The following is a 112,014-nucleotide window of genomic DNA, read 5'->3' as shown; positions in this document are numbered from 1 at the left end:
GCCGGCTCGCTGCTCGCCCGCGCATGCGCGGCGTAGCGCGCGACGGCAGCATCCACCTCCGCGTCGCGGTCGCCCGCCACCTGCACCGTCGGCACGGCGAATTCGATACCGTTTTCCTGGAAGGCATTGCGGATCATCGCCAGCGCATTGCGGCGGATGACGAATTGCTCGCCGGGCTTGGTCATCATCGACAGCCGGATTTCGATGGCGAATTCGCCGAACTGCTCGACACCCTTCATCTTCAGCGTCTCGATGATATGAGGGCCGAATTCCGGATTTTCGAGCAGAGTCTGGCCGATCTGCTTGATCACCTTCTTCGCCTTGACGAGATCGGTGTCGTATTTGACGTTGAGGCTGATCTTGTCGATCGTCCAGTCGCGATTGAGGTTCTTCACCGCGCCGAGTTCGCCGAACGGCACCGTCGTCAGCGGCCCGCGATGATGCCTGAGCTTCACCGAGCGCAGGCTGAAGGCCTCGACCACGCCCTTGTGGCTGCCGCTTTCGATATATTCGCCGATACGGAAGGCATCGTCCCAGAGATAGAACATGCCGCTGATGACGTCCTTGACGATCGTCTGCGCGCCGAAACCGACCGCGACGCCGACGACACCGGCGCCGGCGATCAGCGGCCCGATCTCGATACCAAGGCCGGAGAGCACCATCAGAACGGCGATGACGACAATGACGACGGCAAGGATATTGCGGAAGATCGGCAACAGCGTCTGTATCCGCGCGCGCTTGGCCTTCTCCTCATCCGTTGCTGCGCCATCCACGGATGAATCAACCAGCTTGCCGTCGATATAGGCCTTGATGACGTGCCAGAGCAGATCGGCGGCAAGCAGGATGACGATGCCGCCGATCACGCCGCGCGCGATCTTGTCGATCATCGTTTCGCCGGCGGCCATCGTATCGGCGCCGACGCCGAGCATATGCCCAAGCCAGATGGCGGCAACGGCAATGATCAGCGCCCGCACGCCGCGGTCGAGCAGCACGGCTGTAATGCGGCGCGTGGCAAGGAAGCTCGCTTCGGTCTGCTGCAGCGATTTTACCGCAATCGTCGAGACGGCAAGCACGCGCGGCAGCAGCAACACGTAAATGCCGAGCCAGAGCAGCCAGTTGAAGCCTGCGACCCAAAGGCTCCAGAGCACCAGGAAATAGACGGTGAGTGCCCAGGATGTCCCGTGACCACGCTTCTCGTCCTTGTGCGGCCGCGACCAGACCGCCTCGATCGCGATCAGCAGCAGGCCAATGCCGAGGATATAGCCGACGAGGAGCCGCACGCTTGAGGAATAACCGAGCGGCTCCATCGACTGGATCACCGCCCATCCAAAAATGAAATAGATGACGAAAGTCGCACAGCGCCGATACCAGAAGAATGCGACGTCACGCGCCGGCATGATCGGAGCGTTGATCTCCTGCCGTTCTTCCTCGGCTCGCGCCAGCCCGATGAGATCGACCAGCACGCCTCCGAGGCAGATGGTGAAACGCTGGACCACGAGCGCGACAACGCAAACGATCGCGATGCTCTGGCTGATCGGCGGCCAGCTGACGCTGAGAAGAGCAAGTGCCGTCGTCATGGCGAAGATCAGCGCCGGGATGACGCGCGGGGCGAGATGCATGCCTGCCATCTGCGCCGCCTGGCGACGGCGGCGGAAGGCATAGCGGGCAATGCGCTCGACGATGGTGCCGAGCAGGAAAATCGCCAGAAACTGCGCCACCATGCGCGGCCAGCCGGCGGCGGCGATCTCGCCGAAAAGCAGCGAAGAAGCATGGCCGACCTGCGAGGGCAGTGTCATCGCTGCATCGGAGACCATCGAGACGTGCCGGCGGGCATGCTGGAGCAGACCTGACAATACCGACATCTGGTCGCCGGCCGCCGAATCGCTCGCGGGCGCCGCCGCCATCTGCGTCGACATCCATTGTTTGACCTGAGGAGTCTGCATCAGTTCCATCATCTGACGCACCTCGGCCGGCGGGGCCGCCGCGGCCGGCACTTGCGCCGGCGGAGTCTGGGCAAAGCCAGGCGAAACCGCCGATAAAAGCGCAAGCAATGCCAGTATGCCGAATATGACGGCCTTCAAGCCCCCCGCCATGCCACGCTCCATGACCGCCTCCAATGAAATGTCGGTCGCTTGTGCAAAGCAGCGCCGACATTTTGCAATGGATACTCGCGACCGTTGCCGCCAGCAAGCCGTAGGAAGACCATACCGATGGCTAGGAAAGGTCAACGTCGCCGCCGCCTCGAAACGAAGCGTACGCTCGTTATTTCAGGATGACGGCTTTGTCGGAACTGTGAGTGAAGTCGCTCGCCTTCAGGATTTCGCGGCCGGTTTTTCTACGTGACCGCCGAAGCCCGCGCGCATCGCCGACAACACCTTGTTGGCGAATTCGTCATTGTCGCGCGAGGAGAAGCGACCGTAGAGCGCAGCGCTCAGCACCGGCGTCGGCACGCTCTCGTCGATTGCTGCCATGATCGTCCAGCGGCCTTCGCCGCTGTCCGAGACGCGGCCGGCATATTTCGAAAGTGCAGGATCGGCATGCAGCGCATCGGCCGTGAGATCGAGCAGCCAGGAGGTGATCACGCTGCCGCGGCGCCAGACTTCGGCGACATCCTGCAGGTTGAAATCATACTGGAAATGTTCCGGATGGGCGAGCGGCGCGGTCTCCGCATCGGCCTCGTGCGAGGCGGCGCCGATATTGGCATGTTTCAGAATATTGATACCTTCGGCATAGGCGGCCATCAGGCCGTATTCGATGCCGTTATGCACCATCTTGACGAAATGACCGGCACCATGCGGGCCGCAATGCAGGTAACCCTGTTCCGCTGTGCTGACCGCAGCCGCTTCGGCGCTCCGGTTCGGCGAGGCTTCGGTCTTGCCGGCGCCGGGCGCCAGCGTCGCGAAGATCGGGGAAAGGTGTTCGACGATGCCCTTCTCGCCGCCGATCATCAGGCAATAACCGCGCTCGAGGCCAAAGACGCCGCCGCTGGTGCCGACGTCGACATAATGGATGCCCTTGGTGATAAGGTCGGCGCCGCGGCGGATATCGTCGTGATAATAGGAGTTGCCGCCGTCGATGACGATATCGCCGTTCTCAAGCAGCGGCACCAGGCTCGCCAGCACCTTGTCGACGATCGCCGCCGGCAGCATCAGCCAGATCGCGCGCGGATGGGAGAGCTTCGAGACGAATTCCGCGAGCGAAGCACTGCCGGTGGCCCCGAGGCCTGCGAGCTCGGCAACGCTTTCCGGCCTGGCGTCGTAGACGACGCATTCGTGACCGCCTCGCATCAAGCGCTGGACCATATAATTGCCCATGCGGCCCAAACCAACCATGCCAAGCTGCATAATGAATCTCCTGGAAACCGAAATGAAGTATCGAATCCGGAAATTAGCACCCGCAGTGTGACAGGCAAGCGAAGTCTCGGTGATATTGGCGAATGCGACGATTGCGCCACCGATCGTCTTGACACCGACGCACTCGTTCAAACATCAGGCGCGCTGGCCGGCTCACCCTTCATTTCGCTGAGGAACATGCCTTCTCGCAGATTGATGCCGTATTCGACGAAGGCCTTCATGCAGCAAAGCATCTGCGTCCAGCCTTCGCAATTGAGATAGGTGCCGCGCCGGCCGGCATCGTCTTCACGCCAGCCGGTCTCGGCGATGGTCACCAGCGTGCCGCCGTCTTCCAGCGGCTTGAAGTTCATCTCCACCAGCGTCTTATAGGTCGCCTTGTCTTCGCCGGTGCCGCCATCCCAGCGCAGCACGATGCGGCTTTCCGGCACGAGTTCGACGACCTCGACCGGCGCGTCCTTCCACCAGGTCACCGTCGTGCCCTTCACGAGCGGTGCGCTCGCTCCGCCGATCGTGGTGAAATAGCTGCTGAGCTTCTTCGGGTTGACGACGGCATCGAACACCTCTGCAACGGGGCGGCCGACACGGCCGGAAATGCGGATTCCGAGAGACATGACACTTCTCCTCTTCTCCAGTGTGTCTGTTCCATTGTCCTTGGCGCCATTATGTTATAAAAATATAACATGTCAAGCGAATCAACCGACGATCCCGTTTTCAAGGCGCTGGCGCATCATCGCCGCCGCGAAATCCTCGATCTGCTCAAGGATGGCCCCCGAACCACGGGGACCCTTTGCGAGATGTTTCCGCAGATGGATCGCTGTACGGTGATGCAGCATCTGAAGGTGCTGGAAGAGGCTGACCTGGTCATCGCCAGGAAGGAAGGCCGCGAACGCTGGAACCACCTGAACAGCCTGCCGATCAAGCACATCTATGACCGCTGGATCAGCAATTATGCCGGCCATTCCCTGTCAATTCTCGACCGGCTGAAAGGCGACCTCGAGGGCCAGCCCGAATAATGATCCAGCCGCCCAACAGCTTGCCGGCCGGCCAGCCGAAGCCTTATGCTGGCCAAAACGGCACGGGATCAGGCAGATGACGATATCGGGCGCCGGCATACGCCGCATGCGGCTGCTGCGCAGCATGAAGCAGGAACACCTCGCCGAACTCCTCGGCGTCAACCAGACGACCGTCTCACGCTGGGAACGCGATCAACTCGCTCTCTCGCCCGAGCAGTCCATCAAGCTGGAACGGATTTTCGCCTCACCGCAATATGCAGCAGTCGATACGGCGCTGAAACGGCTGGTCGAGGATTCCGTCCGGCCGGTGCATCTGATCTGCGACCGCACCCACCGGCTGCTCTCCGCCTCCCGCCCGCGGCAGGCAGAGTGGCGGGCGCCGCTCGGCGCCTTTCTCGGCCGCTCCCTATTCTCTTATGCATCCGCCGAAATCGCCGCCGCCGAGCAGTCGCTGGAGGAGCGCGGCTGGCATGAGGGCAGGCTCTCGTCGTTGACCCTCGATACCGGCGCCAACGGCAATGCGCTGCTGCCGATCGTCGCCGGCCGCGTGACCTGGGAACGGATCATGCTTTCCGATGGCAGCGCCGGCCGCCTTGTTACGACCATCGGCTGAGCCTCAAGCTTTCCTGCACGCCCATGCATAATTTATGCGTTGTCTGAAAACCTTAGTCTTTATAGCGTCCGCCGCCGAACGGTCAGGAGACGATGTGATGACGATACTGGTGACGGGAAGTGCCGGCCATCTCGGCGAGGCGCTGATGCGGACCTTGAGGGCGGAAAGCCGCTGGGTGCGCGGCATCGATATCAAGCCCTCGGCTTTTACCGACATGGTCGGCTCGATCGGTGATCGCGCCTTCGTCCGGCAGGCGATGTCAGGCATCAGCCACGTCATCCATGCCGCGACGCTGCACAAACCGCATGTGGCAACCCACGACAATTACGATTTCCTCGACACCAATGTCGCCGGCACCCTCAACCTGCTCGAAGAGGCGGTCACTGCCAACGTTGCAAGCTTCGTCTTCACCAGCACCACCAGCACCTTCGGTGCGGCATTGACGCCGGCTGCCGGCGAACCGGCGGCATGGGTGACCGAGGACGTGCTTCCCGTCGCGAAAAACATCTACGGCGTGACGAAACTCGCCGCCGAAGGTCTGTGCGAACTCTTCGCCCGCAAGTCCGGCCTGCCGGTCGCCATTCTCAGGACGTCGCGTTTCTTTCCCGACAATGACGACGATCCTGACATTCGCAACGGCTATTCGGCAGAGAACGCCCAGGCCAACGAGCTTCTTCACCGCCGCGTCGATATCAGCGACGTGGTCGGCGCCCATCTGCTGGCGCTCGAAAAGGCGCCGGCAATCGGCTTTGGCCGCTACATCATCTCCGCCACGACGCCGTTTTCGGCGAGCGATCTTGCCGCAATCCGGCGCGACGCGCCTCACGTCGTCGAACGACTGTTCCCGGGTGCAGGCGCCCTTTACGCATCCCGCAGCTGGAAGATGTTTCCTTCGCTCGACCGTGTCTATGTCAACGAACGCGCAAGGCGGGAACTCGGCTGGCAGCCGCGATATGATTTCCGTTTCGTGCTCGATTGCCTGCGCGACAACAGGGAATGGCGAAGCCCTTTGGCGCTGAATGTCGGCTCCAAGGGCTACCACGATGAGGTCTTCGCCGAAGGGCCTTACCCGGTCGGATAGAGCAGCGAGCTGGAATGCGGACACGCGAAAGCCCGACTTCATCTCCAGCATGACGCTTTCGCTGAGAAGTGTCATCCAGATATCACGATCCCGTCATAGACCGTCTGCCGGGGATATGGGGCGACGAAATCCAGGGCGTGTTGCGCCATCGGGATATCGAATCCAGGCCGGGGTGTCATTTGAAGCGGTGTCCAGCCTGCGGGCGGAAGCCGTTTCGAGAGCGCTTTTGACCGAGAGGGTATTTCCATGAAGAATGTCAGACTTTACACAGCGCGGCTATTCGCCGCGGTTCTCGCGGCATCCGCCGCCGTGCCAGTTGTCGCAATGGCCGAGAATTCCGCCACCGTCGGCGGCCTCACCTTCGTCAACAAGGGCCTGGTGGGCATCGGCCGCATTCCGGCCAACCAGCGTGACAAACTCGGCGAGACCTTCGGTTCCGGCTCGGGCATGGCGATCGATCCCGCCGCCTGGAGCCGCGACGGCGCCGGCTACAGGGGCACGCTCTACCTGTTGCCCGACCGCGGTTACAACGCCCTCGGCACCGTTGATTACCGGCCACGCCTGAACACCATCTCGATCGGCCTGACGCCGACCGCTCCGGGTGCTGCACCCGAGGCCGGCAAGGAACAGTCGGGCGTCGACGCAAAGCTCGTCGATTCCACACTCTTCGTCGACGACAAGGGCGGCGACATGACCGGTCTCGACCCGGAATCCGGCGTCCGCCCTGCTGCCGGTAGTTTTCCCGCGCTGCCGCAGGCGACGAACGGCAAGATCGCGCTCGACAATGAAGCCATCATCCGCATGGCCGACGGCACCATGTTCGTCAGCGACGAATATGGTCCTTATATCTATCACTTCTCCGCTGACGGCCACCTGCTCTCTGCCACCCAGCCGCCGAAGGCGCTTTTGCCGATGCGCAAGGGCGCGTTGAGCTTTGCCTCCAACAATCCCGGTCCCGGCGCCTCCGCTCCGGACCCGAAAGATCCGGAGACCGGCCGCCAGAACAACCAGGGTCTCGAAGGCATGGCGATGACGCCTGATGGTAAGTTCATCATCGCTGTGCTGCAATCGGCTGCCCGCCAGGACGGCGGCGATTCCGGCTCGACCCGCCAGAATACCCGCGCCATGATCTATGACGCCGCCGATCCCGATCACCTGAAACTGGTGCACGAATATGTCGTGCCGCTGCCGGTCTTCAAGGACGCCAAGGACAAGACGACGATCGCCGCTGAGAGCGAAATCGTCGCTCTTTCCGACAAGACTTTCCTGATGCTCGCCCGTGACAGCGGCAACGGCCAGGGCCTGAAAGGCGACACCTCGCTCTACCGCAAGGTCGACATCGTCGACATTTCCGCCGCGACCGACATCGCCGGCAGCGATTTCGATGACGGCAAGCCGATCGCACCGAAGGGCGTCGTCGATCCCTCGCTGACGCCGGCGACGCTGACACCCTTCATCGACCTCAACGACAAGGCCGACCTCGCCCGCTTCGGCCTGCACAACGGCGCGCCGAACGACAAGAACAATCTGTCGGAAAAATGGGAAGCCATGGGTCTGGCGAGCGTTCTCGACCCGAACCTGCCGGACGACTACTTCCTGTTCGTCGCCAATGACAACGACTTCTTGACGCAGGATGGATTCCAGGTGGGCGCCGCCTACAAGGCGGACGGCGGTCCCGACGTCGACACCATGCTCCAGGTCTTCCAGGTCACCCTTCCAGGTCTGAAGAAGTAACGGACGCGCTGAAGAAGGGCGAACGGGTAACCCACGTTCGCCCGCCATCCGGCGTCTTCGCTGAAAATGGAAGGAAGGGTGCGATCCACGACCACCGATGGATGTTTACGATCCTGGGTGCCTACAAACGTAGGTGGGCGCCGTGTGTCCAGGCCCACGGGCCTGGCCAGGGACAGCTCCCTTTGGATCGAGTATGGCCCCAGGGATTGTGGTTCCTGTCGAGAGGCGCAGACCGCATGGCGATATATAAGGTCGTTTGTGCCGGCGCGCCAGTGGCGACGGAAGGCGGCCCCTATTTAATTGAGATCAATTGAGTTCGGGGGCGGACCGGCCATTCAGCTTGTCAGTGATGCCGCGGATGCGGCTCGACACCTCGCTCAGCGCTGCCGCAAGATTTTCTTCGGTCCGGGCGGTCGCGGCAAGCACCGTATCGCGATTGCCGCGCAGCGACTCCAGCTCGGATTCCAATCCGGCGACGCGGCGCGTCAGCTCGGCAATCTCGTCCGTGATCATGATGCCGGCCATGACGGTGATCCTGAGATCGCCGATTTCCCCGAACTGATCCTTGAGATGGCCGACATAGCGGTCGAAGCGGGTGGCGAGATCGGTCAGGTGATCCTCCTGGCCTTCCTCGCAGGCCATGCGATAGGCCTTGCCGTCGATCGTTACCGTCACCTGCGCCATGCCAAACTCTTTCTATCAGCGATCCAGAACCGCGCGGATCGTTTCCATGGCCGTCACCAGCCGCCGCGACACCTCGCGATTAACCTCTTCGAGCCGGTTGGCGCGGAATTCGGCCTGGTCGAGTTCCTGCGCGAGCCGCGAACGATCGGCGTGCACACGCCGCACCTCGCCCTCGATCTCGCCCTGCTCGCGCTGCCGCTCGACGCGCATGTCGACGGCGTTTTCGAGGCTCGATATCGCCTGTCTCAATTCGTTGAGCGCTGCTTCCATGGTTTTGCCTGTGGGCATCATGTCTTTCCGATTCCCGCGCAGGATCCGCGAATCGGCACGCCGCGCCGACCCTACGATTTCAAAAGGATATGCAGCTCGCCGACGGCCCGTCAATAAATCCTGTCACTTGCCCACCGGCCTATCCTGTGGATGAGCGTTTTACATAGGCTCGCCACACCAGATTCGTCATTTGTACAATCGCGCGATCAAATGTCAAAAATCGCCGCTGCGCGCCCGGATTTGACCTGCCATTTATTGACTTGCCCGCCCCAACTGCTATGTCTCTGCCGCTTTCACTCGATGGTCTTGGAGGCTCGAGGCCATCCCCCGACACCCGGAACTTGCGGAAAAGCCATGACCTCTCCCGAACAACACGACCGGATGGCGAATGCGATCCGTTTTCTCGCCATGGACGCCGTCGAAAAGGCGAACTCCGGCCACCCGGGCATGCCGATGGGCATGGCTGACGTGGCAACGGTCCTGTTCACCAAATATCTGAAGTTCGATCCGAAGAAGCCGCACTGGCCTAACCGCGATCGCTTCGTGCTGTCGGCCGGCCATGGCTCGATGCTGCTCTATTCGCTGCTGTATCTGACCGGCTATCCTGACATGACGATCGAGGATCTGAAGCAGTTCCGTCAGCTCGGCTCGAAGACCGCCGGCCATCCGGAATACGGTCACGCGACCGGCATTGAAACGACGACCGGTCCGCTCGGCCAGGGTATTGCCAATTCCGTCGGCATGGCGATTGCCGAACGCAAGCTGCGCGAGGAGTTCGGCTCCGATCTCCAGGATCACTATACCTATGCGATCTGCGGCGACGGCTGCCTGATGGAAGGCATCAGCCACGAAGCCATCGCGCTCGCCGGCCACCTGAAGCTCAACAAGCTCGTCCTGTTCTGGGACAACAACTCGATCACCATCGACGGCGCCGTCTCGCTGTCGGATTCCACCGATCAGATCGCCCGCTTCAAGGCCGTTCACTGGAACACGATCGAGATCGACGGTCATGATCAGGCTGCCGTCGCCGCCGCGATCGAAGCTGCCCATAAGTCCGACCGCCCGACCTTCATCGCCTGCAAGACGATCATCGGCTTCGGCGCCCCGAACAAGCAGGGCACCCACAAGGTCCACGGCAACCCGCTCGGCGCCGAGGAAATCGCTGCCACCCGCAAGGCGCTGAACTGGGAAGCCGAAGCCTTCGTCATCCCGTCGGACGTTCTCGACAGCTGGCGTGCTGCCGGCGCCCGCTCCGTCGACCTCGTCAAGTCCTGGGAAGACGGCCTCGCCAAGGCTCCGGCCAAAGCCGAGTTCACCCGCCGCATGGCAGGCGAGCTGCCGGAAGGCTTCGACGCCGCGATCAGCGCATATAAGAAGAAGCTCGCCGAGACCAAACCGACGGTTGCGACCCGCAAGGCTTCGGAAGACGCGCTTGAGGTCATCAACGGCTTCCTGCCGGAAACACTCGGCGGCTCCGCCGACCTGACGCCGTCGAACAACACCAAGACCAGCCAGATGCATTCGATCACGCCGACGGATTTCGCCGGTCGTTATATGCATTGGGGCATCCGCGAGCATGGCATGGCGTCTGCCATGAACGGCATTGCGCTGCATGGCGGCATCATCCCCTATAGCGGCGGCTTCCTGATCTTCTCGGATTATTGCCGCCCGCCGATCCGCCTTGCTTCGCTGATGGGCATCCGCGTCATTCACGTCCTGACGCATGACTCGATCGGCGTCGGCGAAGACGGCCCGACGCACCAGCCGGTCGAACAGCTCGCCGGTCTGCGCGCCATCCCGAACCTGATGGTCTTCCGTCCGGCCGACGCCACGGAAACGGCGGAATGCTGGCAGATCGCCATCAAGACGCACAACCGTCCCTCGGGCCTTGCTCTGACGCGTCAGAACCTGCTCGCAGCCCGCACCGAATACAGCGAAAAGAACCTTTGCGAACAGGGCGCCTATGTGCTCGCCGGCAATGCCGACGCCAAGGTGACGATCTTCGCCTCCGGCTCGGAAGTCGAAATTGCCGTTGCAGCCCGCACGGCACTCGAAGCCAAGGGCGTCACCGTCCGCGTCGTATCGGTTCCCTGCACGGAACTCTTCTTCGAGCAGCCGGAAGCCTATCGCAAGGAAATCCTCGGCAACTCGCCGGTCAAGATCGCCGTCGAAGCCGCCGTTCGCGAAGGCTGGGATGCGTTCATCGGACCGGAGGGCACCTTCATCGGCATGAAGAGCTTCGGCGCTTCCGGCCCGGTCAAGGAAGTTTACAAGCATTTCGGCATCACCGCCGACGCCGTCGTTGCGGCCGCGGAAGCAAAGCTTTAATGAGGGCGCCTTGAGGCGCTCTCCATCTCCTCAATTCCAGGCCCTCGCTATCGGGCCCTACTCTATCGGGAGTGAATGAACATGACAGTCAAGGTTGCCATCAACGGTTTCGGCCGCATCGGCCGCAACGTCCTTCGCGCCATCGTCGAATCCGGCCGCACCGACATCGAAGTCGTTGCCATCAACGATCTCGGCCCGGTTGAAACCAACGCCCACCTGCTGCGCTACGACTCGATCCACGGCCGCTTCCCGGCAACGGTGAAGGTCGAGGGTGACTCGATCATCGTCGGCAACCGCAAGCCGATCAAGGTCACGGCGATCAAGGATCCGGCAACGCTTCCGCACCGCGAACTCGGCGTCGACATCGCGATGGAATGCACCGGCATCTTCACCGCCCGCGACAAGGCTGCCGCTCACCTGACGGCCGGCGCCAAGCGCGTCATCGTTTCGGCGCCTGCCGATGGTGCCGACCTGACGGTCGTCTTCGGCGTCAACCATGACCAGCTCACCAAGGAGCACCTGGTCATCTCCAACGCGTCCTGCACCACCAACTGCCTGGTGCCGGTCGTGAAGGTTCTCGACGACGCCGTCGGCATCGACCACGGCTTCATGACGACCATCCACTCCTACACCGGCGACCAGCCGACGCTCGACACGATGCACAAGGACCTGTATCGCGCCCGCGCGGCCGCCCTTTCCATGATCCCGACCTCGACGGGTGCAGCCAAGGCAGTCGGCCTCGTTCTGCCGCATCTGAAAGGCAAGCTGGACGGCACGTCGATCCGCGTTCCGACCCCGAACGTTTCGGTCGTCGACTTCAAGTTCGTCTCCAAGAAGGCGACCAGCGTTGGCGAAATCAACGAAGCCATCATGGCTGCTGCCAACGGCAAGCTGAAGGGCATCCTCGGCTACACCGACGAGCCGCTCGTCTCCCGTGACTTCAACCACGACAGCCACTCCTCGATCCTTGCAACCGATCAGACCAAGGTCATGGAAGGCAACTTCGTGCGCGTCCTGTCCTGGTACGACAACGAGTGGGGCTTCTCCAGCCGCATGTCCGACACGGCAGTCGCTTTCGCCAAGCTCATCTGAGCGCTCTTGAGGCATCGACATGCAAGCGGCCCGGGAAACCGGGCCGCTTTTTGTTGCCGTGCCTCCAAACGAAACCGGCCTTCCCGCACTGGCATCTTTTCGCCCATTGCCCGGATGAGATCTGTTAGAATACGTCACCCTGGACATTCCAAAATGCCCAGTTGCCTCACGCCGCATCGGCCACCGGCCAGGTGCGGAACGCCAATACCGTGCGGTAGCACTGTCGCCCGCATGAAAATGAGAGAGATGGATGGATTACTTTACCGTTGAAATCGCCGGCCGCGCCGTTGCCAGTTTTCGCTCGGAAAATCACGAGGAAGCGACGCATTTCTTCGAGGCGGAAGACTTTCGCGACGATCTGACCGTCCTGGAATCCGAAGGCAAGCCTCTTTGGGACCGCAAAGCGGCCCTGAGTCTGCGCAAGGCGACCACCGAGGAAGCAAGCGAAGTCGAGCACGCCTATGAATTCGACGACGATCCCGAACGGACCATCGAGGACGAGTTCGTCGTTTTCCTGGTCCCGGTCGCGGATCTGACCGACGAGGGCGAGGATACAGAAGACTGACCTCCGATCCGCATCTTTTCCTGTTTTGAAGTCATATAGAAGCACCGCCGTTCGTAGGACAGGATGGTGGTGCAGTTGAGCCTGCCTCGGGTTCGAATTCGATAGGCGTCCCTACGCGAAACCATCTCGACGAAATCCCTGGCCGCAAGGATGGATCACGGGTTGGCAATCCGCTGGCCAAGCGTGCTAGATTGAGGAAATGCGCAGCGCTGCACAATGGCTGAAATGAGCCAAGTGGAGGTGATAAATGGCAGAGGCACAAAAACGCTTGTCCCACACCACCCTCAAACGGCGGCAACGGTTTCACCCCAAGCGGGACGTCAGACCTGCCGTGTTGGCAAAGGCTAATCGTCTGGTCATCTGGGTCGCCGCGTTCATTGGCCTTTCGTTTCTCGCCATCGTCATACTTCAGGAAGTGTTGGGATAGCAGAGCAAGAGCCGGCCGCTTCCGGCACAAAACGACAGCCGGCTGCTCTCGCTGGGCGGCCGGCATTTTCCTACCCGCTAGCGAAATATCTCAGCGCTCATTTTTCCCCTCTCCGCACCCGCGCCTGCAATCCATTCTTCCGGTCGTCGGACCAGGCAAACGAGCCGCGTGAAAGGAGGAGCGTGTCTTATTCAGTTGCCATTCGCAGATACCGGAAGGAAAAATCCGTGCCTGTCTTTTTTGCCCTGCTCTCGCCTGATTTTCCTATACATTCTTTATAGAGAATTTCTCCCGTAGCATTCCGTGTCGGTTGGCCGTCCGGCAGCCGTTCAGCAGCATGAAGCAGCATCACGACGAGGTTAAGCCGCAAGGCCTACCCTTCTCTGACGTTTTGCCGTTTACTGACGGATCGCCGCGCGTGACGGAGGGGTTGAATAGAGGCGGACCGGCCGGGGCGGCTGTGTTCGCGAAGCAGTCGATGGAAAGGGGTGGGCATGGAAGCGTTCTATATCGTGGTGCTGGTTTCGACGGCGCTCGTGCTTCTTGCCGCTTTTTCGAGCCTGCTCGCCTTCCGCTTCGGCGCTCCCCTGCTGCTGCTCTTCCTGATGATCGGCCTTGCTGCCGGCGTCGATGGCCTCGGGATCGAGTTCAGCAACAATTATCTCGCCTATATTCTCGGCTCCATCGCGCTGGCCGTCATCCTCTTCGATTCCGGCTTCGGCACGCCGATGCAGGCCTTCCGGCTGGCGGCCGTGCCCTCTCTGGCGCTCGCCTCGGTCGGTGTGCTGATCACCGCCTCGCTCTTTGCTTTCGCCGCCATGTGGCTTTTGAATTTCACTTGGCTGGAAGGACTGCTGCTCGGCTCGATCGTCGCGTCGACGGATGCCGCCGCCGTCTTCTTCCTGCTGCGCATCGGCGGCATCAACATCCGCGACAAGGTGCGCTCGACGCTGGAAGTCGAATCCGGCACCAACGACCCGATGGCGATCTTCCTCACCATCGCCCTCGTCGAGGTGCTGGCGAGCGGCGAGCGTTATGCTGGCATCAATATCGGCATGCTCGCCATGTTCGTGCAGCAGATGGGCCTCGGCGTCATTCTCGGCCTGCTCGGCGGCATGATGATCGTGCTGATCGTCAGCAAGCTCGATACCGATCGCGGCCTGACGCCGATCTTCGTGCTGGCGCTCGCTCTTCTCGTCTTCTCCTTCACCGGCGCGGTCGGCGGCAGCGGCTTCCTCGCCGTCTATGTCGCCGGCATCTACGCCGGAAACCGCAAGATGCAGGCGATCGGCACCATCAAGCGTTTCCAGGACGGCATGACCTGGCTGGCGCAGATCATCATGTTCCTGGTGCTCGGCCTGCTCGCCACGCCGTCGCAATTCCCTGTCATCATCGTGCCGGCCATCCTGCTCGCCCTCTTCCTGATCTTCGTCGCCCGGCCGTTGGCGATCTGGCTGTCGCTGCTTCCCTTCGATTACACGCAGCAGGAAATCGGCTTCGTTGCCTGGGTCGGCCTGCGCGGCGCCGTCTCCATCCTGCTTGCCATCATGCCGATCCTCGGCGGGCTTGAGAACGGCCAGATCTATTTCAATACCGCCTTCATCATCGTGCTGGTCTCGCTGCTCCTCCAGGGCTGGACGATCAAACCCGTCGCCAAGAAGCTCGGGCTGATCATTCCGCCGCGCATCGGCGCCGTCGACAAGGTCGAGGTCGACCTGCCGGGCGCGGCCAACCACGAACTGCTCTCCTACCGCGTCATCAAGGATAGCCCGGTGCTGCGCGGCGAGCGCATTCCGCGCTGGGCGACCCCCTCGCTCGTCATCCGCGACGGCAAGTCGATGCGCTATCAATATGCCGGGCGGCTGCGCGAGCACGATCTCGTCTACCTCTTCATCGTGCCGAGCTATTCCCGCCTGCTCGACCGGCTCTTCGCCAGCCGGGCGCCTGTCGATGACGACGATGCCGAATTCTTCGGGGCCTTCGCGCTCTCTCCCGCCCGCCCCGCCGCCGATCTCGACGCCGCCTATGGCCCCGGCCTGCTCAACGAATCCGAAAAGGGCCTGACGATCGCCGAATTGATGCGGCAGCGTCTCGGCGGCAAGGCAGATTATGCCGACCGCGTCCGCCTCGGCTCGATCATCCTCATCGTCCGCGATCTCGACGAGCACGATCACATCACCTCCGTCGGCATGTCGCTCGAAGCAGTCGAACCGGCAATTACGCTGCCGATCTTCCTCAATCTCAAGGACATCATCCAGCGCATCCGCGACCGACTGAACGGACGCCGGAACCGGGAAACCGCAACCTCCGAACGCACGCCGAAACCGCCGGCCGGACGCGACGAAGGCACACGCGAAAACGGCCGCTGAACGCCTTGCGTCCCGAATGATCCTTGCTATGTTCGGCGCAACTTTCGCCAACCACGACAGGATCCTCCCCATGCCTTCTTTCAAGACCCTCGACGATCTTTCCGACATCCGCGGCAAGCGCGTTCTCGTCCGCGTCGACCTCAACGTCCCGGTGAAAGACGGCAAGGTCACCGATGTGACGCGCATCGAGCGTGTGGCGCCGACGATCCTCGAATTGTCCGAAAAGGGTGCCAAGGTGATCCTGCTGGCCCATTTTGGCCGGCCGAAGGATGGCCCTTCGCCGGAGCTGTCGCTGTCGCTGATCGCCCCTTCCGTCGAGGAAGTGCTTGATCATGCCGTGCTGACGGCCTCCGATTGCATTGGCGAGGCCGCCGCCTCCGCCGTTGCTGCGATGAATGACGGCGATATTCTGCTTTTGGAAAACACCCGCTTCCACAAGGGCGAGGAAAACAACGACTCCGACTTCACCAAGGCGCTTGCAGCCAACGGTGACATCTATGTCAACGACGCCTTTTCGGCCGCCCACCGCGCCCATGCTTCGACCGAGGGGCTTGCCCACCACCTGCCGGCCTATGCCGGCCGCACCATGCAGGCCGAGCTGGAAGCGTTGGAAAAGGGCCTCGGTGATCCCGCTCGCCCTGTCGTCGCGATCGTCGGCGGCGCCAAGGTCTCCACCAAGATCGACCTCTTGATGAACCTCGTGAAGAAGGTCGATGCGCTCGTCATCGGTGGTGGCATGGCCAATACCTTCATCGCCGCCCGCGGCACCAATGTCGGCAAGTCGCTCTGCGAACATGATCTCGCCCAAACCGCCAAGCAAATCATGATCGAGGCGGCCACCGCCGGCTGCGCCATCATCCTGCCGGTGGATGGCGTGATCGCCCGCGAGTTCAAGGCCGGTGCCGCCAACGAGACGATCGATATCAACGCCATTCCTGCCGATGCCATGGTGCTCGATGTCGGCCCGAAATCCGTCGAGGCCATCAACGCCTGGATCGAGCGCGCGGCAACCCTGGTCTGGAACGGCCCGCTCGGCGCCTTCGAGATCGAACCCTTCGATGCCGCAACGGTCGCTGCCGCGAAATACGCCGCTGGGCGCACTGTAGCCGGCAAGCTCACCTCCGTTGCCGGCGGTGGCGACACCGTCTCGGCGCTCAACCATGCCGGCATTGCCGACGATTTCACCTATGTCTCGACCGCTGGCGGCGCCTTCCTCGAATGGATGGAAGGCAAGGAGCTTCCGGGCGTCGCCGTCCTCAACGCTGCTAGATAGTCCCAAGATTTCGCAGATTTTACATGTGGATAGACCGTGGAAGAAAAACAGCTTCCGCGGTCTTTTGCTCAGAGGATGAAAAAAATCCCAAATTTTCAAACGATTGAATTGAATTCAATCGTTTCAATGACTTAGCCTTCCATTTTCCTCGCTATAAACTTCTGTTATCCGCGTTCTATATACCTCAAGTGCCGATGTTTATTGTTGTGGAGAGAACGAAATGAGCGAACGACTGGAAGACATTGCAGTGCAGATGGTTACGGGCGGCCGGGGGCTGCTCGCCGCCGATGAATCGACCTCCACCATCAAGAAGCGTTTCGACACGATCAACCTCGACTCGACCGAAACGAGCCGGCGGGACTACCGCGAGATGCTCTTCCGCTCCGACGAGGCGATGAAGAAGTATATCTCCGGCGTCATCCTCTTCGAAGAGACGTTGTTCCAGAAGGCCGCGGACGGCACACCCTTCGTCGATATCATCCGCGCAGCCGGCGCCATCCCCGGCATCAAGGTTGATACCGGCGCCAAGCCGATGGCCAAATATCCCGCTGAAACCATCACCGAAGGCCTCGACGGCCTCGGCGAGCGCCTCGCCAGATATTATGAAGCCGGCGCCCGCTTCGCCAAGTGGCGCGGCGTCATCGCCATCTCATCGACCTTGCCGACCCGCGGTTCCGTCCGCGCCAACGCTCAGGCGCTTGCTCGTTATGCCGCACTTTGCCAGGAAGCCGGGATCGTTCCGATCGTCGAGCCGGAATGCTTGATGGATGGCAAACCGGGCGACCACAATATCGACCGCTGCGCCGAAGTGACCGAGTCCACGCTGCGCATCGTTTTCGAGGAACTCGCCGATGCCCGCGTCAACCTCGAAGGCATGATCCTCAAGCCGAACATGGTGATCGACGGCAAGAACGCCCGCAAGGCCTCGGTCGCGGAAGTTGCCGAGCGCACCGTCAAGGTGCTGAAGGCGACCGTTCCGCCAGCTGTTCCCGGCATCGCCTTCCTTTCCGGCGGCCAGACGACCGAAGAAGCGACAGCCCATCTTTCGGCGATCAATGCCAGCGGCGACCTGCCCTGGTTCGTCACCTTCTCCTACGGCCGCGCGCTGCAGGACAGCGCGCTCAGGGCCTGGAACGGCAAGCAGGAAAACGTCGCTGCCGGCCAGCGCGAATTCACCCACCGCGCCGAGATGAACAGCCTTGCCGCCAAGGGCAACTGGAAGAAGGACCTGGAAAAGGCCGCCTGATTATTAACGCTTAGGACTTGGGCAGGGGCGGCAAACGTAGCGTAGCCGCCCCTGCCATTCCCTCTCTCTTACCTCTCATTGTCACGGCGACAAGAAACCACTTCGTTCCCTCGAAAACCGTGATTACTCATAGCGCCCTGTCACAACAGGAGCCGCCATGAACACCTTCTCCTACGTCACCGTCGATGTCTTCACCTCCACCCGCTTCGAGGGCAATCCGCTTGCCGTCATCTCCGACGCGCGCGGTCTGAGCGATGCGGCGATGCAAAAGATCGCCACCGAGTTCAATTATTCCGAAGTCACCTTCGTCCTGCCGCCGGAAGACTCGCAAAATTCCGCCCGCGTGCGCATCTTCACCCCAACGATGGAAATACCCTTTGCCGGCCATCCGAACGTCGGCACCGCCTATGTGCTCGGCCAGCAGGCGGAGATCTTCGGCAAGCCGGTCGGCGATACGCTGCGTTTCGAGGAAAAGGCCGGCATCGTCGAAGTCAGCCTGAAACGCAGCGGCGCAAAGGTTGCTGCTGCCGCCATCCGCGCGCCGCAGCCGCTGACGATCGGCGACACCATTGCCGCGCAAACCATAGCCGGCTGCGTCTCGCTCGACCCCGGCGTCATCGTCGACACCAGTCATGCCCCGGTCTTCGCCTCCGTCGGGCTGAACTTCGCCGTCGCAGAAGTGAACGGGCTCGAAGCGCTGGCCGCCGCCCGCCCGAATCTTGCCGGGTTCCAGGCAGCTGCCGGCCGCCAGACGACCAGCGGCCACGACTTCTCGCTCTTCCTCTATGTGAGGACAGCCGAAAATCCATGGAATATTCGCGCCCGCATGTTCGCGCCCCTCGACAATGTGCCCGAAGATCCGGCAACGGGCAGCGCTTCAGCCGCGCTTGGCGCCTATCTCGTCTCGCTTGCGCCGGAGGCCGATATGAACGTCCGCATCACCATTGAACAGGGCGTCGAAATGGGCCGCCGCAGCGTCATCACTCTTGATGTCGTGAAATCGGGCGGCATCGTCACCGATGTCGTCATCTCGGGAGGCTGTGTTTCCGTCATGCGCGGCGAAATTAGCTTGCAAAACTGACGGTCGCAGCTCGGACCGTGCCCCTGCGTTAGACGTAGTCCGGGGCTACATCAGGAAATCGCGCGAAAGCAGAGCCACTGCCCAGACGGCGAAAGCAATCAGCGCGAGCTTCCAGAAATCCATTCGCCGCCTGAGGCCGGGAAGCCCGAGCGGCTTGATCACCTGTATCGCCATGGCAAGGATGAGCAGCAAGGCTATCAGCTTTGTCATGCTTTATTTTTTCCGTTTTTCGGAATGTCACAGGACGGACATTTTTCCGCGCGAACAAGAGGATCTCGACACGCCGTAAAGATATTCCGGGGCACAATCAATCATCTTGAGGCTGGGCTGAGGCAGGTCTTGCCTTATGTCCATTGCAAATCGCTAAGACCGAGTCTGGGGAAATGAAGAGAAATCTGCTGTCCGTCGCCGCGCTGCTCTTTGGCACGCTCTTCCTTTTCATGGGCAACGGCCTGCAGGGCATCCTGCTCCCCGTGCGCGGCAATCTCGAAGGCTACGCAACGACGACGCTCGGCCTGCTCGGCACTTCGTGGGCGGGGGGCTTCGTCATCGGCTGCCTGATTGCGCCGAAGATTGTGCGCCGCGTCGGCCATGTGCGTGCCTTTTCGGGCTTCATCTCGATCATCGCCATCATCGCGCTGGTCAGCGGTATCATCATCGATCCGGTCTGGTGGGTGGTCCTGCGCGCCGTCACCGGCTTCTCCACCGCCGGCACGTCGATGATCATTGAAAGCTGGCTGAACGAGCGTGCCAGCAACGAGAGCCGCGGCATGATCTTCTCGCTTTATATCGGCATCACACTCATCGGCGTCGTCGGCGGCCAGATGATGATCCCGCTCGAGGATGTGCGCACGCCGGTTCTCTTCATGATCTGCGGCATCTTCTATTGCATCGCCATGCTGCCGACGACGCTGTCGACCGCCGCTTCGCCGCAGCCGCTGAAGGCGGTGCGCCTCGATCTACCGGCGCTCTATCGCAACTCGCCGGTCTCCTGCCTCGGCATCTTGCTCGTCGGCATCGCCAACGGTGCCTACGGCACGCTCGGCGCCGTCTTCGGCGCCGGCGCCGGCCTCTCCGACACCAGCATCGCCGTCATGATGAGCGCCACCATCTTCGCCGGGGCGGTGATGCAGCTGCCGGCCGGTCGGCTTTCCGATCGCATCGACCGGCGCTACGTGCTCGCTGCCATGTCGGGGATCGCCGCCCTTGCCGGCCTGCTGATCTTCCTGCTCCACCCGACGTCCCCCGCTTTGCTGATCGGGCTCGTCGTCCTTTACGGCGCCGTGGCGAATACGCTCTATCCGATAGCCGTCGCCCACGCGAACGACTTCGCGGCGTCGGAGGATTTCGTCAAGGTCTCCGGCGGCTTGCTGCTGCTCTATGGCATCGGCACGGTGATCGGCCCGACGCTCAGCGGTCCCGTCATGTCGGCGATCAGTCCACACGCGCTTTTCCTGGTCACCGCCATCGCCCATGTGCTGATCACCGTTTATGCCATCATCAGGAGCCGCATCCGGGCCGCGGTCCCCGCCAGCGACCGCGACGCCTACACGACGATCCCGACCGGCACCTCGGCGATCCTGACACCGCAAAGCATGTCGCTTGCCGATCGCGGCGCCGGCAAACCTCTCGAAACCGGAAAGTCTCCCGAAAGCGACGATCCTGCTGTAAAGTTTGGTTAGGCAGCGAACGGAGGACGAACCATGAGCTTCATCGATGATGACCGGCCGCAGAAGAAAGTCGCCCATGAGATCGGCGCCGATCTCTCCATGCTTTCGGTCGACGAATTGAAGGCGCGGGTGGAATTGCTGAAGACGGAGATCGCCCGTCTCGAGGCCGAGTCCGCCCGCAAAGCCTCCGGGCGGCAGGCGGCGGAAAGCTTCTTCCGCTCGTGATCCGATAAAAACCCCGAAAAACAAGGCTATAGGCGGATAAAATAGCCCGCCTAAAGTCTTAATCCGGCACAATGTTAATAAAATATTAAGCTTTATAAGGTATTACTATATTAATCCGGATTTCCTCTGGATCTCAGACAGTTTTCCAAGCGGTGAATTGGTCTGATTTTTCTCCCTGTTTTACCTTGAGAGCCGCGTTTGCGGCTCTTCTTTTTCCCATGGCCGGCGCACTTCCACGAAACTGTGGAGATTAACCCTTTCTTAAGAAACGGCTTGCGCATTTGGGCTAATGATACCATCTTAAAGTCATAAAGACCGGGCCTGGAAACTTTTCCGTCGGTGCCGGCGTTACCTGAATATATGTAGCTGCGTGCGAACAGGGACTATTGCGATGTCGGAAGTTGGATTGAACACGATCAGTTTTGCAGGCCGCGCCGCTGCATCCTCGCAGTTCAAGGCACTTTATGCGGAAGGCATGTCGCTGGTCGAAGAGACTGCCGCCTATCTCGACGGTCAGGGCCGCGCCGCCTCCAAGGTTCTGCCGCGGATGGCCTCGGTTCTCTACGCCGCGGAATCGATGCGTCTCACCACCCGCCTGATGCAGATGGCCTCATGGCTGCTGTTGCAGCGCGCCGTCAACAATGGCGAAATGTCCCGTGACCAGGTGCTGGCCGAAAAGAACAAGGTTCGCCTCGACGGCTTCAACGTCGACCGCGCCGCACCCGGCTGGGGTGACTTGCCGGAATCCTTCCGCGACCTCGTTGAACGCTCGCTGCGTCTGCAAAACCGCATTGCCCTGCTCGACCGCGAGATCTACCGCCCGTCCGAAGCGGTGATCGTCCATGATAATCAGAACAGCGTCCAGGCCCAGCTTTCCCTGCTGCAGACCGCCTTCGGCAACAACTGACCGGACCTGCAAGAATTCGAATACAAACCGGCTGCGTCTTGCGCGGCCGGTTTTTTGTTTGCGCTGAACACCTGCATCCCTGCAGCGTCCTTTGCGCGTCCGCGGCACTGTAAGCCGTTGCGAACGCAAAAAAGCCCGGCGAAACCGGGCTCTCTTCGAATTCCGTCGAGCAGAAGCGATTAGAGGCCGAGGCCGCCGAAACGCTTGTTGAACTTGGAGACGCGGCCGCCGCGGTCCATGAGCTGCTGGTTGCCGCCGGTCCAGGCCGGATGCGACTTGGAATCGATTTCGAGGTTCATGACAGCGCCTTCCGAACCCCAGGTCGAGCGGGTTTCGTACTCAGTGCCATCGGTCATGACCACCTTGATCATGTGATATTCGGGATGGATGCCTGCCTTCATAACAATCTTCCTGCGATACCGGAGTTCAATTTGCCCCATGCAGTTGCGGCCAACGAACCGATTGAATAAATGAAGCCGCAGTCGGATGGCTACGGCTTCCCATTAGGATGCGGTGCCTATACATGAAGGACGCCTAGATAACAAGAGCCTACAGGCCGCATTGCGCGGGTCCTGCGGGCGATCGGAGACGAATTGGCAGAGCAGGCACGGGCTGAGGAAAACAAGAAGCGATCGCTGCGACCGCTCGGCAGGCTGACGCCCTATCTCATGCGTTATCGCGGCCTGGTGGCCGGTGCGCTGATGTCGCTGGCGCTTGCCGCCATCACCTCGCTGGCGCTACCGCTCGCCGTGCGTCGCATGATCGATCACGGCTTCACCCAGTCCGACGGCCGCTTCATCAACAGCTACTTCGCCATGCTGATGGTCATGGCCATCGTGCTCGCGGTCGCCAGCGCGCTGCGCTATTATTTCGTCATCACCATCGGCGAGCGCATCGTCGCCGATCTTCGCCGCGATGTCTTTTCCCATGTGACCCGGCTGTCGCCCTCCTTCTTCGACGTCAATCAATCGGGTGAGATCGTCTCGCGGCTGACCGCCGATACGACGCAGATCAAGTCCGCCGTCGGCGCCACCGCCTCGGTGGCGCTCAGGAACCTCATCCTCTGTATCGGCGCCATGGGCATGATGATCGTCACCTCGCCGAAGCTTTCGAGCCTCGTCATCGGAGCGATCCCGCTGATCGTCTTCCCGCTCGTCGCCTTCGGCCGCTCGGTGCGCAAGCGCTCGCGCGCCGCCCAGGATACGCTCGCCGATGCCTCCGCCTTCGCCAACGAGACGATCGCCGCGACCCGCACCGTCCAGGCCTTCAACGGCGAGGATGCCGCAGCGACCCGTTACGGCACCGCCGTCGAATCCGCCTACGACGCGGCCCGCGCCGCCATTCGCTCGCGCGCGCTGCTGACCGGGATCGCCATCACGCTGATCTTCGGCAGCGTCGTTGCCGTGCTCTGGTTCGGAGCCCACAGCGTGCTTGCCGGCACGCTCTCGGCCGGTACGCTTGGTCAGTTCCTGCTCTATGCCGTCATCTCCGCCGGTTCGCTGGGCGCGCTGTCGGAGGTCTGGGGTGAACTCTCGCAGGCAGCCGGCGCTGCCGACCGGCTGACCGAGCTTCTCGACGAGGTCTCGCCGATCGCAGCCCCAGCCAGCCCTGAGCCGCTTCCTTCGCCCAGCCGCGGCCGCGTCGAATTCTCAGGCGTGCACTTTGCCTATCCCTCGCGCCCCGGCAAATCGGCATTGCATGGCTTAAGCTTCGCGATCATGCCAGGTGAGACCGTCGCCATCGTCGGCCCTTCCGGTGCCGGCAAGAGCACCGTCTTTTCGCTGCTGCTGCGCTTCTACGATCCGCAGCAGGGCAGCGTGAAGATCGATGGCGTCGACGCGCAGCTGACGACGCCCGACGAGCTGCGCCAGCGCATCGCCATCGTGCCGCAGGACGTCACCATCTTTGCCGCCTCGATCCATGACAACATCGCCTTCGGCCGTCCCGGCGCATCGCGTGACGAGGTCCGCGCCGCAGCTCTTGCCGCGCAGGCCGACGAATTCATCGCCCGGCTGGACGAGGGCTACGAGACCGAGGTCGGCGAACGCGGCATCACTCTGTCAGGCGGCCAGCGCCAGCGCATCGCCATTGCCCGCGCCATCCTGAAGAACGCGCCCGTGCTGCTGCTCGACGAGGCAACCTCCGCGCTTGACGCCGAAAGCGAAACGCTGGTGCAGAAGGCGCTTGACGGCCTGGTGGACGGCCGCACGACGCTCGTCATCGCCCACCGCCTGGCAACCGTGCTGAAGGCCGACCGCATTCTCGTCATGGACCAGGGCCGGGTCGTCGAGGAGGGCACGCATCAGAGCCTGATCCGTCACGGCGGCATCTATGCGCGGCTGGCGCGGCTGCAATTCGACGCCGCCAACGAGGATGTGCTCGCCACTGCCAAATAGCCGGCGCGCACTTCTCCCGCCAACAGCGACTAAAGTCTGAACCCACCGCGCTTCTCTGCGGTTGTCTTTCGCGCGTCCTGCCCTAACCTCTTCATTCCCCGGGGTGGGGATATTGCTGCTGAAATCCTTGGGAGGAGATAGGAATGGCGCTTTTCGATATGACGCGACGTACGGGCCTTGCGCTCGGTTTCGGTGCGCTTGCGGCCCTTGCCGTCGGCGCGTCTGCCGCTGCTGCGGATTTTCCCGATCGCGCGATCACCATGGTCGTGCCCTTCGCCGCCGGCGGCTCGACCGATGTCGTCGCCCGCATCGTCGCGCAGAAGATGTCGGAGGATCTCGGCCAACAAGTGATCGTCCAGAACGTCGCCGGCGCCGGCGGCAATCTCGGCGCCGGTAACGTCGCCCGCGCCGAACCGGACGGCTACACCATCCTGATGGGCACGGTCGCGACCCACGCCCTCAATCCGCTGATCCTGAAATCGACGCCTTATGACGCCGAAAAGGATTTCGCACCGATCTCGCTGCTCGTCGTCGTGCCGAATGTGCTGGTCGTCAATCCGGAACTGCCGGCAAAGACCGTGCAGGAACTGGTCGCCCTGCTGAAGGCCGAGCCCGACAAATACAGCTACGCCTCATCGGGCAACGGCACGCCGTTGCATCTTTCCGGCGAACTCTTCAAGTCCATGGCCGGCGTCAGCATGCAGCACATCCCCTATAAGGGTGCCGGTCCGGCATTGAACGACGTCATCGGCAACCAGGTGCCGATCATGTTCGACAACCTGCCCTCCTCGTCGAGCCACATCAAGGCTGGCACTCTGCGGGCGCTGGCGGTGACCACGGCCGAGCGCGCGCCCTCCTTCCCCGACGTACCGACCGTCGCCGAGTCAGGCATTCCAGGTTACGAGACCTATACCTGGAACGCGCTTTTTGCCCCGGCCAAGACGCCGAGCGAGGTGGTGACGCGTCTCAACGCCTCGGCCAAGAAAGCGCTCGCCGACCCAGCCGTCGCGGAACGGATGAAAGAATTCAGCGCCACCATCGTCGGCTCGACGCCGGAGGAACTCGCCGCCCATGTGAAGGCCGAACTCGCCAAATGGGGACCGGTCGTCAAGGGCGCGAATATCCAGATGGAGTGATGCCGGAGCATGATGCCGAAAAGTGTGAGCGGTTTTCGTATGACATCACGCTCTACTCTTTAATTGAGAACAGGATTCAGATTTTAGGCCGACCCGGCCTGAAATAATCCTGTTCTCGGAGCATAGGCACTAGCGCCCTCATTCGCTTGCGTCCAATGGAAACGGTGACAATTGGACGCTAAGCAACCCAATCCTGATTAAGGCAGTGGAAAAGCTCGCCATTTTGATCTAGCTTCCGCTAAGCTGATGGTTGCAATTCAGCGTTTTGGGATTTCGGGAGACATCTATGTATAAATTCGAAGTCTATAAGGATAAGGGCGGGGAGTTCCGCTTCCGCTTCAAAGCATCGAACGGGGAAGCCATGTTCTCGTCGGAGGGCTACAAGGCGAAGGCGTCCGCCATGAGTGCCATCGAATCCATCAAGAAGAACACGCCAAGCGCCGAGATCGTCGATCAGACGAAGGCCGAGTCCTGAGCAGACCGGCAGCGGCGGCGTGATTGCCGCCCTGCCCTTTCGCGCCCGTAAGCAGCGCCGGTGCCCTTGAGCCCGACCCGCTTGCTTGCGATTTTCGGCGCCATTTTCCTTTTTCGCGTATTTTTTTTGAAAGCCATGTCGAAACGACCGGTGGCCGCGCCTCATTGTTTCGGAACGGCTCCGCCGCTCCGCCGGGCTTCACGGCTTTCCGGATATTGGTCCCGATATCGGCATGCCCGGATCAACGTCAGCAACGAGATCAGGAGTTTTCCATGCAATATGCTCTCATCATTCGCGAAGCCGCCGAGGATTTCGCCCGCCGCGGCGATCCCGCCTATCGCGACGGCTGGGTCGCCTACAGCCAGGCGCTCGCCCAGGCAGGGATCATGACCGGTGGCGCCGGGCTGACAGGCCCGGAAACCGGCACGATCGTGCGCCGCAAAGGCGAGGACCATGATGTCCAGGACGGGCCATATCCGGAAGGCAAGGAACAGCTCGGCGGCTTCTATCTTATCGACGTCCCTGACATCGACACCGCGCTCGAATGGGCGACCCGCGTTCCGATCTCCGACAAGGGTTCGGTCGAGGTGCGCCCGCGCCTGCAGATGTGAGGCGGTCATGCCGCCCGATGCCGGACGCGCTGCCGAAAAGGTGGCGCGTCAGTCCTACGGCAAGCTGATCGCCTTTCTCGCCGCCCGCTCGCGCGACGTGCCGGCGGCAGAAGACGCATTGTCGGAAGCGCTGGCTTCGGCCCTTCGCGTCTGGCCGGAGCGCGGCGTTCCCAGCAATCCGGAAGCCTGGCTGCTGGTGGCTGCCCGCCGCAACCTCATGCAGGCGGCCCGCCACCGCACCGTCGAGGCCAATGCGCAAACGACGATATCGGTCGCCTTCGAGGAGGCGGAGGAACGCATGAACCCGGCCGGCAACGCTGTCTTTCCCGATGAGCGGCTGAAGCTGCTCTTTGCCTGCACTCACCCAGCCATCGACAGCTCCGTGCATACGGCGCTGATGCTGCAGACCGTTCTCGGCATCGAGGCAAAGACCATCGCCCGATCGTTCGTCGTCTCACCGGAGGCGATGAGCCAGCGGCTGGTACGGGCCAAGGTGAAGATCCGCGATGCCGGCATTCCCTTCGCCGTCCCGCCTCGCCCCGCCTTGCCCGGGCGGCTCGCCACGGTGCTTTCGGCGATCTACGCGGCTTACGGTCTCGGCTGGGACGGTCTCGACGGCGAGGAAGAGCGCCATTCACTCGCCGGCGAGGCGATCTGGCTCGGCCGTGCGCTTCTGGCAGTGCTGCCGGACGAACCGGAAGCGATCGGCCTGCTCTCGCTGATGCTTCACTGCGAAGCCCGCCGCAGCGCCCGGCGCGACGATAGCGGCCGATATGTGCCTTTGGACGAGCAGGACGCGGCCGCGTGGAACGCGATCATGATTGCCGAGGCGGATGCACTGCTGCGCAAGGCCGGCGGCTTCGACCGTTTCGGCCCCTTCCAGTGTCAGGCGGCAATCCAGTCCGTGCATGCGGCGCGCCGGCTGTCAGGAGCGACAGACTGGCAGGCGCTGACGACACTCTACGCGGCGCTGGTGACCATGAAGCCGACGCTGGGTGCGCGTGTCAGCCAGGCTGCAGTGATCGGCAGGGCGTTCGGCGCCACTGCCGGCCTGGAGCGGCTCCACAAGCTCGATCCGCGCGACACCGCAAGCTACCAGCCGTACTGGGCGGTGCGTGCCTTTCTCCTGACTGAGGCCGGCGATGATACCGCGGCAGCCGATGCCTATATGACAGCGATCGGCCTCAGCGACAGCCCCGCCGTGCGCGATTTTCTTGCCGGCCGACTAAAGGAAGCGCGGCAGGCGATATCAAGTTAATCACTTCTCGGTCAGCTTCAGCTCGATGCGGCGGTTGGTAGAGCGCGCATCCGGCGTGTCGCCCGGGGCGATTGGCTGGAACTCGCCGAAGCCGGCCGCAACCAGCCGGTCGGCCGGCACGCCCTGTGCGATCAGGAATTTGACGACCGAAATCGCACGCGCCGAGGAGAGTTCCCAATTGTCGCGATAGCGGCCCGTTCCGCCAAGCGGCACATTGTCGGTATGGCCATCGACGCGCAGCACCCAGTTGATCTCGGGCGGAATTTCCTTGGCGAGATCAATAAGGGCGCTAGCAAGCTTCGCCATCTCGGTCTGCCCCTCCGGGTTAAGATCGGCGCCGCCCGAAGGAAACAGCACTTCCGACTGGAAGACGAACCGGTCGCCGACGATGCGGATATTTTCGCGGTCCGAAAGGATCTCGCGCAACCGGCCGAAGAAGTCGGAACGGTAACGGTTCAGCTCCTGCACGCGTGCGGCGAGCGCAACGTTGAGGCGGCTGCCGAGGTCGGCGATCTTGGTCTGTGAGACCCGGTCTTTCTCCTCCGACGCCTGAAGGGCTGCTTCGACGGCGGCAATCTGGCTGCGAAGTGCCGCGATCTGCTGGTTCAGCAATTCGACCTGGCTGAGCGCCCGTTCGCTCACCTGCTTCTGCTCGTCGAGCTCCTGCGTCATCGAGCCGATCCGCTTCTGTGCCGCATCCTGACCGCCCGAACCGGCATTCAGCAGCGCCTGCAACCGCGACCGGTCGCCTTCAGCGCTGGCAAGCGAGGCCTGCAGATTGGCGACCGAATCCTGAAGATCCTGGTTGCTGCCCTTTTCGAGCGCAAGAAGCTGTGTCAGCTCGTTGATCTGGCTGTTGAGACGATTGAGCACCTCATCGCGTCCGCTGATCTCGCGGCTGAGGATGAATTGCCCGACGACAAACACCGTCAGCAGGAACATGATGGCGATGAGCAGCGTCGACAGCGCGTCGACGAAGCCCGGCCAATAATCCACCGTGCGTTCGCGGCGCCGGTTGCGGGCAAGAGCCATGGCTTACTTGCCCTCGCTCTTTTCTGCCTGGCTGGCGCGGTCGCGCAAACGCTCGCCCCTCTCGCCTGCGCGCTCCTGCACGCCGATGCGTTCGGCAAGCCGGTCGAGCGTGCGGCGCATCGCCTTGGCCTCATCCTGCTGTGCCTCGATCCAGTCGCGCAGCATCTGCTGCTCGTTGCGCATGTTCTTGACAAGGCCCTGAATGCCTTCGGCAAGGCTTGCCATGGCGGCGACGGAGCGCTGGCTGCCGGCGCCGCCCTCTTCGGAGACCTTGCGCAGATAATCGGAAAGCGCGCGCATGTCGTCCGAGGAAGCGCCGGAAACGGCCTCGAGAGCCGGGGCAAGATCGGAGCCGACATCCGTGACCGAGGACAGCCAGTTTTCCAGCTCCATGTAGAAGCGGTTTTGTGCGCGGCCGGCCTGCAGGTCGAGGAAGCCGAGAATGAGCGAACCGGAAAGACCGAGCAGCGAGGAGGAGAAGGCCTGGCCCATGCCCGAAAGCGGCGTGGAAAGCCCTTCCTTCAGCGCCGAGAGCACGTCTCCGGTGCCGTTCGAGCCGGCATCGAGGGACTGGATGACAATGCTGATCGAACCGATCGTGCCGATGAGGCCCCAGAAGGTGCCGAGCAGGCCGAGGAAGACCAAAAGGCCGATCAGGTAGCGCGAAACGTCGCGCGATTCGTCGAGGCGGGTGGCGATCGAATCGAGGATCGAGCGCAGCGCCGTCGTCGACAGCGCCAGTGAGGACTTGCGGCTGCCGAGCAGCGCCCGCATTGGCGCAAGCAGCCGCGGATTGCGGTTGACCTTGTCGGCGCTGCCGGCGGCACGGAAGGAATTGAACCAGCGCACCTCGGGTCGAAGCGCCAGTACATGGTTGAAAACAAGGATGATTCCGACCGCGAGAACGCCGACGATCAGGCCGTTGAGGCCTGGATTGTGCATGAAGGCGGTCTGCGTCTGCCGGAAGAGGATGGCGGCGATAAAACCGACGATGACGAGGAAAAGCAGCATCGTCCAGAGGAAGGGCATGGGGCTCGAAAGCCTGTAGGCATAGGTACCCGCCGTCTTTTCGGTGGAGCCGATCTCCGCCACATTCACATTTTCCATAGGTTACGCAGCCTCCGGATTCCCTGCTGGCGGAGACTAGAGCAACATTGTGCCGAATTGAAGTATGCCGGGGAGAAAACCGTGACTTTACAACAGCCAGATTTTCGTTCGGTCACTTGGCGGGAACCGGCCGCTTGACGACTTCGATCAGCGCCTTGTGAATAGTCTCATTGCCGGCGACGATTGTGCCGCTCTCCAGCATCGTTGCGCCACCGTCCCAGTCGGTGGCGAAACCGCCGGCTTCGCGGATGAGCAGAATGCCGGCCGCCATGTCCCACGGCGCAAGCTCCGCCTCCCAGAAACCGTCGAAACGCCCGGCCGCGACATAGGCAAGATCGAGGGTCGGCGAGCCCAGGCGCCGGATGCCCGCCACTTCGCCCATCACGTGGCGAAGCTCGACCAGGAACTTGCCGTGATTGCGCTTGCCGAGCGCCGGCATGCCACAGCCGATGACGCAATCCGACAGCGCCCGGCGCGCGGCGACGCGCAGGCGTCGGTCGTTGAGGAAGGCGCCGCCGCCGCGCTCGGCGGTATAGAGTTCGTCAGTCGCCGGATTGAAGACGACGGCCGCAACGATCTCACCATTGCGCTCGAGCGCGATCGAGACAGCGAAGGCCGGGATGCCGTGCAAAAAGTTCGTCGTGCCGTCGAGCGGGTCGACGATCCAGCGATGCGCGCCGTCGGTGCCCATGATTTCCTCGCTTTCCTCGCCGAGGAAGCCATAGGTCGGACGCGCCTTGAGCAGCTCTTCCCTGACGATCTTTTCGGCCTTGCGGTCGGCGGTGGAAACGAAATCGCCCGGTCCCTTCACGGAAACCTGCAGGTTCTGCACCTCGCCGAAATCACGTCCCAGCGACTTTCCTGCCTTGAGGGCGGCCTGAACCATGACATTGAGAAGAGCTGAACGGGCCATCGGCGCATTTTTCCTTGGGACTGATACGGGGCGCGCGCGCTGCCAGGGGCGGGAAGTGTCCCTGAACATGCATGACAGGCAGCGCTGCGAAGATTGGCGGCCTCAAGACCACAAAATCAGGGAAATTTCAAGGGGAGGCGCGCATGGCTGCCCTACGGTGCCAGAAACCATTAATTTTATTCTGGACAGATTAGTCCAATAAGAGTAGAAGCCTCGTCATGGCACGACATAAGGAATTCGATCGCGACACCGCCCTTCATGCCGCCATCGGCGTATTTTCCGAGCACGGCTATGAAGGCACCTCGACCGAGGAATTGCTGACGGCGATGAAGATCAGCCGGCAAAGCATGTACGACACCTTCGGCGACAAGCGCGGCCTCTATCTGGAAGCGCTGAAGCGCTACAATGTGGAGAGCATCGACAAGATCATCGCCGACCTTCGCCGCGAAGGCCGGCCGATCGAGGCGCTGGAAGGCGCTCTTGTTGCCTTCGCCTCGCGTCCCGCTGCCGTGGCGCGGCGCGGCTGCCTCGGTGTCAGCGCCATCTGTGAATTCGGCCGCACCGATGCCGAGGTCGCAGCTCTTACCGACAGCGCCGGCCACGCGCTTCACGCGGCGATCGAGAGCCTTCTCGGGGAGGCTCGCAGGACCGGAGATCTCGCAGCAGATATCGATATCGCCGACGCCATTCCGTTTCTCGGCGCTGCTCTGTCGGGCATGAAAGTCAGCGCCCGAAACGGCGCCCCACCCGCGACGCTTCGCGCTATCGCACGCATGGCAATCAGAAGCCTCCGCTGACGAGAACAACTCCGAGCTGACTTTTTCATGGACAATTCTAGACTGATCAATCCAAAAACAAAGGAAACCTGCATGTCTCAACCCCTTTCCACCAAGATCGCCCTCGTCACCGGCGGCTCGCGCGGCATCGGTGCCGCTATCGTTCGAAGGCTCGCCGCTGATGGCGCCGCCGTCGCCTTCACCTATTCCAGCTCAGAGCACAGGGCGAAGGCGATCGTCGCCGAGTTGGAGGCTGCTGGCGGCAGGGCGCTGGCGATCCGGGCCGACAGTGCCGATGCGAAAGCCGTACAGAATGCCGTCGCGCTGACAGCCGAGACCTTTGGCGGTCTCGACATTCTCGTCAGCAATGCCGGGATTCTCATCCTCAACCCGCTCGACGACTATTCGCTCGAAGATTTCGACCGGATGTTCGCCGTCAATGTCCGCGCGGCCTTCGTCGGCATCCAGGCAGCGGCACGAAATATGAAGGAAGGCGGCCGCATCATCACCATCGGCAGCGTCACCGCCGATCGCAGCGGCTTTCCGACCTCCGCGGTCTATAGCATGACCAAGGGCGCGATCGCCTCGATGACTCGCGGCCTCGCCCGCGATCTCGGCCCACGCGGCATCACCGTCAACAACATCCAGCCCGGCCCGACGGCGACCGACATGAACCCCAATGAGGACGATCATGAGCGCCTCAAGCAGCTGATGGCGCTTGGCCGCCTGGGCGAGGACCGCGAGATCGCCGGCCTCGCTGCCTATCTCGCCAGTGCCGAGGCCGCCTTCGTCACCGGCGCCAGCCTGACGATCGACGGCGGTTATCTCGCCTGAATAGAAAACCTGCACGGCTATGATCAAAAGCCGGCGGTATCGTACGATGCCGCCGGCTTCAGCCGGTTCCGTTGAAACCGACTTAAAACTTCTGCTGCGTCATCAGCACTTCGCGGGCGATCTGATCGAGCGGCAGGATCCGGTCGACGCCGCCCTTAGCGATCGCTTCCTTCGGCATGCCGAAAACAACGGAACTCGCCTCGTCCTGCGCCACCGTGTAAGCGCCGGCCTGATGCATTTCCAGCATGCCGCGCGCGCCGTCATCGCCCATGCCGGTCATGATGATTCCCATGGCGTTGGAGCCGGCCGAGCGCGCCGCCGAGCGGAAGAGCACGTCGACGGAAGGCCGGTGGCGCGACACCAGCGGCCCGGTCTTGACGCTCACATAGTAACGCGCACCCTGGCGCTCGAGCAGCATGTGTTTGTCGCCTGGCGCGATCAGCACATGGCCGCGCAGCACCGGATCGCCATCGACGGCTTCCTTAACCTCGACCTCGCAGAGCCCGTTCAGCCGCTTGGCGAAGGCGGCAGTGAATTTCTCCGGCATATGCTGGACGATCACCATGCCAGGCGCATTGGCCGGCAGTTCCTCCAGGAACTCGCGCAGCGCTTCGGTGCCGCCGGTGGAGGCGCCGACGCAGACGACCATCTCGGTCGTCTTCGCCATGGCTCGCCCCGTCGGCGGCGGCAGCATCACATCCGCCGTCAGCTTCTTGGCCGGCCCTTCCACTGAGGCCGAGCGGATGGTTCCGGCGGCGCGGCGGACGTTGGAAAGCCGTGCATGCGAGGCGCTCTTGACGACTTCGCGAATGCGCATCGCGTCGTCGGAAAGGCTGTCGGCGGCGCCGATCTTCGATTTCAGGATGACGTCGACGGCACCGGCCTCCAGCGCCTGGAGCAGCGTTTCCGAACCCGCTTCCGTCAGCGACGAACACATCACCACAGGGATCGGCCGCTGCGACATCAGCTTGCGGAGGAAGGTGATGCCGTCCATGCGCGGCATCTCGACATCGAGCGTGATGACATCGGGGATCTCTTCCTGCAGCTTCCGCGCCGCCATGAACGGGTCGGATGCGACCGCCATGATCTCGATATCGGGATCCTGCTCCAGCACATGGGTCAGCGTCTGGCGGATGCTGGCGGAATCGTCGATGATGAGAACGCGGATTTTCTTAGCCATGAATGCCCCTAATGCATGCCGTCCGGAAGTGCGCAGCGGTTTTGGGATGACGCGATGCGCTTTAGATACGCTGAAACACCGTATTCGAGACCTGCTTCAACGGCAGATCGAAGCCGGTGATCGATTCGGAATGGCCGATGAACATATAGCCGCCCTTGGCCAGGCAGGCGCAGAGGCGGTTGAGCACACCGGCCTGGGTCTGCTTGTCGAAGTAGATTAGCACGTTGCGGCAGAAGATGACGTGCATCGGTTCACCGATCGGATATTTCTCGTCCATCAGGTTCATGCGGGCAAAACCGATCTTGCTGCGTAGTTTCGGCGTGATGCGCACCTCCCGCCGACCCGGCTGCTTGGCCGTCAGCACGTATTTGCGCTGCAGGTCGCGCGGCACGGGTGCGATCAAGTCCTCCGGATAGATGCCGCGGCGCGCCGTCTGCAGCACGTCGGTGGAAAGATCCGTCGCCAGTACACTGTAGGAGACGTCGTTGCGGCCTTCGGCAAATTCCGCCAGCACCATCGCCATCGTGTAGGGTTCCGCCCCCGTCGAGCAGGCCGAACTCCAGGTGCGGATGGTCCGCACGCCGCTATTGGAGATCGCCGGCAACGCCACGCTCTGCAGATAGTCGAAATGCTTGGCTTCGCGGAAGAAGTCGGTCTTGTTCGTCGTCACCACGTCGATCAGGTAGACGGTTTCCTGGGCGAGGCCATCCTCATTGAACAGGAAGTCGCAATAATCGTCGAAGGTGCCGTGGTTGGTTGCGCGAAGGCGGCGCCTCAACCGCCCTTCGAGCATCGTCAGCTTGGTCGGCGGCATCTTGATGCCGCTATAGTCGTAGATGAACCGGGCAAGCTTGTCGAAATTGCGCTTGCTGATCCGGTCACCCGGCAATTGGGTTTCCACCGCTGCTGCCATACTCATAGAATGCAGGTCTCCGAGTTGATGCGCGGTCAGGCCGCCGATTGCAGTACCGAGGCGTCCTCGCGCGACAGTAAGCGTGCAAGATCGATGATGACGACGAAGCCGTTCTCACGGCGAACGACGCCGGCGATATAGTCCGAGCGCCAGCGCACGCCGATATCGGGCGCCGCCTCGATCTGCTCGCGCCGGAACGGCGTGACCTCGAAGACGCGGTCGGCGACGAGGCCGAGCGTCAGCAGCCGGCTTTCCATAGGAACGTCGAGGACAAGCACCCGCGTGTGCGGCGTCGGCACGGTCTTCGTCATGCCGAGCTTCAATCGAAGATCGATCGTCGGCACGCCCTGCCCGCGCACGTCGCGCAGGCCGAGCAGATAGTCGGGACCATTCGGAATCTTGAAAGCTTCCGCATAGTCGAGGATTTCCCGTACGACCTCAACCGGCACGGCGAAAATCTCGTCGCCGAGGCTGAAGGTCACGAATTGCGCTTCCAGAGATGTCGTGGCCATGATCATGCGCTTTCCTTGAATTCGGCGTCCCCATCATCGGGACCGCCCATCGAGAGATCGAGAGCGAAGCCTTTCACCCGAGCGTGCTGGCCGGCGACGCTGTTGGCTGCCGGCTTCTTGGGCGCAGGCTTGCGGGCGGTAGCAGGAGCCGGGCTGCGGACCGTCATCCTGGCGGCCGGTGCGCGTTCGCGGCGCCCGCCCGCCGTATCGACCTTGAAGAAGGCGATCGACGTCTGAAGTTCCTCAGCCTGGGAAGCGAGTTCTTCCGAAGTCGCGGACATCTGCTCGGAGGCGCCGGCATTCTGCTGCGTCACCTTGTCGAGCTGCTGGATCGCCTCGTTGATCTGCGCCGCACCGACATCCTGTTCGCGGCAGGCGGCACTGATCTCGGAGACAAGCTCCGCCGTCTTGCGGATGTCGGGCACTAGGCGACCAAGCATGTCGCCGGCTTCCTGGGCCGCCTTGACCGTATCGCCCGACATCGAGCTAATTTCGGCCGCGGCTGACTGGCTGCGTTCGGCCAGCTTGCGCACCTCGGAGGCGACGACCGCAAAACCCTTGCCGTGTTCGCCGGCACGTGCCGCTTCGACGGCCGCGTTGAGAGCCAGCAGATCGGTCTGACGGGCAATTTCCTGGACGATGCCGATCTTCTCGGCGATAGTCCGCATCGCCTGCACGGCACGCGTCACCGCTTCGCCGCTGGCTTCGGCATCCTTGGCTGACTGGCGGGCGATCTTCTCGGTCTGTGAAGCGTTGTCGGCATTCTGCTTGATGTTAGCGGCCATCTCTTCCATCGAAGCCGAAGCTTCTTCGGCCGAGGCCGCCTGTTCGGTGGCGCCCTGCGACACCTGTTCGGAGCTCGACGACAGTTCCTGGCTGCCGGCCGAGACATTCTCGGCGGCTGCGATGGCGTCGGCGACAACGCCGCGCAGGCGTTCAACCATCTGCTCGAGCGCGATACCCAGCGTATCTTTCTCCGACAGCGGCTTCGGAGAAACCGTCAGGTCGCCGTTCGAGATCTGGCTGGCGATCGTCGCGGTATTGCGCAGGTTCGCCGTCATCCGGCTCATCGAATGGACGAGATCGCGGATTTCGTCGTTGCTCTTGTGCTCGATATTCTGTTCGAGATCGCCGATGCTGACGGCATCCGCAAGATTGACGGCGCGCTTCAGGCCGCGCGAAATGTTGAGCAGGATCCAGATTGCCGCGGCCGACGAGACGATGATCAGGCCGATCGTCATCATAACAAGCAGATTGCGCGACTGGGCATACTGATCGTTGGTGGCGGCGTCGGTTTCGGCGACGTTGCCGGTCACCGTGTCGTTCAGCTTGGTGAGAATGCCGAGCAGCTGGGTCGTCACCAACTGGCCTTCGCCCATCGAGATGATACCGGCCTGGGCGTTGGATTCGCTGGTATTCTGCGTGGCAAGATCGGCGACACGATCCTGCAGCGCCGTCCACTTGCCGTAGAGTTCGCCGAATTGTGTCATGCCGGCCTTGATCTCCGGATCATCGGAGGCGGCAAGGCGGCCCTGGAGCGTCGTGATGAGCTCGCGCTGCTGCGAGATCTCATCGACATAGCCGGTGATCTTGCTGGCATCGGTATTGATGATCGCATCCTTTTCGGCGCGAATGGAGCGCATCACGGCATCGGAGAGATCGCCGGAATCGCGCAGGTTGGCAACCGGACCGGCAACCATGACCGAGATGTCGCTGTTCAGCGACGAGAGATTGTAGATCGAAAGACCGGCCATGGCGCAGGTCAGGAGAACGATGAAACCGAACACCAGGCTCAGTTTAAGTTTGATTGTGAAGCGCATTTCCAAACCCCCGTTAGTACCGCGGCGGATATTCCGCCGGATCGCACATCATGCCGTCGTGAAAACGCTTCATGCGTCACCGGCAAAGCCGGCATGACCAGGTGCGTCCATGCACCGGTTCAATCGAGGGGCCGCCGTCCACTGCGGCCCCATTTTGCACCCGGAAGGCTTTATCCACCTTCCCCGGGATTGCAGCTACGCGCTTTCGCGGAAATCATCGTCAGCCGTATCCGGCCCACCCATCGACAGGTCGAGGGCGAAGCCTTTGGCGCGGGCTTGCTGCCCGGCGACCGTATTGGCCGGCGCCTTGCCGGCCGGTTTGCGCGGTGCGGCCGGAGCCCGGGTGCGGGCGGTGAGTTTTGCAGCCGGAGCGCGCTCGCGGCGTCCGCCTGCCATCTCGACCTTGAAGAAGGCGATCGACGTCTGCAGCTCTTCGGCCTGGGAAGCGAGTTCCTCGGAGGTTGCCGACATCTGTTCGGAAGCGCCGGCATTCTGCTGCGTCACTTTGTCGAGCTGCTGGATCGCTTCGTTGATCTGGGCCGCCCCGATATCCTGCTCGCGGCAGGCAGCACTGATCTCGGAGACCAGTTCCGCCGTCTTGCGGATGTCGGGCACCAGCCGGCCGAGCATGTCGCCCGCTTCCTGGGCAGCCGTCACGGTATCGCTCGACATCGAGCTGATTTCGGCAGCAGCCGACTGGCTGCGTTCGGCAAGCTTGCGCACTTCCGAGGCGACCACCGCAAAACCCTTGCCGTGTTCGCCGGCGCGTGCCGCTTCCACAGCGGCATTCAGAGCCAGCAGATCCGTCTGGCGGGCGATCTCCTGGACGATGCCGATCTTCTGGGCGATCGTGCGCATGGCGTCGACGGCACGGGAGACGGCCTCGCCGCTGGCTTCAGCATCCTTGGCGGACTGACGGGCGATCTTTTCCGTTTGCGCCGCGTTGTCGGCGTTCTGCTTGATATTGGAGGCCATCTCTTCCATCGAGGCAGAAGCCTCTTCGGCGGAAGCCGCCTGTTCGGTTGCGCCCTGCGACACCTGCTCGGAGCTTGCCGAAAGTTCCTGGCTGCCAGAAGAGACATTCTCGGCGGCCGAGATCGCATCGGCGACGACACCGCGTAGGCGCTCGACCATCTGTTCGAGCGCGATGCCCAGTGCATCCTTGTCGGAGAGCGGCTTTGGAGACACTGTCAGGTCACCGTTCGCGATCTGGTCGGCGATGCCGGCGGTGGTCCGCAGGTTGGAGATCATGCTCTGCATCGCAATGCCGAGCGCATCCTTATCCGAAAGCGGCTTGGCATCGGTGCTGAGGTCGCCCATGGCGATCTGATCGGCAAGCGCTGCCGTGGCACGCAGATTGGCGGTCATGGCATTGACCGTATCGATGAGATCCTTGATCTCGTCATTGGTCTTGACGTCGACCTTCTGGTTGAGGTCGCCGATTGCGACGGCGTTTGCGACGGTCGTGATCTTCCTGAGGCCATTGTTGATTCCGAGCGTGATCCACAGCGCAGCACCGAGCGCGACAAGCACGGCAATGCCGGAAGCGGTGGTGAGGATCAGCTTGGTCGAGTTATAAAGCTCGGCATTCGAATGATTGGTCGCCTGCATGCCTTGGCGCTGGATCTCGATAATGGCGGCAATCGCATCGCCCATATCGTCGGTCATCGCCTTGAGATCGCCGAGCGAGAGCGCCAGCGCTCCGGCCCGATCGCCCTTGGCCTCGAGCTGCTGCAGTTCGACGGATCTTTCGCGAAATTTCGTGCCGACCGTCTGCAGCTTTTCCCAATAGGGTCTACCTTCCGGCAAGACAATGGCCAGGCCGGCATCGACAGTGTCCAGCAAGGTCTGCAAGTTTTGGTCGGCCTCCTTGTAGAAACCGGCAACGACGGCAGGGTCCGTGGACAGAAGAGCGTTCTTCTGAGCACGGATGGCGTTGACTTCGGCGATATTGGCGGTCAACGCCAGTTCCAGACGGCGCACCGAGCCGTCGATCATCTTGCCGCTTGCCTCGTTCAAGGTGCCGAGGCTCAGGCTTCCATAAACCGCGATGCCGATCAGCAGCAGCGTCATGATGCCGAAGGCAAGACCCAGTTTGAGTTTAATGGTGAAACGCATGTGATACCCCCGACTTGCGGTCAAAACGAATGGAGAGACATGTCCCCTTGGCGGGACGTTGAGCTTGGAAGTGATGTGCTGAAACGGGGAAAGCGACTACATTCACTTCCCGCCAGCCGGACATCTATCCATCGCAGCGCCAACGCCTACATGCGTTGGGGGACGTTCTCTCCTCAGGCCGCCGGAGCAGCCCGAGGGATCACATCGGGGCGAAGCGCCCAGGCGCTTTCCCCAAGGGAGCGCCTATGCGCTCTCCCTAAAGTCGTCGTCGCTGGCGTCTGGACCGCCCATCGACATATCGAGAGCAAAGCCCTTGAGACGCTGCTGCTGAGCCGAAACCGTCTGGCCGCGGCCCTGGCCATTGGCCTGCGGGCCGGGCTTGCGGATAGCGGCCGGGGCCTTGATCACCTTGGCCGAAGCTTTTGGCTGCGCTTTGTGGGCACCTGACCGCGCGCTGCCTGCCGTGTCGACCTTGAAGAAGGCGATCGACGTCTGCAGTTCCTCCGCCTGGGAGGCGAGCTCCTCGGAGGTCGCCGACATCTGCTCGGAGGCACCGGCATTCTGCTGCGTCACCTTGTCGAGCTGCTGGATCGCTTCGTTGATCTGCGAGGCGCCGATATCCTGCTCGCGGCAGGCGGCACTGATCTCGGAAACCAGTTCCGCCGTCTTGCGGATGTCGGGCACCAGCCGGCCGAGCATGTCGCCGGCATCGGCGGCTGCCTTGACCGTATCGCTCGACATCGAGCTGATTTCGGCGGCAGCCGACTGGCTGCGTTCGGCAAGCTTGCGCACCTCCGAGGCGACGACCGCAAAACCCTTGCCATGCTCGCCGGCACGAGCAGCTTCAACGGCGGCGTTCAGAGCCAGCAGATCGGTCTGGCGGGCGATTTCCTGGACGATGCCGATCTTCTGGGCAATCGTGCGCATGGCATCGACGGCACGCGTCACCGCTTCACCGCTCATCTCCGCGTCCTTGGCCGACTGGCGGGCGATCTTTTCGGTCTGAGCGGCGTTATCGGCGTTCTGCTTGATGTTGGCGGCCATCTGCTCCATCGAAGCGGACGCCTCTTCGGCGGAAGCCGCCTGTTCGGTGGCGCCCTGCGATACCTGTTCCGAGCTTGCCGAAAGCTGCTGGCTGCCGGAAGAGACGTTGTCGGCGGCCGACAGTGCGTCGGCGACGACGCCGCGCAGGCGTTCGATCATGGTATTGACGTTGCCCAGAAGTTCGCCGATTTCGTCATGGCTGGTGATATCGGCCATCTTGGTCAGATCGCCTTCCGACACTTCGCGAACCACAGCGTTGGCACGGGTGAGGCCCTTGCTGATCGTGCTGGCGATCCAGAACGCGGTAAAGGCAGCAATCAGCAGAGCAACGGCGGCGACAGCAACCATCATTGTGCGGGTCGTCGTGTACTGCGCTTCGGCGCCGTCGTCGGCAGCCTTCATACGCTGCTTTTCAAGTGCCAGGATTTCGCTGAGCGTCGAGTCGATGTCGTTGGCAGCGACCCGCGCCGTCGTGACGGAAACGGCATTTGCGCCTTCGGCATTGCCGGCCTTCATATATTCCCGAATCTGATCGTCGGCTGCCGTGAAGCTCTTGGAAAGTTCGGCGATGCGCGCCCAGCGCGCCTTGCCTTCTTCCGTGGCCAGCTCCAACACCTGGTTGAAGGCATCGGTGAAGTCCTTGCGGGCCTGATCGCCCTTCGCGATTGCGCCAGCCGTCTCGTCTGCGCTGCGGGCGGTGAGCAGATTCTTCTGCTGGCGGATCTCCTCGAGCTGGGCAATGTTGATCTGCTGCGCTAAATCGAGGCGGGCTGCCGGGCCGGCGAGAAGCTTATCGATCGTGTCGTTCAGCGACCCAAGGCTGAAGATACCGTAAGCGGCAGTGCCTACGAGCATCAGAATGATGAAGGTGAACGCGGTCACCAGTTTCGTCTTGATTGTCAGTCGCATAGTCCCCAAACCCCTCGTTGAATTCATTCAGCGTCAATTAGCGGCTCCCGCCGCATCGCGCCTCGATGAAAAAATCGCCTGCAGATTGGGGAGAATGATGAACTCTCCGCCCCTCTTCACCAGGCAGTTGATGTAATCGGCGCGCCACCGCATGCCGACACTCGGCGGGGCCTCGCTCGCGGACTTTGCAAGCGTCGTCACCTCGTTCACCTTGTCGGTCCTGAGGCCGACGAGCGTCTGCTCGCCCTGCAGATCGATCTCGATGACGATGATGCGGCTGTCGATCGTCGCCTCCGCCGCTTCCATTCCGAAGGCGAGACGCAGATCGGCGAGCGGAATGACCTTGCCGCGAAAGTTGATGACGCTGGCGACGAAGGGCTGGCTGCCCGGCACCGCCGTCTCGGGAAGCAGGTCCAGGATTTCCTGGACGATGACCGCTTCCAGCGCGAAGGTTTCGCCGTTGAGATCGAAGGTCAGGACTTCCACTTCCTCGGCATAGTTCCAGTGATGGTCAAATCGTTCGGCAGCGGCTGTTGCACTCATCCTGCTACACGCAATTGCGCCTCCTGTTGCTGACCCGCGGCAACCAGGTGCCCGACGTCGAGAATGAGAGCGACGCTGCCGTCGCCGAGAATGGTGGCGCCCGAGAAGGTCGCGACGTTATTGTGCAGTTTCGACATCGACTTGATGACCGTCTGGTGGTCGCCGATGATCTGGTCGACGACAAGGCCGACACGCTCCGTGCCGGTCGAGATAACGACGACCTTCTGATGCACGTCGGGTTTTGTGCCGGTGCGGAAGAGGTCGCGCAGACGCAGGAACGGCACCAGGCTGTCGCGCAGCGAGATGAAGCTGCGGCCGCGCGAGCGAAGATCTTCCTCGAGCGACAGTTCGAGGCATTCCTCGACCGCCGAGAGCGGAATGACGTAGCGGCCGGAACCGACGCGCACCAGCAGACCGTCGATGATGGCGAGCGTCAGCGGGATGCGCAGCGACACTTCCGAACCCTGTCCCGGCACGCTGAAGATGTCGATCGCGCCGCGGAGCGCCTCTACGGTCTTCTTCACCACGTCCATGCCGACCCCGCGGCCGGACAGATTGGTGATCGCGGCTGCCGTCGAGAAGCCGGGGGCGAAGATCAGCTGCAGCAGCTCGGAGTCGGAAAGCGGCTGGCCGGGCTGGATAAGGCCGGAGGACTCCGCCTTGGCGCGAACCCGTTCACGATTGATGCCGCGGCCGTCGTCCTTGATCGAGATGATCACCTCGCCGCCGGCCTGGCGGGCCGAGAGCGTCACCGTACCGGCTTCGGTCTTGCCGAAGGCAAGGCGGTCGGCGGGCGTTTCGAGGCCGTGATCGATCGAGTTGCGCACCAGATGCACCAGCGGATCGGCCAGACGTTCGATGACGGTTTTGTCGACTTCGGTGCTCTCACCCTCCGTCACCAGTTCGATCACCTTGCCGGTCTCGCGAGCGAGATCGTGAACGAGGCGGCGGAAGCGGGAGAAGAGGGTGGCGACCGGCACCATGCGCAGCACCATCATCGTGTCGCGCAATTCGCCGGAGAGACGTTCGATCTCTTCCGAGACGGAGCGCAGTGCGATATCGGTGCTAGCGCTGGCGAGCTGGCTGAGGCGCGATTGCGCGATGACGAGCTCGCCGACGCGGTCCATCAGTTCGTCGAGACGTTCGGCCGGAACGCGGACATTCTCGGCCGCCTTCGCCTGGCTGACGGCGGCGGGCGCCTCGCGCTTGGCCGGAACCGCCTCGACAGGACGGAACTCCGGGACGGTGGTCGGCGAAACGGGGGTCGGCGATGCCGCGGCGACGACAGGCGCAGGTGCTGCCTTTTCCTCAACCGGAGCGGCGGTTGCCGCTGCCTGCCCGCTGATCTCCTCGACGCTGAGTTCCATATCGTCGAGCACGAAGATGAAGACGTCGTCGATCGCCGAGCGGTCGTGCTCGCTGGTCAGCGTCACGTCCCAGGAAATGTGGAGTTCCGTCGGAGCCAGCGCGTCGAGGGGCGGAATGGCCGAGGTGTTGGCGCACACGGTGCATTCGCCGAGATCGCGCAGCTCGTCCAGCAGGCCGAGCGGGTTGGTGCCGTTGGCCATCGAATTGGCGGGCAGGCTGAAGCGGATGCGCCAGCTGTTCTTCTTCTTCGCTGCGTCGCGCGCAGCTGCGGGTACGGAAACAGCAGCCGGCGCTGCTGCAGGCGCCGCTTCCCTGCCGCCGACGGCAGCCTGCAGCTGCGCCAGAAGTTTATGCCCGATATCACCGTGATCGGCGTCCGGCTGGTCGACCAGGGCCCGCATATGGTCCTGGGCGGCGAGAACGGCGGCGACGAGTTCGCTGGTCGCCGCGACCTCGCCCTTTCGGACGCGGTCGAAGGCTGTTTCGCAATGATGGGTGAAGGCGGCGAGCGCCTCGAAACCGAACATTGCGCCGGAGCCCTTGAGCGTGTGGAGGCCGCGGAACACGGCGTCGACGAGATCCTTGTTGTCGAGCTGGTGGGTCAGGTCGAGAAGACCGGCCTCGATCGCTTCAAGGCATTCGGCAGCTTCGGTGCGGAATACGGCAACCGGATCGAGCGTACTCATCGTCCGAGAACCTTCTTCACAATCTTCACCAGGCTTTCCGGGTCGAACGGCTTGGTCAGCCAGCCCGTCGCGCCGGCGGCCTTGGCGCGCGCCTTGAGATCGGCGTCCGATTCCGTCGTCAGGAAGATAATCGGAACGCCGGCCTGGGCCGGCAGCTTGCGCAGTTCCTCGATCATCGTCAGACCGTCCATGACAGGCATGTTGAGATCGGTCACGATCAGATCGAAGCTGCTGCCCTTGGCCGTCGCGAGGCCCTCTGCCCCGTTGACCGCCTCGGTGACGCTATAGCCGGCATTGGTCAGCGTGACCTTGGTGGTCAGACGAATGCTGGCAGAATCGTCGACAGTCAGGATATTTGCAGTCATAACGTCACCTCTTTATGCAACCAGAACTTTGCGTCTTCATGATCGAAGGATTCGATGAAACCTGCGCGCTCAAGTACCTTCAGGACCGAGCCGCTGGCCGGCGAAGAAAGCTTGAACGTCTTTCCCTTGGCTTTTGCTTGGCGGCGCGAGGATTCAATGAGTTGAACGAAACTCAGATCCGCTTCCGCGCCTTCGGGAATGCTGATGATGATTGTATCATTGCTGTGAAATTCATCGGTAAACTTTGAATATAGTTCGGACATGTTACGAATACTGAGGACATCTGGCAAATTTATAGATTCGTAATATTGTTTCTGAGTATCCAATGCAGCCTCCTGGGCCAGAAAAATACTTGATGACCCTAAAAGGACTCTCACGACAGCGTTAATGCAGAGTAAACAGCGGTTGTAGGAAACTGCCGTATAGCGCGTTCCGCGACTCCCAATTCTCATCCGGGATAAGTTGTATTTTTTCCTCAAAATTTAGAAATAAATAAAATAAAAACAGTATGTTGAATTACGCCGCGCCACCGTGACCCTTTCACCGGCACCCCATCGACATCTTTCGTTAATCACAACGCTGGCGAGTCCCCGCGCGTTTACCGGACGTTTCCATCCTGCCCGTAAAAATAGAGTCGAATTGCCTGTATTTTAAGAAAAGGTATAAAAGTGGTACACGCTCTGGTATCATCGAACGCTGTAGCCTACACGTCAGGGCGGGACATCAGCCAGACCCTGGAATCTGCTCGTAGCCAGGTCGAGGAACGTTTCCTCGAAGGCGGCACCGTGCTGCTCTCGGTGATGGATGTCCTCAACCGTCTGTTGAACTCGCTCGAGAGTGTCACCACGACGCTCGACAACAAGGAGGCGAGCGACACCAGCGCCGATCTCCGCGCCACGGTGGAGAGCCTGATGGCGCTGCCCGTCACCGAGGAAAACCGCCAGCAGGCGCTCGTCTCGCTGGCGCATACCGGCAGGGAGCTGCGCAAGCACGTCGCCGACATGCAGGAGACGATGCGTTATCTCAGAACCTTCGCGGTGACCGTAAAGATCACCGGCGCCGGCCTTGCCGAATTCGCCGGCTTCGCCCAGGAGATCCTGGAGCGCATCTATTCCGGCACCGATGAGGTCAATCGTTTCGCCACGCACCTCGACAGTCTCGACAAGGAGGTCAAGCTCGCCGCCTCCTTTGGCGCCGGTGTTTCCAAGAGCTATGCCGATACTGTTCCGGCCGTCGCCGGAGCCCTGCGCGATGATGCCGCCAAGATCGCCGGACATCGCAAGGATCTCGGCGTCATCGCCCGCGAGGTCGGCGCAATTGCCCGCGCCGTCCAGGGCAAGGTCGCCTCGACCCTGTCTGCCCTGCAGATCGGCGACATCACCCGCCAGCGCATCGAGCATGTGCAGGCCACCTTTTCGCTGCTTGAAGATTTCTTTGCCGGCGAGGATGGCGCCAGACTCGACGCCGGCGCGCGCCAGCGCCTCCAGAACGTCATTCACCATCTGACGGCGGCGCAGATGAGCGACATGTGCGCAAATTTCCAGCGGGATTCCGAAAACGTCGTCAAGACGATCGCGAGTTTCGATCACGACATGCGGGAGATCCTCAAGCTGCGCGATCAGATGAGCGGTCAAAGTGGCGAGGCCGGCGGCAACTTCATGCGCGCGCTGGAATCCAGCGTTTCGGCCGCCCATGAAATCGTCAAGCAGGTCGATACGGCAAGCCGCCAGGCCGACCAGGTGAGCCAGTCGACGATCGGTACGGCCGCCAAGCTCTCCGAAGCAATCGGCAATATCCGCGCCGTCAAGACCGACATTCACTATATGGCTTTGAATACCAACCTGCGCTGCAGCCGCCTCGGCGAGGAAGGCAAGTCGATCAACGTCGTCACCGCCGAGCTGCGCATCTTCGCCGGCAAGCTCGACGATTCCGCCGACGCCATCGTCAACGGCCTGCCGGCGCTCGAAGCTGCGGCCGGGCGCGTCGCCCCCGCCACGGATGCCGGAGCCGGCAATCTCGGAGAAAGCCTGACCTCGGCCGTCGGCAACATCCGCTCTGCAGCCAACGTGATGGAAAACGAGCTGAAGGTGCTCGCCGAGAACGGTCGCGAGGTCGCCACCAAGATCAGCCTGCTGATCGGCAAGCTCGATTTCCAGCATAATCTGGGCGAAGTCCTTGCCGGCTGCGCCGATATGCTCGAAGGCGTCGCCGGCACCGATGTCGCCGATATCTCCGATCTCGCTGAGACGATCGCGCCGCTCGACCGCAAGATCTTCAAGCACTATACGATGGTCCAGGAGCGCAGTGTTCATCGCGGCATCATTCCGGCGGGCGAGGACAGCACCTCCGCTCCCGCCGAAACCGCCAAAGCCGAAAACGATGAAGACCTCTTCGCCGATGCGCTTTTTTAGGTTGGAACGCTACAGCACCGCGCGTCTTCTCAGACGCGCAAAGGATGCTGTAGCCACAATGCCTAAATCGATTCAGATTTAAGGGATTATGCAATAGCCCGTCCGCCTCGTCGGCCGGGTCGACAAACGGCGGCTATCGCCGCCGAAACTTGTTGGCGGCGTCGATCGCCGCCTTCTGCTGGGTGTCCTCGATGCCGAGGTAGAAATCCTCGAGCGCCGGATCGGCGAGCCCGGCCCGGCGCGACAGCACGTACCACTTCGCCGCCTCGATCGGATTGGGCGCCGTGCCGATCGCATTGATATAGAGATGGGCGAGCTTGTTCTGCGCGGCGACGTTGCCGCCGTTAGCGGCAAGTTTCAGCCATTCGAAGCCCTTGACGTAATCCTTCGGCCCGCCGACGCCGTTGACGAGCCAGATGCCGAGATCGAGCTGAGCCGTGTCGAAGCCGGCGCGCGCCGCGCGCACCATCCATTCGCGGGCGAGCTTCTTCTTTTCTTCCGGCAGGTCCTTCAGCGTCGCATAGATCTGCGCCACGGCATATTGCGAATCGGCAATGCCCTGCTCTGCCGATTTCTCGTAGAATGGCAGCGCCAGCCTCAGTCCCTTCTCGCCGGGATTGTCGGCGATGAGAAGCTGTGCCCAGTTGAATTCCGCCGAAGGATTGCCCGCCTCGGCCGCCTTGTGCATGTAGTCGTCGGCCTTGGCCTTGTCACGCGGCACGCCCTCGCCTTCCATCAGGATCAGCGCATATTTGAACATCGCCGCCGAATCGCCGCCTTCGGCCGCCTTGCCGTACCAGAAAGCGGCGTTCTTCACGTCCTTCTTGACGCCGAGGCCCTGCGAGAGGATCTCGCCGATCAGCGTCTGCGCCGCCGGATCGCCGAGCTGGGCGCGCGGCAGCGCCTTGTCCATTGCCGTCAGGTAATAACCGCGCTGGAAGGCGCCGTAGGCCTCGTCGATCGGCCCTTTGTAATCCTTCTCCGGCGGCAGGTCCGGCAGCTTCGCGCCCATGCGGTCGAATACGCCGACGCCATCGGAGGGTTGCACGCCCGGGCTGGAAGGCCGGTCGGTGCGGAAGGTCGAAGCCGGGCCCGTGCCCGGCTGGCTGATGACGCTGTCCGGCGCCTGCGCCAAGGCGATATTCGGCCCGGCCGCAAGGAAGGCGGCCATACCGGCGAGGAAATATTTCAAAAGACGGGCGGGCGGGATCGGCATGAGCGCGATTTCAATCCTCAAACCGTGGCGCTTTTTCGTCAAGCAATGCATTGATCTCGGCAACGATAGCCGGCGCCCGGGCGGGCTCGGCGAAAACCGCCAGCCGCATCGCCACGAACTCCGCTCCGGTCTCGGCGACGGCGAGCGCCGAGGCTGGATCGGTGCCGCCCATGACGATGCAGGGAATCTCGATCATCGAGGCCCACCATTCGCCGAGCGCCAGGTTCTTCGGATGCGCCTCCGGCTTGATGTCGCCATCGAGCTTGCCGAAGAAGATATAGTCCGGCCTGACTTCGCCGATCTCCAGCGCATGGTGCCGGTCGGCCGCGTTGCCGCCGCCGACGATCAGCTTCGGCGCATGTTTGTCGATCGCCTCCGAAAGGGCCTCCGCATTGCCGGAAAGGTGCAGGCCGTCGGCCTTCGCCCGGCCTGCGACACGGCTGTCGCCTGCAATCAGCGCGGCGGCGCCAGCGTCCTGGATCAACGGCACGAGCTTTTCGGCATGTTTCTGGAAGGTGCCGTCGTCGAGCCCGTATTGCGGCACGATCACCGAGGCGACATCGCCGCCCTTCAGCGCATCGGCGACGATCTTTGCCTGTTCATCGGCATCGGCGATATCGGCTACGATGAGCACAAGGCGGCAGCGGTTTTCCGGTTCGGTCATGGGGTCTTTCCGTTTCCTGCGAATTCCCCTTCGAAATGAGGGATCCGCACTCGTTTTGTGTGAGTAGTTCCGTTAGACGAGGCTGGCAAGAGGAGGACGTCGAAAGCATGCCGCAGGATTTGTCATTCTACTACGCCGCCGTGCCCGCCGTTCTGCTGGTGGGCCTCGCAAAGGGCGGCATGGGCGACGCTTTGTCGCTGATCGGCTTGCCCTTCCTCGCCCTCGTCGTCTCGCCGGTCGAGGCGGCGGCCATCCTGCTGCCGATCCTGGTTTTCATGGACATGATCTCGCTCGTCATCTGGCGCAAGCATGGCGACTGGGCGACGCTGAAGATCATGCTGCCCGGCGCCTTCATCGGCATTGCGCTGGGCTGGGCGACCTCGGCTCTGGTTCCGGGCAACTTGCTGCGCATCGTCATCGGCGCGGTGACCATCCTCTTCTGCCTGCGCTATTTCTGGAGCAATTTCGGCCCGGGCGCTGGCAAGGTGATCCCGCCGCGCGGCCAGCGGCCGGTAGCCGCCAGCCTCTGGGGAACATTTTCCGGTTACGGCAGCTTCGTCGCCCATGCCGGCGGTGCGCCCTTCCAGATCTATGCCCTGCCGCTCAAATTGCAGCCACGCGAATATACCGGCACCAGCGTGCGCTTCTTCGCGATCCTCAACGCTGTCAAGCTGATCCCCTATTTCGCGCTCGGCCAGCTCGGCACCCAGAACCTTGCGACCTCCGCAACGCTTCTGCCCTTTGCTCCGCTCGCCACCATTGCCGGCGCCTGGTGCGTGCGCCGCATGAGGCCACAGATCTTCTATCCCTTCATGTATACAATGGCGCTGATCGCCGCCTTCCTGATCGTGCGCGAGGGCCTTGGCTGGTAAGAGGCCCTACCGCGCCGCTGCACTTCGCATTGCTGCAATTCGCTGCAATGCACAATTTCCTTGCTGGCGCGGCCGGATTGACGTAGCGTTGCCGCCATGTCGAACACCGACCCTTTCTCTGCGATTGCCGATCCGAACCGGCGGTTTCTGCTGGAGGAATTGCGTCGCGCGCCACGGACGGTCAATGAGCTCGCCGAAGGCCTGCCGATCAGCCGTCCAGCTGTTTCACAGCACCTGAAGGCGCTTCTCGACAGCAATCTCGTTTCCGTGACCTCGGAAGGCACCAAACGCATCTACACGGTCAATAACCGCGGCTTCGACAAGCTCAATTTGTGGCTGGATCAGTTCTGGGCCTGATGCATGTTCCCATAAGATCTGGGGATACGATGCGAATCATAAGAATGCGATGTGAGATGTGGCGACCCAAAAGCGCCAGCCACGATGCCGGATGCATCGGACTGGCGCAAATATGGTGTCAAATCACCGGTTCTTGCAAATTTTTGGCGGAATGGATGGATTTACCTTGTTGCGCAAGATGATCGCCCGGCGACCCTTGGGAAGATTAGTGGACGGATGACTTAAGACGCTGAATCTCGTCCTTGATGCGCAGCTTGCGGCGCTTGCATTCGGCAAGCTCCGTATCCGAAATAGAGGGAGATGTTCTGAGCGCGTGCAACTCCTCCTCGAGAGCGACATGCTTTTTCTGGAGTGACTCAAGATGAGCTTGAACAGTCATATGACCCTTCCTTCCTCTTACCCTCCCCGGCCAACATCGTCGGGGATCAAGGTGTCAACGGGCGGGACTGTGACATATTTTTGAAGGCTTGTCGAAGGCCAAAAGATGAAGACTGGATGGCAATTTCATGATCAAGACTAACTAGCCGTTACCTGTATTTGGTGATAGGAGCTTGCGGAAATCATCGCCAGATCGGACAAGGTCCAAGGACGATAACGGGGAATGCATATGGCCGATCAGGAACAGGCGGAAATCAGGCTCATAGTGGCGCGCCTGCGCCAGGAGCACGAGGATTTCGACGCCGCGATCAACGCCATGATCCAGACCGGATGCGATGCTCTGCGGATCCAGCGCATGAAAAAGAAAAAGCTCGTTATCAAGGACAGGCTCTCCAAGCTGGAAGATCAGATCATCCCTGACATCATCGCCTGAGAGGGAATAGCAGCAACGATGACAGACAGACCACCCGTCGCCATCATCATGGGCAGCCAGTCCGACTGGGAGACCATGAAAAACGCCGCCGACACGCTGGAGGCGCTGGAAATTCCCTATGACGCGCGCATCATTTCGGCGCACCGCACAGTCGACCGGCTGGTCAATTTCGCCAAGGGCGCACGCGCGGAGGGCTTCAAGGTCATCATCGCCGGCGCCGGCGGCGCCGCCCATCTGCCGGGTATGACCGCCGCGATGACGCCGCTGCCGGTCTTCGGCGTGCCGGTCCAGTCGAAAGCCCTGTCCGGCCAGGACAGCCTCCTTTCCATCGTGCAGATGCCGGCCGGCATTCCTGTCGGTACGCTCGCCATCGGCAAGGCCGGCGCAGTCAACGCCGCCCTTCTCGCCGCCGCCGTGCTTGCCCTTTCCGACGAAGAAATCGCCGACCGGCTCGACGAATGGCGCGAGCGCCAGAGTGCTGCCGTCGCCGAATACCCGATGGACGATCTATGACGGCAAGAACGATCGGCATTATCGGCGGCGGCCAGCTCGGCCGCATGCTGGCCATTGCCGCCGCCAGGTTGAATTTTCGCACGGTCATCCTCGAGCCGCAGGCAGACTGCCCGGCCGCCCAGCTCGCCAACCGGCAGATTACCGCCGCCTATGACGATCCGGCGGCACTGGCCGAACTCGCCGATATCTGCGACGTCGTCACCTACGAATTCGAGAACGTGCCCGTCGTAGCCGCCGAAACGCTCTCGGCGAGTGTGTCCGTCTATCCGCCGCCGAAGGCGCTGGAAGCAGCCCAGGACCGCCTTGTCGAAAAGCGCTTTCTCAATGGCTGCGGCATAACCACTGCCCGTTTCCACACGATCGACAGCCAGTCCGACCTCGATACGGCACTGAAGGATTTCGGCGGCCAGGGCGTGCTGAAGACCCGCCGTCTTGGTTATGACGGCAAGGGCCAGAAAGTTTTCCGCTCGGCCGCAGACAGTCCGGATGGCGCCTATGCAGCACTTGGCGGCGTGCCGCTCATCCTCGAAAGCTTCGTCGCCTTCGAGCGTGAGGTCTCGATCATTGCCGCCCGCGCCATCGACGGTACGGTCGCCTGCTTCGATCCCGCTGAGAATGTCCACCGAAATGGCATACTCCACACCTCGACGGTTCCCGCTGCGATCTCTGCAGCGACGGCGGACGCCGCGCGGCAATCGGCGGAGAAAATCCTTGCTGCATTGAACTATGTCGGCGTCATCGGCATCGAATTCTTCGTGCTTGCCGATGGCGGTCTGATTGCCAACGAGATGGCACCGCGTGTCCACAACTCCGGTCACTGGACGGAAGCCGCCTGCGTCGTCAGCCAGTTCGAGCAGCATATCCGCGCCGTCGCCGGCCTGCCGCTCGGCAATGCCGAGCGCCATTCCGACTGCGTCATGCAGAACCTGATCGGCGACGATATCCTTGCCGTTCCCGACTGGCTGCGGCACCCCGATACGCTGGTTCATCTCTATGGCAAGACCGAGTGGCGCCCCGGCCGCAAGATGGGCCATGTCACCACCTTGATGCCGAAATCGCCGGTTTTGGCCTGAGAAAACACCCCTGCGCCTTAGGAAAAACACCTTCCTGTGGTTGACACGGAAAAGGTGACGGGGTATCTGCTCCCCACCTAAACAGCGCGCCCGATGGCGCGCTTTTGATTGTTAAAGATACGGGCGAATGTGAATTCCCCCATAGAGATCGCGGATCAGAAAAATGAAGATCAAGAATTCGCTCAAGTCGCTCAAGGCTCGTCACCGTGACAACCGTCTGGTTCGCCGCAAGGGCCGCATCTACATCATCAACAAGCTGAACCCGCGCTTCAAGGCTCGTCAGGGCTGATTTCGCGCGTCCGGATCGCCCTGCCGCGTGAGCTTGCGCCGGCAGATATATCCGGTGGGTCGCTGCGGTGATCACGTCAAATTTGTTTGATCTTCGGCGCTGGCGGGCTAATATGTCCGCCATGCGCTTTTTTGCTTTGACATCAGCGGCGCTGCCGCTCGCCCTCATGCTGCTCACCTCCTCCTTTCCGGCCGCCGCCGCGGAAAAGTCGGCCGCCGCCACGAAAAAGGACGTCATCGTCGAGCAGGCGGATGCCAACAATTCGCCGAAGCAGCACCTCGACCAGCTCTTCAGCCAGCTGAAGCGTGAACGCGATCCCGAAAAGGCCAGCGGCATCGCCAATGAAATCCGCATGGAATGGAACGATTCCGGTAGCGCCACCGTCAATCTGCTGATGCAGTGGGCCGACAAGGCGATCGAGGAAAAGCGCAATCCCGCCGCCCTCGATTTCCTCGACGAGGCGATCGCGCTGAAGCCCGATTATGCCGAAAGCTGGAACCGCCGCGCCACGCTGAATTTCGTCATGGGCAATTATCGCAAGTCGATGTCCGATATCGAGCGTGTGCTCGATCTCGAGCCGCGCCATTTCGGCGCGCTCTCCGGCATGGCGGCGATCCTCAGCAATTCCGGCAACGACCAGCTGACCTTGAAGGCGTGGGAGCGTTTTCTCGATATCTATCCCGCCGAACGCACCGCGCAGGAACAGGCCAACACGCTTGCGGAAAAACTCGCCGGCAACCGCACCTGATTCCCGGGCGGCGACCTTGACGTCGGATCTTGGCGCACAATTTTAGAATAGAGAGGGAACGATGTGGCGGTTGTCCGCCGCAGGACGTCCCGCAATTATCGCTCGTTGAGATCATGCTTGCAGAAGTTTCCGCTCTTCTCGCCCCGCTCGCCGCCGCCATCGGTTACTCCACTTATAAGGCGCGGCAATTCGAACACGCCTATCCGAATATCGGCGAACTGACGGATGTCGGCGGATACCGCATGAATGCCGTCCACGTCGAGCGTCCCGAAAATGCGGATCTGCCGGCGCTGGTCTTCATTCACGGCGCCAGCGGCAATCTGCTCGACCAAGTCGTTGCCTTCCGCGCCGCACTCGAAGGCCGGGCGGAAATGCTCTTCGTCGATCGTCCCGGTCATGGCTATTCCGAGCGCGGCGGCCCTGAGAACGCCGTCCCCTCCGGCCAGGCAGATGCAATCGCCAGGCTGATGGAGAAGCGCGGCATCGGGAAGGCGATCATCGTCGGCCATTCCTTCGGCGGCGCGATCACCGCTGCCTTCGGCCTGCGCCATCCTGACAAGACCGCCGGCCTGCTCTTCCTCGCGCCCGCCACCCACCCATGGCCGGGCGGCATCGACTGGTACTATCATGTGGCGACCGTGCCGATCGTCGGCTGGCTCTTCAACCACGCGATCGTCGTGCCGCTCGGGCTGAGCCGGCTGGAGCGCGGCACACTGAATGTCTTCCGTCCCAATCCTCGCCCGGCCGACTACATCGAAAAAACCGGTCCGTCGCTGGTGCTGCGCCCCAGCGCCTTCCACAACAATGCTGCCGATTTCAAAAGACTGCTCGCCTATGTGAAGGAGCAGTCGCTGCTCTACTCGCAGATCACCGCGCCGACCGTCATTATAACGGGCGACCGTGACGAGATCGTCTGGGAACACCTGCATTCACGCGGCCTTGCCCGCGATATATCAGGCTCCGAGCTCGTCACCGTCAGCGGCGTCGGCCACAAGCCGGACTATCTCGCGACCGATGTCGCCATCGCCGCCATAGAGAAGCTCGCCGGCAAGCCGCGCGACCTGCAGGCAATTGCCCGCAGAGCCGAGGAGAGGCTTGCCGCCGCCTCTCGCGATCAGAGGGCCGCAGCCGCACCGTCGTTAGAGCCTGCAGCACCGCACGTCTTTTCCGCCGCACAAAACACGCTGTAGCACTTTGAACTGCTGCATAATTTTGTCCTCAGCATCGCCGGAAATCCGCCTCAGGCGCCGAGACGTATGCCGCCGTCGCAGGTGACGACATGGCCGCTCATGAAGCCGTTTCGGATCAGGAAGGCAATCACCTCCGCGATATCCTCCGGCCTGCCGACTCGGCCGACCGGCGTACGGCCGGCGAAATCCGCAAAGACGCTGTCGCGCTGCTCGGGCGGCACGAAACTCCACCACGGCGTATCGACGACCCCAGGCGAAACGCCGTTGACGCGCAGCGGCTTCAGCTCGGCGGCAAGCACCGGCACCATCGCCTCGATCCCGGCATTGACGGCGGCAAGCCCAGCCGTGCCGGGCATCGCAGCCTGCGCGCTGACCGCCGAAACAAAGGTGATGCTGCCGCCCGGCTGCAGCAACGGCAGTGCCGCCTGCGCTGCCGCGGCATGCGGAATGAGCTTGGTCTGAAACCCGGCAAGCAGATCCGCCATGTCAAGCGTCGCAAAAGGTCCGGCGCCGTGACCGCTGCCCATCGCCAGCACGAGATGACCGAATGCGCCGACCCCGGCAAAAGCCTCCCCGAGCCCGGAAAGCTCCGCCGCATCGAGCACGACACTGCGCAGATCGCCGTCGAGCGATGCCTTCGCCGCTGCAAGCTTTTCGCCGTCGCGGCCTGCAATGGTGACCGTATATCCCTGTTTCAAAAGTAATTTCGCCGTGGCAAGGCCGATGCCGGAAGAACCACCGATGACGACCACATGCTGCAAAGACATGATGCTGCTCCTTGAATTGACCGAGCCGCAGACGCTTTAACCACCTGCGACACCGGCATCATGCGCGGCCCGGAAACGGCAAACAGTTCCAGTTTTATCCTGGTATCGATACTGATATGATTGCCGCCATGGACCAGAGATCCGACACATTCGAAGCCCGCCGCCGTGAATTCGCAGCCTTTCTGCGCTCCCGTCGCGAGCGGCTGACGCCCTCCGAGGTTGGCCTGCCGGAGGGGTTTCGCCGGCGCACGCCGGGTCTCCGCCGCGAGGAGCTCGCCATGCTCGCCGGCGTCGGCACCACCTGGTACACCTGGCTGGAACAGGGCCGCGACATCCGGCCCTCCATGCAGGTGCTCAACGCCCTTGCCGATGCGCTGCGCCTCGACGAGGCGGAGCGCCGGCATCTCTTCACCCTCAACAATCGGCAAGTGCCTCAGGCAGTGTCGTCCGCACCTGAATGTGTCGACGAGCCGCTGCAGCGCATGCTCGCCAACCTGACTCACCAACCGGCCTATGTACTCGGCCGCCGGTGGGACGTGCTCGCCTGGAACCGCGCCGCCGACGTGCTGTTCGGCGGCTACGGCACGCTCGACCGCGACGAGCGCAATACCATGCATCGCCTCTTTGCCGACCCGGCGCATCGCAAGCTCCTCATCGACTGGGAGGCAGTTGCCCGTGTCTCGCTGGCGATGTTTCGCGCCGACAGCGCGCGTTATGCCGGCGATCCGGATTTCGAACGGTTGATCGCGCTGCTGAAACAGGCAAGCCCTGAATTTCGTGACTGGTGGCAGCGCCACGAGGTCGTCAGTCCGCTGTCTGGCATCAAGCGCATCAACCACCCCGTCAAGGGCCGCATGTCCTTCGAACATACCGGCCTGACACTGACCAGCCGGCCGGAGATGAAGCTCATCGTCTACACGCCGCTCGATGACGACGAAACCACCCGGAAACTCACCGAACTCCTCACGCTTTAGGTTTTGTTTTTACCTATGTCGTCGTCGCAAACCCGCGGCACAGTTTTGCGCGACATGATTTAAAGCCAACCCCTTGCATTGCCTCGGGCCCAGGCAGTCCCATATGTTTTTCCATCATTGTCCATAGGAGGGGAAATCATGGGCCGCCTGCATATCGGGACGATCTCCGTCATATCAGCATTGTCGCTGAGCCTGACCTCGGCTTTTGCCGCCTCGCCTGCGCCGGTCGAAGCCGAGCACGGCATGGTCGTCACAGCCCAGCATCTGGCGACCGATGTCGGCGTCGAGGTGCTGAAAGGCGGCGGCAACGCCGTCGATGCGGCGGTTGCCGTCGGTTATGCCTTAGCGGTCGTCTATCCCTCGGCCGGCAACCTCGGCGGTGGCGGCTTCATGACCATCCGCCTGAAGGATGGCACCAAGACCTTCCTCGATTTCCGCGAACGCGCGCCGCTTGCCGCAACGAAGACCATGTATCTCGACGCCAAGGGCGATATCGTGCCGCGTGCCAGCCTCGACGGGTATCTTGCCGTCGGCGTGCCGGGCTCCGTCATGGGCTTCGAGACCGCGCGCGAGAAATACGGCACCAAGTCGCGCGAAGAACTGATCGCGCCGGCGCTCCGCTTCGCCAAGGAAGGTTTCACGCTGGAACAGGGCGACGCCGCAAGTTTCGCCGGCAACGCCAAACGCCTCGCCAAAGATGAGACGGCGGCAAAGATCTTCCTGAAACCGGATGGCAAACCCTATGCATCCGGCGAAAAACTCCAGCAACCGGACCTTGCCGCCGTCCTGGAAGGCATCTCGGAAAAAGGCCCCGACGCCTTCTACAAGGCCGCGCCCGCCGAGGCGATCGTCAAGGCGAGCCAGGCCAAGGGCGGCATCCTTGCCAAGGAGGACTTCGAGCAATATGCCGTGCGCGAGTTGAAGCCGATCGAGTGCAATTACCGCGGCTACGACATCATCTCCTCGCCGCCGCCGTCTTCCGGCGGCGTCATCATTTGCGAGATCCTCAACGTTCTGGAAGGATACCCGCTTTCCTATCTCGGCTATAACTCGGCCGAAACCGTGCACATCATGGTCGAGGCGATGCGCTATGCCTATGTCGACCGCAATGCTGCACTCGGCGATCCCGATTTCGTCGAGAACCCGGTCACAAAGCTGCTCGACAAGAAGTATGCTTTGGAGATCGCCGCCAAGATCGACCCTTACAAGGCCGGCACCTCGGCGAACCTGAAGCCGCTCGGCGGCAAGGAAAGCACCGAGACCACGCATTATTCGATCATCGACGACGAGGGCAATGCGGTCGCCGTCACCTATACGCTGAATGGCTCCTTCGGTGCCGCGGTCGTAGCGCCCGGCACCGGTGTTCTGTTGAACAACGAGATGGACGACTTCACCTCCAAGCCCGGCGTGCCGAACCTCTACGGACTGGTGCAGGGCGAGGCCAATGCCATCGCCCCGAAGAAGACGCCGCTCTCCTCGATGAGCCCGACGATCGTCACCCGAGACGGCAAGCCCTTCATGGTCATCGGCAGCCCCGGCGGCTCGCGCATCATCACCATCACGCTGGAAGCGATCCTCAATGTCGTCGATTTCGGCATGGATATCAGTCAGGCGGTCAACGCCCCGCGTCTCCACCACCAATGGCAGCCCGACAAGGTCTTTCTCGAACCCTATGCACTTTCGCCGGATACGGAAAAGACGCTCGCAGCCATGGGCTACAGCTTCGACGGCGGCAACGACACGCCGCAATGGGGCCAGGCCGCCGGCATCCTCGTCGGCGGCAAAAGCCTTGCGGCCATCGCAAAAGGCGGCGGCGCCCGGTATAACGGCGCCATGGATAGCCGCGCGGCAGAAGGGTCTGCAAGCGGCTACTGACGCTTCGGGGATCGCCTGATCAAACCGTCGGCGGAAGTGCAACGCGGCTCGAGAAGCAGCGGTGGCACCATTCATGTCACCGTGACAAAGTCGCCGTTCACAATTGGCTTGCCGCGCCCTATGCATGGGCGAACCCGCAAGCAGAAAGATTCCCGAATGGCCAGCATTGAAATGATTGTCGCAGCCCGCGCCCGTCTGCGCGGTCATGCAAGGCGCACGCCGCTACTCTCCTCCCCTTTCCTCGATGAGATCGCCGGCCGGCGCCTGTTCGTGAAAGCGGAATGTCTGCAGCATTCCGGCTCGTTCAAGTTTCGCGGCGGCTGGTCGGCCGTCTCAGGCCTCGATGCTGCGGTACGCTCGAAGGGCGTCATCGCCTTCTCCTCCGGCAACCACGCCCAGGGCGTTGCGCTTGCGGCCAAGCTGCACAATATCCCCTCCGTCATCATCATGCCGAGCGATGCACCGAAGCTGAAGATCGCCAACACCCGCGCCTTCGGCGCCGAAGTGGTGCTCTACGATCGCGTCAACGAGGACCGCGACGAGATCGGCGCGAGACTTTCGGCCGAGCGCGGCCTGACGCTGATCAAGCCCTTCGACGAACCGCTGGTCATCGCCGGTCAGGGCACGACCGGTCTCGAAATCTCCGAACAGGCGGAAGAGGAAGGCGTGACGTCAGCCGAAGTCCTCGTGCCCTGCGGCGGCGGTGGATTGACCTCAGGCATTGCGCTCGCCCTCGAAGCCAGCGCCCCCGGCTTTCGCGTCCGCCCCTGCGAGCCAAAGGATTTCGACGACACCACCCGCTCGCTCGCCTCCGGCAAGATCGAACGCAACGCGGCGGTGTCAGGCTCGATCTGCGATGCAATCGTCACGCCGCAGCCGGGCAATATCACTTTCCCGATCCTCAAGCGCCTCGCCGGCGCCGGCATCGTCGTCACCGACGACGAGGCGCTGCGCGCCATGGCGCTCGCCTTCACACGGCTGAAGATCGTCGTCGAGCCCGGCGGCGCCGTGGCGCTTGCCGCCGCCCTCTTCCATGGCGATGCCCTGGAAAGCGACACGGTCATCGTGGTCACCTCCGGCGGCAATGTCGATGCCGATATCTTCGCCATGGCTCTGGAACGTTTCGGCTGAACATCGTCCAAGTGAACGCCGTCGACCATCCGCAGCAGCAGCCGCGGATGGTTTCTATCTTTTATAGTTACGCGACCTTGTAGCGTTTCGCCGGCGCGGTGCGTGAGAGGTTCGGCATCAATGCCTGACGCGCCCGCTCGTAGGCGGCAAGCAGGCCTGCATCCTCAAGCGAAGGGATCGTTGCAAATTCGCCCTGCTCAAAACCTGCGAGCGACGCATCGACCATATTTTCTGCCGACATCACGATCTCATTCGGCAAATGTTCGACCGGCGTGCCGGCGATGTCCCAGAATTCCGTGGCGGTAGCGCCGGGCAGCACGGCCTGCACGCGAATGTTCTTCTCCGCCAGTTCGTGCTTCAGCGACTGGCTGAAGGCGAGTACGAAGGCTTTCGTACCGCCGTAAACGCCGTTCAGCAGCTCCGGCGCGATCGCTACGATGGACGCAATATTGATGATCGTGCCGCCGCCGCGTGTAGCGAAACCCGGCACGGCGGCATAGGTCAGCCGCGTCAGCGCCGTGACGTTGAGCTCGATCATCTCCTGCATCTTTTCGACATCGGCGGAAAGCAGCGGCGCCGTTCCACCGACACCGGCATTGTTGACCAGAAGCGTGATGCTCCGGTCATCCTTCAACACCCCTTCGATGCGGGCAAGATCGGCCCGGTAGCCGAGATCGGCAACGACAGTCTCGACCGTCCGGCCGGTTTCATCGGTCAGCCGGCTTGCCAGCGCCTTCAGCCGCTCGCCGTTGCGGGCAACGAGGATGAGATTGTAACCCTGCTTTGCCAGCCTGTGGGCATAGATTGCGCCGATGCCCGAGGATGCGCCGGTCACCAGCGCCGTACCCTTATGGTCCTGTGTCATGATCCGTCTCCTTGAATACGCCGGCACGATGCCTTGCGCTTGGGGAGAGTCTTACGCCTGATTGTAAATGTCCTGAATGTCATTTATACCACCTTTCAGGACATACTTTTCTCAGGACGCGATGATCATGCAGCAAATCGGCTTTCTGCTTTATCCCGGCTTTCAGATCATGAGCCTGGCGGCCGTCTCCGCCTTCGAGTTCGCCAATCTCGAACTCGAGGAAAAGGCTTACGAGATCCGCTACCTCTCAGAAAATGGTGGGTCGGTTGCCAACTCGCTTGGCATGATGATGGAGACGGAGGCCTTCGGCGCCCCGGCCCTCGACACCCTGATCGTGGCGGGCGCGCCCGATATCAGGCTGCCGAATGCCGCAGAAGCCGACTTCATTCGCGCCGCCCTGCCCGCCACACGTCGCCTGGCGTCGATCTGTACCGGCGCCTTCTTTCTTGCCGAAGCCGGCATCCTCGACGGCCGCCGCGCGACGACGCACTGGTATGTCTCGCGCGAACTGCAAAGCCGCTATCCCAAGATAAAGATGGAAGAGGATCGGATCTTCATCATCGACGGTTCCATCTGGACCTCGGCAGGCATGACGGCCGGTCTCGACCTGGCTTTGGCGATGGTCGAGAAGGATCACGGTTTCGAGGTGGCGCGCGCGGTTTCCCGCAAGCTCGTCGTCTATCACAGGCGTGCCGGCGGCCAATCGCAGTTTTCCGCCCTTCTGGAACTGGAGCCCAAATCGGACCGCATCCAGAAGGCGCTCGCCCACGCCCGCAGCAATCTGAAATCGGCGCTCTCAGTCGAGGAGTTGGCGGAAGCCGCCCATCTCAGCCCCCGACAGTTCAGCCGCGCCTTCCGCGCCGAAACCGGACAATCGCCGGCGAAGGCCGTCGAGAACCTGAGGCTGGAAGCGGCCCGGCTGATGATGGAGCAGGGCCGCCACCCGATCGATGTTGTTGCCCGCGAAACCGGCTTTGCCGATCGCGAGCGCATGCGCCGCGCCTTCCTTCGCGCTTTCGGTCAGCCGCCGCAGGCAATTCGGCGCGCCGCCCTGCAGGAACTGCAGATGTGATGCACCCGGCCTTTTGAACCGGATGTATTCTATCCTCGTTACCGCTCTTGAAGCGCCCGGCGGATTGCGATTTCGACCGGCGAATAGGCGCCGTCATCTCGTTCGAGCCGAAGCGGTTCGGAAGGCGCAAGGCCGGGCTGCGCCATGAAACGCGGCTCCTTGCCGCGATGCATCTGCGCTGCATGGATGAGGAACGGATGGCACAGATAGACCGTGCCCGCCCGTCCCGTCGCCAACGCCAGCGGCCGCTCCTCCCCGACACGCTCCAGCCAGAGGTGGGCCATCCCTCCCTCGCCGGCCGGCTCAAGAAGGCGGGCGATATCCTTGTGCGAACCGACGCGGATACGGGTCGGCGCATCCTCCTCCCCGACATCCGAGAACAGGAAGAGCATCAGCAGCGCCCGCCCGCGCGAGGTGACGTTCACCCGCCAGGCGGAAAAGTCCCGTTGCTCATCCGGATTGGAATCCTCGCCGGGAAAGCTCAGGTCGACATGCCAACCGGCATCGCCGGGATCATCGGGATGGGGAAAACGGACCGGGAAACTGCCAAGCCCACTGCGTGGCTCCCAGCGACCCTTGCCGACGAGCTGGTCGAAGGCCGAATGCAACACCGGCGTATTGACGGCTTTCTCAATCGGCCCGCCGCCATAGCCGGCAAGTCGCACGACTGGCTGCGTCCACGTGCTTGGATCATCCGCATCGAAGGGAATGTCGCGCCACATGATGGCGCGAGCTTCCTTGGCCAATGCGCGGGGAAAAGCGTCGTCGATCCTGACGAAACCGTCCTCGATGAATTGCTCGATCTGCGCAGCACTCAGTGCCGCCGGATAAACATTTGATGTCATGACATATCTCTCTATCGCCAATCCTGCCGGCTCTTTCCTTGGCCAGACACAGGGTGGTTACAGTCCACGGCGACGCGCCAGCCGCAAAGGCTGGTCAGCGGCCCGCATCTTCTGATGCCCGAAGGCAGAGCCTTAGAGGCTCAAGAAGAAGACCGAAGCGATATTGAGGGTGAACGTCTTCATAGCGGTTCGAGGCTATAGGCTTGCGCCCGAGGGGTCAATGCGGAGATGTCAAGCCAACACCTCGCGCAGCGCGCCCTGCACGGACTGAAGCACCAGCTCGGCAAGCCGGACCGCAGCCGGCTGCGGTTCGGCTTCCGCCCGATGCAGGACCAGACCGAGCTTCGGCAAATCCGGCAAGCCGATGGTCTTCGGCGCCAGCGGCCAGACCTTCGCCGGCAGGCCGATCGGCGTGCGGATGGTGAGACCGAGGCCTGCCGCCGTCGCGGCCCAGAGACCGCCGAGACTGGGACTGACGAAGGCGAGCCGCCAGGAGATGCCCGCCTCATCCAGCGCCTTGGTCGCGGCGCTGCGCAGCAGGCACGGCGCTTCCAGCGAGGCGAGCGGCATCGGCTCACCGCTTGCGGCGTGCCAAGCCGGCTGCCCCTCGGAAGGTCCGATCCAGCGCATCGGCACTTCGCCGATCCGCTCGCAATGCGCCGTCAGCGTACCGTCACTCCAGGCAAGCGCGAGATCGAGCTTGCCCGATGTGACGCGCTCGAGCAGTTCGGCATTGCGCACCACCCGCGCTTCGATGCGGACCTTCGGATGAGCACGCGCGAAGCGGCCGAGCACATCAGGCAGCAGTGTCTCGCCGAAATCCTCCTGCAGGCCGAGCCGCACCCAGCCTTCCAGCTCGACGCTGTTGACGGCCGCAGCCGCCTCGTCGTTGAGCTCCAGCAGCCGCCTGGCATAACCGAGCATCGTCTCGCCGGCATCGGTCAGCGCCAGTCCGCGCCCCGCCTTGCGGAAGATCGGCGTGCCCGCCTGCTCCTCCAGCTTCTTCAGCTGCGCACTCACTGCCGAGGTCGAACGCCCGAGCCGCTCGGCCGCCTTGGCGAAATTGCCGAGCTCCATGCCGGTCGAAAAGGTTCGAAGCACGTCGAGATCGAAGATCGTCCGTCGCATTACATAATCCTATTTTTCAGGATCATTCATCCATTAAATTCTGATTTTCAGCATCATCGTGCCGTGCGATGGTTCTGCTGTCAAGGCCGACCGACGGCCTGAACCATGGAGATCCCGATGCCCTTCGTTCGCATTTCCCTTCGCAAAGGCAAGTCGCCGAACTACCTCATGGCACTGGCCGACAACATCCAGCGCGCCCTGGTCGAGACCTTCGACGTGCCCGAAAACGACCGCTTCCTGGCCATCCACCAGCATGACGAGCGCGAGCTGATCTTCGATCGCAGCTATCTCGGCGGCCCGCGCTCGGACAACTTCGTCTACATCTCGATCACGATCGGCAGGCCTCGCACCGGCGAGATGAAGGCAGCGCTCTATCGGCGCCTCGCCGATCTCCTGGCGCAATCGCCGGGCCTCCGGCCGGAGGACGTAATGATCGTCATCAGCACCAGCACACCAGAAGACTGGTCCTTCGGTAATGGCATTGCCCAGATGACCGACCCAGACTGGCGGCTCCGTGTGGCTGGAGCCCGGCAATGAGCGCTTCGAACCCGAAGACCATGACTGTTAGACGCCCTGGCAAGGCGATCCGCTCGCCGGAGGGCGTCGCAACGTCGCCTTTCTGGGTCGAGATGCTGCTCGAAGGCAGCGCCGACGGCGAAAACACCGCAATGCGCGCCACGCTCGATCCCGGAACGATCACCCGCTGGCACACACATCCCAGGGGCCAACTGCTCTATGTGCTTTCGGGCCATGGGTTGGCGCAGAGCGAGGGCGGCCCGATCGAAACATTGCGTGCCGGCGATGCCGTCTGGTTTGCACCCGGCGAGCGCCACTGGCATGGCGCGGCCGATGACAGCCCCTTCAGTTATATCAGCCTCCAGCCGGCGGAAAACGGCAGCGTCGTCGAATGGCTGCGACCGGTGGAGGCACAATCATGATCGCCATGCAGTACAGCTTCACCCTGCCCGCCGATTACGACATGTCGATCATCGACCGCCGCATCCGCGACAAGGGACCGCTGCTCGACGGCTTTCCCAATCTCGGCTTCAAAGCCTATCTCAGCGCCCGCAAGGGGGAGTTCCGCAGCCGCGACAATCTCTATGCGCCCTTCTATCTCTGGCAGAAGCCGGAAGGGGCAAGCGACTTCCTCTGCGGTCCGGGCTTCGAGACGCTGACCGGTGCCTTCGGCTGGCCGCGGGTGAGGACTTGGATCGTCTGGCGGTCGGAAGTCTCATCCGACATCGCCGCGGCAAGGTTCGCAACACGCGATATCCAGCAGACGCAGCCCTACGCGCCGCTCGCCGATATTCACCGCGCCGAAAGCGCGGCGGCCGAAGCAGACCTGGCGACAGGCGGCGCACTCGCCTCCGTCTCCGGTTTCGAACCGACGACATGGACGCGGGTGCGCTTCAGGCTTTGGCGGGAGCTTCCCGAGATCGGCGAGCACGCGCAAGCCTATCGCGTCGGTCATCTATCCCTGGCTCGACCCTGAACTCAGACGGTTGCCCGGCGATAGAAGGCCAGCGAGCCGGCGAGCGCCAGCAGCGCGCCACCGCAGGCCCGCTCCAGCCACATGGCGCCCGAGGTTTTCAGGAAACGCACCGCCTGCGAGCCGAAGAAGGCGTAGCCGAACATGATGAGGAAATCGAGCGCGGCAAAGACAAGGGCGAGCAGCATATATTGCGTCGCCTGCGGCATGGTCGGATCGATGAATTGGGGCAGGAAGGCCGAGAAGAACAGGTAGCCCTTCGGATTGGTCGCCGCGACCATAAAACTCTTCAGTCCGATCGAGAAGGGCGATGTCGCGCCCGCAGGCGCTCCGGACTTCAACGCCGCATCGATCGTGCCCTTCGAACGCAGCAGCATGATACCGAGAAAAGCGAGATAGGCGGCACCCGCCCATTTCAGCATCGAAAACCAGAATTCCGATGCAGCGAGCAGTGCACCGAGCCCGATCGCGACGGCGCCGATCAGCACGAAATCGGACAGCACCGCGCCGATCATGCCGGCAACTGCCCGGCGCAGGCCATGCCGAGAGCCGTTGGTCAGCGCAAGCAGCACGGTCGGTCCGGGTGTCACGATGCCAACGAAGGAAACAGCTGCAAAAGCCAGAAGCGTGACGATATCCATAGTGCTCCTCCGAACCCAGAATATCGAAACTTGCATGCGCCGCCGCCTTTGGCAATGCCGGCCCATGAACGAAAAAGCCCGCCGCCGTTTCAGGCAGCGGGCTCTAGAAACCATGCAATTGGATCAGACGCCGCTCTGGCCGTCGGAGCCGATATAGGCGATGCGGATCATGTTGGTGGCGCCGGGCGTGCCGAGCGGCACACCGGCCGAGATGATGATGCGATCGCCCGGCTTGCCGAAGCCTTCGTCCGCGACAATGCGGCAGGCGCGGTTGACCATGTCGTCGAGATCGGTCGCGTCATGGGTGACGACGCAATGCAGGCCCCAGACGACGGCAAGACGGCGCGCCGTCTTGATGATCGGCGACAGCGCCAGGATCGGCACCTGCGGACGCTCGCGCGAAGCGCGAAGGCCTGTCGTGCCCGACGAGGTATAACAGACGATCGCCGACAGCTTCAGCGTTTCGGCGATCTGACGGGCGGCCAGCGAAATCGCATCGGCGCCGGTCGCTTCCGGCTGGGCACGCTGGGCATAGATGATGCCAGGATAATGCGGCTCGCGCTCGATGGCGGTGGCAATCGACGCCATCGTCGTCACAGCTTCGACGGGATAGTCGCCCGAGGCCGATTCGGCCGAGAGCATGACGGCATCAGCACCTTCGAAAACGGCGGTCGCGACGTCGGAAACTTCGGCGCGTGTCGGCACCGGCGCGGAGATCATCGATTCCAGCATCTGCGTGGCAACGACCACCGGCTTGCCCGAACGGCGGCAGGCACGGATCAGCTGCTTCTGGATGCCGGGAACCGATTCGAGCGGCATTTCGACGCCGAGATCGCCGCGGGCGACCATCAATGCGTCTGACAGTTCGATGATTTCCTCGATGCGCTCAAGAGCCTGCGGCTTTTCGATCTTCGACATCAGGCCGACGCGGCCGCGGGCGATCTTGCGCACTTCGGCAAGGTCGTCGGGACGCTGGACGAAGGAAAGCGCCACCCAGTCGACATCGTCGGTGGCAAGCACTGCGTCGAGATCGGCGCGGTCCTTGTCCGTCAGCGCGCCGACGCCGAGCAGCGTGTCGGGAAGGCTGACGCCCTTGCGGTCGGAGATGCGCGTGCCCGAAATAACAGTCGTGACGATGCTCTTGCCGTCGCATTTTTCTGCGCGCAGGGCGAGCTTGCCGTCGTCGATCAGCAGACGGTGGCCGGGCTGCACCGACTCCAGGATCTCGGGGTGCGGCAGATAGACGCGGCTCTGATCGCCGAGCGCTTCGTTGTTGTCGAGCGTGAAGGTCTGGCCGGGCCTCAGATCCACCTTGCCGTCGACGAACTTGCCGACACGCAGTTTCGGTCCCTGCAGGTCGGCGAGAATGCCGATCGGCCGGCCGGAGCGCGCCTCGACCGAGCGGATGCGCTGGATGAGCATACGCATCATGTCGTGGCTCGCATGGCTCATATTGATGCGGAAGACATCGGCACCGGCCTGGTGCAGCTTCTCGATCATCGATTCCTCGGAGGAGGCTGGCCCGAGGGTGGCGAGGATTTTAACTTTGCGATTACGCTTCATCAATTCTGGCTTTCTTGCGTCCCTGGGGTGTCGGAGAGTTGAACCATCCAGCTACCCTGGCGGCCCGTATCATATTCCTTGAATCCCATCTTCTGGTAACCGCGGGCATAACAATCCTGCACACCCGAGATCTTGAATTCATTTTCCGCCACGCACATCTGCACGTCACCCGTCCATCGTCCTCCCCGGGCGGCGTCCTCTGCGTAGAGGTAATAATAACGCGACTGCAATTCTCCCTCGATCAGCGTGGCGCAGGTCGTTGCCGGCACCTGCCACCAGCCCTCCGTCACCCAGCCATCCTTGGCCCGGTATCCGATCGCAACGCCGACGAGATTCTGTGTTCCGTTGCAGACGCGAAAATCGGCGCGTGCGGCATCTGCGATGAAAAACGGCATGGCGGCTGCAAGAGCGAACAGAGCGAGACGGACCAGCGGTCCGGACCGCGTGAGGAAACTTGGCGCGGCTTGGATCAACACGGCTCCCAAATAGCTCCACGGTTATTCGTATCCGTGTCTTCTTGCGCCGCCGTCAAGCGAAAGTCAACGCAATGCTAATCGATTATATTTCCTTTCATAACCACCGTCGAGGGTCCGACTCAACCTCTCCCCACCCTGCCGCGCTTGAACCTGCCGCAGGTGCATGCGATCACTGCGCCCGACGGCGCAATGACGAACGGCAATTCCCTGATGGACGACTTCCAATCCTTCGAAATCCTATCCGGCAAACATGACAAAGGCATGGTGATCCTCGCAGATCACGCGATGAACCGCCTTCCCGCGCGATATGGCCGGCTCGGACTGCCCGACGCGGCCTTCGCCCGCCACATCGCCTATGACATCGGCATCGAGGGCCTGACGCGGCAGCTTTCGGCGAAGCTCGGCGTTCCTGCCGTGCTCGGCGGCTTTTCGCGTCTGCTGATCGATCCGAATCGCGGCGAAGACGATCCGACGCTGATCATGAAGATCTCCGACGGCGCCGTCATATCAGGCAATCATCCGATCACGCCGCAGGAATGGGACTACCGCATCGAAACCTTCCATCGCCCGTATCACGACGCTGTCGCCGCAACGATCGACAGCGTGGCGAATGCCACCGGCAGGGCACCGCTGGTGCTGTCGCTGCACTCCTTCACGCCGGCCTGGAAAGGCATTCCCCGTCCCTGGCACGCTGCCGTGCTCTGGGATAGCGACCATCGTGCCGTCGGCCCGTTGCTTGACATGCTGCGTGCCGATCCCGATCTCGCCGTTGGCGACAACGAACCCTATGACGGCGCACTGAAGGGCGATACCATGTACCGCCATTGCATGATCACAGGCATTCCGCATGCGCTGCTCGAGGTGCGCCAAGACCTGATCGGAGACGAGACCGGCATATCAGCATGGGCCGAACGCCTGGCGCCGATCTTTGCGGCGATGAATGCCGATCCCGCCTTGCACGGATACGACGTTCATCTTTCACGCACCGGCCCCTATTGAAAGAAAGGAAGCAAGATGACCGCGCTCAGCAAGGAACAACGGACCGAATTCGAAGCTGCCGCCTTCCGCCGCCTCGTCGCACATCTTCGCGAACGCAGCGACGTCCAGAACATCGATCTGATGAATCTGGCCGGCTTCTGCCGCAACTGCCTGTCGAACTGGTATCGCGAAGCCGCCGAGGCCGAAAGTGTCCCGGTTACCAGGGACGAATCGCGCGAGATGGTCTATGGCATGTCCTATGAGGACTGGAAGAATCTTCACCAGAACGAGGCCTCGCCTGTGCAAAAGGCTGCTTTTGAACTGAACAATCCACACAAATAGCTTGGCTGGCCGCGAACAGGCTTGACCGTGACGCCGCTTCGCGGCAGTCACTGGCATCCAAAATTGATCACCGAAAAACCAGGAGAACACGATGTCTGATGCTCATGGCGTCGCCCGCGATCAGCTTCGCGCTTTCATCGAGCGCATTGAACGGCTGGAAGAAGAAAAGAAGACCATCGCCGACGACATCAAGGACGTCTATGGCGAGGCCAAGGGAATGGGCTTCGATACCAAGATCCTGAAGAAGGTCGTGGCGCTGCGCAAGAAGGACGAGCAGGAACGCATGGAAGAGGAAGCAATCCTCGACACCTACCTGCTCGCGCTCGGTATGATCGAGTCGCCGCCGGAGGGCTGATCCGCTCACATCGCCGATATCGATAAGCCGCCGGGGCCTCCGGCGGTTTTTCTTTTGCGCGCGAGGCGGAACGGCCATCTCGCTCCATCGAAACAGCAAAAAGAAAACCGCCGGATCGCTCCGGCGGTTTTCGATATTCCGTATTCGGTAGGCTCAGTTCGTGTTGAACTTGCGCACTTCCATGAAGTTCACAGCCGTGCCGCTGAAGCGGGCCGGGTCGACCGAAGCGGTCTTGACGTTGAAGCCCTCGGCATAAACGGCGGTCGGCTGGGCACGCATCGTCTGGCTGACGAACCGCGGCGCCTTGACCTGCTTGGAGGCCATTTCCAGGCGGGCATTGGTGAGCGCCCACTGCGAAATCATCTTTTCCGTCAGCTTCGGTTCGGTGCGCACCGTCGTGCGGCTGGCATCCGCTGCCGCGGCTTCCTTATGCGTCGGGCGACCACCCTTGGCAGGAAGCCCCTGCGCCACGGCGCTTTCGACAGCCGGTTCGTCGAAGCCGTCGCCAAAGCTTGCCGACTTGGTCATCGGCGCCAAGGCGGCGAGTTCGAGCGGCGGCTTTGCGGCAGGCGCCTTTTGCGTCATCGCGGCGTTGATCGCCTGCTCGACCGTCTGCGGCGGCGCCTTCGACGCGATCTGGCTTTCCACATCCTCGTTTCGCTGTTGGTCGAGCGCATCGGCAACGGCGGGAGACAGCGCGTCCTGATCGGCTTCGTCGGCGTCTGCCTCCGGATCGGCATCGGCCGCGGCAAGAAGGTTCTCGGCAACGGAAGGCCGTTCGATCGGCGTCGGAACCGGCAGCGCATTCGCGCCCGTCAGCAAGGGATCGGTCGATGCAACCTCGGCGTCGCCAGGGGCGCGGCGCTGACCGAGAAGCGAGGGAACCGGAATGCTGTAGGCGCTGAGATCGGCGAACTGCTGCGGCTGGGCCTGATCGGCCGGAAGGGCCGCCGCAAGAGCCTGTTGTGCGGCATTACCCGAAGGCGGGGCGACGAGTGCACTCGCCACTTCGCTGGCCGCCGGCTGGTTGCTGAATGCCGGGCGAACCTGCGGCACCGGCGCGTTCAGATCGGCGACTTCGGTCTGTTGCGGTTCGGCAGGGGCGGGCTCGGCCTTCGGCGGCGTCGCCTTGGCGACGGCGACAGGCGTGGAATCGTCCGACTCGTCTTCCTGCTCGTCCGCTCCGCCGCCAAACAGCGCGGCAAACAGCGTCTTGTGCTTCGGCGCCGATTCGGAAACGCTGGCGATCTGGATCTGCGGGCCGCTGCCGCGGCGCTTATAGTCGGCCATCGCCTGCTGGTAGCCCGGCAGCGGCTTGCCGTCGGCCGGAATATGGATGGTGTTGCCCTTGGGGAAAAGCCTGACGAGTTCGTCGCGGCTCATGCGCGGCCATGCGCGAACGCCGCCGACATCCATATGCACGAAGGGCGAGCCCGATTTCGGATAGAAGCCGACGCCGCCGACCTGCATCTTCATGCCGATGGCGCGCAGCGTCGCGAGTTTGACGTCTGGAATGAAGAAATCCATCGCCTTGCCGAGCATATGCTGGCTTTTTTCGGCGACGCCGGATTTGCGCGAGCGGCCGCGCAGCATCTCGTTCGTCCCCGGCGAACGGAAACCGCAGACGACGTTGATGTAATCCCTCGAACCGCTCTGGCGATAGACTTCCCAGATCAGGTCGAACAGGCGCGGGTCCATCTTCGTCGGCTGATTCTTGCGCCAGTCGCGCAGGAAGCGGTTCAGCTGCTCCAGACCCTTGGGGTCGAACTTGCCGTTACGCTTATAGGTGATGACGGCTTTTTCGCCGGTATGAATGAAATAGAGCTTGAGGCTGCGGGTGTCGCCCGCTGCCTGCGAAGGCGTACCAACGAATACCGGTGAGGAAACCGCGAGCGCAAGAAGGGCGGCCGCTACCGTCCTTATTGCCTTTCCGCAAATGTCGGCGCACAACAAACGCCAGCTCAAGCGCGAAGGCTTGGAATTCCCATTCAGATTCGGCAACTCGATCCCCGTCAGACAGACAATGTCCCGTACTGTCTCAGATGACTGTCAAATGCGGTCACACGATGGCAAAAATGCCACACATGATCAACCTTTTCTTTACAGAGTGAACGCGCCACTAACAAGTGGTTTATGACTAGTAACAAAACGTGGTTGCCTTAATCTTAATGAAAAGCGCTTAAGCCGCATCTTTCTGGGGATTGTCGGGGTCTATGCCGTAGTCCTTGAGCTTGCGATAAAGTGTGGATCGGCCGATGCCGAGTTTGCGTGCTACTTGACTCATCTGGCCGCGATAGAATTTAAGTGCGAATCGGATGAGCTCCTCCTCGACATCGGCAAGCTTGCGCACGTCTCCGGCAGGATTGACGCTGGCAATCGCGTTTTCCGAAGCCTCGGACAGGCGGTGGTGGTGCGCCTCTCCCGACATCGACGTCCTGAAATCCTCGCCATAGCCGTTGTCGGGATCGAGGCCGGTATTGTCGGCAACGAGTGCCAGGTGATCCACGACGTCATATTCCGGAAGCTGGGCGGCGATCTGCGGGAAATCAGCCTCGGTCAGCTCCGGCCCTTCGGCCAGAACGACCGCGCGGAAGATCGCGTTTTCGAGCTGGCGGATATTGCCCGGCCAGTCATAGGCGGTCAGCAAAGCCAGCGTGCCGGCATTCACCGTCATGCGGCGGCCGTTCTTCTGCTCGCTGGAGAAGCGGTCGGCAAAGACGCGCACCAGATGCGGAATGTCTTCCTTGCGCTTGCGCAGCGCCGGAATGGTGATCGGGAAGACGTTGAGGCGATAGTAGAGATCCTCGCGGAAATGGCCGTTCTTGACCTCCTCGATCAGATCCTTGTTGGTCGCAGAGATCAGCCGGACATTGACCTTGTGCGCGGTGCGCGCACCGACGGTCTCGATCTCGCCCTGCTGCACGGCACGTAGAAGCTTCACCTGCACCTCGAGCGGCAGATCGCCGATCTCGTCGAGGAAGATGGTGCCGCCGTCGGCTTCCATGAATTTGCCGATATGACGCTCGGTCGCGCCGGTAAACGCGCCCTTCTCGTGACCGAAGAGAATGCTTTCGACCAGATTATGCGGGATCGCCCCGCAATTGACAGTGACGAAGGGCTTGTTCGAGCGGTCGCCGCCGGACTGGATGGCGCGCGCCACCAGTTCCTTGCCAACGCCGGATTCGCCTTCGAGCACGACGGGAATGTTGGACTGAGCCGCCCGCTGGGCGAGATCGATGACACGGAGCATCGCCGGGCTTGCCGAGACGATATCGTCGAAGCCGACCGAACCTGAGCGCGACCGGCGTCCGGCCCGCGCCTTCACCTCGCGCTGGTCGAGCTTCATCGCGTTCGAGATCGAATTGGCGATGCGTTCGGGCGAGACCGGCTTGACGACGAAATCGAAGGCGCCGGCGCGCATCGCCTGCACCACCGTTTCGATGCCGCCCTGCCCCGTCTGCACGATGACGGGGATCTGCGTGCCGAATTCGTGAAGCGCGTCGAGGAATTCGAGGCCGGTCATCTCCGGCATCATCAGGTCGAGCACGATAACGTTGAAAAAGCCGCTGTCGCGTTTGACCATTTCCAGGCCGATACGGCCATTTTCCGCCTGGTGCACGACATGGCCGTGACGCTCGATTGCGTTCTTGAGCAGGCGGCGCTGCACGGGGTCGTCCTCGACCACGAGGATTTGCCCTGCTCCCTTGAGCTCATTGTAACCGGTCATTGTCGCCTCACTTCATGCGAAACCATGAAGCGCACTCTGACAGCAAGGCTTGAACATCCAGTTTTGAGAAATAATTGCATTTTAACGATTGCAACGGGTCGTTTTCGTGCCGAAGCGAGGCCTTTCATGCGCCGAAAACCCGTTGATGCGGGGCGTTAGCACGCTTACAGCGCCGCGCGTCTTTTCAGACGCGCAAAGGACGCTGTAACACTTTGAATCGACGCATCGTGCTTTCCGAAAATCGATTCCGATTTTCGGGCCGATGCGGTAGACAAGCAGACTGTTATGAAAGTGGAGAGGAATTGCGCCCATGAAAATCAAGCTTCCGCACGCTGGCCTTCTTTTATCGGCAGCAGTGCCAGCTGGGGCCGCCGATGCGGCGCTCGGCGATCTGCCGGTCTGGAAGCTGCAGGATCTTTATCCCTCCGCCACCTCCACCGCCTTCGTCGCCGACATGGAAAAGGCCGGCAAGGCAGCGATCGCCTTCGAAGAAAAGTGGAAGGGCACACTCACTGAGGCGGCGGCGAAGACCGGCGCTGAGGGCATCGGCGCGGCGCTGAAGGAATATGAGGCGCTGGACGACATCATCGGCCGTCTCGGCTCCTTTGCCGGCCTGACCTATTTCTCCGACACCACCAATCCAACAAACGGCAAGCTCTATGGCGACGTACAGGCCAAGATCACCGAATTTTCCGGCCATCTCCTGTTCTTCGCGCTGGAACTGAACCGCATCGACGACGCGGTGATCGACGCCTGCATGGCGAATGATCCCGCGGCCGGACATTATCGCCCTTGGCTGCTCGATCTCAGGAAGGACAAGCCCTACCAGCTCGACGACAGGCTGGAACAGCTCTTCCTCGAGAAGTCGATGACATCGGCCGCCGCCTTCAACCGCCTCTTCGACGAAACCATGGCGGAACTTCGCTACGAGATCGATGGCGAGAAAGTGCCGCTCGAAGTGGCGCTGAACAAGCTGCAGGAAAAGGATCCGGAAGTGCGCCGCAAGGCAGCCATGGCGCTCGCCGAAACCTTCAAGGCGAATATCCGCACCTTTACGCTGATCACCAACACGCTTGCCAAGGATAAGGAGATCGCCGACCGCTGGCGCGGTTTCGAGGACATCGCCGACAGCCGCCACCTGGCAAACCGCGTCGAGCGCGAGGTCGTCGATGCGCTGGCCGCGGCCGTCCGCGAAGCCTATCCCCGCCTTTCGCATCGCTATTACAAGATGAAGGCGAAATGGCTCGGCATGGAGCAGATGAATTTCTGGGACCGCAACGCGCCGCTTCCGGAAACCTCCAGCGCCATCATCTCCTGGCCGGAGGCGAAGGACACGGTGCTTTCGGCCTATGGCAATTTTGCCCCGGAGATGGCTGATATCGCCAGGCGCTTCTTCGACGAACAGTGGATCGATGCTCCGGTCCGTGCCGGCAAGGCGCCCGGCGCCTTCGCGCATCCGACGGTTCCCTCCGCCCATCCCTATGTGCTCGTCAATTATATGGGCAAGCCGCGCGATGTGATGACCCTTGCCCATGAACTCGGGCACGGCGTGCATCAGGTTCTCGCCGGCGCACAAGGGGCGCTGATGTGCCAGACGCCGCTGACGCTTGCCGAAACCGCTTCCGTCTTCGGCGAGATGCTGACCTTCCGCGCGCTTCTGCAAAAGACCACCGATACGCGCGAGCGCAAGGCGATGCTCGCCCAGAAGGTCGAGGACATGATCAACACGGTCGTGCGCCAGATCGCCTTCTACGAATTCGAGCGCAAGCTGCACACCGCCCGCAAGGCTGGCGAACTCACAGCTGACGACATCGGCGAACTCTGGCTCTCCGTCCAGTCGGAAAGCCTTGGGCCGGCGATCAGCATTTCCGAGGGATACGAGACCTACTGGGCCTATATCCCCCACTTCATCCACTCGCCCTTCTATGTCTACGCCTATGCCTTCGGCGATTGCCTGGTGAATTCGCTCTATGCCGTCTACCAGAAGGCCGAGAAGGGCTTTCAGGAGAAGTATTTCGAACTGCTGAGGGCCGGCGGCACCAAACATCACTCGGAACTGCTGAAGCCTTTCGGCCTTGACGCTACGGATCCGTCGTTTTGGAGCCAGGGCCTGTCGATGATCGAAGGGCTGATCGACGAGTTGGAAGCGTTAGATCGAGCGGCCTGATCAGCTCTATCCCCACGCCAAACCTCTTCCCGCTAGGGAGAGGCGCCGGCTGGCGGACCAGGAGATCGCACTCCAAGAAAAGACGCCGATGGCCGAAACCCAACCCTATATTCTGTTCCGCGACGACGCGACCGGACAGGTGATGCTTTTCGCCGAGCCGGCAGAGATCATCCTTGCCAGGACGCGCGCCGAGTTCTTTGCAGGCCTTATCAGGATGGAGCAGGCCAAGGCCGCAGGCAAATGGCTTGCCGGTTACATGGCCTATGAGGCCGGATACCTCTTCGAGGAAAAACTTGCTCCCTTCGCCGGAGAACATCGCGAAACCCCGCTACTCTGTTTTGGCGTGTTCGACGCTCCGCAGGCCGATACGCATCCGCTTGCCCAACCAAAACAGCGCCTCGAAAACGAGGAATTCCTCACCGCCCCGAAAGCTGCCTGGGATTTCCCCATATATAAAGAGCGCTTCGACCGCCTCCACCAGCACCTGCGGCTCGGCGACGCCTATCAGGCGAACCTCACCATGCCGGTCGAGGCTCACTGGAACGGCGATCCTCGTGCCGCCTTTTGGTCGCTGATCGAACGCCAGCCGGTCAAATACGGCGCGCTGGTCGATCTCGGCGGCCCGATCATCCTCTCGCGGTCGCCCGAACTTTTCTTCCGCACCGATGAAGAGGGTTGGATCGAGACCCATCCGATGAAGGGCACGGCGAAACGCGGCGCTACCGCCGCCGAGGATGCCGAAATCATCGAGGCCATGCGCCGCGATATCAAGACGCAGGCGGAAAACCGCATGATCGTCGATCTCCTGCGCAACGATATCTCCCGCATCACCGAGGTCGGCACGCTCGACGTCCCGAAGCTCTTCGACATCGAGACCTATCCGACCGTCCACCAGATGGTGAGCCATGTCCAGGCAAGGCTCCGCCCCGATCTTTCGATCCGCGACATCTTCTCCGCGCTCTTCCCCTGCGGTTCGATCACCGGCGCGCCGAAGATGCGGGCAATGGAAATCCTCCATGCGCTCGAGGATGTCCCGCGCGACGCCTATTGCGGCGCAATCGGCATGATCTCGCCCGCCGGCGCCATGCGTTTTTCCGTCGCCATCCGCACGATCACGCTTTTTGACGGCGGCAGGGCAGTCTTCAATGTCGGCGGCGGCATCGTGTTCGATTCGACCGCCGAGGCCGAATATGAAGAATGCCTGCTCAAGGCTCGCTTCGCTGTCGGCGACCAATGGATTGCGCGATGATCGATTTTTCGCTGATCGAGACGCTGCGCTGGCAGCCCGGCGAGGGCTTTATCCGCCTGCGGCTGCATCTCGCCCGGCTTTCCCGCTCCGCCCGTCGGCTTGGCTTCCCGCAACCGATCGAGGCGGCGGCCAAGCTCGACGAAGCCGTTGCGGGTGCTGCCGGTCCGCTGCGCATCCGCCTGATCTTCGACGCGCAAGGCCAGATCGAGGTGACGAGCGCCGCTTTCGCGCCCCTGGCGCCCGATACCATCTGGACCGTCCGTGTCGCCGAGACCCGCCTGAATTCCGCCGACAGGCTGCTGCGCGTCAAGACCACGCGCCGCGCCATCTACGAGACCGCACGCGCCGAATACACGCCAGCCGAGGCCGATGAAGTTATCCTTTTGAACGAGTGCGGCGAAGTCTGTGAAGGCACCATCACCTCGATCTTCCTGGACGACGGAACCGGCATCCTGCGCACCCCGCCGATCTCCTGCGGCCTGCTCGCCGGCGTGCTGCGCACCGAGCTCATCTGCCGGCGCCAAGCCCGCGTCGGCCGCGTCACGCTTGCCGATCTCGATGCCGGCACGCTTTATATCGGCAATTCGCTGCGCGGCCTGATCCGCGCAAACCTCGTCAGGAGCTGACCATGTTCATTCTCTCGCTCACCTATGTGAAACCCAACGATGAAGCCGACAGGCACATGGAGCCGCACATGGCCTGGGTGAAGGAGGGTTATGCCAAGGGCTGGTTCCTCGCTTCCGGCCGCAAGGTGCCGCGCACCGGCGGCGTCATCCTCGCAATCGGCGATCGCACCGCAATAGAGGCCTATGTCGCCGCCGATCCCTTCATCATCCATGGCGTCGCCGAATATGACATCACCGAGCTTGCCGTAACGACGGCGGTCGAAGGACTGGAAATCCTGAAGGGCTGAATTTGCAGGAGCAAATCATGGATGATCTCGCAGCCTATCTGAAAGAGCTCGAAGAAAAACTCTTCGACCCAGCCGTTCGCGCCTCGCGGGAGATGCTGACTACGCTGCTCTCGCGCGATTTCCGCGAAATCGGCAGTTCCGGACGGCTCTATACCTTCGACGTCATTGTGCCCAGTCTTTTGGCCGAGCAACGGACGGGAACGTCCCGCGGTGAGCATTTCGAAACCCAAAGACTTGCGGAGCACATCGCGCTCGTCACCTACCGCGCCATTTACACAGACACCGACGGAAGCGAAAGGCGGACGCTGCGCAGTTCCATCTGGCGGCTGGAAGAGGACGGGCACTGGCGCATGCTCTTCCACCAGGGCACCGTCATCGGTTAAGCCAATCCATGCGGTCTGCCGATCCCCAGGACGGTTTCGCCGGCCCCTATCGCCACTCGATATTTGGCCTTTCCCCGTCAACGCTCTTTATTGTGACGTCGTTTTATGGTTAGAGCCGGTCACCTCGCACTCTCTGCGGCAATTTCAAAACAATTCTTCGGGCTGAACGCCTTCGTCGCCTTCCACAGGAGAAAAGAATGACGGAACAGAATTATCCGGTATATGCCGAAATTACCGGTCCGATCGTAATGATCGGCTTTGGCTCCATCGGCCGCGGCACCCTGCCCCTGATCGAGCGCCATTTCAAATTCGACAAGAGCCGGATGGTCGTCATCGACCCTCGTGAAGAGCCCTCCGACATGGAGATCCTGAAGAAGCACGGCGTTCGCCACATCAAGGAATATGTCACTAAGGACAATTACAAGGAACTGCTGAAGCCGCTGCTGACGGAGGGCGAAGGTCAGGGCTTCTGCGTCAACCTTTCGGTCGATACCTCCTCGCTCGACATCATCAAGCTCTGCCGCAAGCTCGACGTTCCCTATATCGACACGGTTGTCGAGCCCTGGCTCGGCTTCTATTTCGACAAGGGCATGAGCAATGCCGACCGCACCAACTATGCGTTGCGCGAAACCATGCGCAAGGAAAAGGCGAAGAACCCGGGCGGCGCCACCGCCGTCTCCACCTGCGGCGCCAATCCCGGCATGGTCTCCTGGTTCGTCAAGCAGGCGCTCGTCAACCTCGCCAAGGACATCGGCCTCAAGTTCGAGGAGCCGGACCAGCACGATCGCGAAGGCTGGGCAAAGCTGATGAAGAAGGTCGGCGTCAAGGGCATTCACATCGCCGAGCGCGACACCCAGCGCACCAAGCATCCGAAGCCGCTCAACGTCTTCTGGAACACCTGGTCCGTCGAAGGCTTCATCTCTGAAGGCCTGCAGCCGGCCGAACTCGGCTGGGGCACGCATGAAGAGTGGATGCCGAAGAACGCCAAGAAGCACAAGAAGGGCAACAAGGCAGCGATCTACCTGGAGCAGCCGGGCGCCAACACCCGCGTGCGGACCTGGTGCCCGACGCCCGGCCCGCAATACGGCTTCCTCGTCACCCACAACGAGTCGATCTCGATCGCCGACTTTTTCACGGTCCGCGACAAGGACGGCGAAGTGACCTTCCGCCCGACCTGCCACTATGCCTACCATCCGGCCAACGACGCCGTTCTCTCGCTGCATGAGATGTTCGGCAACGGCGGTGCGCCGCAGCCGGTCCATCACGTTCTCGACGAGGACGAGCTGGAGGACGGCATCGACGAACTCGGCGTCCTGCTCTACGGCCATGAAAAGAATGCCTACTGGTATGGCTCGCGCCTGTCGCTGGAAGAAACGCGCCGCATCGCGCCCTACCAGAACGCCACCGGCCTGCAGGTGACCTCCGCCGTCCTCGCCGGCATGGTCTGGGCGCTGGAAAACCCGAATGCCGGCATCGTCGAAGCCGACGAGATCGACTACAAGCGCTGCCTCGAAGTGCAGATGCCCTATCTCGGTCCGGTTGAGGGTCACTACACCGACTGGACCCCGCTCGACGGCCGTCCAGGCCTCTTCCCCGAGGATATCGACACCAAGGATCCGTGGCAGTTCAGGAACATTCTCGTTCGCTGAGGACGCCTGCACGGCTTTGACAATGCCCGCCGCAAGGCGGGCATTTTTGTAACGCCGGCTGTATAATTGCCGCTCGCCACCCCTCCAAGGCTTGCCTTCGTGCCGGACGCGCGCCATGTTTTGCCCGAACTTGGCGGCTGTCCGCCGCGCCGATTCGCCGGGAGAAGCCTTATGAAAATCAGAACTGGTCTTGTTCTTGTCGGTGCAGCGGCCGCTCTTGCCGCCTGCGTTTCATCAGAGCCGCGTCGCTTGCCGGTTGCAACCGCGCCAGCCGCCACCGGCGTCGAAGGCAACTGGAGCGATCCGAACGGCATCGTTTCCACCTTCCAGGGCGGTAGTTTCACCACCCGCACGACCGACAGCAACCAGCTTCTTGCCTCGGGCACCTATATCAACACCTCACCGACCTTGGTGGAGATCAACATGACTTCGCTGGTGCGCAAGACCCAGTCCAAGGTCAATTGCGCCCTCGTCAACCCGAGCCAGCTCAATTGCACCTCCGATTCCGGCGCACAGTTCACGCTTTCCCGCCGCGGCTGAAAGATGCCGCGATAGGCTAAGCACAGCATGCGTGCCTTCGCGTCTTATCTCGTCCTGCTGCTCGCCATGCCGCTTGCGGCAATTGCGGTCGTTTCACCGGCCAACGAATATCGTGCCCAGGGCATCGCCGCTCCCGATTGCGACGGGCCGCTGCAGGTGCTGATCTTCACCGTGCCGGCAGTCCTGATCTATGGTGCAGGCGCGCTCCTTGCCTATCCGGCCGGCCGGCGCTTTCATCGCCTCGTTTCCCTTCTCTGCCTGATCATCGCGCTCGCGACGGTCCCGAATATCGCAGAGGCCGTCCACGAACTCTACCGAAACGCCGCCGCGGGCGAATGCCTGGGATAGGAACCCGGCTTTTTCACCCTGCCCTCTTGGAAAGCGCCGCGCCTGGCCCAGCTTTCTCTTGCGGTCGTGCATCGTCTGATGGAACATCCGCAGGCCGGGAAACCGCCCCGGCGCATAATGAAAGGGATCGGCGAGGATCAGGGGGATCTTTCGCCTCAATCAGGAGAACAGGGATGACGAAGTCTTTCAGCTTCGGTCTTTTGACCGCGTCCATGCTGGCGCTCAGCGCGGGCGCCGCCTTTGCGGATTACGAACTCAATATTCTTCATATCAACGATTTCCATTCGCGCATCGAATCGATCAACAAGTTCGACTCCACCTGCTCGGCAGAGGAGGAAGGCAAGAAGGAATGCTTCGGGGGTGCTGCCCGCCTGAAGACCGCGATCGACCAGCGCCGCCAGGCGCTATCCGGCAAGAACGTCGTCCTCCTCAATGCCGGCGACAATTTCCAGGGCTCGCTCTTCTACACGACCTACAAGGGAGCCGCCGAAGCCGAATTCCTGAACCTGATGAAGTTCGACGCCATGACCGTCGGCAACCATGAATTCGACGACAGCGAGGACGGTCTCGCGACCTTCCTCGACAAGGTGCAGTTCCCTGTCGTGACAGCGAACGTAAAGGCGACGGCCGCCTCCAAGCTCGGCGACCGCATCAAGCCGTCGCTGGTGCTCGATGTAGGCGGCCAGAAGATCGGCATCGTCGGCGCCGTCACCAATGACACGGCAGAGCTTTCCTCCCCCGGCCCGAACGTCGCGATCGCCGATGACGTCGAGGCCATTACCGCGGCCGTTCAGGATCTGAAGGGCCAGGGCGTCAACAAGATCATCGCGCTGACCCATGTCGGTTATCCCCGCGATCTCGCCCTGATCGCCAAGATCCCGGATGTCGATATTGTCGTCGGCGGCCATTCCCACAGCCTGCTCTCCAACACCGATCCGAAGGCTGAAGGCCCCTACCCGACGATGGTCGACAATCCCGGCGGCTACAAGGTGCCGGTCGTCCAGGCCGCCTCCTACAGCAAGTATCTCGGTGACCTCGTCGTCAATTTCGACGATAGTGGCGTGGTCAAGGATGCCAAGGGCGATCCGATCCTGATCGATTCCAGCTTCACGCCCGATCCGGCCGTCATTGCCCGCATTGCCGAACTGGCAAAGCCGATCGAGGAACTGCGCAAGAAGGTGATCGGCTCCTCCGAAAGCCCGATCGAAGGCGACCGCAAGGTCTGCCGCGTCAAGGAATGCTCGATGGGCAATCTGGTGGCCGACGCCATGCTCGATCGCACCAAGAACCAGGGCGTCACCATCGCCGTCCAGAACGGCGGTGGTCTACGCGCTTCGATCGACGGCGGCGAGATCACCCAGGGCGAGGTCATCACAGTTCTGCCTTTCCAGAACACGCTCGCGACGTTTGAGCTGACCGGCGCAGACATCGTCAAGGCGCTCGAAAACGGTGTCAGCCAGATCGACCAGGGCGCCGGCCGCTTCCCGCAGGTCGCCGGCCTGAAGTTCTCGTTCGACCAGTCGAAGCCCGTCGACAGCCGTATCAGCGACGTTCAGGTAAAGGACGGCGACAATTTCGCTCCGATCGACCCGGCCAAGACCTACAAGGTCGCCACCAACAACTTCATGCGGGGTGGCGGCGACGGCTACTCGATCTTCAAGGACGGCAAGAACGCCTATGACTATGGTCCGGACCTTGCCGATGTGACCGCCGAATATGTCGCCGCACATTCGCCCTACAAGCCCTACACGGATGGCCGCGTCACGGAACTGGCGCAGGCAGCGCCTGCTCCGGCTCCCTCTGCCGAACCCAGCCCTGCACCGGCTGCTCCCGCCCCTTCCACCGAGCCGGCTCCCGCTGCCCCGGCCCCAGCAGCACCAGCTCCCGCGCCGGCGGCACCTGCAGAACCGACTCCTGCACCGGCGCCAGCAGCACCCGCACCCACTGCGGAACCGGCACCCGCACCGGCAGCCTCCACACCTGCCGCGACGACGCCTTCCACCCACGTCATCGCCGCGGGCGACACCTTCTGGGATCTCGCCGTGACCTTCTATGGCGACGGCACGATGTGGCGGAAGCTTTCGGATGCCAATGGCAAGCCGAACCCGCGTCACCTGACGGTCGGCAAGGAGATCGAGGTCCCCGCCAAGTAAGACGATTTGTCTCGATGCCAATGGCCGGCCCGGGGTTTCCCGGGCCGGCTTTTGTTTCTATAGGGTGAACCACGATCTCCAGGCTGCGTATGAGCCGAAGAGACAAATGAACGTTGGGGCCAGAATGACAGCAAATATTTCACTCCGCCCGGCCGATCATCCGGCCATCAAATTTGGTAAGGTCGGTGTGCTGCTGGTCAATCTCGGCACGCCTGACGGCACCGATTATACCTCGATGCGCCGCTATCTCAGGGAATTCCTGACCGATCGCCGCGTCATCGAATGGTCGCCCTGGAAGTGGTATCCGATCCTGTTCGGCATCGTGCTCAACACCCGCCCGCAGAAGGTCGGTAAGGCCTATGAGCTGATCTGGAACAAGGAGCAGAACGAAAGTTATCTGCGCACCTATACCCGCAACCAGTCGGAGCTGATGGCCGAGCGCCTGAAGGATCTTGATAACGTTAAGGTCGACTGGGCGATGCGCTATGGCACGCCGTCGATCGGCTCGCGCATCGACGCGCTGAAGGAACAAGGCTGCGACCGCATCGTGCTCTTCCCGCTCTATCCGCAATATGCGGCGGCGACGACCGCCACAGTCAACGACAAGGCCTTCCAGAAGCTGCTCTCGATGCGCTGGCAGCCGGCGCTGCGCACCGTTCCCGCCTATCATGACGACGAGACCTATATCGAAGCGCTCGCCGCGTCGGTCGAAAGGCATCTTTCGACCCTCGATTGGAAGCCCGAGATGCTGCTCGCCTCCTTCCACGGCATACCGATGTCCTATTTCAAGCAAGGCGATCCCTATTACTGTCAATGCCAGAAGACCGGCCGGCTGCTGCGCGAGCGGCTCGGGCTCACCAAGGAAAACTTCATGGTCACCTTCCAGTCCCGCTTCGGGCCGGAGGAATGGCTGCAGCCCTATACCGACAAGACGGTGGAGAAACTCGCCAAGGACGGCGTCAAACGCATCGCCGTCATCAATCCCGGCTTCGTCTCCGACTGTCTGGAGACGCTGGAGGAGATCGCCGAACAGGCTGCCCACTCCTTCCACGAAAACGGCGGCGAGAAGTTCGCGCATATCCCCTGCCTCAACGACGGCGAGGACGGCATGAAGGTGCTGGAAAAGGTGGTCCGCCGCGAATTGCAGGGCTGGGCTTGAGAAACTTTTTTCAGAAAGCAGCGCCGCACGGATAGCTGGCGAAGATCCGAATAACCCAACCGAGACGAAACCTCCATCTCACACGGATGTGCGGCATCCGTGTGGCATTTCTTCCTCGCAAAGAACATGCTACCCCACCACATCAGTGTATGGGCGCATGCGCCGATAGGAGGAATTTTTCATGTTGTTCGGCGGCTTCGACATCGTCGTGATCGTGCTGGTCATCTTCGTCATCCTGGTACTCTTTGCCGGGATCAAGACCGTGCCGCAGGGCTACCGCTATACGATCGAGCGCTTCGGGCGTTATACCCGCACACTGGAGCCAGGCCTCAACCTCATCACCCCCTTCATCGAGCGCGTCGGCGCCAAGTTGAACGTGATGGAGCAGGTGCTGAACGTGCCGACCCAGGAGGTGATCACCAAGGACAATGCCTCGGTTTCGGCCGATGCGGTCTCCTTCTATCAGGTGTTGAACGCCGCCCAGGCTGCCTATCAGGTCTCCAACCTCGAAAACGCCATCCTCAATCTCACCATGACCAACATTCGCTCGGTCATGGGTTCGATGGATCTCGACGAACTGCTCTCCAACCGCGATGCGATCAACGACCGGCTGCTGCGCGTCGTCGACGAGGCCGTGCATCCCTGGGGCATCAAGGTCACCCGCGTCGAGATCAAGGACATTCAGCCGCCGCGCGACCTCGTCGATGCGATGGCCCGCCAGATGAAGGCCGAGCGCGAGAAACGCGCCCAGGTGCTGGAAGCCGAAGGCTCGCGCAATGCGCAGATCCTCAGGGCCGAAGGCGCCAAGCAATCCGCCATCCTGCAGGCCGAAGGCCAGCGCGAGGCCGCCTTCCGCAACGCTGAAGCCCGCGAACGCCTGGCCGAGGCCGAAGCCAAGGCGACGAAGATGGTTTCGGAAGCGATCGCCGCCGGCGACATCCAGGCGATCAACTACTTCGTCGCCCAGAAATACACCGAGGCGCTCACCTCGATCGGTTCGGCGCCCAATTCCAAGATCGTGATGATGCCGATGGAAGCCTCTTCCATCCTGAGCTCGCTCGGTGGTATCGGCGCCATTGCCCGCGAGGTCTTCGGCGATGCCGGCAGCAGCCCATCAACGCCGCTGCCGGTACCGCCGCGTCCGCGTCCCGCTCCGGCGCGCTCGACGCCACCGATCAATCCGTCGACTCCCAATCCTTTCAATCCCGAGCAGGAGCGCTAAGCCATGCTGGCGAAGATCGTCGCCGAACTCGGTCCGTGGAGCTGGTGGGTCGCGGGCCTCGTGCTGCTCGCGGCGGAAATGATCGTTCCCGGCTTCTTCCTGGTCTGGATCGGCCTTGCCGCCTTGATCGTCGGCGCGCTGTCGCTGCTCTTCTGGGACAGCGCCTTCTGGGTCTGGGAGTTGCAGGCGATCCTTTTTGCGCTTCTCGCCGTTGCCACGACCTTCGCCGGCCGCCGGCTGACGCTGCGCAATGCGACGACCGACGAGCCCTTTCTCAATCAGCGCGGCGCCAGCCTCGTCGGCCGCACGGCGACGCTGCACGAACCGATCCGCGAAGGCCGCGGCCGCATTCGCCTCGACGATACGCTATGGCAGGTGATGGGGCCCGACCTGCCCGTCGGAACACAGGTGAAGGTGGTTTCGAGCAACGGCCGCGACCTGACGGTCGAGCCCGTCTGATCGAATGATTCTGATCAAACGAAGCTGATCAGGCGACGCCGATCCGCAGCAGGTCGTGGAAATGCACCAGCCCGACCGGCCGGCGGTCCTCGTCGATGACGATCAGCGCGCCGATGTGATGCTGGTTGAGCAGCGCCAGGGCCGCGGTCGCCAGCATCGTCGGCTTCACCGTCTTCGGCGTCCGCGTCATGATGTCGTCGACGGCAAGTTCAGAGAGATTGCGCGTCAGGTTGCGCGCCATGTCGCCTTCGGTGACGATGCCGCAGAGCCGCCCATCCTCATCAAGCACACCGACGCAGCCGAAATGCTTGCGCGACAGCACCGTGATCGCCTCCGGCATCGGCGTACCCTTGGCAACGAGCGGCAGCCGCTCGCCGGTATGCATGATATCGGCGACATGCATCAGGCTCGCGCCCAGCTTGCCGCCCGGATGGAAGACGTGGAAATCCGTGGCGGTAAAGCCGCGCGCCTCCAGGAGCGCCACCGCCAACGCGTCGCCGATGGCAAGCTGCATCAGCGTCGAGGTCGTCGGCGCCAGCCCATTGGGGCAGGCCTCCTGTTCATTCGGCATCAGAAGGACGATATCGGCGGCGGCGGCGAGCGAAGAGCCTTCGCTGCAGGTGATCGCGATCAGCGGAATGGAGAAGCGCCGCGTGAAGGAAATGATACTTTTGAGCTCGGCGCTCTCGCCGCCTTTGGAAATCGCCAGCACGACGTCATCGCGCTCGATCATGCCGAGATCGCCGTGATTGGCTTCCGCCGCATGCACGAAAAAGGCGGGTGTTCCGGTCGAAGCGAATGTCGCCGCGAGCTTGGCGCCGATATGCCCGCTCTTGCCGACGCCGGTGACGATCATACGTCCGGAGATGTCGCCGATGACTTCGACGGCCCGTGTGAAAGGGCCGGCCAATCCATTGTCAAAAGCTTGTTCGAGCGCTTCAAGACCGCGTCTTTCGGTCTCTATCGTGCGTTTTGCCGACTCGAGCACGCTGTTTTCAACGAGATTGATCGCTCTTCTGTTCATGAAATTGCGTTAGACCTTTTCACTTTCCAAGTCCACCCCGCGCTCTTTCCGACCCGCACTCTTTCCGAATTGTGAACAGCGCCCGCCGCCGGCAACGAATGGTTAACCACAAGGCTTTACCTTTGGGTAAGAACCGAAAGCATGTCAGGCGCGAATTGCATGGGCCAGCCAAAACAGACGAGCAGTGTGACGCCGCTCCGCGCCATGAGCCGTGCCGTCTCTTTTGCCGTGCTCGGTGGCCTGCTTCTCAGCCAGACGGCAGCCTTCGCGCAATCCGCCTCGACGCAGCCGGCAAACGGCCGCTCCACCGCCTCTCCGGACAATCGCGCCACCAACAATGCCGCATCGGCCGCCGGTTTCGATGACGAGACCGGCGACACCGCCACGCCTGCGGCAAACGGCGCGACCGCGAACGCGGACGATGCCCAGCAGCGGCCCGCCATACCGGACGCACAAACCGGCGACGACATTACCGGCTCCATCCTCGACGAGGACATACGCCGGCTGAACACCCGCGAGGCGCCGATCGACGAGACGCTGCCGCGCCGCAGGGCTGCCGAGAGCGCCTCGACGGCAGAAACGCCGGGAATCCCGATCGGCACTTTCGTGCTCCGCCCGAGCGTCACCCAGAGCATCAACACCGAGACCACCAAGGACGGCAATACCAGGCAGCGGCGCGCTTTTCTCGAAACGGATGCGGCAGCGACACTGACTTCCGACTGGGGCCGGCACCAGCTGACCGTCACCTCGGAAGGCGCCTGGCAGAGGAATATCAGCGGCGAGGGGGAGGAGCAGCCTTCCTTTAAAGTCAACGGCGATCTCAGGCTGGATCTTCCCGACGATACGACCGCGCACCTGACCGCTGGCTATAACTTCTACCGTGAGGATACGGACGATCCCGACGCCATCGCCGACGCCGCACAGCAATCGGACGTGCAGGAATTTTCGGCCGGCGCCTCCGTCCAACGCGATTTCGGCATCCTGCGCGGCACAACGGCACTGGCACTGACCCGCTCGATCTATTCGGATGCCAAGCTTGCCAACGGCACCACCGTCGCGCTCAGCGACCGTAACCAGACGGCGGGCACGCTGCGCGGCCGCGTCGGTTACGAGCTGTCTCCCGCGCTCATTCCCTTCATCGAGGCGACGATCGGCCGTTCGGTCTACGACGAGACGCGCGATTCTGCCGGTTACGAGCGTTCCGGCCATAGCTATGGCGCCAAGGCAGGCGTCGAGGTGGATCTCGGTGAAAAGCTGAAGGGTGAAGTCGGTGTCGGCTACCAGATGGCGGATTTCGAAGACAGCCGCCTATCTTCGATCGATACCGCCACGCTCGATGCGAGCCTGCTCTGGTCGCCGATCCGCGGCACCGATGTCAATCTCGACCTGCAGACGAGCATCCAACCCTCGACCACGGCAGGCGAAAGCGGCTACGTCTCGCACGCGCTGACGACGACGGTCACCCACCAGCTGCGCGACAACCTGGTCGGGACGATGATCGGCGGAGTCATATGGCGCGACTATCCCACGGACAGCACCATCAACGACGAGCTCGTCTATACCGCCGCAACCGGCCTGACCTGGAACATCAACCGCTATCTCGATCTGACCAGTACGCTCGGCTACGAGCTGACGACGCGCAAGGAAGGCAGCGACTCGCAGCAATGGCGAGCCGGCGTCGGTCTCAAGCTGAAACGCTAAGAATGTCGGAAAATAGAGCGCCGCGTATCCGTAAGGACACGCGGCGCTCTATTACGTTGAATCTACAACTTATTTCAGGCCGGCAAGCAGTTCCCTGAAGCCGCCTTCGACGGAGGGGCGGATATCGGCGCGTTCGAGGGCGAAGGCGACGTTCGCCAGGATGAAGCCGTCCTTGGCGCCGCAGTCGTAAGTCGCGCCGCGGAAGTGGTAGCCGGCGAAATCCTGTTCCTTCAGCAGCTTCAACATGCCGTCGGTGAGCTGGATCTCGTTGCCGGCGCCGCGCTCCTGGGTTTCGAGGATCTTGAAGATCTCAGGCTGCAGGATATAGCGGCCGTTGATGAAGAAGTTGGAAGGCGCGGTGCCCTTGGCAGGCTTTTCCACCATGCCGGTGATGCGGAAACCGTCGCCGATCGCCTCGCCGACGCCGACGATGCCGTATTTATGCGCCTGGTCCGGCGCGCATTCCTCGACGGCGATGATATTGCCGCCGCTCTGGGCATAGAGGTCGATCATGCCCTTCATGCAGCCCTTGTCACCCTTCATGATCATATCGGGCAGCAGCAGTGCGAAGGGTTCGTCGCCGACGATCTCACGCGCACACCACACGGCGTGGCCGAGGCCGAGAGGCTCCTGCTGGCGAGTGAAGCTCACCGTGCCTGCCTTCGGCAATTGCTGGGCGAGAAGCGTAATCTCCGCCTTCTTGGCGCGTTCGCGCAGCGTCTGTTCCAGCTCGAAATGAATGTCGAAATAATCTTCGATGACGTGCTTGTTGCGTCCGGTGACGAAGACCAGATGTTCGATCCCCGCCTCGATCGCCTCATCGACGACATATTGAATGATTGGCTTGTCGACGACGGTCAACATTTCCTTCGGAACAGCCTTTGTCGCCGGCAGGAATCGCGTTCCCAATCCGGCAACCGGAAATACTGCTTTACGAACTTTGTTGTGTTGAGCCACACCCGGCCTCCTGCTTCGATCATATCGCTTTGGAAATAGAGCTTTTTAGCTTTAACTAGTATAGAATTGCTACTGTTTTGCAAATGGTGACCGCAGCGGGCCGCCATGGTAAAGAATTTGTTGACTCCGTTCCTGTAGTCTCGGGTCTGGGCGGACGTGATGCCCCGCTGCACCAGAAACTAAAGATGACGGATACGACTGTCGATGACCCAGAATCACAAAAACTCCCTTCGTGGTCTTGCTCTCGCCCTCGTTGTCGCCGTCCAGGTGGCACTGGTCCCCGACAACGCGAAAGCTGATTCCCGCTTCCAGAAATGGATCGCGGATTTTTACCAGACTGCCGCTCAGAGTGGCATCAGTAAGGCAACCTATCAAAAGGCCTTTTCCGGGGTGAGCGAGCCCGATCCGACCGTGCTCGAAAAGGCGGCCTACCAGCCGGAATTCACCTCGAAGATCTGGGACTATGTCGATTCCCGCGTCAACCCCTATACGGTCAAGATCGGCCGCGAGATGGCCGCCAAGCACGCAAGAACGCTCGCTGCGATCGAGCAGCGCTTCGGCGTCGACAAGACCATACTGCTGGCTATCTGGTCGATGGAATCGAATTACGGCGCAGTTCTCGACAAGGACGACCGGCTGCATTACGTGCCGCGCGCCCTGGCAACGCTTGCCTATGCCGATCCGAGCCGCGCCAAATTCGCCAAGAAACAGCTGGTCGCCGCGCTGAAGATCCTGCAGAACGGCGATGTGCCGGCACGCGAGATGACCGGCTCCTGGGCCGGCGCCATGGGCCACACCCAGTTCATTCCGACAAGCTACCTGCTTTATGCCATCGATGCCGACGGCAACGGCCATCGCGATATCTGGAACTCGATCCCCGACGCGCTGGCGACCTCGGCCAATCTCCTGATGAAGAACGGCTGGGACACCGGCAAGACCTGGGGCTACGAGGTCGTCGTTCCCGCAGCGGCTGCCAAGCAGACCGGCAGGACCCATACGTTGGCCCAATGGGCGGCACTCGGCCTGACACGCCCGAACGGCAAGGCCTTCCGCGAGAGCGCCACCAAAGCCGTCTTAAAGATGCCCGCCGGGCCCAGTGGCCCGGGTTTCCTGATGACCGCCAACTTCTTCACCATCAAGAACTACAATGCCTCGGACAGCTACGCGCTTGCCGTCGGCCTGTTGGCCGACCAGATCGCCGGCTACGGCGGCATGCAGCAGCGTTGGCCGCGCCCGAACGGCGCACTCGACATCACCGAGAAATTCGAGCTGCAGACGCGTCTGAAGACGCTCGGCTATTACAGTGGCGAGGTCGACGGCAATTTCGGCTCGGGTTCGAAGGCGGCGATATCAGCCGTGCAATCGCGCATCGGCATGCAGCCGGACGGCGAGCCTTCGCTGCCGCTTCTGAACGCACTGCGCCGCTAGATCGGGATGATCCCGGCCGGACCGGCCAGAAATCTCAATCCGCATTTGAATCAAGGAAGTAGGGCATGATATCGCCCGAAACCCCACACACTTTTCGGCATGATGCTCTACAACAGGCAGAACCGTGACCTAGATAGTAGTGGGAGTGGACGCTGGCCTGCCCTGCGTGCAAGATGCCGGCAGATGCGGAACTGCCCATGACGAAGAAAACTGATCGGACCCGTAAAATCCGTTGGCTCGTGCTCGCCTTGGCGGCGGCGTCGCTATGCCTTGGCGTGCCTGCGCCGGTGCATGTCGCCGAAGCCCAGGAGCAGCGCTATCAGCGCCGGTCGATCTTCGATTTCTTCCTTGGCCGGCGCTATCTCGACGACGGCCCGCAGGCCCCTGACGTTCAGCAGCCGAGACGCCAGCAGCGCAAACGCCCGCCGGCGCAGAAAGCCATTGTCAATACCCGCACCGCACCGCCGGTCCGCGCTCCCGTACAGGAGGAGGAGCCGGCCGTACAAAAGCTCGGCGACGCCCGAAAGATCCTGATCGTCGGCGATTTCCTGGCCAGCGGCCTCGGCGACGGCCTCACCGCCGCCTTCGAGACCTCGCCGGGTGTCGTCGTCGAAGCCCGCGGCAACGTCTCATCGGGTCTTGTCCGCGACGACTATTACGACTGGCCGGAACAGCTGCCGAAGATGATCGACGAGCTGAAGCCGGCAATGGTCGTCGTCATGATCGGCGCTAACGACCGCCAGCAGATGGTGACCGACACCGCCAAGGAAAAATTCCGAACCGATGGCTGGTTCACCGAATACCGTCACCGCGTGCTTTCCTTCGGCAAGGAGGTCACCGACCGCAAGATCCCCCTGTTATGGGTCGGTCTTCCCGCCTTCGAATCCGATTCGATGACGGCCGATGCCGTCCAGATGAACCAGCTCTACCGCAACCAGGTCGAAAGCATCGGCGGTGAATTCGTCGATATCTGGGATGGTTTCGTCGACGAAAACGGCAACTTCATCGTCACCGGTTCGGATGTGAACGGCCAGCAGGTGCGCCTGCGCACCTCCGATGGCATCAACCTGACCCAGGCCGGCCGGCGCAAGCTCGCCTTCTATGTGGAAAAACCGGCGCGGCGTCTTCTCGGCACGCAGGCAAGCCCCGATCTGGTCCGCCTCGACTCCAGCAATCTGCCCGGCCTCGGCCTTCCCACCAATCCGGTCGAACATACCGTGCCGATCAGCCTCTCCGATCCCAATCTCGACGGCGGCGCCGAGCTTCTCGGCGCCAGGCCGCCGCCTGTGGCTTTGACGCGGTCGCCGCGCGACCTGCTGGTCGAGCAGGGCGAAATGACGCCAGCACCTCCCGGCCGCGTCGATGACTACCGCCTGCCTGTGGCAAAGGCGCCGGCCGAAGTCTCGGTCAAGTGAAAAGGCCGCGCGAGGTGGCCGGCTCCTTCTGAGCCCGCGTCCGGCGGAAAATCTCGCTTCCCGGCATTGCCTGGGGCTTTGCGGCGCACGGCCTCCGCGTCAAGCGGTCGCACTACAGCGCGGCGCACCATGAAAAAACTCCGCCGGAGGGGCGGAGTTCGTGTGTTCGGAAAGGTGTGCGGCTGACGCTCAGTTCGGCAGGACGGTCGAGCCCATCAGTTCCTCGTCGATGGCGCGCGCCGCCTGGCGGCCTTCACGGATCGCCCAGACCACCAGCGATTGGCCGCGGCGCACGTCGCCCGCCGTCCAGAACTTGTCGACCGAAGTCTTGTAGTTGCGGTCGTTGGCGACGACGTTGGTCGAGCCGCGCTTGTCGGTGTTGAGCGTCAGCTTGCCCTCGAGTTCCTTCAGCACGCTGCCGGTGAACGGCCCGCGGAAACCGATGGCGATGAAGGCGAGATCGGCCCGGATGACGAATTCCGTGCCTGGAACCGGCCGACGGCGCTCGTCGACCTCACAGCACTTGACGCCGGTCAGCACGCCGTCTTCGCCGACGAATTCAAGAGTGGCCACCTGGAATTCACGCACGGCGCCCTCGGCCTGCGAGGAAGAGGTGCGCATCTTCGTCGCCCAGAAAGGCCAGACGGCAAGCTTGTCTTCCTTCTCCGGCGGCTGCGGCCGGATGTCGAGCTGGGTGACCTTGACGGCGCCCTGGCGGAACGCCGTGCCGACGCAGTCAGAAGCCGTATCGCCACCGCCGACGACGACGATATGCTTGGCGCCGGCAAGGATCGGGTCCGACGGCCAGCCGACGCTATCGATGTTCTCGCGCCCGACGCGGCGGTTCTGCTGCACCAGATAGGGCATCGCATCATGCACGCCCGCAAGGTCGGTGCCCGGAATGCCCGCCTCGCGCGGCGTCTCGGAGCCGCCGCAGTAAAGCACGGCGTCGTGATCGATGAGCAGTTGCTCGACCTTGACGTCGACGCCGACATTGACGCCGCAATGGAAGGTGACGCCCTCGCCCTTCATCTGCTCGACGCGGCGGTCGATGAAGTTCTTCTCCATCTTGAAATCGGGGATGCCGTAACGCAGCAGTCCGCCCGGCTTGGTCTCGCGCTCGTAGAGATGCACCTCGTGGCCGGCGCGGCCGAGCTGCTGGGCGGCCGCCATGCCGGCAGGGCCGGAGCCGATGACGGCGACCTTCTTGCCGGTATGGACCGTGGCCGGCTGCGGCCGGATGAAGCCGAGCTCATAGGCCTTGTCGGCGATCGCCTGTTCGACCGTCTTGATGGCGACCGGCGCATCCTCGAGGTTCAACGTGCAGGCTTCCTCGCAGGGCGCCGGGCAGACGCGACCGGTGAACTCGGGGAAGTTGTTGGTCGAATGCAGGTTCTGGATCGCCGCTTCCCAGTTGTTGTTGTAGACGAGGTCGTTCCAATCGGGGATCTGGTTGTGAACAGGGCAGCCGGTCGGGCCGTGGCAATAGGGGATGCCACAGTCCATGCAGCGCGCGGCCTGCTTCTGCACTTCCGGGTCCGACATCGGGATCGTGAACTCGCGGAAATGGCGGATACGATCCGACGCCGGCTGGTACTTCGCCACCTGCCGGTCGATTTCCAGAAACCCTGTTACCTTACCCATATTTTCGTCCCTTACCCTCATGACCGCCTCACCGCAGCCAATCTGTCTATCGTCAGTCCCGGTACCCGGGGCAAGTTGCTTGTCTTGACCGTCATTGGACCATATCCCCTGAAAGACATCCGGGCGATCTGGACAGCTTTCGCCGTCGGCGTGATCGTCACGGGTCATCGAGATATTTTCGTCACCCGTCACCTGCAGTCAGCAGATGACGGATGTCCGGTGCAATTCATTCCGCGGCGATGCCCATCCGGCTGCGCTCCATTTCCTCGAGCGCACGACGGTATTCGACCGGCATGACCTTGCGGAATTTCGGGCGGTAGTCGGCCCAGTTGTCGAGGATCTCAGTGGCGCGGGCCGAGCCCGTATAATGCAGATGGTTGGAGATCAGCTGGTAAAGGCGCTCCTCGTCATGGCGCGTCATGTCGCCGGAGACGTCGACGCGTCCCTTGTGCATGAGATCCCCGCCGTGATGATGCAGCTTCTCCAGCATGTCGTCCTCCTCGGGCACCGGCTCGAGCTCGACCATCGCCATGTTGCAGCGGCTGGCGAAATCGCCGGTTTCATCGAGCACGTAGGCGACACCACCGGACATGCCGGCCGCGAAGTTGCGGCCGGTGGCGCCGAGCACGACGACGACGCCGCCGGTCATGTATTCGCAGCCATGGTCGCCGACACCCTCGACGATGGCGATCGCGCCCGAATTGCGCACGGCGAAACGTTCGCCCGCCACACCACGGAAGTAGCATTCGCCCTCGGTCGCACCATAAAGCACGGTGTTGCCGACGATGATCGAGTCCTCGGCCACGATCCTCGAATTCTCCGGCGGCCTGATGATGATCTTGCCACCCGAAAGGCCCTTGCCGACATAGTCGTTGCCGTCGCCGATCAGGTTGAAGGTGACGCCGCGCGCCAGGAAGGCGCCGAAGCTCTGCCCCGCCGTGCCGCGAAGCGTCACGTTGATCGTGTCTTCCTTCAGCCCGCGGTGGCGGAAGCGCTTGGCGACCTCGCCGGAAAGCATCGCTCCCACCGAACGGTCGACGTTCTTGATGCCGACCTCGAAGGCAACAGGCGTCTTGGCGGTCAGTGCCGGCTGCGCCTGCTCGATCAGCACGCGGTCGAGAATGTCGTCGATCGGGTGCTTCTGTCGGCTCGTCCAGAAGGTCTCTTCCTTGGGAGCGTCGACCTTGTGGAAGATGCGGCTGAAGTCGAGGCCCTTCGCCTTCCAGTGGTTCAGCATCTCGTCCTTCTCCAGCAGCTCCGAGGCGCCGATGATCTGGTCAAGCCGGGTGAAGCCCAGCGAGGCGAGGATTTCGCGCACTTCGTTGGCGACGAAGAAGAAGTAGTTGATGACGTGCTCCGGCGCGCCCTTGAAGCGCTTGCGCAGCACCGGATCCTGGGTCGCCACGCCCACCGGACAGGTGTTGAGATGGCACTTGCGCATCATGATGCAGCCGGCGGCAATCAGCGGCGCGGTGGCAAAGCCGAACTCGTCGGCTCCCAGCAGCGCCCCGATGATGACGTCGCGGCCGGTCTTCAGGCCGCCGTCCACCTGCAGGGCGACGCGCGAACGCAAGCCGTTCAGCACCAGCGTCTGCTGGGTCTCGGCAAGGCCGATTTCCCAGGGGCTGCCGGCATGTTTGAGCGAGGTCAGCGGCGACGCACCGGTGCCGCCGTCGAAGCCGGCGACCGTGATATGGTCGGCGCGCGCCTTGGCGACGCCGGCAGCGACCGTGCCGACGCCGACTTCCGAGACCAGCTTGACCGAAACATCGGCAGTCGGGTTGACGTTCTTCAGATCGTAGATCAGCTGTGCCAGATCTTCGATCGAATAGATATCGTGGTGCGGCGGCGGCGAAATCAGGCCGACGCCCGGTGTCGAGTGGCGGGTCTTGGCAACCGTCGCGTCAACCTTGTGACCCGGCAGCTGGCCGCCTTCGCCAGGCTTGGCGCCTTGCGCCACCTTGATCTGCAGCACGTCGGCATTGACGAGATATTCGGTGGTGACGCCGAAGCGGCCCGAGGCGATCTGCTTGATCGCCGAACGTTCCGGGTTCATCGAACCATTGGCCAGCGGTATATAGCGGTCGGATTCTTCGCCGCCCTCGCCGGTGTTCGACTTGCCGCCGATTCGGTTCATGGCGATTGCCAGCGTCGTATGCGCCTCCCTGGAAATCGAGCCGAAGGACATCGCCCCCGTCGAGAAACGCTTGACGATATCGGCCGCCGGCTCGACCTCGTCGATCGATACCGGCTTGCGGCCGAGCGCCTCCGCGCTCTTCATCTTGAACAGACCGCGGATCGTGTTCATACGCAGCGCCGAATTGTTGACCATATCGGCGAATTCGCGGTAGCGGTCCTCGGCATTGCCGCGCACGGCATGCTGGAGGGCCGCAACCGCATCCGGCGTCCAGGCATGGCTTTCGCCGCGCATGCGGTAGGCATATTCGCCACCGATGTCGAGCGTCGTGGCAAGAAGCGGATCGGTGCCGAAGGCCGCGTTATGACGGGCGACGGTTTCCGCGGCGATCGCCTCTAAGCCGACGCCTTCGATCATCGTCGCGGTGCCGAAGAAATACTTGTCGATCAGTTCCGACTGCAGGCCGATCGCATCGAAGATCTGCGCGCCGCAATAGGACTGGTAGGTCGAAATGCCCATCTTCGACATGACCTTGAGGATGCCTTTGCCGACCGCCTTGATGTAGCGGTAGACGATTTCGGAAGCATCCACTTCCTTCGGGAATTCGCCCTTGGCATGCATGTCGAGCAGCGTGTCGAAGGCGAGATAGGGGTTGATCGCCTCGGCGCCGTAGCCGGCGAGCAGGCAGAAATGATGGACTTCGCGCGGTTCTCCGGTCTCGACGACGAGACCGACCGAGGTGCGCAGCCCCTTGCGGATCAGATGGTGATGCACGGCAGCTGTGGCAAGCAAAGCAGGAATCGCGATCCGGTCCGGCCCGATCTGGCGGTCGGAGAGCACGATGATGTTGTAGCCGCCCTTGACGGCCGCTTCCGCGCGCTCGCAGAGCCGGTCGAGCATTTCGGGCATGCCTTCGGCACCACGCTCGATATCATAGGTGAAATCGAGCGTCTTGGTGTCGAAACGGTCCTCCGTATGACCGATCGAGCGGATCTTTTCGAGATCGCCATTGGTCAGGATCGGCTGACGCACCTCGAGCCGCTTGGCGTTCGCCGCCCCCTCATGGTCGAGAATGTTCGGCCGCGGCCCGATGAAGGAAACCAGGCTCATGACCAGTTCCTCTCGGATCGGGTCGATCGGCGGGTTGGTCACTTGCGCGAAGTTCTGCTTGAAATAGGTGTAGAGCAGCTTCGGCTTTTCCGACATCGCCGAGATCGGCGTATCCGTGCCCATCGAGCCGATCGCCTCCTGGCCGGTCGTCGCCATCGGCGACATCAGGATGCGTGTATCCTCGAGCGTGTAGCCGAAGGCCTGCTGGCGGTCGAGCAGCGACACGTCGCGGCGCAGAGCCCGCGGCTCCACCGGTTTCAGGTCCTCGAGGATGAGCTGGGTGCGGTTGAGCCAGCTGCGATAGGGATGCGCCGTCGCCAGCTGCGACTTCACCTCATCGTCGGAGATGATGCGGCCTTCTTCCATATCGATCAGCAGCATCTTGCCCGGCTGCAGGCGCCACTTCTGGATGATCTTCTCCTCCGGAACCGGCAGCACACCGGCTTCGGACGCCATGATGACGCGGTCGTCATCGGTAACCAGGTAGCGCGCCGGCCGCAGGCCGTTGCGGTCGAGCGTCGCGCCAATCTGCTTGCCGTCGGTGAAGGCGACGGCAGCCGGCCCGTCCCAGGGCTCCATCAGCGCCGCATGATATTCGTAGAACGCCTTGCGTTCGGCGGCCATCGACTGGTTGCCGGCCCAGGCTTCCGGGATCAGCATCATCACGGCATGCGCCAGCGAATAACCGCCGCGCACCAGGAATTCGAGCGCATTGTCGAAGCAGGCCGTGTCCGACTGCCCCTCGTAAGAGATCGGCCAGAGCTTGGAGATGTCCTCGCCGAATAGCGGCGAGGAGACCGACGCCTGGCGGGCCGCCATCCAGTTGACGTTGCCGCGCAGCGTGTTGATCTCGCCGTTATGAGCGACCATACGGTAGGGATGCGCGAGCTTCCATGACGGGAAGGTGTTGGTCGAGAAGCGCTGGTGCACCAGGGCGACCGCGCTTTCGAAACGCGGATCCGACAGATCCTTGTAATAGACACCGACCTGATAGGCCAGGAACATACCCTTGTAGACCACCGTCGCCGACGACAGCGACACCGGATAGAAATTGCTCTCCTCGCCGTCGAACTCGTCATAGATGCGGTTGGAGATTACCTTGCGCAGCGTGAACAGCCGGCGCTCGAACTCGTCGTTGTTTTCGGCATCCTCGCCGGCGCCGATGAAGACCTGCACATGATGCGGCTCGGTTGCGGCAATGGCCGGCGCCTTGGAGAGCGAGGAATTGTCGACCGGCACGTCGCGGAAGCCGATGAAGACCTGACCTTCCTCGGTGATGACGTCCTTGATCACCTTCTTGAAGTGCTCGATCTGCTTTTCATCACGCGGCATGAAGATATGGCCAACACCATATTCGCCGACCGGCGGCAGGGTGATGCCCTGCTCGGCCATCTCCTCGCGGAAGAAACGGTCAGGGATCTGCACCAGGATGCCGGCGCCGTCACCCATCAGCGGATCGGCGCCGACGGCGCCGCGATGCGTCAGGTTTTCGAGGATGAACAGGCCATCCTTGACGATCTGGTGCGACTTCTGGCCCTTCATATGCGCGACAAAGCCGACGCCGCAGGCATCATGTTCGTTGCGCGGATCGTAGAGGCCCTGTTTCTTCGGCAGGCCGGAGGCGAATTTGGACATATTGGCCGTCGCGCGCAGCTCTGCAGCAGCAAACCGGTCAACTTCCATGGATGGCGTCTTCGTCATCATCTTTCCTCCTGTCGAAGCCCGCGGGGCCGCGGGCGGCTTTTCGTCCCGCGCCGCAACCCGAAGATAGGTTCGGCGCATGACAGCGCTGTTGCATTGTGAAGATCGGCCGCAGACATCTGCTTTTGAAGGAAAGCAAACCGTCGCGTTCCGCGCCTGCCATTCGCCTCCGCGCGCCGCCCCTTGAGGCTTGACGCTCGGAAGAACTATAGCGTGAAAGCCGGTCTGTTCCAGGGCTTTCGGCGCCTCTTCGGTTATAAAGGCCAAAATAGGACAGCAACACTGTCCTAATTCATCAGTTCTATGCCAGAAAGCACTCGGCTCTGCAAGAGCGCTGCGTCAAAAAACGTCAATTTGCGACGGAAGATTGCCTGGGCAGCTGTGCTGACGAAAGAAAATTACGTTGAGCCGTATTATTTTGTTTATTGATTGCGTAGTTCAATTTCCGTGATGTGTCGCGGGCGACAACCTTGATCCTGCGAAGCTTTGGCGTAATGTCCGCTGCGGACTTTGCCAACCCCTTCCTTTCTCACGGTTTCCCCCATGTTCTTTGCTTCCGATAACTGGGCCGGCGCCCACAAATCCATTGCCGAACGCCTGCTGACGGAATCGACCGGCTTTGCCGCCGCCTATGGCGCCGGCGATCTCGACAGGAAGGTCGAGGCCCGTTTTTCCGAGATCTTCGAGCGTGAGGTTTCGATCTTCTTCGTCGCCACCGGCACGGCCGCCAACTCGCTGTCGCTGGCAAGCGTCCAGCGGCCCGGCGGCATCACCTTCTGCCATTCGGAGGCCCATGTGATCGAGGATGAATGCGGCGCGCCTGAATTTTTTTCCGGCGCCGCCCGTCTCGTTGCCATTGACGGCGAAGCCGGCAAGATCGACCCGGCGAAGCTTTCGGCGAAGATCGCAAGCTTTCCCGAGGACGCCGTCCATCACGGCCGCGCCAGAGCGGTGACCATCACCCAGGCGACAGAGATCGGCACCGTCTATTCCTTGCCGGAGATCGGCGAGATCGCCGCCATATCAAGGAAGCGCAATCTGCCGCTCCACATGGACGGCGCCCGCTTCGCCAACGCGCTCGTCGCACTCGGCGCCACCCCGGCCGAAATGACCTGGAAGCGCGGCGTCGACATGCTGTCCTTCGGCGGCACCAAGAACGGCTGCTGGTGCGCCGAAGCGATCGTCTTCTTCAATCCGGATCAGGCCCGGGAAATGCCCTTCATCCGCAAGCGCGCCGCCCAGCTCTTCTCCAAGTCGCGTTTCATCGCCGCCCAGTTCGATGCCTATTTCGAAGACGGCCTCTGGCTCGATCTCGCCCGCCATTCGAACGGCATGGCCGACCTGCTGCGCGCCGGTATCGGCACCAGCAACTCGGCTCGCCTGGCCTGGCCGACGGCGTCCAATGAAGTCTTTGCCGTCGTCGGCAAAAGCGCCGCAAAAATTGCGGAGGAAAAGGGCGCGAAATTTTACGCATGGCCGGTCCCGGCGGCAACGCCCGAACTCGTTTCCGAAAGCGAAACCCTGATCCGCCTCGTCACCAGCTTCGCGACCACCGAAGCGGATGTCGATGGCTTCTTGAAGTGCCTGGCCGCCTGATCGCCTGCTGGAAAGGCTTGCCGACCCGGCAGGCCTTTCGGTGACGGGCAAGGACTCACGCCGACCTCAGTCCCCTCACCTTTTGCAGAATATCCTCCGACAGCGCCGAGACCAGCGCCTGATCCGCTCCCTTACGCGGCACCAGCACGAATTCCACGTCCTCCAGCACCGGAAGTTTTCCGACCGCAATCTCCTTCAGGCCGGACGGCGCCATGCTGCGCGGCTGCACCAGCACGCCCATCCCGGCCCGCGCCGCCGCCGTCAGCCCGCTCAGGCTGCCGCAGGTGCAGACGATCCGCCACGGCACCCCGTTTCGTCCGAGTGCTTCGAGCGCGATCACCCGTGTGACGCTCGGCGGCGGAAAGGCGATCAGCGGCAAAGGGCCGGAAGCAAGCACACGCTCGGGATCGCGCGCCAGCCAGACGAGCGGCTCGCGATAGACGAGTTTTCCGCGCGCATCGCCGAGCCGGCGCTTGGCGAGCACCAGATCGATCTCACCATTGTCCTGCATCTCGTAAAGGACGCCGGACAGCGCCACTGTCAGTTCGAGGTCGACCGAAGGGTGCGAACGAACGAAATCCTCGAGCACCGCCGGCAGCTGGCTGGTGACGAAATCCTCCGACACACCGAGCCGCAGACTGCCGCGCAGGCTGTTGTTCTTAAACAACGACTGTACCTGCCCCTCGATCGAAAGCATGGCGCGCGCATGTGACAACAGCGCCTCGCCATCGCCGGTCAGCATCACCTTATGCGTGTCGCGCGCCAGCAGCCTGCGCCCGAGCGCTGTCTCCAGCCGCTGAATGTGCTGGCTGACTGTCGACTGCCCGAGGCCCAGCCTTTCTGCAGCGAGCGTGAAACTGCCCATCTGTTCGACAGCGACGAAACTGCGCAATTGCGAAAGGTCCAGCATGATCCAGCTTTTCGATAACTGTTATTCCTTGCATCCTGGATCATAATGCACGACAGAACAATGACTGTTTTATCAAGCCGCGAGACCGCCATGCGCCGCTTTCTGCCCGATACATTCACCATCCTGCTCGTCTGCACCGTCATCCTTGCCTCATTGCTGCCGGCGCGCGGCACATTTGCGGATTATTTCGGCATCGCCACCGATCTCGCCATCGCGCTGCTGTTTTTCCTGCATGGCGCCCGCCTGTCGCGCGACGTCGTCATATCAGGCCTGCTGCACTGGCGCCTGCATATCGTCATCCTCCTGACGACCTTCGGCATCTTCCCGCTGCTCGGCATGGCACTCGGGCTGATCCCCGACACGATCCTGCCGCAGCCGCTTTATCTCGGCATCCTCTTCCTCTGCGTGCTGCCGTCGACGGTGCAGTCGTCGATCGCCTTCACCTCGATGGCCGGCGGCAACGTACCGGCCGCCATCTGCTCAGCCTCGGCGTCCAACATCTTCGGCATGTTCCTGACGCCACTGCTCGTCGGCCTGCTGTTTTCCGTCGGCGGCCATGGCGGCTTCTCTTTCGACGCACTAGAGCAGATCCTGCTGCAGCTGCTTGCCCCCTTCATCATCGGCCAGGTTCTGCAGCCCTGGATCGGCGACTGGATCCGCGCCAAGAAGAAAATCCTGATGCCTGTCGACCGCGGCTCGATCCTGATGGTCGTCTATCTCGCTTTCAGCACGGCGGTGGTCGAGGGCCTGTGGCACACCTTCTCGATCGCCGATATCGCCGTCGTCATCGTCGCCGATATGGTTCTGCTGGCAATTGTCCTGGTGCTGACGATGTTCGGCAGCCGGTGGCTGGGCTTCAACAAGGCCGACGAGATCACCATCACCTTCTGCGGCTCGAAGAAGAGCCTCGCAAGCGGCGTGCCGATGGCGAACGTCATCTTCGCCGGCCAGTCGATCGGCGCGATCGTGCTGCCGCTGATGCTGTTCCACCAGATCCAGCTGATGGTCTGCGCCGTCATTGCCCAGAAATACGCCGCCGCCGCGGCCCGACGCGCAACGGAAAAAGACATGAGAGAGGCCGGCAGCCCGGCCTGAGCAACAATAAAAACGGCGCCCCGATGGAGCGCCGTTCGTTTTATCCGCTAAGGATGTAATTAGCCGTTGATGATCTGCGCTTCGATGGCCTTCGGAGCCTCGACCGGTTCTGCGGCAATCGTAATCTTGCGGGGCTTCATGGCCTCGGGAATATTGCGCAGAAGGTCGATGTGCAGCAGGCCGTTCTTCAGCGAAGCGGCGGTCACCTCGACATGGTCGGCAAGCTGGAAGCGGCGCTCGAAGGCGCGCTTGGCAATGCCGCGGTAGAGGAATTCGCCGCTTTCGGCAGGTTCCTCGCTCTTTTCACCCTTCACGGACAGCACATGAGCATGGGCTTCGATCGAAAGTTCAGTCTCGTCGAAACCAGCAACCGCCATGGTGATGCGATAGGTGTTTTCACCGGTACGCTCGATATTATAGGGCGGATAGGTCTGCGCCTGCTCCGGCTGAGCAAGGCTGTCGAGCATGGTGAAGAGCCGGTCGAAACCGACGGTCGAACGATAGAGGGGAGAGAAGTCTACGTGACGCATGATGTCCTCCTGTGGAAGCGACGTGTTGCGATGAAATGCCCCTGAGACCCCATATTTGGCGGCCTTGGGACGGTTGCGCAGGCCCTGTTCGGCACCCGCAGAAAGGAGATGGTGATGGGATTCGAGGAGTTCAAGACCTTTCTGGAATCGCCTTGATCGGCCCGTGAACCCCGCATGAACGGTCGGTTCGGAACGCGTTCAGGCGCATTCGCCTAGAAATTTCGGCGTCGGGTGAATCTGGTCCCGATGGCTGAAGTGCATCGTCCCTTCTTCTTCAGTCTCAACTTCGGCCGGCCGCGAGCACCCTCATGCTCCCGCCGGCCCTTTTCCCCCACCGCTTTCCAAGCCGGATGCCATGCGCTATCCCTGATGCGAAGCAGTCAGCAGCGGCGCATTGGCAAAGTCATGGATCAGGTTCTCTATTCGACGCCCGATAATCCCGCCCCGGAAAACCGCACGGAGGGGTTCTTCGAAACCCATGACGGCCACCAGCTGCGTTACGCCGTCTTCCGCTCGAGTGGCCAGATTGCCAAGGGCACCGTCGTCATCCTGCACGGCCGAAACGAATATATCGAGAAATATTTCGAAACCATCCGCGACCTCACGGCCAAAGGCCTCTGGGTCGCGACCTTCGATATGCGTGGCCAGGGCGGTTCGCCGCGGCTCCTGAAGAGCCGCAACCACGGCCACATCCGCCGCTTCGTCGATTACGAGCGTGATCTCGATACCTTCCTGGAAAAGGTAGTGCTGCCGGATACCCGCCTGCCCTTCTATCTGCTGGCGCATTCCACCGGCGGCCTGATCGCACTGTCGGCCGCCCCCTATCTCACCACCCGTATCGATCGCATGGTGCTGTCGGCGCCCTTCATCGGCCTGACCGGCCAGTCGGCCTCGCCCCGCGTCATCCGCGCTCTCGCCGGCACGCTGAACGCCGTCGGCCTCGGCTTCCTGCCGCTGACCTCGAAACTGAAGGAGCCGGATTTCCGCGACAATCCGCTGACCTCGGACGAACACCGCTTCGAGCGCAATGTCGCGATGATGAAGGCCTATCCGGAATTGACACTCGGGCCACCCACAGCCCGCTGGCTGACCGAGGCCTTTCGCACGATGGACCGGGTTACCTCGCCCTACCATCTCTTCTCGATCACCATCCCGACCGTCATCATTGCCCCGACGCGTGACGGTGTCGTGCCCTACACGGCGCAGGAGCGGCTCTCGCGTTATTTCCGCGCCGGTCAGCTGGTGCCGATCAACGGCGCCCGCCACGAGATCTTCCAGGAACGGGATATCTACCGCGCCGCCGCCCTCGCCGCCTTCCATGCCTTCATTCCCGGCAGCGATGCCGAAGAAAACCAGGACGTCGCCGCCCTCGGCACGTGAGCCGGATCGGCTTTGCCGACCGGGGGATCAGCGCTGCTGACCCTGGGATCAGCGCTGCAGGATGGCGATTGCCTGTTCGTAGACTGCCCGGCTGCCGGCAGCGATGATCGAGCCGCCGTTTTCCGGCCGTCCGCCGTCCCAGGTGGTGATGATGCCGCCCGCCCCCTCGATGACGGGAATGATGCCGCCGACGTCATAGGGCTTCAGGCTGTTTTCGACGACGAGATCGATATGGCCGGCGGCAAGCAGCGCATAGGCATAGCAGTCGCAGCCGTAGCGGAAGAGCCGCACCTGACTCTCGATCTCGCGGTATTTCTCCATCTCCTCGCCAGCAAAGAGATGCGGCGACGTGGTGAACAGGATGGCGTTCGAAAACGCATCGCACTGGCGCGTTGCCAGACGCCGCTCGCCCTCCGGCCCGGTATAGATCGAGCCGTTCTGGTCGGCAAAATAACGCTCGCCGGTAAAGGGTTGCTCGATCATGCCCATGATCGCCCTGCCGTCTTTCTGCAGGCCGATCAGCGTTCCCCACACCGGCACACCCGATATGAAAGCGCGCGTGCCGTCGATCGGATCGATCACCCAGACATATTCGCGGTCGAGCCCGACATCGCCATGTTCCTCGCCGAGAATGCCGTGGCCGGGGAAATTCTCCTCGATCAGCGCCCGGATGGCGAGTTCGGCGGCCCGGTCGCCCTCCGTCACCGGATCGAAACCGGAGGAAAGCTTGTTCGTGACATCGAGGCCGGAGCGGAAGCGCGGCAGCGTCTCGGCTCGGGCGGCCTCCGCCAGGCGGTTGAAGAACGAACGGTCAGGAAACATGATGGATCCGTTTGGCTGGCGGGAATGGCGCTTTCATAGCGAAAAGCAACGGAAATGCAAACGCAGCAGGCAATTTGGCTCTAACGCATGTCGCGCAAAAGTGTGCTGCGGTTTTGCGATAACGACATGCGTAAACGCCAATTGCCCAAAGATATCGCAGCGCAATATATTGCTTGACATTTGTGCAATGCAATAGTAGCGTCTTCATACAGTCTTCTGACTGTAAATACCCTCCTTGGGTGTTTCCTCCCTAGACTTAGCCGCGCTCACAAGCGCGGTTTTTTTTGGCCGGGAAGACGAAGGCCGGACGTCAGCGAGATCGAAAAGAGATCTATTCGGCGGCCAGCGCCCGATCTCCGGCAAATTTCTCGACATATTCCGCCATCTGCTGCATGAAGTCCGTGACGGCATCAGCCACTGCAGCGAAATCCTCGCGTTTCTCCAGCGTCAGCTCATCGACGTAGATCGCCCGGTTAACCTCGATCTGCAGCGCATGCAGGCCGCGCGAAGGGCGGCCGTAATGTTCGGTGATGAAGCCGCCGGCATAGGGTTTGTTGCGGATCGCAGCAAAACCCATTTCCTCGAGAATGGCGATGGCCGCGCGCGAAAGCTCGGCCGAAGCGCTGGTTCCGTAGCGATCACCGATGATGAAATCAGGTCGCGCAGTGCTGCCGGCAACGCGTACATTGCCGGGCATCGAGTGGCAGTCGATCAGCACGCCGAAGCCGAACTGCACATGTGTTCGCGCAATCAGCCGGCGCAGCGCCGCATGATAAGGCTTATAGACCGCTTCGACACGGTCGAGCCCCTCCTGCACCGGCAGGCGCCGCGCATAGATCTCCATATTCTCGGCGACGATGCGCGGAATGGTGCCGAGCCCGCCGGCGACCCTGAGCGAATTGACATTGGCATAGGGCGGCAGCAACCCGTCGAACATCCGCGGATCGAGCTCGTAAGGCTCGCGATTGACGTCGAGATAAGCGCGCGGGAAGTTGGCTGCCAGCAGCGGCGCGCCGAGTGCGACGGCCGAGCCGAAGAGCTCGTCGACATAGTGATCCTCGGAACGGCGGATGGCGATGCCCTCGAGCCTGGACTGGGCGATAAATTCCGGTGGATAAATGCGGCCGCTATGGGGGGAGTTGTAGACGAAGGGAATGGTCTGCGACACGGGCTCATGGACCTCAAAAAGCTCGTATTCGCGTATTTCCGGCACTTTCGGCCCTCTTTACCATGTCATGAACTGACTGCTTGGCCCATGTTGCCAGTTGCCCGGCCGCAAGTCCATACTATGTAGAAGGGACGGCGGTCACGCACAGGCAATTCACCGGTTGTTTACCGGGTAAAGACTAGTGTAAACGGCTGGCAGCCCACCAAAAACCTATGGATCGCGGTCTGGATTGATGACTCAGAAGATACTTCTCGCCGAAGACGACAACGACATGCGCCGCTTCCTGGTGAAGGCGCTCGAAAAGGCCGGCTATAAGGTCCTTTCCTATGACAATGGCGCCAGCGCCTATGACCGGCTGCGCGAGGAACCGTTTTCCCTGCTGCTGACCGATATCGTCATGCCGGAGATGGACGGCATCGAGCTGGCGCGCCGCGCCACCGAGCTCGACCCCGACCTGAAGGTAATGTTCATCACCGGTTTTGCCGCGGTGGCGCTGAACCCTGATTCGAAGGCGCCGAAGGATGCCAAGGTCCTTTCCAAGCCTTTTCACCTGCGCGATCTCGTCGACGAGGTTAACAAGATGCTTGCCGCGTAAGGCTTGCCGGGCGGCGCGTCACAAAACTGAAAAAGCCTATTGACGGCTCCGAAGGTTTTGTGATCTATGCGCCGCCATCGGATGGGCGTGTAGCTCAGCGGGAGAGCACTACGTTGACATCGTAGGGGTCACAGGTTCAATCCCTGTCACGCCCACCATCCGATCTCCCTGACATCGTTGGTAAACCCCGCCTTGGGGAATATCTGTTCCCAGAGCCTGGCACGCGCTCCAGATCCGGCACCTTGCGGAGCGAGGGCTAGCACGTGATTGGTCCGCGACCATGATCCGGGCAGGATTTTGATGGCGGTGGGATAGCCCCACACGTGGGAAATAGGGGCGCATGACGCAAAGGACGCGGACACGGAAAGCGATATCCATAATCCTCGGCGCCCTGGTTGGGGCTGGCCTCCTCGGTTTCGGTTATATGCAGTTTCATGTCGTCCAACCCATTAGCATCAAGTTTTGGCTGATTCCGATCACCGTATTCGCGGCCGGGGCAGCAATCCTCTGGGACGACTCCAAAAGTTCCTAACGTCCTATTCGACACCCGTTCGACGCCGGGTAAGACCAAAATAAGTCACAGAATCGCGCCATTGCCTAACTATCCAGCGCATGGCCGATTCGCCGTCGCAGACAGATGGGGTTGAGATAGAGAATGAGACTTTTCGTACCGGCAGCCGCCGCCCTTTTTTCCGCCGCCTTCGCTGTGCCGGCCTCTGCCGCGCCGGCCGCACCCGCTGAGACATTTCCCGGTGCGCCTGGCGTCATCACGCTTTCCGGCAAATGCGCCAAGCTTGTTGTCGCCAAATTCGACGCCACCAAGGGCTGCAAGAACGAGCTTGCCAGCGTCACGCTGGCCAATGGCGTGGTGACCTTCATCTTCACCTCGGATGGCAAGGCGCTCGGCTTCCAGGGCGACGGCAGCGGCATCAAGCCTGCCTCCAACGGCAATGCCCGCCTGCCGCTCAGCCTCGTCACCACGGGCGTCGGCAACAAGATGACCGGAGAGGTCAAGGTCGCCGGCTTCTGCACCTTCGGCAATCCCTATGCCGGCAAGCCGATCGCGATCGAATGCACCGCCGAAAGCAAGGACTCCTCCTTCACCGGCAGCTTCCGCACCGGCGGCAAGCTGGTGAAGAAGGGTAAGTAGCCGCTCTCAGGCGCACCAGGCGCTGCCGGCGGCCCCTGGCTTGCGTGCCAGGCCCTCATTGATCAGCTGCGCGCCGAAAGAGCGGCCGTCGCGCGAGACGACGCGCGGCGCGCCGGAGGGCTCGGCCTTACCCGCCGCATTCATGGTGAAGGGTCCGGCGTTCAGAAGCGCCAGCAGCCGTGACTTGGCGGCAAAGGCCACCCGGCGCTCGCCGTCACAGCGCGCTTGGTCGACCACCGGGCTTGCCATGTCGGCAATCACGATCTTCTCGCCCTTGTACCAGAAGACGCCACCGTCACCGACGCAATTGATATGGGCGCCCTGCCCGCAATAGCCGAAGGCGACTGTCCCGGTTTGCGAAACGGCAGCGGAAGCCGGCGGCTGCACTGCCTTTATCGGCTGGATCATCGGCGTCGGGATCGCGGCCGGCGGCAGCGGCTGCGGCTGCGGCACTGGGACTTTCGGCGTGGGTGCGGCAAGCGCCACCTGCTTCGGCGGCGCGTCCTTCCTGACTGCAGGCCTCGGCTCCGCCGTGTCCCGTGTGATCGGCGTCGATTGCCTTGCAAGCATCGGCTGGATGCTCTTCCAATGGTCGTGGGCGACGATGCCGCCGATCGCAGCAATGCCGATCACCGCCCAGGGCAGCAATCCGCCACCGCTGCTGCGCGCCTTGGTCTTTCCTCTCGCCGGCGCCTTGCGGCGGCCGCGTGTCGCTGTCTTGGCCATCTGTCCGATTCCCGTGAGGCCGGGATTATCGCTGCCCAATCCTTTCCGAAAGGTTGGCGCGGCGACAGGATGATGCCTGGTTCGCCAAACTTTCCCCCCAATGACATGAACACGCCGGCGCGCACCGGGAAGGCCAACGACACCGCCGAAACGCAAGCGGGGAAAAAGCTGAACAAATTCCGCGCTCAGACGTTAGCCAGCGAAAAACTCCATCTTTCTGGGGGAAAAATCCATGGATCTTATTATCGCCGACCTAATACCGGAGTCGCGTATCCACTATCCCGTCATTTTCGCCCGCCTTTTCGGCGCCATCGTCTTCGGCGGGTTGATCGGTTTCGAGCGTGAGGCCCGCGACCGCCCGGCAGGCTTCCGCACCCATATTCTGATCAGTCTTGCCGCTGCCCTCTTCGCCATCATCTCGATCGAGGCAGTGCACATGCCGGGTTTCACCGACGAGCAGGTGCGCATCGATCCGCTGCGCGTCATAGAAGCCGTCACCGCCGGCGTCGCCTTTCTTGCCGCCGGCATGATCGTCTTTGCAAGAGGTCGGGTGCACGGGCTGACGACGGGCGCCGGCATGTGGCTCTCCGGCGCGATCGGGCTCGCCATGGGCTTCGGCTATTGGCCGATCGCTTTCTTCACGACGATCGTCGCCATCTGCGTACTCTTCGCCTTCGGTAAACTCGAACAACGGTTTGGCTTTAATTCCGGACAGCGTGTCGATCGCGATGAACACAAATAGAAAAATAGAGCGCCCGGCATCATGCCGGGCGCTTGTGTCAGCGTGATTGTCTGTTGGTCATTCGGAGCGTGTTGCCGAAGGCTCGCTTTTCCCAACCGATGCCGTGCCGCCGACGGAGGAGAGCGGCTTCTGGCGTTTGCCGATATCGATACGCTCGTCCGCCGCCTCGCGTATGGCCTGCCATTCATTTTCGTGCCGGATGAAGATCTCGCGGGGCACAAAGTTGATCGTCATATGTTTCTCACCCTGTTTCAAACCTACCGTCAGCGCCGGAGGCTTCCGGAATACCCGTTATTTCTTGGTCTCTGCATTCCCTGACGTTTTAACGTCGGGGCCCTTGATGTCGGGGCCACCCTTGGAAAGATCGGCGCCGGTAACATGGGCCGGCACGTGAATGTCGTGGTAGACGCCGGGCGTCAGTGTCAGGTCGACATGATGCGGCGGCAGCACCTGCGCCTTCTGCATGCGGTTCGGCTTCGCCCGCTTCATGCGGTCGGACGCCTCCGTGCGTTTATCGGGGAGATGGGTCGAAGTGTGCATCATCGGCCTCCTTTTTTAAGCTCAACCAAGGCCTAACGGGCGGGCTTCAGGATGGTTCCAAAAAAATCACCCAATCGCAGTGTGACGACCGACCTTGACTGGCCCGCGAAGTTCATTACCTAGTGCCTATCCCGCAGCCTTCCAGACATCGGCTGACGGGGAACTTTGGTGCCGGGCCCCTCTGGCGAGAGTTTTTACGGCGCTCTCGTGATGTCGGTACCGCCTGCAGCTTAGCCGGCGGATTTTTCATCGATGAACAAGCTCACCATGCCTGACCCGCGTGCCCGTTGTGGCGTGCCGCGTTTTTCCACGATATCCACCCTCTTCAACACGATTTGCGGCCGCGAGGTGCGGCCATGAATCAACCCGTGACCCAATCCTCGCTCAGCTATTTCCGCTGGGCTTTCATCGTCACTGCCCTCGGCCTCGTTCTCGGCGCGGTGCTCGGCTGGCAGACGACCGGTACGGTCGGCGGCATGGCGACCGTCTTCTTCATCTGCACGGTGCTTGCGGTGCTGGAGATCTCGCTCTCCTTCGATAATGCCATCGTCAACGCCAACAAGCTGAAGGAGATGACGCCGGTCTGGCAGCAGCGCTTCCTCACCTGGGGCATCATCATTGCCGTCTTCGGCATGCGCATCGTCTTCCCGCTGGCAATCGTCGCGATCGCGGCACAGATCGGCCCCTGGGATGCTCTGGTGCTTGCCGCACGCGAGCCGGCCGAATATGCCCGCATCATGAACGACGCGCATCTGCCGATCGCAGCCTTCGGCGGCACCTTCCTGATGATGGTCGGCCTCAACTACTTCTTTGACTACAAGAAGGAAGTCCACTGGCTTCCCGGCCTGGAAAGGGTGATGGCGCGTTCGGCCGCCATCAAGGGTATCGAAATCGCCGTCGTGCTGGCGCTGATGCTGGTTTTCTCCTGGCTGATCGGCGGCGAGGAATCCACCGTCTTCGTCAATTGCGCCATCTACGGCCTGCTCACCTTCCTCGCGGTCGAGGTGGTCGGCGGGCTGCTCGATGCATCGCAAAAGACGATGAGTGCGGCCGCCAAGGGCGGTCTTGGCGCCTTCATCTATCTGGAGGTGCTGGATGCAAGCTTTTCGTTCGACGGCGTCATCGGCGCCTTCGCGCTGACGCAGAACCTCTTCGTCATCGCGATCGGCCTTGGCATCGGCGCCATGTACGTGCGCTCGATGACGATCATGCTGGTAGAGAAGGGAACGCTTGCCGAATACCGCTATCTCGAGCATGGCGCCTTCTACGCCATCCTGATCCTCTCGGTGATCATGTATGCGCAGACCCTGGTGCATATCCCCGAGGTTATCACCGGGCTCGGCGGCGCGGCCTTGATCGGCCTGTCCCTCTGGTCGTCCATCCGCCACAACAGGCGCGAAAGGGTGGAGGATCATGGCGCCCGGCAGGAGGAACTTCACGCCTGACGATGCAAGAAGCCGCAGTGGACGACGCCCTTGCAGCTAAAAATAAAGCCCGCGACCATCCGGTTGCGGGCTAATTCATTCATGCATGACTTGGAGGTCTTAGCGGGAGACCTGACCGAAGGAGGCCGGGTCGATACCGAGTGTGGTGAGGTCGTTGGCGCGTGGGCGGCGACCGGCTTCGACAGCAGCGCTGACGGCGTTTGCAGCACCAAGGACGGCGAATGCGCGGCCGAAGAAGCCAGTACGGACTGAATTGCGAAGTGCGGACATTGTCCTTTTCCTCTTGCTCTATGATTGACCACTCATAGATGGCATCGCGCATAGACCACCACAATGCTCAGAAAATCACCTCAGCCATGCAAAAACAGGAGGCCGGCGCATGTCTCCATGGCCGACCTCGAGGGAGGGGGTGGGTGGTCTTTTTATTCTTAGAGCGCCATGCGTCCTTACGGACGCGCAAAGGGCGCTCTAACACTTTGAAATCTACGCATCGTGCTTTCCGAAAAGCGATTCCGATTTTCGGGCCGATGCGCTAGTCTTCGTTTGCCGCCAGTTGCGAGAGCACCTGTCCCTTGCCACGCAGCCGCAGGATCAGCGGGATGAGGAAGGCGGCGGCTGCAACGATCAGCAGGCCTGCCGCGATCGGCGACATCACCAGCGTCGTGACGTCGCCCTGGCTGATTGCCAGCGCCCGGCGCAGCTGCTGTTCGGCAAGCGGCCCGAGGATCAGCCCGACCACGGTAGGCGCGATCGGATAGCCGAAGAGCCGCATCACATAGCCGAGCAGACCGAAGGCGAGCAGCATGCCGAGCTCGAACACCGACGGATTGGCGCCGATCGTCCCGAGCGTCGCAAACAGCAGGATGCCGGCATAGAGCCACGGCTTCGGAACGGTCAGCAGCCGCACCCAGAGCCCGATCATCGGCAGGTTCAGCACCAGGAGCATCGCATTGGCAATGAGCAGGCTGGCGATCAGGCCCCAGACGAGCTGCGGATTGGTGGCAAACAGCAGCGGCCCCGGCTGCAGCCCGTATTGCTGGAAGCCGGCAAGCATGATCGCCGCCGTCGCCGTCGTCGGCAGGCCGAGCGTCAGAAGCGGCACCAGCGTACCGGCGGCCGATGCGTTGTTCGCCGCCTCGGGACCGGCCACGCCTTCGATCGCACCATGGCCGAACTCTTCCGGGTTTTTCGCCAGCCGCTTTTCGGTGGCATAGGAGAGGAAGGTGCCGATTTCGGCGCCGCCAGCCGGCATCGCGCCGATCGGGAAACCGATCAGCGTGCCGCGCAGCCACGGCTTCCACGAGCGTGACCAGTCCTGCGCGTTCATCCAGAGCGAACCCTTGACCGCCTCGACCTTCTCCGCGATCCGGTTGCCTTGCGCCGCGATGTAGAGCGTCTCGCCGATCGCAAACATCGCCACCGCCAAGGTCGTTACCTCGATACCGTCGAGCAGATCGGGAATGCCGAAGGAAAGCCTGGCCTGCCCTGTCTGCTGGTCGATGCCGACCATGGCAAGCGCGAAACCGATGAACAGCGAGGTCAGGCCCCGCAAGGCGGAGTCGCCGAAGGCCGATGAAACGGTGACGAAGGCAAGCACCATCAGCGCGAAATACTCGCGCGGCCCGAAGACCAGCGCCAGCTTGACGATGTAAGGCGC

The 112,014-nt window shown here is 62.1% G+C and carries 109 protein-coding genes, 1 tRNA gene and 1 other RNA gene (2 of these 111 cut by a window edge); 65 read left to right on the top strand and 46 right to left on the bottom strand.

The genetic code is table 11. From position 1 onward, the window contains the following. From OLZ32_RS07130 to OLZ32_RS07120, 3 genes are all read right to left on the bottom strand, one after another. Nucleotides 1–2,105 carry the 5' portion of a mechanosensitive ion channel family protein gene (locus OLZ32_RS07130; protein WP_264420342.1) on the bottom strand. It extends 7 nt beyond the left edge of the window, so the window shows 2,105 of its 2,112 coding nt (coding positions 1–2,105); its start codon is at nt 2,103–2,105; its stop codon lies beyond the left edge, outside the window. A gap of 207 nt (nt 2,106–2,312) precedes the next feature. Next, complete coding sequence (gene gnd / locus OLZ32_RS07125; protein ID WP_017989351.1) at nt 2,313–3,344, bottom strand: phosphogluconate dehydrogenase (NAD(+)-dependent, decarboxylating); 1,032 nt, start codon at nt 3,342–3,344, stop codon at nt 2,313–2,315. Between the two features lie 137 nt (nt 3,345–3,481). Next, nucleotides 3,482–3,964 carry an SRPBCC domain-containing protein gene (locus OLZ32_RS07120; RefSeq protein WP_003542772.1) on the bottom strand — a complete coding sequence of 161 codons (483 nt, stop codon included), beginning with the start codon at nt 3,962–3,964 and terminating at the stop codon, nt 3,482–3,484. A gap of 69 nt (nt 3,965–4,033) precedes the next feature. Here OLZ32_RS07120 and OLZ32_RS07115 point away from each other — a divergent pair, with 69 nt between their 5' ends. The 4 genes from OLZ32_RS07115 to OLZ32_RS07100 all read left to right on the top strand — a co-directional run bounded on the left by OLZ32_RS07115 (nt 4,034) and on the right by OLZ32_RS07100 (nt 7,794). Further along, entirely contained in the window at nt 4,034–4,366 is a 333-nt protein-coding gene (locus OLZ32_RS07115; protein ID WP_017989352.1) for an ArsR/SmtB family transcription factor, read from the top strand. Nucleotides 4,367–4,442: 76 nt separating this feature from the next. Next, the gene (locus OLZ32_RS07110) at nt 4,443–4,979 is read left to right on the top strand and encodes a helix-turn-helix domain-containing protein (protein ID WP_264420340.1); all 537 of its coding nucleotides are present in this window, start codon (nt 4,443–4,445) and stop codon (nt 4,977–4,979) included. Between the two features lie 97 nt (nt 4,980–5,076). After that, a complete protein-coding gene (locus OLZ32_RS07105) occupies nt 5,077–6,060 on the top strand; it encodes an NAD-dependent epimerase/dehydratase family protein (RefSeq protein WP_264420339.1) in 984 nt (327 codons plus the stop codon). A 246-nt stretch (nt 6,061–6,306) separates the two neighbouring features. Next, nucleotides 6,307–7,794, top strand: a complete 1,488-nt coding sequence (locus tag OLZ32_RS07100) for an esterase-like activity of phytase family protein (RefSeq protein ID WP_264420338.1) — start codon at nt 6,307–6,309, stop codon at nt 7,792–7,794. Between the two features lie 78 nt (nt 7,795–7,872). Here OLZ32_RS07100 and ssrS read toward each other — a convergent pair. From ssrS to OLZ32_RS07085, 3 genes are all read right to left on the bottom strand, one after another. Next, a non-coding RNA gene (gene ssrS / locus OLZ32_RS07095) (6S RNA) lies at nt 7,873–8,031 on the bottom strand. 69 nt (nt 8,032–8,100) lie between these two features. After that, nucleotides 8,101–8,478, bottom strand: coding sequence for a cell division protein ZapA (locus OLZ32_RS07090; RefSeq protein ID WP_011653431.1), 378 nt, complete (start codon nt 8,476–8,478; stop codon nt 8,101–8,103). A 15-nt stretch (nt 8,479–8,493) separates the two neighbouring features. Further along, nucleotides 8,494–8,769 (bottom strand): DUF4164 domain-containing protein, encoded by a 276-nt coding sequence (locus tag OLZ32_RS07085; RefSeq protein WP_012758879.1) that lies wholly within the window; start codon nt 8,767–8,769, stop codon nt 8,494–8,496. Nucleotides 8,770–9,102: 333 nt separating this feature from the next. On the opposite strand from OLZ32_RS07085, the gene tkt reads away from it, so the two are divergent. From tkt to OLZ32_RS07045, 8 genes are all read left to right on the top strand, one after another. Continuing rightward, complete coding sequence (tkt, locus tag OLZ32_RS07080) at nt 9,103–11,076, top strand: transketolase (RefSeq protein WP_264420337.1); 1,974 nt, start codon at nt 9,103–9,105, stop codon at nt 11,074–11,076. An 81-nt stretch (nt 11,077–11,157) separates the two neighbouring features. Then, the gene (gene gap, locus OLZ32_RS07075; RefSeq protein ID WP_264420336.1) at nt 11,158–12,168 is read left to right on the top strand and encodes a type I glyceraldehyde-3-phosphate dehydrogenase; all 1,011 of its coding nucleotides are present in this window, start codon (nt 11,158–11,160) and stop codon (nt 12,166–12,168) included. A gap of 250 nt (nt 12,169–12,418) precedes the next feature. Beyond that, nucleotides 12,419–12,733 (top strand): hypothetical protein, encoded by a 315-nt coding sequence (locus tag OLZ32_RS07070; protein WP_003552580.1) that lies wholly within the window; start codon nt 12,419–12,421, stop codon nt 12,731–12,733. A 247-nt stretch (nt 12,734–12,980) separates the two neighbouring features. Further along, complete coding sequence (locus tag OLZ32_RS07065) at nt 12,981–13,160, top strand: hypothetical protein (protein WP_017989358.1); 180 nt, start codon at nt 12,981–12,983, stop codon at nt 13,158–13,160. Between the two features lie 494 nt (nt 13,161–13,654). Next, the gene (locus OLZ32_RS07060; protein WP_003542797.1) at nt 13,655–15,529 is read left to right on the top strand and encodes a potassium/proton antiporter; all 1,875 of its coding nucleotides are present in this window, start codon (nt 13,655–13,657) and stop codon (nt 15,527–15,529) included. 70 nt (nt 15,530–15,599) lie between these two features. Continuing rightward, nucleotides 15,600–16,802, top strand: coding sequence for a phosphoglycerate kinase (locus OLZ32_RS07055; protein ID WP_264420335.1), 1,203 nt, complete (start codon nt 15,600–15,602; stop codon nt 16,800–16,802). A 220-nt stretch (nt 16,803–17,022) separates the two neighbouring features. After that, entirely contained in the window at nt 17,023–18,048 is a 1,026-nt protein-coding gene (locus tag OLZ32_RS07050) for a class I fructose-bisphosphate aldolase (RefSeq protein WP_003542799.1), read from the top strand. 157 nt (nt 18,049–18,205) lie between these two features. Further along, nucleotides 18,206–19,129 carry a PhzF family phenazine biosynthesis protein gene (locus OLZ32_RS07045; RefSeq protein WP_264420334.1) on the top strand — a complete coding sequence of 308 codons (924 nt, stop codon included), beginning with the start codon at nt 18,206–18,208 and terminating at the stop codon, nt 19,127–19,129. Nucleotides 19,130–19,174: 45 nt separating this feature from the next. Here the strand turns inward: OLZ32_RS07045 and OLZ32_RS07040 are convergent, their stop codons facing one another. After that, nucleotides 19,175–19,339 (bottom strand): hypothetical protein, encoded by a 165-nt coding sequence (locus OLZ32_RS07040; RefSeq protein WP_003542801.1) that lies wholly within the window; start codon nt 19,337–19,339, stop codon nt 19,175–19,177. 173 nt (nt 19,340–19,512) lie between these two features. Between OLZ32_RS07040 and OLZ32_RS07035 the strand changes: the two genes are divergently transcribed. The 3 genes from OLZ32_RS07035 to rcdA all read left to right on the top strand — a co-directional run bounded on the left by OLZ32_RS07035 (nt 19,513) and on the right by rcdA (nt 21,931). Further along, complete coding sequence (locus OLZ32_RS07035) at nt 19,513–20,811, top strand: MFS transporter (protein ID WP_264420332.1); 1,299 nt, start codon at nt 19,513–19,515, stop codon at nt 20,809–20,811. A 21-nt stretch (nt 20,812–20,832) separates the two neighbouring features. Continuing rightward, nucleotides 20,833–21,024, top strand: coding sequence for a DUF1192 domain-containing protein (locus OLZ32_RS07030; RefSeq protein ID WP_264420330.1), 192 nt, complete (start codon nt 20,833–20,835; stop codon nt 21,022–21,024). Nucleotides 21,025–21,415: 391 nt separating this feature from the next. After that, nucleotides 21,416–21,931, top strand: a complete 516-nt coding sequence (gene rcdA / locus OLZ32_RS07025) for a protease adaptor protein RcdA (RefSeq protein ID WP_003542804.1) — start codon at nt 21,416–21,418, stop codon at nt 21,929–21,931. Between the two features lie 179 nt (nt 21,932–22,110). Here the strand turns inward: rcdA and rpmE are convergent, their stop codons facing one another. Next, nucleotides 22,111–22,332: a 50S ribosomal protein L31 gene (gene rpmE / locus OLZ32_RS07020; RefSeq protein WP_003542805.1), complete on the bottom strand. Its 222-nt coding sequence runs from the start codon at nt 22,330–22,332 to the stop codon at nt 22,111–22,113. A gap of 192 nt (nt 22,333–22,524) precedes the next feature. Here rpmE and OLZ32_RS07015 point away from each other — a divergent pair, with 192 nt between their 5' ends. From OLZ32_RS07015 to OLZ32_RS06995, 5 genes are all read left to right on the top strand, one after another. Beyond that, entirely contained in the window at nt 22,525–24,327 is a 1,803-nt protein-coding gene (locus OLZ32_RS07015; protein WP_017989363.1) for an ABC transporter transmembrane domain-containing protein, read from the top strand. Between the two features lie 143 nt (nt 24,328–24,470). Next, complete coding sequence (locus OLZ32_RS07010) at nt 24,471–25,463, top strand: Bug family tripartite tricarboxylate transporter substrate binding protein (RefSeq protein WP_017989364.1); 993 nt, start codon at nt 24,471–24,473, stop codon at nt 25,461–25,463. A gap of 286 nt (nt 25,464–25,749) precedes the next feature. Further along, nucleotides 25,750–25,938, top strand: a complete 189-nt coding sequence (locus OLZ32_RS07005) for a YegP family protein (RefSeq protein ID WP_003542808.1) — start codon at nt 25,750–25,752, stop codon at nt 25,936–25,938. Nucleotides 25,939–26,210: 272 nt separating this feature from the next. Continuing rightward, complete coding sequence (locus OLZ32_RS07000) at nt 26,211–26,549, top strand: YciI family protein (protein ID WP_003542809.1); 339 nt, start codon at nt 26,211–26,213, stop codon at nt 26,547–26,549. A 7-nt stretch (nt 26,550–26,556) separates the two neighbouring features. Continuing rightward, complete coding sequence (locus OLZ32_RS06995) at nt 26,557–27,807, top strand: RNA polymerase sigma factor (RefSeq protein WP_017989365.1); 1,251 nt, start codon at nt 26,557–26,559, stop codon at nt 27,805–27,807. Here the strand turns inward: OLZ32_RS06995 and OLZ32_RS06990 are convergent, their stop codons facing one another. From OLZ32_RS06990 to OLZ32_RS06980, 3 genes are all read right to left on the bottom strand, one after another. After that, the gene (locus OLZ32_RS06990) at nt 27,808–28,839 is read right to left on the bottom strand and encodes a peptidoglycan -binding protein (RefSeq protein WP_017989366.1); all 1,032 of its coding nucleotides are present in this window, start codon (nt 28,837–28,839) and stop codon (nt 27,808–27,810) included. 3 nt (nt 28,840–28,842) lie between these two features. Continuing rightward, nucleotides 28,843–29,946, bottom strand: a complete 1,104-nt coding sequence (locus OLZ32_RS06985; protein ID WP_003542812.1) for a MotA/TolQ/ExbB proton channel family protein — start codon at nt 29,944–29,946, stop codon at nt 28,843–28,845. A 112-nt stretch (nt 29,947–30,058) separates the two neighbouring features. Continuing rightward, nucleotides 30,059–30,859 carry an inositol monophosphatase family protein gene (locus tag OLZ32_RS06980; protein WP_003542813.1) on the bottom strand — a complete coding sequence of 267 codons (801 nt, stop codon included), beginning with the start codon at nt 30,857–30,859 and terminating at the stop codon, nt 30,059–30,061. A 218-nt stretch (nt 30,860–31,077) separates the two neighbouring features. Between OLZ32_RS06980 and OLZ32_RS06975 the strand changes: the two genes are divergently transcribed. Together OLZ32_RS06975 and OLZ32_RS06970 are read left to right on the top strand one after the other, a co-directional pair. Next, nucleotides 31,078–31,656: a TetR/AcrR family transcriptional regulator gene (locus tag OLZ32_RS06975; protein ID WP_264420327.1), complete on the top strand. Its 579-nt coding sequence runs from the start codon at nt 31,078–31,080 to the stop codon at nt 31,654–31,656. A gap of 72 nt (nt 31,657–31,728) precedes the next feature. Then, the gene (locus OLZ32_RS06970) at nt 31,729–32,469 is read left to right on the top strand and encodes a 3-oxoacyl-ACP reductase family protein (RefSeq protein ID WP_003542815.1); all 741 of its coding nucleotides are present in this window, start codon (nt 31,729–31,731) and stop codon (nt 32,467–32,469) included. An 82-nt stretch (nt 32,470–32,551) separates the two neighbouring features. Here the strand turns inward: OLZ32_RS06970 and OLZ32_RS06965 are convergent, their stop codons facing one another. From OLZ32_RS06965 to OLZ32_RS06920, 10 genes are all read right to left on the bottom strand, one after another. Then, nucleotides 32,552–33,649: a protein-glutamate methylesterase/protein-glutamine glutaminase gene (locus OLZ32_RS06965; protein WP_003542816.1), complete on the bottom strand. Its 1,098-nt coding sequence runs from the start codon at nt 33,647–33,649 to the stop codon at nt 32,552–32,554. 61 nt (nt 33,650–33,710) lie between these two features. Continuing rightward, the gene (locus OLZ32_RS06960) at nt 33,711–34,568 is read right to left on the bottom strand and encodes a CheR family methyltransferase (RefSeq protein WP_003542817.1); all 858 of its coding nucleotides are present in this window, start codon (nt 34,566–34,568) and stop codon (nt 33,711–33,713) included. Between the two features lie 29 nt (nt 34,569–34,597). Continuing rightward, complete coding sequence (locus OLZ32_RS06955) at nt 34,598–35,080, bottom strand: chemotaxis protein CheW (protein WP_029871930.1); 483 nt, start codon at nt 35,078–35,080, stop codon at nt 34,598–34,600. Beyond that, the gene (locus OLZ32_RS06950; RefSeq protein ID WP_264420325.1) at nt 35,077–36,894 is read right to left on the bottom strand and encodes a methyl-accepting chemotaxis protein; all 1,818 of its coding nucleotides are present in this window, start codon (nt 36,892–36,894) and stop codon (nt 35,077–35,079) included. Before OLZ32_RS06950 ends, OLZ32_RS06955 begins: the two co-directional genes overlap by 4 nt. 195 nt (nt 36,895–37,089) lie before the next feature. Continuing rightward, the gene (locus OLZ32_RS06945) at nt 37,090–39,012 is read right to left on the bottom strand and encodes a HAMP domain-containing methyl-accepting chemotaxis protein (protein ID WP_003542820.1); all 1,923 of its coding nucleotides are present in this window, start codon (nt 39,010–39,012) and stop codon (nt 37,090–37,092) included. 243 nt (nt 39,013–39,255) lie between these two features. After that, on the bottom strand, nt 39,256–40,965 hold the full coding sequence (locus tag OLZ32_RS06940) for a methyl-accepting chemotaxis protein (RefSeq protein WP_003542821.1): 1,710 nt from the start codon (nt 40,963–40,965) through the stop codon (nt 39,256–39,258). A gap of 33 nt (nt 40,966–40,998) precedes the next feature. After that, on the bottom strand, nt 40,999–41,508 hold the full coding sequence (locus OLZ32_RS06935; protein ID WP_264420323.1) for a chemotaxis protein CheW: 510 nt from the start codon (nt 41,506–41,508) through the stop codon (nt 40,999–41,001). Then, nucleotides 41,505–43,562: a chemotaxis protein CheA gene (locus OLZ32_RS06930; RefSeq protein WP_264420321.1), complete on the bottom strand. Its 2,058-nt coding sequence runs from the start codon at nt 43,560–43,562 to the stop codon at nt 41,505–41,507. Before OLZ32_RS06930 ends, OLZ32_RS06935 begins: the two co-directional genes overlap by 4 nt. Then, nucleotides 43,559–43,927, bottom strand: coding sequence for a response regulator (locus OLZ32_RS06925; protein ID WP_003542824.1), 369 nt, complete (start codon nt 43,925–43,927; stop codon nt 43,559–43,561). The genes OLZ32_RS06930 and OLZ32_RS06925 overlap by 4 nt, the downstream gene beginning before the upstream one ends. Continuing rightward, a complete protein-coding gene (locus tag OLZ32_RS06920; protein ID WP_171600629.1) occupies nt 43,924–44,253 on the bottom strand; it encodes an STAS domain-containing protein in 330 nt (109 codons plus the stop codon). Before OLZ32_RS06920 ends, OLZ32_RS06925 begins: the two co-directional genes overlap by 4 nt. A 342-nt stretch (nt 44,254–44,595) precedes the next feature. Here OLZ32_RS06920 and OLZ32_RS06915 point away from each other — a divergent pair, with 342 nt between their 5' ends. Then, complete coding sequence (locus OLZ32_RS06915; protein WP_003542826.1) at nt 44,596–46,338, top strand: hypothetical protein; 1,743 nt, start codon at nt 44,596–44,598, stop codon at nt 46,336–46,338. A gap of 133 nt (nt 46,339–46,471) precedes the next feature. Here OLZ32_RS06915 and OLZ32_RS06910 read toward each other — a convergent pair whose 3' ends face one another. Together OLZ32_RS06910 and OLZ32_RS06905 are read right to left on the bottom strand one after the other, a co-directional pair. Continuing rightward, nucleotides 46,472–47,554, bottom strand: coding sequence for a tetratricopeptide repeat protein (locus OLZ32_RS06910; RefSeq protein ID WP_264420317.1), 1,083 nt, complete (start codon nt 47,552–47,554; stop codon nt 46,472–46,474). 10 nt (nt 47,555–47,564) lie between these two features. Continuing rightward, the gene (locus tag OLZ32_RS06905) at nt 47,565–48,218 is read right to left on the bottom strand and encodes a thiamine phosphate synthase (protein ID WP_003542828.1); all 654 of its coding nucleotides are present in this window, start codon (nt 48,216–48,218) and stop codon (nt 47,565–47,567) included. Between the two features lie 107 nt (nt 48,219–48,325). On the opposite strand from OLZ32_RS06905, the gene OLZ32_RS06900 reads away from it, so the two are divergent. Continuing rightward, on the top strand, nt 48,326–49,090 hold the full coding sequence (locus OLZ32_RS06900) for a sulfite exporter TauE/SafE family protein (RefSeq protein ID WP_028742224.1): 765 nt from the start codon (nt 48,326–48,328) through the stop codon (nt 49,088–49,090). 96 nt (nt 49,091–49,186) lie between these two features. Further along, nucleotides 49,187–49,447 (top strand): ArsR/SmtB family transcription factor, encoded by a 261-nt coding sequence (locus OLZ32_RS06895; protein ID WP_003542830.1) that lies wholly within the window; start codon nt 49,187–49,189, stop codon nt 49,445–49,447. Nucleotides 49,448–49,652: 205 nt separating this feature from the next. Here OLZ32_RS06895 and OLZ32_RS06890 read toward each other — a convergent pair whose 3' ends face one another. Further along, complete coding sequence (locus OLZ32_RS06890) at nt 49,653–49,826, bottom strand: YdcH family protein (RefSeq protein ID WP_003542831.1); 174 nt, start codon at nt 49,824–49,826, stop codon at nt 49,653–49,655. Nucleotides 49,827–50,054: 228 nt separating this feature from the next. Between OLZ32_RS06890 and OLZ32_RS06885 the strand changes: the two genes are divergently transcribed. The 6 genes from OLZ32_RS06885 (at nt 50,055) to OLZ32_RS06860 (ending at nt 54,071) form a co-directional block, all read left to right on the top strand. Next, nucleotides 50,055–50,258 carry a YdcH family protein gene (locus OLZ32_RS06885; RefSeq protein ID WP_003542832.1) on the top strand — a complete coding sequence of 68 codons (204 nt, stop codon included), beginning with the start codon at nt 50,055–50,057 and terminating at the stop codon, nt 50,256–50,258. 18 nt (nt 50,259–50,276) lie between these two features. Further along, the gene (gene purE / locus OLZ32_RS06880; protein WP_011653459.1) at nt 50,277–50,771 is read left to right on the top strand and encodes a 5-(carboxyamino)imidazole ribonucleotide mutase; all 495 of its coding nucleotides are present in this window, start codon (nt 50,277–50,279) and stop codon (nt 50,769–50,771) included. After that, entirely contained in the window at nt 50,768–51,844 is a 1,077-nt protein-coding gene (locus OLZ32_RS06875) for a 5-(carboxyamino)imidazole ribonucleotide synthase (RefSeq protein WP_011653460.1), read from the top strand. The genes purE and OLZ32_RS06875 overlap by 4 nt, the downstream gene beginning before the upstream one ends. A 163-nt stretch (nt 51,845–52,007) precedes the next feature. Then, nucleotides 52,008–52,133 (top strand): type B 50S ribosomal protein L36, encoded by a 126-nt coding sequence (gene ykgO, locus OLZ32_RS06870; RefSeq protein WP_003566454.1) that lies wholly within the window; start codon nt 52,008–52,010, stop codon nt 52,131–52,133. 112 nt (nt 52,134–52,245) lie between these two features. Next, nucleotides 52,246–52,881: a tetratricopeptide repeat protein gene (locus OLZ32_RS06865; protein WP_028742225.1), complete on the top strand. Its 636-nt coding sequence runs from the start codon at nt 52,246–52,248 to the stop codon at nt 52,879–52,881. Nucleotides 52,882–52,994: 113 nt separating this feature from the next. Next, entirely contained in the window at nt 52,995–54,071 is a 1,077-nt protein-coding gene (locus tag OLZ32_RS06860) for an alpha/beta fold hydrolase (RefSeq protein ID WP_264420305.1), read from the top strand. Between the two features lie 50 nt (nt 54,072–54,121). Here the strand turns inward: OLZ32_RS06860 and OLZ32_RS06855 are convergent, their stop codons facing one another. Continuing rightward, nucleotides 54,122–54,838 carry an SDR family oxidoreductase gene (locus OLZ32_RS06855; RefSeq protein WP_011653463.1) on the bottom strand — a complete coding sequence of 239 codons (717 nt, stop codon included), beginning with the start codon at nt 54,836–54,838 and terminating at the stop codon, nt 54,122–54,124. A gap of 116 nt (nt 54,839–54,954) precedes the next feature. Between OLZ32_RS06855 and OLZ32_RS06850 the strand changes: the two genes are divergently transcribed. The 3 genes from OLZ32_RS06850 (at nt 54,955) to OLZ32_RS06840 (ending at nt 58,818) form a co-directional block, all read left to right on the top strand. Continuing rightward, the gene (locus tag OLZ32_RS06850) at nt 54,955–55,812 is read left to right on the top strand and encodes a helix-turn-helix transcriptional regulator (RefSeq protein ID WP_028742227.1); all 858 of its coding nucleotides are present in this window, start codon (nt 54,955–54,957) and stop codon (nt 55,810–55,812) included. Nucleotides 55,813–55,950: 138 nt separating this feature from the next. Continuing rightward, on the top strand, nt 55,951–57,687 hold the full coding sequence (gene ggt, locus OLZ32_RS06845; protein WP_028742228.1) for a gamma-glutamyltransferase: 1,737 nt from the start codon (nt 55,951–55,953) through the stop codon (nt 57,685–57,687). A gap of 156 nt (nt 57,688–57,843) precedes the next feature. Continuing rightward, nucleotides 57,844–58,818, top strand: a complete 975-nt coding sequence (locus tag OLZ32_RS06840) for a threonine ammonia-lyase (protein WP_011653466.1) — start codon at nt 57,844–57,846, stop codon at nt 58,816–58,818. A 67-nt stretch (nt 58,819–58,885) separates the two neighbouring features. Here OLZ32_RS06840 and OLZ32_RS06835 read toward each other — a convergent pair whose 3' ends face one another. Beyond that, entirely contained in the window at nt 58,886–59,683 is a 798-nt protein-coding gene (locus tag OLZ32_RS06835) for an SDR family NAD(P)-dependent oxidoreductase (protein ID WP_011653467.1), read from the bottom strand. A 127-nt stretch (nt 59,684–59,810) separates the two neighbouring features. Between OLZ32_RS06835 and OLZ32_RS06830 the strand changes: the two genes are divergently transcribed. After that, complete coding sequence (locus OLZ32_RS06830) at nt 59,811–60,755, top strand: GlxA family transcriptional regulator (RefSeq protein WP_041936610.1); 945 nt, start codon at nt 59,811–59,813, stop codon at nt 60,753–60,755. Between the two features lie 38 nt (nt 60,756–60,793). Here the strand turns inward: OLZ32_RS06830 and OLZ32_RS06825 are convergent, their stop codons facing one another. Beyond that, nucleotides 60,794–61,600, bottom strand: coding sequence for a phytanoyl-CoA dioxygenase family protein (locus tag OLZ32_RS06825; protein ID WP_264420298.1), 807 nt, complete (start codon nt 61,598–61,600; stop codon nt 60,794–60,796). Nucleotides 61,601–61,831: 231 nt separating this feature from the next. After that, complete coding sequence (locus OLZ32_RS06820) at nt 61,832–62,728, bottom strand: LysR substrate-binding domain-containing protein (protein WP_264420295.1); 897 nt, start codon at nt 62,726–62,728, stop codon at nt 61,832–61,834. 117 nt (nt 62,729–62,845) lie between these two features. Here OLZ32_RS06820 and OLZ32_RS06815 point away from each other — a divergent pair, with 117 nt between their 5' ends. Genes OLZ32_RS06815 through OLZ32_RS06805 form a run of 3 tightly spaced genes read left to right on the top strand, consistent with a single transcriptional unit; the run spans nt 62,846 to nt 64,220 of the window. Next, nucleotides 62,846–63,265: a tautomerase family protein gene (locus tag OLZ32_RS06815; protein WP_130787613.1), complete on the top strand. Its 420-nt coding sequence runs from the start codon at nt 62,846–62,848 to the stop codon at nt 63,263–63,265. Further along, nucleotides 63,262–63,666 carry a cupin domain-containing protein gene (locus OLZ32_RS06810; protein WP_011653472.1) on the top strand — a complete coding sequence of 135 codons (405 nt, stop codon included), beginning with the start codon at nt 63,262–63,264 and terminating at the stop codon, nt 63,664–63,666. The genes OLZ32_RS06815 and OLZ32_RS06810 overlap by 4 nt, the downstream gene beginning before the upstream one ends. After that, nucleotides 63,663–64,220 (top strand): DUF4865 family protein, encoded by a 558-nt coding sequence (locus tag OLZ32_RS06805; RefSeq protein ID WP_264420291.1) that lies wholly within the window; start codon nt 63,663–63,665, stop codon nt 64,218–64,220. The genes OLZ32_RS06810 and OLZ32_RS06805 overlap by 4 nt, the downstream gene beginning before the upstream one ends. Before the next feature lie 2 nt (nt 64,221–64,222). On the opposite strand, the gene OLZ32_RS06800 is transcribed toward OLZ32_RS06805, so the two are convergent. The 3 genes from OLZ32_RS06800 to OLZ32_RS06790 all read right to left on the bottom strand — a co-directional run bounded on the left by OLZ32_RS06800 (nt 64,223) and on the right by OLZ32_RS06790 (nt 66,906). Continuing rightward, a complete protein-coding gene (locus OLZ32_RS06800) occupies nt 64,223–64,858 on the bottom strand; it encodes a LysE family translocator (RefSeq protein ID WP_028742236.1) in 636 nt (211 codons plus the stop codon). Between the two features lie 123 nt (nt 64,859–64,981). After that, the gene (gene pyk / locus OLZ32_RS06795) at nt 64,982–66,421 is read right to left on the bottom strand and encodes a pyruvate kinase (RefSeq protein ID WP_011653475.1); all 1,440 of its coding nucleotides are present in this window, start codon (nt 66,419–66,421) and stop codon (nt 64,982–64,984) included. Next, complete coding sequence (locus OLZ32_RS06790) at nt 66,421–66,906, bottom strand: DUF1036 domain-containing protein (RefSeq protein ID WP_011653476.1); 486 nt, start codon at nt 66,904–66,906, stop codon at nt 66,421–66,423. Before OLZ32_RS06790 ends, pyk begins: the two co-directional genes overlap by 1 nt. 201 nt (nt 66,907–67,107) lie before the next feature. On the opposite strand from OLZ32_RS06790, the gene OLZ32_RS06785 reads away from it, so the two are divergent. The 3 genes from OLZ32_RS06785 to OLZ32_RS06775 all read left to right on the top strand — a co-directional run bounded on the left by OLZ32_RS06785 (nt 67,108) and on the right by OLZ32_RS06775 (nt 68,572). Next, a complete protein-coding gene (locus OLZ32_RS06785; RefSeq protein WP_003552686.1) occupies nt 67,108–67,896 on the top strand; it encodes an N-formylglutamate amidohydrolase in 789 nt (262 codons plus the stop codon). Nucleotides 67,897–67,911: 15 nt separating this feature from the next. Continuing rightward, nucleotides 67,912–68,217 (top strand): DUF1244 domain-containing protein, encoded by a 306-nt coding sequence (locus tag OLZ32_RS06780; protein ID WP_017989391.1) that lies wholly within the window; start codon nt 67,912–67,914, stop codon nt 68,215–68,217. Between the two features lie 91 nt (nt 68,218–68,308). Beyond that, a complete protein-coding gene (locus tag OLZ32_RS06775; protein ID WP_003542853.1) occupies nt 68,309–68,572 on the top strand; it encodes a DUF2312 domain-containing protein in 264 nt (87 codons plus the stop codon). A gap of 153 nt (nt 68,573–68,725) precedes the next feature. Here the strand turns inward: OLZ32_RS06775 and OLZ32_RS06770 are convergent, their stop codons facing one another. Together OLZ32_RS06770 and OLZ32_RS06765 are read right to left on the bottom strand one after the other, a co-directional pair. Continuing rightward, a complete protein-coding gene (locus tag OLZ32_RS06770) occupies nt 68,726–70,573 on the bottom strand; it encodes a DUF882 domain-containing protein (protein ID WP_264420285.1) in 1,848 nt (615 codons plus the stop codon). A gap of 178 nt (nt 70,574–70,751) precedes the next feature. Next, nucleotides 70,752–72,299, bottom strand: a complete 1,548-nt coding sequence (locus tag OLZ32_RS06765) for a sigma-54-dependent transcriptional regulator (RefSeq protein WP_264420283.1) — start codon at nt 72,297–72,299, stop codon at nt 70,752–70,754. A 310-nt stretch (nt 72,300–72,609) separates the two neighbouring features. On the opposite strand from OLZ32_RS06765, the gene OLZ32_RS06760 reads away from it, so the two are divergent. The 12 genes from OLZ32_RS06760 to OLZ32_RS06705 all read left to right on the top strand — a co-directional run bounded on the left by OLZ32_RS06760 (nt 72,610) and on the right by OLZ32_RS06705 (nt 84,541). Further along, nucleotides 72,610–74,466: a M3 family oligoendopeptidase gene (locus tag OLZ32_RS06760; protein WP_003542856.1), complete on the top strand. Its 1,857-nt coding sequence runs from the start codon at nt 72,610–72,612 to the stop codon at nt 74,464–74,466. An 88-nt stretch (nt 74,467–74,554) separates the two neighbouring features. Next, complete coding sequence (locus OLZ32_RS06755; RefSeq protein WP_003542857.1) at nt 74,555–75,715, top strand: aminodeoxychorismate synthase component I; 1,161 nt, start codon at nt 74,555–74,557, stop codon at nt 75,713–75,715. Beyond that, nucleotides 75,712–76,341 carry an aminotransferase class IV family protein gene (locus OLZ32_RS06750; protein WP_017989393.1) on the top strand — a complete coding sequence of 210 codons (630 nt, stop codon included), beginning with the start codon at nt 75,712–75,714 and terminating at the stop codon, nt 76,339–76,341. The genes OLZ32_RS06755 and OLZ32_RS06750 overlap by 4 nt, the downstream gene beginning before the upstream one ends. Nucleotides 76,342–76,343: 2 nt before the next feature. Then, nucleotides 76,344–76,628, top strand: a complete 285-nt coding sequence (locus OLZ32_RS06745; protein WP_168303162.1) for a YciI family protein — start codon at nt 76,344–76,346, stop codon at nt 76,626–76,628. A 17-nt stretch (nt 76,629–76,645) separates the two neighbouring features. After that, entirely contained in the window at nt 76,646–77,011 is a 366-nt protein-coding gene (locus OLZ32_RS06740; RefSeq protein WP_003542860.1) for a nuclear transport factor 2 family protein, read from the top strand. 197 nt (nt 77,012–77,208) lie between these two features. Beyond that, nucleotides 77,209–78,660, top strand: coding sequence for a homospermidine synthase (locus OLZ32_RS06735; protein ID WP_264420281.1), 1,452 nt, complete (start codon nt 77,209–77,211; stop codon nt 78,658–78,660). 171 nt (nt 78,661–78,831) lie between these two features. Beyond that, complete coding sequence (gene omp10 / locus OLZ32_RS06730; RefSeq protein ID WP_012758937.1) at nt 78,832–79,200, top strand: outer membrane lipoprotein Omp10; 369 nt, start codon at nt 78,832–78,834, stop codon at nt 79,198–79,200. A 27-nt stretch (nt 79,201–79,227) separates the two neighbouring features. Further along, entirely contained in the window at nt 79,228–79,548 is a 321-nt protein-coding gene (locus OLZ32_RS06725; protein WP_264420278.1) for a hypothetical protein, read from the top strand. 173 nt (nt 79,549–79,721) lie between these two features. After that, a complete protein-coding gene (locus OLZ32_RS06720; protein WP_264420276.1) occupies nt 79,722–81,701 on the top strand; it encodes a 5'-nucleotidase C-terminal domain-containing protein in 1,980 nt (659 codons plus the stop codon). A gap of 124 nt (nt 81,702–81,825) precedes the next feature. Next, a complete protein-coding gene (gene hemH, locus OLZ32_RS06715; protein ID WP_264398435.1) occupies nt 81,826–82,860 on the top strand; it encodes a ferrochelatase in 1,035 nt (344 codons plus the stop codon). Nucleotides 82,861–83,041: 181 nt separating this feature from the next. After that, entirely contained in the window at nt 83,042–84,082 is a 1,041-nt protein-coding gene (locus OLZ32_RS06710) for an SPFH domain-containing protein (RefSeq protein WP_003542866.1), read from the top strand. 3 nt (nt 84,083–84,085) lie between these two features. Beyond that, entirely contained in the window at nt 84,086–84,541 is a 456-nt protein-coding gene (locus tag OLZ32_RS06705) for an NfeD family protein (protein WP_003542867.1), read from the top strand. A 28-nt stretch (nt 84,542–84,569) separates the two neighbouring features. On the opposite strand, the gene OLZ32_RS06700 is transcribed toward OLZ32_RS06705, so the two are convergent. Beyond that, nucleotides 84,570–85,565: a KpsF/GutQ family sugar-phosphate isomerase gene (locus OLZ32_RS06700; RefSeq protein WP_264420274.1), complete on the bottom strand. Its 996-nt coding sequence runs from the start codon at nt 85,563–85,565 to the stop codon at nt 84,570–84,572. Between the two features lie 159 nt (nt 85,566–85,724). On the opposite strand from OLZ32_RS06700, the gene OLZ32_RS06695 reads away from it, so the two are divergent. Continuing rightward, nucleotides 85,725–87,266 (top strand): outer membrane beta-barrel protein, encoded by a 1,542-nt coding sequence (locus OLZ32_RS06695; protein WP_264420272.1) that lies wholly within the window; start codon nt 85,725–85,727, stop codon nt 87,264–87,266. Between the two features lie 69 nt (nt 87,267–87,335). Here the strand turns inward: OLZ32_RS06695 and galU are convergent, their stop codons facing one another. Beyond that, nucleotides 87,336–88,223 carry a UTP--glucose-1-phosphate uridylyltransferase GalU gene (gene galU, locus OLZ32_RS06690; protein ID WP_003542870.1) on the bottom strand — a complete coding sequence of 296 codons (888 nt, stop codon included), beginning with the start codon at nt 88,221–88,223 and terminating at the stop codon, nt 87,336–87,338. A 204-nt stretch (nt 88,224–88,427) separates the two neighbouring features. On the opposite strand from galU, the gene OLZ32_RS06685 reads away from it, so the two are divergent. Both OLZ32_RS06685 and OLZ32_RS06680 read left to right on the top strand, forming a co-directional pair. Further along, nucleotides 88,428–89,651 carry a lytic murein transglycosylase gene (locus OLZ32_RS06685; RefSeq protein WP_264420270.1) on the top strand — a complete coding sequence of 408 codons (1,224 nt, stop codon included), beginning with the start codon at nt 88,428–88,430 and terminating at the stop codon, nt 89,649–89,651. Between the two features lie 173 nt (nt 89,652–89,824). Then, the gene (locus tag OLZ32_RS06680; RefSeq protein ID WP_264420268.1) at nt 89,825–91,066 is read left to right on the top strand and encodes an SGNH/GDSL hydrolase family protein; all 1,242 of its coding nucleotides are present in this window, start codon (nt 89,825–89,827) and stop codon (nt 91,064–91,066) included. 189 nt (nt 91,067–91,255) lie between these two features. Here the strand turns inward: OLZ32_RS06680 and OLZ32_RS06675 are convergent, their stop codons facing one another. After that, nucleotides 91,256–92,710, bottom strand: a complete 1,455-nt coding sequence (locus tag OLZ32_RS06675; protein WP_026160007.1) for a glutamate synthase subunit beta — start codon at nt 92,708–92,710, stop codon at nt 91,256–91,258. A 226-nt stretch (nt 92,711–92,936) separates the two neighbouring features. Further along, nucleotides 92,937–97,661 (bottom strand): glutamate synthase large subunit, encoded by a 4,725-nt coding sequence (gltB, locus tag OLZ32_RS06670; protein ID WP_264420266.1) that lies wholly within the window; start codon nt 97,659–97,661, stop codon nt 92,937–92,939. A gap of 540 nt (nt 97,662–98,201) precedes the next feature. Between gltB and OLZ32_RS06665 the strand changes: the two genes are divergently transcribed. Next, complete coding sequence (locus OLZ32_RS06665) at nt 98,202–99,254, top strand: threonine aldolase family protein (RefSeq protein ID WP_264420263.1); 1,053 nt, start codon at nt 98,202–98,204, stop codon at nt 99,252–99,254. A 55-nt stretch (nt 99,255–99,309) separates the two neighbouring features. Here OLZ32_RS06665 and OLZ32_RS06660 read toward each other — a convergent pair whose 3' ends face one another. Then, entirely contained in the window at nt 99,310–100,164 is an 855-nt protein-coding gene (locus OLZ32_RS06660; protein ID WP_003542876.1) for a LysR substrate-binding domain-containing protein, read from the bottom strand. Nucleotides 100,165–100,209: 45 nt separating this feature from the next. On the opposite strand from OLZ32_RS06660, the gene OLZ32_RS06655 reads away from it, so the two are divergent. Beyond that, the gene (locus OLZ32_RS06655) at nt 100,210–101,259 is read left to right on the top strand and encodes a bile acid:sodium symporter family protein (RefSeq protein ID WP_264420261.1); all 1,050 of its coding nucleotides are present in this window, start codon (nt 100,210–100,212) and stop codon (nt 101,257–101,259) included. Between the two features lie 59 nt (nt 101,260–101,318). Here OLZ32_RS06655 and OLZ32_RS06650 read toward each other — a convergent pair whose 3' ends face one another. Then, nucleotides 101,319–101,789 (bottom strand): Hsp20 family protein, encoded by a 471-nt coding sequence (locus OLZ32_RS06650; protein ID WP_011653499.1) that lies wholly within the window; start codon nt 101,787–101,789, stop codon nt 101,319–101,321. Nucleotides 101,790–102,194: 405 nt separating this feature from the next. Here OLZ32_RS06650 and OLZ32_RS06645 point away from each other — a divergent pair, with 405 nt between their 5' ends. Continuing rightward, nucleotides 102,195–103,169, top strand: a complete 975-nt coding sequence (locus tag OLZ32_RS06645; protein ID WP_264420260.1) for an alpha/beta fold hydrolase — start codon at nt 102,195–102,197, stop codon at nt 103,167–103,169. 48 nt (nt 103,170–103,217) lie between these two features. Here OLZ32_RS06645 and hisN read toward each other — a convergent pair whose 3' ends face one another. Both hisN and OLZ32_RS06635 read right to left on the bottom strand, forming a co-directional pair. Further along, nucleotides 103,218–103,991 (bottom strand): histidinol-phosphatase, encoded by a 774-nt coding sequence (hisN, locus tag OLZ32_RS06640; protein WP_264420257.1) that lies wholly within the window; start codon nt 103,989–103,991, stop codon nt 103,218–103,220. Between the two features lie 331 nt (nt 103,992–104,322). Continuing rightward, nucleotides 104,323–105,204 (bottom strand): N-formylglutamate amidohydrolase, encoded by an 882-nt coding sequence (locus OLZ32_RS06635; RefSeq protein WP_003542882.1) that lies wholly within the window; start codon nt 105,202–105,204, stop codon nt 104,323–104,325. A gap of 187 nt (nt 105,205–105,391) precedes the next feature. Between OLZ32_RS06635 and cpdR1 the strand changes: the two genes are divergently transcribed. The 4 genes from cpdR1 (at nt 105,392) to OLZ32_RS06620 (ending at nt 106,904) form a co-directional block, all read left to right on the top strand. Then, nucleotides 105,392–105,754, top strand: a complete 363-nt coding sequence (cpdR1, locus tag OLZ32_RS06630; protein ID WP_003542883.1) for a response regulator CpdR1 — start codon at nt 105,392–105,394, stop codon at nt 105,752–105,754. A gap of 83 nt (nt 105,755–105,837) precedes the next feature. After that, a tRNA-Val gene (locus tag OLZ32_RS06625) sits at nt 105,838–105,912 on the top strand. Nucleotides 105,913–106,094: 182 nt separating this feature from the next. Then, nucleotides 106,095–106,286, top strand: a complete 192-nt coding sequence (locus OLZ32_RS39205; protein ID WP_319641102.1) for a hypothetical protein — start codon at nt 106,095–106,097, stop codon at nt 106,284–106,286. Between the two features lie 123 nt (nt 106,287–106,409). Continuing rightward, the gene (locus OLZ32_RS06620; RefSeq protein WP_264420255.1) at nt 106,410–106,904 is read left to right on the top strand and encodes a hypothetical protein; all 495 of its coding nucleotides are present in this window, start codon (nt 106,410–106,412) and stop codon (nt 106,902–106,904) included. Nucleotides 106,905–106,910: 6 nt separating this feature from the next. On the opposite strand, the gene OLZ32_RS06615 is transcribed toward OLZ32_RS06620, so the two are convergent. Beyond that, the gene (locus tag OLZ32_RS06615) at nt 106,911–107,630 is read right to left on the bottom strand and encodes a hypothetical protein (RefSeq protein WP_264420253.1); all 720 of its coding nucleotides are present in this window, start codon (nt 107,628–107,630) and stop codon (nt 106,911–106,913) included. Between the two features lie 232 nt (nt 107,631–107,862). Between OLZ32_RS06615 and OLZ32_RS06610 the strand changes: the two genes are divergently transcribed. Then, the gene (locus tag OLZ32_RS06610) at nt 107,863–108,372 is read left to right on the top strand and encodes an MgtC/SapB family protein (RefSeq protein WP_003542886.1); all 510 of its coding nucleotides are present in this window, start codon (nt 107,863–107,865) and stop codon (nt 108,370–108,372) included. A 57-nt stretch (nt 108,373–108,429) separates the two neighbouring features. Here the strand turns inward: OLZ32_RS06610 and OLZ32_RS06605 are convergent, their stop codons facing one another. Further along, nucleotides 108,430–108,606, bottom strand: a complete 177-nt coding sequence (locus tag OLZ32_RS06605; RefSeq protein WP_017989423.1) for a hypothetical protein — start codon at nt 108,604–108,606, stop codon at nt 108,430–108,432. A gap of 57 nt (nt 108,607–108,663) precedes the next feature. Further along, entirely contained in the window at nt 108,664–108,915 is a 252-nt protein-coding gene (locus tag OLZ32_RS06600) for a hypothetical protein (protein WP_017989424.1), read from the bottom strand. A gap of 353 nt (nt 108,916–109,268) precedes the next feature. Between OLZ32_RS06600 and OLZ32_RS06595 the strand changes: the two genes are divergently transcribed. Beyond that, nucleotides 109,269–110,357 (top strand): DUF475 domain-containing protein, encoded by a 1,089-nt coding sequence (locus OLZ32_RS06595; RefSeq protein ID WP_264420249.1) that lies wholly within the window; start codon nt 109,269–109,271, stop codon nt 110,355–110,357. 99 nt (nt 110,358–110,456) lie between these two features. On the opposite strand, the gene OLZ32_RS06590 is transcribed toward OLZ32_RS06595, so the two are convergent. Together OLZ32_RS06590 and OLZ32_RS06585 are read right to left on the bottom strand one after the other, a co-directional pair. Then, complete coding sequence (locus OLZ32_RS06590) at nt 110,457–110,627, bottom strand: hypothetical protein (RefSeq protein WP_003542890.1); 171 nt, start codon at nt 110,625–110,627, stop codon at nt 110,457–110,459. 262 nt (nt 110,628–110,889) lie between these two features. Next, a protein-coding gene (locus OLZ32_RS06585; protein WP_017989425.1) for a tripartite tricarboxylate transporter permease crosses the window boundary here: on the bottom strand, nt 110,890–112,014 show its 3' portion. The gene runs 393 nt beyond the window's last position; the window shows 1,125 of its 1,518 coding nt (coding positions 394–1,518); its start codon lies beyond the right edge, outside the window — the gene reads right to left on this strand; the stop codon is at nt 110,890–110,892.

It is taken from the genome of Rhizobium acaciae, from assembly GCF_025941625.1.
Classification (GTDB): Bacteria; Pseudomonadota; Alphaproteobacteria; order Rhizobiales; family Rhizobiaceae; genus Rhizobium; species Rhizobium acaciae.
Note: the sequence above shows the minus strand (reverse complement) of the source record. Positions and strands in the feature narration are given on the sequence as shown.

Excerpts from the sequence above, each read along its gene's own strand:
- gnd (WP_017989351.1), bottom strand. The coding sequence starts at position 3,344 with ATGCAGCTTGGCATGGTTGGTTTGGGCCGCATGGGCAATTATATGGTC.
- OLZ32_RS07120 (WP_003542772.1), bottom strand. The coding sequence starts at position 3,964 with ATGTCTCTCGGAATCCGCATTTCCGGCCGTGTCGGCCGCCCCGTTGCA.
- OLZ32_RS07115 (WP_017989352.1), top strand. The coding sequence starts at position 4,034 with ATGTCAAGCGAATCAACCGACGATCCCGTTTTCAAGGCGCTGGCGCAT.
- OLZ32_RS07110 (WP_264420340.1), top strand. The coding sequence starts at position 4,443 with ATGACGATATCGGGCGCCGGCATACGCCGCATGCGGCTGCTGCGCAGC.
- OLZ32_RS07105 (WP_264420339.1), top strand. The coding sequence starts at position 5,077 with ATGACGATACTGGTGACGGGAAGTGCCGGCCATCTCGGCGAGGCGCTG.
- OLZ32_RS07100 (WP_264420338.1), top strand. The coding sequence starts at position 6,307 with ATGAAGAATGTCAGACTTTACACAGCGCGGCTATTCGCCGCGGTTCTC.
- OLZ32_RS07090 (WP_011653431.1), bottom strand. The coding sequence starts at position 8,478 with ATGGCGCAGGTGACGGTAACGATCGACGGCAAGGCCTATCGCATGGCC.
- OLZ32_RS07085 (WP_012758879.1), bottom strand. The coding sequence starts at position 8,769 with ATGATGCCCACAGGCAAAACCATGGAAGCAGCGCTCAACGAATTGAGA.
- tkt (WP_264420337.1), top strand. The coding sequence starts at position 9,103 with ATGACCTCTCCCGAACAACACGACCGGATGGCGAATGCGATCCGTTTT.
- gap (WP_264420336.1), top strand. The coding sequence starts at position 11,158 with ATGACAGTCAAGGTTGCCATCAACGGTTTCGGCCGCATCGGCCGCAAC.
- OLZ32_RS07070 (WP_003552580.1), top strand. The coding sequence starts at position 12,419 with ATGGATTACTTTACCGTTGAAATCGCCGGCCGCGCCGTTGCCAGTTTT.
- OLZ32_RS07065 (WP_017989358.1), top strand. The coding sequence starts at position 12,981 with ATGGCAGAGGCACAAAAACGCTTGTCCCACACCACCCTCAAACGGCGG.
- OLZ32_RS07060 (WP_003542797.1), top strand. The coding sequence starts at position 13,655 with ATGGAAGCGTTCTATATCGTGGTGCTGGTTTCGACGGCGCTCGTGCTT.
- OLZ32_RS07055 (WP_264420335.1), top strand. The coding sequence starts at position 15,600 with ATGCCTTCTTTCAAGACCCTCGACGATCTTTCCGACATCCGCGGCAAG.
- OLZ32_RS07050 (WP_003542799.1), top strand. The coding sequence starts at position 17,023 with ATGAGCGAACGACTGGAAGACATTGCAGTGCAGATGGTTACGGGCGGC.
- OLZ32_RS07045 (WP_264420334.1), top strand. The coding sequence starts at position 18,206 with ATGAACACCTTCTCCTACGTCACCGTCGATGTCTTCACCTCCACCCGC.
- OLZ32_RS07040 (WP_003542801.1), bottom strand. The coding sequence starts at position 19,339 with ATGACAAAGCTGATAGCCTTGCTGCTCATCCTTGCCATGGCGATACAG.
- OLZ32_RS07035 (WP_264420332.1), top strand. The coding sequence starts at position 19,513 with ATGAAGAGAAATCTGCTGTCCGTCGCCGCGCTGCTCTTTGGCACGCTC.
- OLZ32_RS07030 (WP_264420330.1), top strand. The coding sequence starts at position 20,833 with ATGAGCTTCATCGATGATGACCGGCCGCAGAAGAAAGTCGCCCATGAG.
- rcdA (WP_003542804.1), top strand. The coding sequence starts at position 21,416 with ATGTCGGAAGTTGGATTGAACACGATCAGTTTTGCAGGCCGCGCCGCT.
- rpmE (WP_003542805.1), bottom strand. The coding sequence starts at position 22,332 with ATGAAGGCAGGCATCCATCCCGAATATCACATGATCAAGGTGGTCATG.
- OLZ32_RS07010 (WP_017989364.1), top strand. The coding sequence starts at position 24,471 with ATGGCGCTTTTCGATATGACGCGACGTACGGGCCTTGCGCTCGGTTTC.
- OLZ32_RS07005 (WP_003542808.1), top strand. The coding sequence starts at position 25,750 with ATGTATAAATTCGAAGTCTATAAGGATAAGGGCGGGGAGTTCCGCTTC.
- OLZ32_RS07000 (WP_003542809.1), top strand. The coding sequence starts at position 26,211 with ATGCAATATGCTCTCATCATTCGCGAAGCCGCCGAGGATTTCGCCCGC.
- OLZ32_RS06995 (WP_017989365.1), top strand. The coding sequence starts at position 26,557 with ATGCCGCCCGATGCCGGACGCGCTGCCGAAAAGGTGGCGCGTCAGTCC.
- OLZ32_RS06990 (WP_017989366.1), bottom strand. The coding sequence starts at position 28,839 with ATGGCTCTTGCCCGCAACCGGCGCCGCGAACGCACGGTGGATTATTGG.
- OLZ32_RS06985 (WP_003542812.1), bottom strand. The coding sequence starts at position 29,946 with ATGGAAAATGTGAATGTGGCGGAGATCGGCTCCACCGAAAAGACGGCG.
- OLZ32_RS06980 (WP_003542813.1), bottom strand. The coding sequence starts at position 30,859 with ATGGCCCGTTCAGCTCTTCTCAATGTCATGGTTCAGGCCGCCCTCAAG.
- OLZ32_RS06975 (WP_264420327.1), top strand. The coding sequence starts at position 31,078 with ATGGCACGACATAAGGAATTCGATCGCGACACCGCCCTTCATGCCGCC.
- OLZ32_RS06970 (WP_003542815.1), top strand. The coding sequence starts at position 31,729 with ATGTCTCAACCCCTTTCCACCAAGATCGCCCTCGTCACCGGCGGCTCG.
- OLZ32_RS06965 (WP_003542816.1), bottom strand. The coding sequence starts at position 33,649 with ATGGCTAAGAAAATCCGCGTTCTCATCATCGACGATTCCGCCAGCATC.
- OLZ32_RS06960 (WP_003542817.1), bottom strand. The coding sequence starts at position 34,568 with ATGAGTATGGCAGCAGCGGTGGAAACCCAATTGCCGGGTGACCGGATC.
- OLZ32_RS06955 (WP_029871930.1), bottom strand. The coding sequence starts at position 35,080 with ATGATCATGGCCACGACATCTCTGGAAGCGCAATTCGTGACCTTCAGC.
- OLZ32_RS06950 (WP_264420325.1), bottom strand. The coding sequence starts at position 36,894 with ATGCGCTTCACAATCAAACTTAAACTGAGCCTGGTGTTCGGTTTCATC.
- OLZ32_RS06945 (WP_003542820.1), bottom strand. The coding sequence starts at position 39,012 with ATGCGTTTCACCATTAAACTCAAACTGGGTCTTGCCTTCGGCATCATG.
- OLZ32_RS06940 (WP_003542821.1), bottom strand. The coding sequence starts at position 40,965 with ATGCGACTGACAATCAAGACGAAACTGGTGACCGCGTTCACCTTCATC.
- OLZ32_RS06935 (WP_264420323.1), bottom strand. The coding sequence starts at position 41,508 with ATGAGTGCAACAGCCGCTGCCGAACGATTTGACCATCACTGGAACTAT.
- OLZ32_RS06930 (WP_264420321.1), bottom strand. The coding sequence starts at position 43,562 with ATGAGTACGCTCGATCCGGTTGCCGTATTCCGCACCGAAGCTGCCGAA.
- OLZ32_RS06925 (WP_003542824.1), bottom strand. The coding sequence starts at position 43,927 with ATGACTGCAAATATCCTGACTGTCGACGATTCTGCCAGCATTCGTCTG.
- OLZ32_RS06910 (WP_264420317.1), bottom strand. The coding sequence starts at position 47,554 with ATGCCGATCCCGCCCGCCCGTCTTTTGAAATATTTCCTCGCCGGTATG.
- OLZ32_RS06905 (WP_003542828.1), bottom strand. The coding sequence starts at position 48,218 with ATGACCGAACCGGAAAACCGCTGCCGCCTTGTGCTCATCGTAGCCGAT.
- OLZ32_RS06900 (WP_028742224.1), top strand. The coding sequence starts at position 48,326 with ATGCCGCAGGATTTGTCATTCTACTACGCCGCCGTGCCCGCCGTTCTG.
- OLZ32_RS06895 (WP_003542830.1), top strand. The coding sequence starts at position 49,187 with ATGTCGAACACCGACCCTTTCTCTGCGATTGCCGATCCGAACCGGCGG.
- OLZ32_RS06890 (WP_003542831.1), bottom strand. The coding sequence starts at position 49,826 with ATGACTGTTCAAGCTCATCTTGAGTCACTCCAGAAAAAGCATGTCGCT.
- OLZ32_RS06885 (WP_003542832.1), top strand. The coding sequence starts at position 50,055 with ATGGCCGATCAGGAACAGGCGGAAATCAGGCTCATAGTGGCGCGCCTG.
- purE (WP_011653459.1), top strand. The coding sequence starts at position 50,277 with ATGACAGACAGACCACCCGTCGCCATCATCATGGGCAGCCAGTCCGAC.
- OLZ32_RS06875 (WP_011653460.1), top strand. The coding sequence starts at position 50,768 with ATGACGGCAAGAACGATCGGCATTATCGGCGGCGGCCAGCTCGGCCGC.
- ykgO (WP_003566454.1), top strand. The coding sequence starts at position 52,008 with ATGAAGATCAAGAATTCGCTCAAGTCGCTCAAGGCTCGTCACCGTGAC.
- OLZ32_RS06865 (WP_028742225.1), top strand. The coding sequence starts at position 52,246 with ATGTCCGCCATGCGCTTTTTTGCTTTGACATCAGCGGCGCTGCCGCTC.
- OLZ32_RS06860 (WP_264420305.1), top strand. The coding sequence starts at position 52,995 with ATGCTTGCAGAAGTTTCCGCTCTTCTCGCCCCGCTCGCCGCCGCCATC.
- OLZ32_RS06855 (WP_011653463.1), bottom strand. The coding sequence starts at position 54,838 with ATGTCTTTGCAGCATGTGGTCGTCATCGGTGGTTCTTCCGGCATCGGC.
- OLZ32_RS06850 (WP_028742227.1), top strand. The coding sequence starts at position 54,955 with ATGATTGCCGCCATGGACCAGAGATCCGACACATTCGAAGCCCGCCGC.
- ggt (WP_028742228.1), top strand. The coding sequence starts at position 55,951 with ATGGGCCGCCTGCATATCGGGACGATCTCCGTCATATCAGCATTGTCG.
- OLZ32_RS06840 (WP_011653466.1), top strand. The coding sequence starts at position 57,844 with ATGGCCAGCATTGAAATGATTGTCGCAGCCCGCGCCCGTCTGCGCGGT.
- OLZ32_RS06835 (WP_011653467.1), bottom strand. The coding sequence starts at position 59,683 with ATGACACAGGACCATAAGGGTACGGCGCTGGTGACCGGCGCATCCTCG.
- OLZ32_RS06830 (WP_041936610.1), top strand. The coding sequence starts at position 59,811 with ATGCAGCAAATCGGCTTTCTGCTTTATCCCGGCTTTCAGATCATGAGC.
- OLZ32_RS06825 (WP_264420298.1), bottom strand. The coding sequence starts at position 61,600 with ATGACATCAAATGTTTATCCGGCGGCACTGAGTGCTGCGCAGATCGAG.
- OLZ32_RS06820 (WP_264420295.1), bottom strand. The coding sequence starts at position 62,728 with ATGCGACGGACGATCTTCGATCTCGACGTGCTTCGAACCTTTTCGACC.
- OLZ32_RS06815 (WP_130787613.1), top strand. The coding sequence starts at position 62,846 with ATGCCCTTCGTTCGCATTTCCCTTCGCAAAGGCAAGTCGCCGAACTAC.
- OLZ32_RS06810 (WP_011653472.1), top strand. The coding sequence starts at position 63,262 with ATGAGCGCTTCGAACCCGAAGACCATGACTGTTAGACGCCCTGGCAAG.
- OLZ32_RS06805 (WP_264420291.1), top strand. The coding sequence starts at position 63,663 with ATGATCGCCATGCAGTACAGCTTCACCCTGCCCGCCGATTACGACATG.
- OLZ32_RS06800 (WP_028742236.1), bottom strand. The coding sequence starts at position 64,858 with ATGGATATCGTCACGCTTCTGGCTTTTGCAGCTGTTTCCTTCGTTGGC.
- pyk (WP_011653475.1), bottom strand. The coding sequence starts at position 66,421 with ATGAAGCGTAATCGCAAAGTTAAAATCCTCGCCACCCTCGGGCCAGCC.
- OLZ32_RS06785 (WP_003552686.1), top strand. The coding sequence starts at position 67,108 with ATGGACGACTTCCAATCCTTCGAAATCCTATCCGGCAAACATGACAAA.
- OLZ32_RS06780 (WP_017989391.1), top strand. The coding sequence starts at position 67,912 with ATGACCGCGCTCAGCAAGGAACAACGGACCGAATTCGAAGCTGCCGCC.
- OLZ32_RS06775 (WP_003542853.1), top strand. The coding sequence starts at position 68,309 with ATGTCTGATGCTCATGGCGTCGCCCGCGATCAGCTTCGCGCTTTCATC.
- OLZ32_RS06765 (WP_264420283.1), bottom strand. The coding sequence starts at position 72,299 with ATGACCGGTTACAATGAGCTCAAGGGAGCAGGGCAAATCCTCGTGGTC.
- OLZ32_RS06760 (WP_003542856.1), top strand. The coding sequence starts at position 72,610 with ATGAAAATCAAGCTTCCGCACGCTGGCCTTCTTTTATCGGCAGCAGTG.
- OLZ32_RS06755 (WP_003542857.1), top strand. The coding sequence starts at position 74,555 with ATGGCCGAAACCCAACCCTATATTCTGTTCCGCGACGACGCGACCGGA.
- OLZ32_RS06750 (WP_017989393.1), top strand. The coding sequence starts at position 75,712 with ATGATCGATTTTTCGCTGATCGAGACGCTGCGCTGGCAGCCCGGCGAG.
- OLZ32_RS06745 (WP_168303162.1), top strand. The coding sequence starts at position 76,344 with ATGTTCATTCTCTCGCTCACCTATGTGAAACCCAACGATGAAGCCGAC.
- OLZ32_RS06740 (WP_003542860.1), top strand. The coding sequence starts at position 76,646 with ATGGATGATCTCGCAGCCTATCTGAAAGAGCTCGAAGAAAAACTCTTC.
- OLZ32_RS06735 (WP_264420281.1), top strand. The coding sequence starts at position 77,209 with ATGACGGAACAGAATTATCCGGTATATGCCGAAATTACCGGTCCGATC.
- omp10 (WP_012758937.1), top strand. The coding sequence starts at position 78,832 with ATGAAAATCAGAACTGGTCTTGTTCTTGTCGGTGCAGCGGCCGCTCTT.
- OLZ32_RS06725 (WP_264420278.1), top strand. The coding sequence starts at position 79,228 with ATGCGTGCCTTCGCGTCTTATCTCGTCCTGCTGCTCGCCATGCCGCTT.
- OLZ32_RS06720 (WP_264420276.1), top strand. The coding sequence starts at position 79,722 with ATGACGAAGTCTTTCAGCTTCGGTCTTTTGACCGCGTCCATGCTGGCG.
- hemH (WP_264398435.1), top strand. The coding sequence starts at position 81,826 with ATGACAGCAAATATTTCACTCCGCCCGGCCGATCATCCGGCCATCAAA.
- OLZ32_RS06710 (WP_003542866.1), top strand. The coding sequence starts at position 83,042 with ATGTTGTTCGGCGGCTTCGACATCGTCGTGATCGTGCTGGTCATCTTC.
- OLZ32_RS06705 (WP_003542867.1), top strand. The coding sequence starts at position 84,086 with ATGCTGGCGAAGATCGTCGCCGAACTCGGTCCGTGGAGCTGGTGGGTC.
- OLZ32_RS06700 (WP_264420274.1), bottom strand. The coding sequence starts at position 85,565 with ATGAACAGAAGAGCGATCAATCTCGTTGAAAACAGCGTGCTCGAGTCG.
- OLZ32_RS06695 (WP_264420272.1), top strand. The coding sequence starts at position 85,725 with ATGGGCCAGCCAAAACAGACGAGCAGTGTGACGCCGCTCCGCGCCATG.
- OLZ32_RS06685 (WP_264420270.1), top strand. The coding sequence starts at position 88,428 with ATGACCCAGAATCACAAAAACTCCCTTCGTGGTCTTGCTCTCGCCCTC.
- OLZ32_RS06680 (WP_264420268.1), top strand. The coding sequence starts at position 89,825 with ATGCCGGCAGATGCGGAACTGCCCATGACGAAGAAAACTGATCGGACC.
- OLZ32_RS06675 (WP_026160007.1), bottom strand. The coding sequence starts at position 92,710 with ATGGGTAAGGTAACAGGGTTTCTGGAAATCGACCGGCAGGTGGCGAAG.
- gltB (WP_264420266.1), bottom strand. The coding sequence starts at position 97,661 with ATGATGACGAAGACGCCATCCATGGAAGTTGACCGGTTTGCTGCTGCA.
- OLZ32_RS06665 (WP_264420263.1), top strand. The coding sequence starts at position 98,202 with ATGTTCTTTGCTTCCGATAACTGGGCCGGCGCCCACAAATCCATTGCC.
- OLZ32_RS06660 (WP_003542876.1), bottom strand. The coding sequence starts at position 100,164 with ATGCTGGACCTTTCGCAATTGCGCAGTTTCGTCGCTGTCGAACAGATG.
- OLZ32_RS06655 (WP_264420261.1), top strand. The coding sequence starts at position 100,210 with ATGCACGACAGAACAATGACTGTTTTATCAAGCCGCGAGACCGCCATG.
- OLZ32_RS06650 (WP_011653499.1), bottom strand. The coding sequence starts at position 101,789 with ATGCGTCACGTAGACTTCTCTCCCCTCTATCGTTCGACCGTCGGTTTC.
- OLZ32_RS06645 (WP_264420260.1), top strand. The coding sequence starts at position 102,195 with ATGGATCAGGTTCTCTATTCGACGCCCGATAATCCCGCCCCGGAAAAC.
- hisN (WP_264420257.1), bottom strand. The coding sequence starts at position 103,991 with ATGTTTCCTGACCGTTCGTTCTTCAACCGCCTGGCGGAGGCCGCCCGA.
- cpdR1 (WP_003542883.1), top strand. The coding sequence starts at position 105,392 with ATGACTCAGAAGATACTTCTCGCCGAAGACGACAACGACATGCGCCGC.
- OLZ32_RS39205 (WP_319641102.1), top strand. The coding sequence starts at position 106,095 with ATGACGCAAAGGACGCGGACACGGAAAGCGATATCCATAATCCTCGGC.
- OLZ32_RS06620 (WP_264420255.1), top strand. The coding sequence starts at position 106,410 with ATGAGACTTTTCGTACCGGCAGCCGCCGCCCTTTTTTCCGCCGCCTTC.
- OLZ32_RS06615 (WP_264420253.1), bottom strand. The coding sequence starts at position 107,630 with ATGGCCAAGACAGCGACACGCGGCCGCCGCAAGGCGCCGGCGAGAGGA.
- OLZ32_RS06610 (WP_003542886.1), top strand. The coding sequence starts at position 107,863 with ATGGATCTTATTATCGCCGACCTAATACCGGAGTCGCGTATCCACTAT.
- OLZ32_RS06605 (WP_017989423.1), bottom strand. The coding sequence starts at position 108,606 with ATGACGATCAACTTTGTGCCCCGCGAGATCTTCATCCGGCACGAAAAT.
- OLZ32_RS06600 (WP_017989424.1), bottom strand. The coding sequence starts at position 108,915 with ATGATGCACACTTCGACCCATCTCCCCGATAAACGCACGGAGGCGTCC.
- OLZ32_RS06595 (WP_264420249.1), top strand. The coding sequence starts at position 109,269 with ATGAATCAACCCGTGACCCAATCCTCGCTCAGCTATTTCCGCTGGGCT.
- OLZ32_RS06590 (WP_003542890.1), bottom strand. The coding sequence starts at position 110,627 with ATGTCCGCACTTCGCAATTCAGTCCGTACTGGCTTCTTCGGCCGCGCA.